Origin of the sequence: Dinoroseobacter sp. S76, from assembly GCF_049801095.1 — a bacterium.
Taxonomy (GTDB): Bacteria; Pseudomonadota; Alphaproteobacteria; order Rhodobacterales; family Rhodobacteraceae; genus Dinoroseobacter.
Genome location: NZ_JBNAGH010000008.1, coordinates 1 through 109,740, shown reverse-complemented (window position 1 = coordinate 109,740; position 109,740 = coordinate 1). Strand labels below are relative to the sequence as shown.

General features: G+C 65.9%; 109 protein-coding genes and 1 pseudogene (1 of these 110 only partly in view). 55 read left to right on the top strand and 55 right to left on the bottom strand.

The features are described 5' to 3' along the window. The 8 genes from mutL to ACP153_RS18775 form a co-directional block, all read right to left on the bottom strand. Positions 1–1,017: the 5' portion of a DNA mismatch repair endonuclease MutL gene (gene mutL, locus ACP153_RS18810; protein WP_424972557.1), read on the bottom strand. Its footprint begins 888 nt before the window's first position; only the first 1,017 of its 1,905 coding nucleotides appear in the window; it begins with the start codon at positions 1,015–1,017; its stop codon lies off the left edge, out of view. A gap of 39 nt (positions 1,018–1,056) precedes the next feature. After that, positions 1,057–2,370 carry a M16 family metallopeptidase gene (locus ACP153_RS18805; protein ID WP_424972556.1) on the bottom strand — a complete coding sequence of 438 codons (1,314 nt, stop codon included), beginning with the start codon at positions 2,368–2,370 and terminating at the stop codon, positions 1,057–1,059. Beyond that, positions 2,367–3,728: a M16 family metallopeptidase gene (locus ACP153_RS18800; protein WP_424972555.1), complete on the bottom strand. Its 1,362-nt coding sequence runs from the start codon at positions 3,726–3,728 to the stop codon at positions 2,367–2,369. The genes ACP153_RS18805 and ACP153_RS18800 overlap by 4 nt, the downstream gene beginning before the upstream one ends. Positions 3,729–3,839: 111 nt before the next feature. After that, the gene (locus tag ACP153_RS18795; RefSeq protein ID WP_424972554.1) at positions 3,840–4,385 is read right to left on the bottom strand and encodes a DUF3035 domain-containing protein; all 546 of its coding nucleotides are present in this window, start codon (positions 4,383–4,385) and stop codon (positions 3,840–3,842) included. A 54-nt stretch (positions 4,386–4,439) separates the two neighbouring features. Further along, a complete protein-coding gene (gene lspA / locus ACP153_RS18790) occupies positions 4,440–4,916 on the bottom strand; it encodes a signal peptidase II (RefSeq protein ID WP_424972553.1) in 477 nt (158 codons plus the stop codon). A gap of 6 nt (positions 4,917–4,922) precedes the next feature. After that, complete coding sequence (gene purH, locus ACP153_RS18785) at positions 4,923–6,512, bottom strand: bifunctional phosphoribosylaminoimidazolecarboxamide formyltransferase/IMP cyclohydrolase (RefSeq protein WP_424972552.1); 1,590 nt, start codon at positions 6,510–6,512, stop codon at positions 4,923–4,925. A gap of 259 nt (positions 6,513–6,771) precedes the next feature. Beyond that, a complete protein-coding gene (locus ACP153_RS18780; RefSeq protein ID WP_424972551.1) occupies positions 6,772–8,526 on the bottom strand; it encodes a heparinase II/III family protein in 1,755 nt (584 codons plus the stop codon). A gap of 69 nt (positions 8,527–8,595) precedes the next feature. Continuing rightward, the gene (locus ACP153_RS18775) at positions 8,596–9,900 is read right to left on the bottom strand and encodes an RsmB/NOP family class I SAM-dependent RNA methyltransferase (protein ID WP_424972550.1); all 1,305 of its coding nucleotides are present in this window, start codon (positions 9,898–9,900) and stop codon (positions 8,596–8,598) included. Positions 9,901–9,991: 91 nt separating this feature from the next. Between ACP153_RS18775 and ACP153_RS18770 the strand changes: the two genes are divergently transcribed. Next, a complete protein-coding gene (locus ACP153_RS18770; protein WP_424972549.1) occupies positions 9,992–10,231 on the top strand; it encodes a DUF1674 domain-containing protein in 240 nt (79 codons plus the stop codon). A 14-nt stretch (positions 10,232–10,245) separates the two neighbouring features. On the opposite strand, the gene ACP153_RS18765 is transcribed toward ACP153_RS18770, so the two are convergent. From ACP153_RS18765 to ACP153_RS18755, 3 genes are all read right to left on the bottom strand, one after another. Beyond that, on the bottom strand, positions 10,246–10,644 hold the full coding sequence (locus ACP153_RS18765) for a dihydrodipicolinate reductase (RefSeq protein WP_424972548.1): 399 nt from the start codon (positions 10,642–10,644) through the stop codon (positions 10,246–10,248). A 91-nt stretch (positions 10,645–10,735) separates the two neighbouring features. Then, entirely contained in the window at positions 10,736–13,987 is a 3,252-nt protein-coding gene (locus ACP153_RS18760) for an efflux RND transporter permease subunit (protein ID WP_424972547.1), read from the bottom strand. A gap of 6 nt (positions 13,988–13,993) precedes the next feature. Continuing rightward, positions 13,994–15,196 (bottom strand): efflux RND transporter periplasmic adaptor subunit, encoded by a 1,203-nt coding sequence (locus ACP153_RS18755; protein WP_424972546.1) that lies wholly within the window; start codon positions 15,194–15,196, stop codon positions 13,994–13,996. A gap of 213 nt (positions 15,197–15,409) precedes the next feature. Between ACP153_RS18755 and ACP153_RS18750 the strand changes: the two genes are divergently transcribed. Then, positions 15,410–16,054 (top strand): TetR/AcrR family transcriptional regulator, encoded by a 645-nt coding sequence (locus ACP153_RS18750; protein WP_424972545.1) that lies wholly within the window; start codon positions 15,410–15,412, stop codon positions 16,052–16,054. 13 nt (positions 16,055–16,067) lie between these two features. On the opposite strand, the gene dapB is transcribed toward ACP153_RS18750, so the two are convergent. Continuing rightward, positions 16,068–16,877: a 4-hydroxy-tetrahydrodipicolinate reductase gene (gene dapB / locus ACP153_RS18745; RefSeq protein WP_424972544.1), complete on the bottom strand. Its 810-nt coding sequence runs from the start codon at positions 16,875–16,877 to the stop codon at positions 16,068–16,070. A gap of 117 nt (positions 16,878–16,994) precedes the next feature. Here dapB and rbfA point away from each other — a divergent pair, with 117 nt between their 5' ends. The 6 genes from rbfA (at position 16,995) to ACP153_RS18715 (ending at position 23,386) form a co-directional block, all read left to right on the top strand. Then, positions 16,995–17,414 carry a 30S ribosome-binding factor RbfA gene (gene rbfA, locus ACP153_RS18740; RefSeq protein WP_424972543.1) on the top strand — a complete coding sequence of 140 codons (420 nt, stop codon included), beginning with the start codon at positions 16,995–16,997 and terminating at the stop codon, positions 17,412–17,414. A 2-nt stretch (positions 17,415–17,416) separates the two neighbouring features. Continuing rightward, the gene (gene truB, locus ACP153_RS18735) at positions 17,417–18,331 is read left to right on the top strand and encodes a tRNA pseudouridine(55) synthase TruB (protein WP_424972542.1); all 915 of its coding nucleotides are present in this window, start codon (positions 17,417–17,419) and stop codon (positions 18,329–18,331) included. Continuing rightward, positions 18,331–18,609, top strand: a complete 279-nt coding sequence (locus ACP153_RS18730) for a DUF1294 domain-containing protein (RefSeq protein WP_424972541.1) — start codon at positions 18,331–18,333, stop codon at positions 18,607–18,609. The genes truB and ACP153_RS18730 overlap by 1 nt, the downstream gene beginning before the upstream one ends. A gap of 128 nt (positions 18,610–18,737) precedes the next feature. Continuing rightward, positions 18,738–20,168 carry a tannase/feruloyl esterase family alpha/beta hydrolase gene (locus tag ACP153_RS18725; RefSeq protein ID WP_424972540.1) on the top strand — a complete coding sequence of 477 codons (1,431 nt, stop codon included), beginning with the start codon at positions 18,738–18,740 and terminating at the stop codon, positions 20,166–20,168. Positions 20,169–20,363: 195 nt separating this feature from the next. After that, positions 20,364–22,256, top strand: coding sequence for a PhoX family protein (locus ACP153_RS18720; protein WP_424972539.1), 1,893 nt, complete (start codon positions 20,364–20,366; stop codon positions 22,254–22,256). 107 nt (positions 22,257–22,363) lie between these two features. After that, positions 22,364–23,386 carry a glycosyltransferase family 2 protein gene (locus tag ACP153_RS18715; RefSeq protein ID WP_424972538.1) on the top strand — a complete coding sequence of 341 codons (1,023 nt, stop codon included), beginning with the start codon at positions 22,364–22,366 and terminating at the stop codon, positions 23,384–23,386. Between the two features lie 329 nt (positions 23,387–23,715). Here ACP153_RS18715 and ACP153_RS18710 read toward each other — a convergent pair whose 3' ends face one another. Together ACP153_RS18710 and ACP153_RS18705 are read right to left on the bottom strand one after the other, a co-directional pair. After that, positions 23,716–24,963 (bottom strand): glycerate kinase type-2 family protein, encoded by a 1,248-nt coding sequence (locus tag ACP153_RS18710; RefSeq protein WP_424972537.1) that lies wholly within the window; start codon positions 24,961–24,963, stop codon positions 23,716–23,718. Further along, positions 24,960–25,844 (bottom strand): NAD(P)-dependent oxidoreductase, encoded by an 885-nt coding sequence (locus tag ACP153_RS18705; RefSeq protein WP_424972536.1) that lies wholly within the window; start codon positions 25,842–25,844, stop codon positions 24,960–24,962. The genes ACP153_RS18710 and ACP153_RS18705 overlap by 4 nt, the downstream gene beginning before the upstream one ends. A gap of 122 nt (positions 25,845–25,966) precedes the next feature. On the opposite strand from ACP153_RS18705, the gene ACP153_RS18700 reads away from it, so the two are divergent. Next, entirely contained in the window at positions 25,967–26,755 is a 789-nt protein-coding gene (locus ACP153_RS18700; protein ID WP_424972535.1) for a FadR/GntR family transcriptional regulator, read from the top strand. Here ACP153_RS18700 and denD read toward each other — a convergent pair. The 6 genes from denD to ACP153_RS18670 form a co-directional block, all read right to left on the bottom strand. After that, a complete protein-coding gene (denD, locus tag ACP153_RS18695; protein WP_424972534.1) occupies positions 26,752–27,705 on the bottom strand; it encodes a D-erythronate dehydrogenase in 954 nt (317 codons plus the stop codon). The genes ACP153_RS18700 and denD overlap by 4 nt on opposite strands. A gap of 28 nt (positions 27,706–27,733) precedes the next feature. Then, complete coding sequence (locus ACP153_RS18690; protein ID WP_424968173.1) at positions 27,734–28,387, bottom strand: peroxiredoxin; 654 nt, start codon at positions 28,385–28,387, stop codon at positions 27,734–27,736. A 291-nt stretch (positions 28,388–28,678) separates the two neighbouring features. Next, complete coding sequence (locus ACP153_RS18685) at positions 28,679–29,635, bottom strand: L-malyl-CoA/beta-methylmalyl-CoA lyase (RefSeq protein WP_424972533.1); 957 nt, start codon at positions 29,633–29,635, stop codon at positions 28,679–28,681. Between the two features lie 138 nt (positions 29,636–29,773). Then, entirely contained in the window at positions 29,774–30,520 is a 747-nt protein-coding gene (locus tag ACP153_RS18680; RefSeq protein ID WP_424972532.1) for a lysophospholipid acyltransferase family protein, read from the bottom strand. Next, positions 30,520–31,416: a cell division protein FtsX gene (locus ACP153_RS18675; protein WP_424972531.1), complete on the bottom strand. Its 897-nt coding sequence runs from the start codon at positions 31,414–31,416 to the stop codon at positions 30,520–30,522. The genes ACP153_RS18680 and ACP153_RS18675 overlap by 1 nt, the downstream gene beginning before the upstream one ends. Continuing rightward, complete coding sequence (locus tag ACP153_RS18670; RefSeq protein WP_424972530.1) at positions 31,413–32,084, bottom strand: cell division ATP-binding protein FtsE; 672 nt, start codon at positions 32,082–32,084, stop codon at positions 31,413–31,415. Before ACP153_RS18670 ends, ACP153_RS18675 begins: the two co-directional genes overlap by 4 nt. Positions 32,085–32,086: 2 nt before the next feature. Between ACP153_RS18670 and ACP153_RS18665 the strand changes: the two are divergent. Together ACP153_RS18665 and ACP153_RS18660 are read left to right on the top strand one after the other, a co-directional pair. Further along, a pseudogene (locus tag ACP153_RS18665) lies at positions 32,087–32,344 on the top strand (zinc-ribbon domain-containing protein); the annotation flags it as partial. Between the two features lie 84 nt (positions 32,345–32,428). After that, entirely contained in the window at positions 32,429–33,106 is a 678-nt protein-coding gene (locus ACP153_RS18660) for a hypothetical protein (RefSeq protein ID WP_424972589.1), read from the top strand. 167 nt (positions 33,107–33,273) lie between these two features. Here the strand turns inward: ACP153_RS18660 and ACP153_RS18655 are convergent, their stop codons facing one another. The 6 genes from ACP153_RS18655 to argH form a co-directional block, all read right to left on the bottom strand. Next, positions 33,274–35,955 (bottom strand): DUF4175 domain-containing protein, encoded by a 2,682-nt coding sequence (locus ACP153_RS18655; RefSeq protein WP_424972529.1) that lies wholly within the window; start codon positions 35,953–35,955, stop codon positions 33,274–33,276. A 3-nt stretch (positions 35,956–35,958) separates the two neighbouring features. Next, entirely contained in the window at positions 35,959–37,254 is a 1,296-nt protein-coding gene (gene lysA / locus ACP153_RS18650; RefSeq protein ID WP_424972528.1) for a diaminopimelate decarboxylase, read from the bottom strand. 82 nt (positions 37,255–37,336) lie between these two features. Further along, on the bottom strand, positions 37,337–37,660 hold the full coding sequence (locus ACP153_RS18645) for a DUF2834 domain-containing protein (RefSeq protein ID WP_424972527.1): 324 nt from the start codon (positions 37,658–37,660) through the stop codon (positions 37,337–37,339). Next, positions 37,660–37,809 carry an argininosuccinate lyase gene (locus ACP153_RS18640; RefSeq protein WP_424972526.1) on the bottom strand — a complete coding sequence of 50 codons (150 nt, stop codon included), beginning with the start codon at positions 37,807–37,809 and terminating at the stop codon, positions 37,660–37,662. Before ACP153_RS18640 ends, ACP153_RS18645 begins: the two co-directional genes overlap by 1 nt. After that, entirely contained in the window at positions 37,806–37,976 is a 171-nt protein-coding gene (locus ACP153_RS18635) for a hypothetical protein (protein ID WP_424972525.1), read from the bottom strand. The genes ACP153_RS18640 and ACP153_RS18635 overlap by 4 nt, the downstream gene beginning before the upstream one ends. Next, positions 37,973–39,364 carry an argininosuccinate lyase gene (argH, locus tag ACP153_RS18630; protein ID WP_424972524.1) on the bottom strand — a complete coding sequence of 464 codons (1,392 nt, stop codon included), beginning with the start codon at positions 39,362–39,364 and terminating at the stop codon, positions 37,973–37,975. The genes ACP153_RS18635 and argH overlap by 4 nt, the downstream gene beginning before the upstream one ends. Before the next feature lie 35 nt (positions 39,365–39,399). Between argH and ACP153_RS18625 the strand changes: the two genes are divergently transcribed. Then, positions 39,400–39,969 carry a TlpA family protein disulfide reductase gene (locus tag ACP153_RS18625; protein ID WP_424972523.1) on the top strand — a complete coding sequence of 190 codons (570 nt, stop codon included), beginning with the start codon at positions 39,400–39,402 and terminating at the stop codon, positions 39,967–39,969. Here the strand turns inward: ACP153_RS18625 and ACP153_RS18620 are convergent. Next, on the bottom strand, positions 39,966–40,550 hold the full coding sequence (locus ACP153_RS18620) for a DNA-3-methyladenine glycosylase I (RefSeq protein ID WP_424972522.1): 585 nt from the start codon (positions 40,548–40,550) through the stop codon (positions 39,966–39,968). The genes ACP153_RS18625 and ACP153_RS18620 overlap by 4 nt on opposite strands. A gap of 110 nt (positions 40,551–40,660) precedes the next feature. On the opposite strand from ACP153_RS18620, the gene ACP153_RS18615 reads away from it, so the two are divergent. The 3 genes from ACP153_RS18615 to phbB all read left to right on the top strand — a co-directional run bounded on the left by ACP153_RS18615 (position 40,661) and on the right by phbB (position 43,853). After that, positions 40,661–41,494: an EAL domain-containing protein gene (locus ACP153_RS18615; protein WP_424972521.1), complete on the top strand. Its 834-nt coding sequence runs from the start codon at positions 40,661–40,663 to the stop codon at positions 41,492–41,494. Positions 41,495–41,846: 352 nt separating this feature from the next. Beyond that, a complete protein-coding gene (locus ACP153_RS18610; protein ID WP_424972520.1) occupies positions 41,847–43,022 on the top strand; it encodes an acetyl-CoA C-acetyltransferase in 1,176 nt (391 codons plus the stop codon). Positions 43,023–43,130: 108 nt separating this feature from the next. Continuing rightward, positions 43,131–43,853 (top strand): acetoacetyl-CoA reductase, encoded by a 723-nt coding sequence (phbB, locus tag ACP153_RS18605; protein ID WP_424972519.1) that lies wholly within the window; start codon positions 43,131–43,133, stop codon positions 43,851–43,853. A gap of 80 nt (positions 43,854–43,933) precedes the next feature. On the opposite strand, the gene ACP153_RS18600 is transcribed toward phbB, so the two are convergent. After that, a complete protein-coding gene (locus ACP153_RS18600) occupies positions 43,934–44,077 on the bottom strand; it encodes a hypothetical protein (protein WP_424972518.1) in 144 nt (47 codons plus the stop codon). 108 nt (positions 44,078–44,185) lie between these two features. Here ACP153_RS18600 and ACP153_RS18595 point away from each other — a divergent pair, with 108 nt between their 5' ends. Further along, the gene (locus ACP153_RS18595) at positions 44,186–45,133 is read left to right on the top strand and encodes a transcriptional regulator GcvA (RefSeq protein WP_424972517.1); all 948 of its coding nucleotides are present in this window, start codon (positions 44,186–44,188) and stop codon (positions 45,131–45,133) included. A gap of 58 nt (positions 45,134–45,191) precedes the next feature. Here ACP153_RS18595 and ACP153_RS18590 read toward each other — a convergent pair whose 3' ends face one another. From ACP153_RS18590 to ACP153_RS18580, 3 genes are all read right to left on the bottom strand, one after another. Next, the gene (locus ACP153_RS18590; RefSeq protein WP_424972516.1) at positions 45,192–45,359 is read right to left on the bottom strand and encodes a YdcH family protein; all 168 of its coding nucleotides are present in this window, start codon (positions 45,357–45,359) and stop codon (positions 45,192–45,194) included. A 94-nt stretch (positions 45,360–45,453) separates the two neighbouring features. Then, on the bottom strand, positions 45,454–46,227 hold the full coding sequence (locus tag ACP153_RS18585; protein WP_424972515.1) for a tRNA1(Val) (adenine(37)-N6)-methyltransferase: 774 nt from the start codon (positions 46,225–46,227) through the stop codon (positions 45,454–45,456). Next, positions 46,224–46,451 (bottom strand): DUF2007 domain-containing protein, encoded by a 228-nt coding sequence (locus ACP153_RS18580; protein WP_424968194.1) that lies wholly within the window; start codon positions 46,449–46,451, stop codon positions 46,224–46,226. The genes ACP153_RS18585 and ACP153_RS18580 overlap by 4 nt, the downstream gene beginning before the upstream one ends. Before the next feature lie 55 nt (positions 46,452–46,506). Between ACP153_RS18580 and ACP153_RS18575 the strand changes: the two genes are divergently transcribed. After that, a complete protein-coding gene (locus ACP153_RS18575) occupies positions 46,507–47,511 on the top strand; it encodes a polyprenyl synthetase family protein (RefSeq protein ID WP_424972514.1) in 1,005 nt (334 codons plus the stop codon). A gap of 4 nt (positions 47,512–47,515) precedes the next feature. Here the strand turns inward: ACP153_RS18575 and ACP153_RS18570 are convergent, their stop codons facing one another. From ACP153_RS18570 to ACP153_RS18560, 3 genes are all read right to left on the bottom strand, one after another. Continuing rightward, entirely contained in the window at positions 47,516–48,364 is an 849-nt protein-coding gene (locus tag ACP153_RS18570; RefSeq protein ID WP_424972513.1) for a 4-(cytidine 5'-diphospho)-2-C-methyl-D-erythritol kinase, read from the bottom strand. Beyond that, positions 48,348–50,036, bottom strand: a complete 1,689-nt coding sequence (locus tag ACP153_RS18565; RefSeq protein WP_424972512.1) for a tetratricopeptide repeat protein — start codon at positions 50,034–50,036, stop codon at positions 48,348–48,350. Before ACP153_RS18565 ends, ACP153_RS18570 begins: the two co-directional genes overlap by 17 nt. A 155-nt stretch (positions 50,037–50,191) precedes the next feature. Then, the gene (locus ACP153_RS18560) at positions 50,192–51,841 is read right to left on the bottom strand and encodes an electron transfer flavoprotein-ubiquinone oxidoreductase (RefSeq protein ID WP_424972511.1); all 1,650 of its coding nucleotides are present in this window, start codon (positions 51,839–51,841) and stop codon (positions 50,192–50,194) included. Between the two features lie 214 nt (positions 51,842–52,055). Between ACP153_RS18560 and greA the strand changes: the two genes are divergently transcribed. The 6 genes from greA (at position 52,056) to ACP153_RS18530 (ending at position 59,840) form a co-directional block, all read left to right on the top strand. Next, a complete protein-coding gene (gene greA / locus ACP153_RS18555; protein WP_424972510.1) occupies positions 52,056–52,526 on the top strand; it encodes a transcription elongation factor GreA in 471 nt (156 codons plus the stop codon). A 23-nt stretch (positions 52,527–52,549) separates the two neighbouring features. Further along, positions 52,550–53,605, top strand: coding sequence for a hypothetical protein (locus tag ACP153_RS18550; RefSeq protein WP_424972509.1), 1,056 nt, complete (start codon positions 52,550–52,552; stop codon positions 53,603–53,605). Between the two features lie 226 nt (positions 53,606–53,831). Then, positions 53,832–54,551 carry an AzlC family ABC transporter permease gene (locus ACP153_RS18545; protein ID WP_424972508.1) on the top strand — a complete coding sequence of 240 codons (720 nt, stop codon included), beginning with the start codon at positions 53,832–53,834 and terminating at the stop codon, positions 54,549–54,551. Beyond that, a complete protein-coding gene (locus tag ACP153_RS18540) occupies positions 54,548–54,880 on the top strand; it encodes an AzlD domain-containing protein (protein ID WP_424972507.1) in 333 nt (110 codons plus the stop codon). Before ACP153_RS18545 ends, ACP153_RS18540 begins: the two co-directional genes overlap by 4 nt. A 93-nt stretch (positions 54,881–54,973) precedes the next feature. Continuing rightward, positions 54,974–56,434, top strand: a complete 1,461-nt coding sequence (locus tag ACP153_RS18535; protein ID WP_424972506.1) for an efflux RND transporter periplasmic adaptor subunit — start codon at positions 54,974–54,976, stop codon at positions 56,432–56,434. Position 56,435: 1 nt separating this feature from the next. Further along, entirely contained in the window at positions 56,436–59,840 is a 3,405-nt protein-coding gene (locus ACP153_RS18530) for an efflux RND transporter permease subunit (RefSeq protein ID WP_424972505.1), read from the top strand. A gap of 35 nt (positions 59,841–59,875) precedes the next feature. Here the strand turns inward: ACP153_RS18530 and ACP153_RS18525 are convergent, their stop codons facing one another. Further along, complete coding sequence (locus tag ACP153_RS18525) at positions 59,876–60,700, bottom strand: protein-disulfide reductase DsbD domain-containing protein (protein WP_424972504.1); 825 nt, start codon at positions 60,698–60,700, stop codon at positions 59,876–59,878. 133 nt (positions 60,701–60,833) lie between these two features. Here ACP153_RS18525 and ACP153_RS18520 point away from each other — a divergent pair, with 133 nt between their 5' ends. Continuing rightward, complete coding sequence (locus tag ACP153_RS18520; protein ID WP_424972503.1) at positions 60,834–61,412, top strand: YqgE/AlgH family protein; 579 nt, start codon at positions 60,834–60,836, stop codon at positions 61,410–61,412. A 10-nt stretch (positions 61,413–61,422) separates the two neighbouring features. On the opposite strand, the gene ACP153_RS18515 is transcribed toward ACP153_RS18520, so the two are convergent. Then, positions 61,423–61,941: a GNAT family N-acetyltransferase gene (locus ACP153_RS18515; protein WP_424972502.1), complete on the bottom strand. Its 519-nt coding sequence runs from the start codon at positions 61,939–61,941 to the stop codon at positions 61,423–61,425. 75 nt (positions 61,942–62,016) lie between these two features. Next, complete coding sequence (locus tag ACP153_RS18510) at positions 62,017–62,973, bottom strand: L-threonylcarbamoyladenylate synthase (RefSeq protein WP_424972501.1); 957 nt, start codon at positions 62,971–62,973, stop codon at positions 62,017–62,019. Positions 62,974–63,119: 146 nt separating this feature from the next. On the opposite strand from ACP153_RS18510, the gene ACP153_RS18505 reads away from it, so the two are divergent. The 4 genes from ACP153_RS18505 to ACP153_RS18490 are packed head-to-tail and all read left to right on the top strand — an operon-like array spanning position 63,120 to position 66,763. Then, entirely contained in the window at positions 63,120–64,835 is a 1,716-nt protein-coding gene (locus ACP153_RS18505) for an acyl-CoA dehydrogenase (RefSeq protein ID WP_424972500.1), read from the top strand. Between the two features lie 34 nt (positions 64,836–64,869). After that, on the top strand, positions 64,870–65,955 hold the full coding sequence (locus ACP153_RS18500; RefSeq protein ID WP_424972499.1) for an MBL fold metallo-hydrolase: 1,086 nt from the start codon (positions 64,870–64,872) through the stop codon (positions 65,953–65,955). Positions 65,956–66,011: 56 nt separating this feature from the next. Further along, the gene (locus tag ACP153_RS18495; RefSeq protein WP_424972498.1) at positions 66,012–66,149 is read left to right on the top strand and encodes an aa3-type cytochrome c oxidase subunit IV; all 138 of its coding nucleotides are present in this window, start codon (positions 66,012–66,014) and stop codon (positions 66,147–66,149) included. Between the two features lie 17 nt (positions 66,150–66,166). Beyond that, positions 66,167–66,763: a hypothetical protein gene (locus ACP153_RS18490; protein WP_424972497.1), complete on the top strand. Its 597-nt coding sequence runs from the start codon at positions 66,167–66,169 to the stop codon at positions 66,761–66,763. Positions 66,764–67,134: 371 nt separating this feature from the next. Here the strand turns inward: ACP153_RS18490 and moaB are convergent, their stop codons facing one another. Further along, positions 67,135–67,677: a molybdenum cofactor biosynthesis protein B gene (moaB, locus tag ACP153_RS18485; protein ID WP_424972496.1), complete on the bottom strand. Its 543-nt coding sequence runs from the start codon at positions 67,675–67,677 to the stop codon at positions 67,135–67,137. Next, positions 67,674–68,474 carry a uracil-DNA glycosylase gene (locus ACP153_RS18480; RefSeq protein WP_424972495.1) on the bottom strand — a complete coding sequence of 267 codons (801 nt, stop codon included), beginning with the start codon at positions 68,472–68,474 and terminating at the stop codon, positions 67,674–67,676. Before ACP153_RS18480 ends, moaB begins: the two co-directional genes overlap by 4 nt. Positions 68,475–68,590: 116 nt before the next feature. Here ACP153_RS18480 and ACP153_RS18475 point away from each other — a divergent pair, with 116 nt between their 5' ends. From ACP153_RS18475 to ACP153_RS18445, 7 genes are read left to right on the top strand one after another with little or no spacing between them, the layout of a single operon-like run. Further along, positions 68,591–69,541 carry an aspartate carbamoyltransferase catalytic subunit gene (locus tag ACP153_RS18475; protein WP_424972494.1) on the top strand — a complete coding sequence of 317 codons (951 nt, stop codon included), beginning with the start codon at positions 68,591–68,593 and terminating at the stop codon, positions 69,539–69,541. Next, complete coding sequence (locus ACP153_RS18470; protein WP_424972493.1) at positions 69,538–69,966, top strand: hypothetical protein; 429 nt, start codon at positions 69,538–69,540, stop codon at positions 69,964–69,966. Before ACP153_RS18475 ends, ACP153_RS18470 begins: the two co-directional genes overlap by 4 nt. After that, positions 69,963–70,535: a hypothetical protein gene (locus tag ACP153_RS18465; protein WP_424972492.1), complete on the top strand. Its 573-nt coding sequence runs from the start codon at positions 69,963–69,965 to the stop codon at positions 70,533–70,535. The genes ACP153_RS18470 and ACP153_RS18465 overlap by 4 nt, the downstream gene beginning before the upstream one ends. Beyond that, a complete protein-coding gene (pyrC, locus tag ACP153_RS18460; protein ID WP_424972491.1) occupies positions 70,535–71,830 on the top strand; it encodes a dihydroorotase in 1,296 nt (431 codons plus the stop codon). The genes ACP153_RS18465 and pyrC overlap by 1 nt, the downstream gene beginning before the upstream one ends. After that, positions 71,830–72,444, top strand: coding sequence for a glycerol-3-phosphate 1-O-acyltransferase PlsY (gene plsY, locus ACP153_RS18455; RefSeq protein WP_424972490.1), 615 nt, complete (start codon positions 71,830–71,832; stop codon positions 72,442–72,444). The genes pyrC and plsY overlap by 1 nt, the downstream gene beginning before the upstream one ends. A 2-nt stretch (positions 72,445–72,446) precedes the next feature. Further along, positions 72,447–72,947: a DUF805 domain-containing protein gene (locus tag ACP153_RS18450; RefSeq protein WP_424972489.1), complete on the top strand. Its 501-nt coding sequence runs from the start codon at positions 72,447–72,449 to the stop codon at positions 72,945–72,947. A gap of 58 nt (positions 72,948–73,005) precedes the next feature. Then, positions 73,006–73,287: a DUF805 domain-containing protein gene (locus ACP153_RS18445; RefSeq protein WP_424972488.1), complete on the top strand. Its 282-nt coding sequence runs from the start codon at positions 73,006–73,008 to the stop codon at positions 73,285–73,287. Between the two features lie 50 nt (positions 73,288–73,337). On the opposite strand, the gene ACP153_RS18440 is transcribed toward ACP153_RS18445, so the two are convergent. The 4 genes from ACP153_RS18440 to ACP153_RS18425 form a co-directional block, all read right to left on the bottom strand. Next, the gene (locus ACP153_RS18440; protein ID WP_424972487.1) at positions 73,338–74,708 is read right to left on the bottom strand and encodes a glutamate--cysteine ligase; all 1,371 of its coding nucleotides are present in this window, start codon (positions 74,706–74,708) and stop codon (positions 73,338–73,340) included. 44 nt (positions 74,709–74,752) lie between these two features. Next, positions 74,753–75,286 carry a hypothetical protein gene (locus tag ACP153_RS18435; RefSeq protein ID WP_424972486.1) on the bottom strand — a complete coding sequence of 178 codons (534 nt, stop codon included), beginning with the start codon at positions 75,284–75,286 and terminating at the stop codon, positions 74,753–74,755. Positions 75,287–75,358: 72 nt separating this feature from the next. After that, positions 75,359–75,985 carry a VPLPA-CTERM sorting domain-containing protein gene (locus ACP153_RS18430; RefSeq protein WP_424972485.1) on the bottom strand — a complete coding sequence of 209 codons (627 nt, stop codon included), beginning with the start codon at positions 75,983–75,985 and terminating at the stop codon, positions 75,359–75,361. 113 nt (positions 75,986–76,098) lie between these two features. Then, complete coding sequence (locus ACP153_RS18425) at positions 76,099–76,857, bottom strand: 16S rRNA (uracil(1498)-N(3))-methyltransferase (protein ID WP_424972484.1); 759 nt, start codon at positions 76,855–76,857, stop codon at positions 76,099–76,101. A gap of 27 nt (positions 76,858–76,884) precedes the next feature. On the opposite strand from ACP153_RS18425, the gene ubiA reads away from it, so the two are divergent. The 3 genes from ubiA to ACP153_RS18410 all read left to right on the top strand — a co-directional run bounded on the left by ubiA (position 76,885) and on the right by ACP153_RS18410 (position 80,085). Then, positions 76,885–77,853, top strand: a complete 969-nt coding sequence (ubiA, locus tag ACP153_RS18420; RefSeq protein ID WP_424972483.1) for a 4-hydroxybenzoate octaprenyltransferase — start codon at positions 76,885–76,887, stop codon at positions 77,851–77,853. A gap of 61 nt (positions 77,854–77,914) precedes the next feature. Next, complete coding sequence (locus tag ACP153_RS18415) at positions 77,915–79,774, top strand: OmpA family protein (RefSeq protein WP_424972482.1); 1,860 nt, start codon at positions 77,915–77,917, stop codon at positions 79,772–79,774. After that, on the top strand, positions 79,771–80,085 hold the full coding sequence (locus ACP153_RS18410) for a hypothetical protein (protein ID WP_424972481.1): 315 nt from the start codon (positions 79,771–79,773) through the stop codon (positions 80,083–80,085). The genes ACP153_RS18415 and ACP153_RS18410 overlap by 4 nt, the downstream gene beginning before the upstream one ends. A gap of 10 nt (positions 80,086–80,095) precedes the next feature. Here the strand turns inward: ACP153_RS18410 and ACP153_RS18405 are convergent, their stop codons facing one another. The 4 genes from ACP153_RS18405 to ACP153_RS18390 form a co-directional block, all read right to left on the bottom strand. Next, positions 80,096–80,539, bottom strand: coding sequence for a molybdenum cofactor biosynthesis protein MoaE (locus ACP153_RS18405; RefSeq protein WP_424972480.1), 444 nt, complete (start codon positions 80,537–80,539; stop codon positions 80,096–80,098). Positions 80,540–80,542: 3 nt separating this feature from the next. Beyond that, entirely contained in the window at positions 80,543–80,794 is a 252-nt protein-coding gene (gene moaD / locus ACP153_RS18400; RefSeq protein ID WP_424972479.1) for a molybdopterin converting factor subunit 1, read from the bottom strand. Further along, positions 80,791–81,456: a CDP-diacylglycerol--glycerol-3-phosphate 3-phosphatidyltransferase gene (gene pgsA / locus ACP153_RS18395; RefSeq protein ID WP_424972478.1), complete on the bottom strand. Its 666-nt coding sequence runs from the start codon at positions 81,454–81,456 to the stop codon at positions 80,791–80,793. Before pgsA ends, moaD begins: the two co-directional genes overlap by 4 nt. Before the next feature lie 508 nt (positions 81,457–81,964). Then, positions 81,965–82,624, bottom strand: coding sequence for an RluA family pseudouridine synthase (locus ACP153_RS18390; protein ID WP_424972586.1), 660 nt, complete (start codon positions 82,622–82,624; stop codon positions 81,965–81,967). 118 nt (positions 82,625–82,742) lie between these two features. On the opposite strand from ACP153_RS18390, the gene ACP153_RS18385 reads away from it, so the two are divergent. The 5 genes from ACP153_RS18385 (at position 82,743) to ACP153_RS18365 (ending at position 86,843) form a co-directional block, all read left to right on the top strand. After that, positions 82,743–83,360, top strand: a complete 618-nt coding sequence (locus ACP153_RS18385; protein ID WP_424972477.1) for a LysE family translocator — start codon at positions 82,743–82,745, stop codon at positions 83,358–83,360. 75 nt (positions 83,361–83,435) lie between these two features. Beyond that, positions 83,436–84,203, top strand: coding sequence for a DsbA family protein (locus ACP153_RS18380; RefSeq protein ID WP_424972476.1), 768 nt, complete (start codon positions 83,436–83,438; stop codon positions 84,201–84,203). Between the two features lie 54 nt (positions 84,204–84,257). Next, positions 84,258–85,145, top strand: coding sequence for a helix-turn-helix domain-containing protein (locus tag ACP153_RS18375; RefSeq protein ID WP_424972475.1), 888 nt, complete (start codon positions 84,258–84,260; stop codon positions 85,143–85,145). Positions 85,146–85,279: 134 nt separating this feature from the next. Next, entirely contained in the window at positions 85,280–86,233 is a 954-nt protein-coding gene (locus tag ACP153_RS18370; RefSeq protein WP_424972474.1) for an alpha/beta hydrolase, read from the top strand. A 46-nt stretch (positions 86,234–86,279) separates the two neighbouring features. Next, the gene (locus ACP153_RS18365; protein WP_424972473.1) at positions 86,280–86,843 is read left to right on the top strand and encodes a nuclear transport factor 2 family protein; all 564 of its coding nucleotides are present in this window, start codon (positions 86,280–86,282) and stop codon (positions 86,841–86,843) included. 55 nt (positions 86,844–86,898) lie between these two features. Here ACP153_RS18365 and ACP153_RS18360 read toward each other — a convergent pair whose 3' ends face one another. After that, the gene (locus ACP153_RS18360; protein WP_424972472.1) at positions 86,899–88,851 is read right to left on the bottom strand and encodes a multiheme c-type cytochrome; all 1,953 of its coding nucleotides are present in this window, start codon (positions 88,849–88,851) and stop codon (positions 86,899–86,901) included. A 14-nt stretch (positions 88,852–88,865) separates the two neighbouring features. Next, entirely contained in the window at positions 88,866–89,537 is a 672-nt protein-coding gene (locus tag ACP153_RS18355) for a Crp/Fnr family transcriptional regulator (protein ID WP_424972471.1), read from the bottom strand. Between the two features lie 320 nt (positions 89,538–89,857). Here ACP153_RS18355 and ACP153_RS18350 point away from each other — a divergent pair, with 320 nt between their 5' ends. From ACP153_RS18350 to ACP153_RS18315, 8 genes are all read left to right on the top strand, one after another. Continuing rightward, the gene (locus tag ACP153_RS18350) at positions 89,858–91,459 is read left to right on the top strand and encodes an arylsulfatase (RefSeq protein ID WP_424972470.1); all 1,602 of its coding nucleotides are present in this window, start codon (positions 89,858–89,860) and stop codon (positions 91,457–91,459) included. 80 nt (positions 91,460–91,539) lie between these two features. Further along, the gene (locus ACP153_RS18345) at positions 91,540–92,496 is read left to right on the top strand and encodes an HAD family hydrolase (protein WP_424972469.1); all 957 of its coding nucleotides are present in this window, start codon (positions 91,540–91,542) and stop codon (positions 92,494–92,496) included. An 84-nt stretch (positions 92,497–92,580) separates the two neighbouring features. Next, the gene (locus ACP153_RS18340; RefSeq protein WP_424972585.1) at positions 92,581–93,564 is read left to right on the top strand and encodes an AAA family ATPase; all 984 of its coding nucleotides are present in this window, start codon (positions 92,581–92,583) and stop codon (positions 93,562–93,564) included. Between the two features lie 8 nt (positions 93,565–93,572). After that, positions 93,573–94,505, top strand: a complete 933-nt coding sequence (locus ACP153_RS18335) for a DUF58 domain-containing protein (protein ID WP_424972468.1) — start codon at positions 93,573–93,575, stop codon at positions 94,503–94,505. Further along, complete coding sequence (locus ACP153_RS18330; RefSeq protein WP_424972467.1) at positions 94,502–94,987, top strand: DUF4381 domain-containing protein; 486 nt, start codon at positions 94,502–94,504, stop codon at positions 94,985–94,987. Before ACP153_RS18335 ends, ACP153_RS18330 begins: the two co-directional genes overlap by 4 nt. Beyond that, positions 94,984–95,970, top strand: a complete 987-nt coding sequence (locus tag ACP153_RS18325; RefSeq protein ID WP_424972466.1) for a VWA domain-containing protein — start codon at positions 94,984–94,986, stop codon at positions 95,968–95,970. The genes ACP153_RS18330 and ACP153_RS18325 overlap by 4 nt, the downstream gene beginning before the upstream one ends. After that, a complete protein-coding gene (locus ACP153_RS18320) occupies positions 95,967–97,487 on the top strand; it encodes a VWA domain-containing protein (protein ID WP_424972465.1) in 1,521 nt (506 codons plus the stop codon). The genes ACP153_RS18325 and ACP153_RS18320 overlap by 4 nt, the downstream gene beginning before the upstream one ends. Continuing rightward, a complete protein-coding gene (locus ACP153_RS18315) occupies positions 97,484–98,731 on the top strand; it encodes a BatD family protein (protein WP_424972464.1) in 1,248 nt (415 codons plus the stop codon). Before ACP153_RS18320 ends, ACP153_RS18315 begins: the two co-directional genes overlap by 4 nt. Before the next feature lie 7 nt (positions 98,732–98,738). Here the strand turns inward: ACP153_RS18315 and ACP153_RS18310 are convergent, their stop codons facing one another. The 5 genes from ACP153_RS18310 to ACP153_RS18290 all read right to left on the bottom strand — a co-directional run bounded on the left by ACP153_RS18310 (position 98,739) and on the right by ACP153_RS18290 (position 103,767). Next, positions 98,739–99,500 (bottom strand): citryl-CoA lyase, encoded by a 762-nt coding sequence (locus ACP153_RS18310; RefSeq protein ID WP_424972463.1) that lies wholly within the window; start codon positions 99,498–99,500, stop codon positions 98,739–98,741. Then, a complete protein-coding gene (locus tag ACP153_RS18305; protein ID WP_424972462.1) occupies positions 99,497–100,699 on the bottom strand; it encodes a CaiB/BaiF CoA transferase family protein in 1,203 nt (400 codons plus the stop codon). Before ACP153_RS18305 ends, ACP153_RS18310 begins: the two co-directional genes overlap by 4 nt. Beyond that, on the bottom strand, positions 100,689–102,212 hold the full coding sequence (locus ACP153_RS18300) for a tripartite tricarboxylate transporter permease (protein WP_424972461.1): 1,524 nt from the start codon (positions 102,210–102,212) through the stop codon (positions 100,689–100,691). Before ACP153_RS18300 ends, ACP153_RS18305 begins: the two co-directional genes overlap by 11 nt. Before the next feature lie 3 nt (positions 102,213–102,215). Beyond that, on the bottom strand, positions 102,216–102,704 hold the full coding sequence (locus ACP153_RS18295) for a tripartite tricarboxylate transporter TctB family protein (protein ID WP_424972460.1): 489 nt from the start codon (positions 102,702–102,704) through the stop codon (positions 102,216–102,218). A gap of 82 nt (positions 102,705–102,786) precedes the next feature. Beyond that, positions 102,787–103,767, bottom strand: a complete 981-nt coding sequence (locus tag ACP153_RS18290) for a tripartite tricarboxylate transporter substrate binding protein (protein WP_424972459.1) — start codon at positions 103,765–103,767, stop codon at positions 102,787–102,789. A 106-nt stretch (positions 103,768–103,873) separates the two neighbouring features. Here ACP153_RS18290 and ACP153_RS18285 point away from each other — a divergent pair, with 106 nt between their 5' ends. Genes ACP153_RS18285 through ACP153_RS18275 form a run of 3 tightly spaced genes read left to right on the top strand, consistent with a single transcriptional unit; the run spans position 103,874 to position 106,886 of the window. Continuing rightward, the gene (locus tag ACP153_RS18285; RefSeq protein ID WP_424972458.1) at positions 103,874–104,539 is read left to right on the top strand and encodes a response regulator transcription factor; all 666 of its coding nucleotides are present in this window, start codon (positions 103,874–103,876) and stop codon (positions 104,537–104,539) included. Further along, positions 104,536–105,921 carry a sensor histidine kinase gene (locus ACP153_RS18280; protein WP_424972457.1) on the top strand — a complete coding sequence of 462 codons (1,386 nt, stop codon included), beginning with the start codon at positions 104,536–104,538 and terminating at the stop codon, positions 105,919–105,921. Before ACP153_RS18285 ends, ACP153_RS18280 begins: the two co-directional genes overlap by 4 nt. After that, positions 105,885–106,886: an ABC transporter substrate-binding protein gene (locus ACP153_RS18275; RefSeq protein WP_424972456.1), complete on the top strand. Its 1,002-nt coding sequence runs from the start codon at positions 105,885–105,887 to the stop codon at positions 106,884–106,886. The genes ACP153_RS18280 and ACP153_RS18275 overlap by 37 nt, the downstream gene beginning before the upstream one ends. Before the next feature lie 60 nt (positions 106,887–106,946). Here ACP153_RS18275 and adh read toward each other — a convergent pair whose 3' ends face one another. Then, entirely contained in the window at positions 106,947–108,467 is a 1,521-nt protein-coding gene (adh, locus tag ACP153_RS18270; RefSeq protein ID WP_424972455.1) for an aldehyde dehydrogenase, read from the bottom strand. Between the two features lie 790 nt (positions 108,468–109,257). On the opposite strand from adh, the gene ACP153_RS18265 reads away from it, so the two are divergent. Continuing rightward, on the top strand, positions 109,258–109,725 hold the full coding sequence (locus tag ACP153_RS18265; RefSeq protein WP_424970027.1) for a hypothetical protein: 468 nt from the start codon (positions 109,258–109,260) through the stop codon (positions 109,723–109,725). Positions 109,726–109,740: the final 15 nt, after the last annotated feature.

The window sequence follows — 109,740 nt, the reverse complement described above, 5'->3', positions numbered from 1 at the left end:
CGGCTCGCGGAACCGCACTTCGGACTTGGCCGGGTGGACATTCACATCGACCCGCTCGGGCGGGCATTCGAGAAACAACACCGCCGCCGGATGCCGGTCACGGCTCAGGAAATCCGCATAGGCCCCGCGCAGGGCCCCCACGAGCAACTTGTCCCGCACCGGGCGGCCATTGACGAAAAGGTACTGCGCCACCGCCGCGCCCCGGGAATAGGTCGGCAGGGCGGCGTAGCCCGTCAGGCCCAGCCCCTCACGCTCCCCCTCGATCTTGAGCGCGTTTTGCGCGAATTCGGACCCGAGGATCCGCGCGAGCCGTCGGTGGAGCGCGTCGAAGAGGTCTCCGGTTTCCGGCTCGACCCGAAAGGTCACGCGGCCATCCCCGCCCCCGGTCACATCGCGCAAAGTGAAACCAACACCGGGTTCGGCCATAGCCAGACGACGAACCACATCGCCAATCGCCTGCACCTCCGCCCGGTCGGAGCGCAAAAACTTGAGCCGCGCGGGGGTCGCGGAAAAGAGCCCGCGCAGGGTCACTGTCGTGCCTCGGCTCAGGGCGGCGGGGCGCGGGGTGCCCATCTTGCCGCAATCCACGGTGATCTCGGCAGCCTCGTCCGCCCCCGCCGCGCGGGAGCAGATGGTCAGCCGCCCGACCGCACCGAGCGAGGGCAGCGCTTCGCCGCGAAACCCGAAGGATTGGATGTTCAGAAGGTCAGTGCCATCGATCTTGGAGGTCGCATGGCGCGACAGCGCGAGGGGCAAATCCTCCGCCGGGATCCCGATGCCGTCATCGACCACCCGCAGCAGGGTCTTGCCGCCATCCGCATAGGCGATTTCGATCCGTTTGGCATCGGCATCAAGCGCGTTCTCAACCAGCTCCTTGATCGCGGAGGCCGGGCGTTCCACCACTTCGCCCGCGGCGATCCGGTTGATCGCCGTCTCGTCGAGCTGCCGGATCACGGGGCGCTTTGGCGCCGCTAGATCCGGTGCTTCAGGCAGGATGTTGGGGGTACTAACGGCCATGCCACCGTATCTAGCATGGCCGCTGCGAGTCGCCTAGGGCTAGTTGGAGGCCTCGAGCCCCTCGGGCATCCCCACCACGACAAAGCGCAGATCTTCGGGCCGCATGAGCCGGGCGGCCACGCGCTGGATCTCCTCCAGGGTCACGGCGCGCACCTTGTCATTGCGGGTCGGGATGTAGTCGATGCCCAGATCATCCTGCTGCATGCCCACAAGGATGCTCGCGATCCGGCCATTCCCGTCAAAGCGCAGCGGATAGGCCCCGGTCAGATAGACCTTGGCCTGTTCCAGCTCTTCGGCGCTCACCCCGTTCTCGGCGATATCGGCCCATTGGCCGCGGATCACCTCGATCGCCTCGGCAATCCGTGTGTTGTCCGAGCTGAACTGGCCGATATAGAGCGCCGCGTCGTCGAGCGCGAGCAGGTAGGAGCCGATACCGTAGGTCAGGCCGCGCTCGACCCGGACCTCCTGCATCAGGCGCGAGCTGAAGCCACCGCCCCCGACGATCTGGTTGAGGATGAAGGCCGGGAAGAAATCCGGGTCATCGCGCTCAAGCCCCACATGGCCGAACCGCGCCACCGATTGCGGCGAGGCGAAGGGCACCACGGTGATCCCGCCACTCAGGGCGACCTCGGTCTCGCCCGGCAGCGGCGCACCGGTTTCCGGCAGTCCGCCCAGCAACGCATCGAGGAGCAGCCCGAGCTCTTCGGCGGTCACATCCCCCGACGCCCCGACAAAGATCCGGTCGCGGGCGAGGATGCCCTGATGCGCGGCGACGATATCGTCCCGGGTCAGGGCCGCGACACTGTCGGCACTGCCTTCGCGCGCGGTGCCATAGGGGTGATCCGGGAAGGCCAGCGCATCAAAGCGCTCGCCGACAATGGTCTCCGGGTCCTTCGCGTCCGAGGCGATGATCGACAGGATCTGCGCCCGCACCCGCTCAATCGCGTTCTCGTCAAAGCGGGGCTCCTGGATGGCGAGCCGCAAATGCTCCAGCGCCTCATCCCGGTTCTCGGTCAGGAAGCGCGCCGAGATCGACAGGCTGTCATCAGTGATGTCGAAGTCAAAGCTCGCCGCCAGGGCCTCGGACCGCGCGGCATAGGCGCGGGCATCATAGTCACCGGCGCCTTCCTCAAGCAGGCCGGACATGAAATGCGCCGCCCCACGCTTGTCCGAAGGGTCGACCACAGCGCCGCCCTTGAAGCGGATCTCGAGCGCAGTGAAGGGGATCGAGTGATCCTCCACCAGCCAGGCTTTGATCCCGCCCGGCGAAGTCACTTCCTGAATGTCGACGATGGCCCAGGCCGGAGCGGCCCAGAGGATCAGCGCGGCGAAGCCGCCAAAAAACCGGCTCATTGCATCAGCTCCTCTTGCCCTTCGCGCATCAGCCAGCCCGTGACCGCCTTGCGCTTGTCAAACACCATCTCACCCGCGGCCTTGATGTCCTCAGCCGTGACCGCCTCGAGGATGTCGGGCCAGGCCTGCACATCGGCGACCGTCAGGCCAGAGGTCAGCGCCGTGCCATAGGTCCGCGCGCGGCTGCCCACATTGTCCCGGCCATAGATCTCGGAGGCGCGGATCTGCATCTTGATCCGGTCGAGCGCCTCGGCATCGATCTCGGTCGCCATGAACTCCGCCACGGCGGCATCCAGTTCGGCCTCCGCCTCGGCCAGAGACACGCCCTCGGCGGGCACGGTGATCAGCCCGAAGGTCGTCGCGTCCAATGAGACCCCGGAATAGAAGGCCGAGGTATAGACCGCACGCTGGGTCTCGAACTCGAGCTTTTCGCCGAGGAACGAGGTCGCGCTCGACCCGCCCAAGAGCTCGGCCAGAAGGGTCAGAGCCGCGGCGGTTTCCTGATCGCCCGCATTCCGCTCGGGCGCGAGATAGGTGCGGATCACATAAGGCTGCGCGACGCGCTCATCCGCGAAGGCAATCCGGCGTTCCGCCAGTTGCGGCGGCTCGGAGGGGCGCAGGCGCTCCGGCAGGTCCGGATTGGCCGGGATGGGGCCGAAATGGGTCTCGGCAAGGGCCAAGACCTCCTCCGGTTCCACATCCCCTGCGACGATCAGGATCGCGTTGTTGGGCGCATAGAAGGTCTCGTAGAAGTCGAGCGTATCCTGCTTGGTCAGCTGCTCCATCTCGTGCCGCCAGCCGATGATTGGCACGGCATAGGGATGGTTCATGTATTGCGCGGCGCGGCGTTGCTCGCCAAAGAGGCTCCCGGCCGAGCTGTCCACACGCTGGCTGCGTTCTTCGAGGATCACGCCCAGTTCAGGGGCCACAACCTCCTCGGTCAGCACCAAATCGACCATCCGGTCCGCTTCCATCTTCAGCATCAAATCCAGCCGGTCCGCAGCAACGCGCTGGAAATACCCGGTATAATCCCAGGAGGTGAAGGCATTGTCGGTCCCGCCATTGGCCTGCACCGTGGCCGAGAACTCGCCCGGGGCCAGCTCATCGGTGCCCTTGAACAGCAGATGCTCCAGGTAATGGGCGATGCCGGATTTGCCCGGCGGCTCATCGGCGGCTCCGGTGCGGTACCAGACCATGTTCGTGATCGCTGCGGCGCGGTGGTCTTCGATGACCACGATCTCTAGCCCGTTTTCGAGCGTATAGGTCGTGACATCCTCAGAGGCAGCCAACGGGCTTGCGGCCAGTGCGGCCAATGCGAGCCCACGCAGGGGTACCCCCATCCGTTTCCATCGCGTCATGCGCGTCTCCATCTATTCGATCCAGGCGGCGTGTCCCAAAGGTACGGCGTCGCGCGCCATCTTCAAGATGTGCTGTCGGGGACGTGAGATCGCAGAGCGGGCGCCAAGGCCCTATTGCGCGCGGTTCGGATCCGGCGGGGCCGAGACGTTACGGACACCGGCGGCACGCAGGCGCAGAAGCTCGGCCTCCTGATCGAGGGAGAGGTCCTCATAGGCGTCAAAATAGGTGTTCACGTTGAACCACTGCTCCAGCAAGCGCCCGTTATTGGCTTGCCGGAACGCCAGATCCTCGGCGGCGAGGGTGTCGCGGATGCCTGCCGTCCGGCCATAGCGGGTGGAATAGCCCACAAGCCCCGCATCACTGCTGGGGATCTGTCCGGTCGGGGTCAGGCGCTCGGGTCGTCCGCCCAGCGCCACGATGGCGTCCGCCTGGGGCGTGGCATCGGTCCGATTGGTCCCGCCCGGTGTCGGCGTCGGCAGGGACGCCAGGTCCTCGGGGATGACCAATGGCTTGGCCGGCAGGATCGCGAACTCATCCGGGCCCGTCGTCGTCGAGCGGACATTCATCAGGATCGGTTCTTCGTCATTGATGCCACAGGCGCTGAGCGCCGCAGCGGCCAGCATCCCCAGTCCAAGCTTTGTCCAAGCGCGGTGCATCATCGTCTCCCTACCCGGTCGCGTCCCGAGGCATAGCCCATCACGCCGCCCGGGTCACGAGGGGTTTTTCTCGGACTTGCCCGCAAAGATCACAAGCCCGAGCGCACCCGCGAAAATCGTCACATCCGCGAGGTTAAACGTAAAAGGATTGCGGATGCCGCAGCAGCTCATGTTCAGGAAATCCGCCACCGCGCCATAGATCACCCGGTCGATGACATTCGCGATGGCGCCCCCCACAAGCAGGCCCGCGCTGATCTCAGCGGCGCGCCCGCCGCCCTCGCGCCGGACCCAGATCACCACGGCCACGCAGATCCCCAAAGCCAGCGCGATCAAGACCCAGCGCATCAGGTCGCTATCGGATCCAAAGAGGCCGAAATTCACCCCCTGATTCCAGCCCATCCGAAAGTTCAGGATCGGCGGCAGCACGTCGATCGCTCTGATTTCCTTGAGGTTCATCCAATGCACGACGATCAGCTTGCTGAGCTGATCGAGGGCACAGGCCGCAACCGCAGAGAGGATCAGAGCGCGCATCGAGGCTCAGTGCCGGAAGTGTCGCATGCCGGTGAAGACCATGGCGAGCCCGGCCTCATCGGCGGCCTTGATCACCTCGTCATCCCGCATGGAACCGCCGGGCTGGATCACCGCCGTCGCGCCCGCCTCTGCCGCCGTCAGCAGACCATCGGGGAAGGGAAAGAACGCGTCGGAGGCCACGACCGAGCCCTGGATGAGCGGTGTCTCGAGCCCCAGCACCTCGGCCATGTCGGCGGATTTGCGCGCAGCGATCCGCGCGCTGTCCACGCGGCTCATCTGGCCCGCGCCCACACCGACCGTCGCGCCGTCCTTGACGTAGACAATGGCGTTCGACTTCACGTGTTTCGCGACCTTCCAGGCAAAGAGTAGGTCGGCGATCTCCGCATCGCTCGGCGCGCGCTTGGTCACGACCTTCAGGTCATCCCAACCGATATTGCCATTGTCCTTGTCCTGCACCAGATAGCCGCCAGAGACCTGCCGCACGGTGAGCATGGCCGCTTTCGGATCCGGCAACGCTTCGGTGGTCAGCAGGCGCAGGTTCTTCTTCTTGGCAAAGACCGCACGGGCCGCATCATCGGCCCCGGGCGCGATCACCACCTCGGTGAAAATCCCCGAGATCGCCTCGGCCGTGGGACCATCCAGCGGCTGGTTGAGGGCGATGATCCCGCCAAAGGCCGAGGTCTGGTCGCAGTTGAACGCCGCCGTATAGGCCTCTGCCAGGGTCGCGCCCCGGGCCACACCGCAGGGATTGGCATGCTTGATGATCGCGCAGGCCGGGCCGTCTGCGGGCGCGAATTCGGCCACCAGCTCAAACGCAGCGTCAGTGTCATTGATGTTATTGTAGCTCAGCTCTTTGCCCTGATGCTGCACCGCCGTGGCCACGCCCGGGCGATCCGAGCCATCCACATAGAAGGCCGCGGCCTGATGCGGGTTCTCACCATAGCGCAGGGTCTGGGCCAGCGTGCCTGCCACCGCGCGACGGCGCGGCGCGACCTGCGCCAGCGCATCGGTCATCCAGCCGGAGACCGCCGCGTCATAGGCCGCCGTGCGGGCATAGGCATTCAGCGCCAGCGCCTGCCGGAACGGGTAATCCGTGGCCCCGTCATGGGCGTCGAGCTCGGCCAAAAGGCCGTCATAATCCTCCACATCGGTGATCACGCTGACAAAGCCATGGTTCTTGGCAGCAGCGCGGATCATGGCCGGTCCACCGATATCGATGTTCTCGATGCAAGTGGCGTAATCCGCTCCGGCCGCCACGGTCTGCTCGAACGGATAGAGGTTCACGACCAGCAGATCGATCGCGCCAATCCCGTGGCGCTCCATGGCCGACACATGGGCCGCGTTATCCCGCAGCGCGAGCAGCCCGCCATGAACCATCGGGTGCAGGGTCTTGACCCGGCCATCCATCATCTCCGGAAAGCCCGTGACATCGGACACATCGACCACTTCGAGCCCCGCATCCCGCAGCGCCTTCGCCGTCCCCCCGGTCGAGAGCAGCTCAACCCCCCGCGCCGCGAGCGCCTGCCCCAGCGGCACAAGCCCCGTCTTGTCGGAAACAGAAAGCAGCGCACGGCGCAACGGCACGAGGTCGGTCATGGTCGGTCCTTTGGAAAGTCTTGGCAGCGTTTGCGCGCCCTATACAGGGTGGATCGGCGATTGACCACTCCACGCGCCGGGATCGGAACCGCAACGCTGTCGCATGTCACTTCTAGCCATTTTCGCCGCGCGCGCCAAGAAGGCAGGCACCCAGCGCATGCCCCCGGGCGCCCGCGCGGATGGCGCCGCAGGCGCCGATCCGCCAAGCAAATGGAATGCGCCGCAGGCGCGCAATTGGATCACCAACCGTGGGCCCGGCTCAGGTCGCCCGCGTGAGGGACCAGCCGATCTCTACCGCGTAGTCCTGCACATGCCCCGCGAGCACGATCTGCCGCGTCGCCCGCGGCTTCAGCCGGTCCCGCTCCAGCACCACGCTGGGCGCCAGCCGCAGCTCCGCACCGCGCGCGCGAAAGATCCAGACCTCGCCCTCCCCGGCCACGAGCGAGACCGCCGTGCCGCCCATATCGATCTCCGCCTCCACATCCGGGGCCAGATGAAACCGCAGGGAATAGGGTAGGCCCGTCCCCCGTGTCCCCGCCGCCGCACGATCGCAGCGCAGATGCGCCCCCTCGGACAGGGCCGCAAGCGTATCGGTTCCCGAAAGCACACGCCCTGCCCCGTCGAGCTCCATCTGCCGGGCATGGGTCAGCCCGTGGCTCGCATCATACCCGTCATGGGTCATCAGCCGCCCGGACATGCCCAGCGGCCCGTCGTAGATCTCGACCGTGACCCGGGTCGGCACCTGGGCCAGGGCCTCGATCTCGCCGGGTTTGCGCGCCCTTGTGATCAAACGCGAAGACGAAAGGCCATCGAGCTCCAGCGTGGAATGGGACGCCGTGGCCCGCGCCGCCCGGCGCCATTCCGGGCCAAACCCAGTCGCCGGACCACAGCTGACAATCAATGGATGGACCCCTGACGTCATCTCGAAGGCCAGGGTCGAAGCATGGGCCGAGAGCGCGGCGGCCCCCCGCGGCGGCGTGGCCGCGTCAATCAGGACCGTGGTCCCGCCCGCAGCCAGCCGTGCAAAGCCCATGACGGACGGCGCCTCGGACAAGCCCGCCACCCCGGTCCGCGCCAATGCGCCCTTCAGATGCCCCGGCGCGCCGCGTCCGCCCCCATGGCCGCGCAAGAGCGTTCCATCCCGATGGCGCAACGCGCGCAGGCTTGGCGCCATGCGCGTGATCGCCTTGGCCTGTTCGAGACTGGGGGGCAGGCCCCGCGCCTCCACCGCCTCCGCGACCCAGGTCAGAAGCGAGAGCACATCGAGCATATCCTCCGGGTTCCGCGAGGCCAGCGCGCCCTGGGCGTCGATCTCCCGGCGGCAGGCCTGATCCAGCGCCTTGGAGGCCGCCGCGACCTTGTCCTCGAACCCGCTCAGGCTCAGCCCCGCATACATCATCCCACAGAGCGCCTCGAACCGGGGCCGCCCGGAGGCCGCCGTCCGCCAGCGCCGACTGAGAAACACGGTCTGATGGCTGAGCGACCGGAAATAGCGGGGTGCGAGCGCCGAGCCGTCCGCTCCCAAGAGCAGCACCGTATGACTGATCCAGCGCATGATCCGCCGCGCGGTCAGGTCCGGGGTCCAGCCTGGCCCGCGCCCCCGGCCATAGCGGGTGATCCAGTCCGACAGCCAGCGCTGCGCCAGCTCCCGCGCGGGCTTGGTCCCCAGCGCGGCCAGATCATCAAGCCATTTGAAATCGTGGAGCATCATCGCATCCAGGCCGGGCGCATCCGCCGCCACATCCCAGAGGGAGAGGCCCGGGGCCGCGATGATCTCCCCGTTGATCAAATGGTTCCCGGCCAGCAATTGGCGCCCTCGGGCCGGATCGCCAAAGCTTGTGGGTTCCGGATGAGACACGAAAGCCGTCGATCCCGGCCCCAGCCCGGCCAGAAGCGCATGCATCCGATCCGCCGCGCGGTAGCCCGCCGACCGGGAACCGGTCGACCGTGAGAGGTCCTGCTTGAGACTGCCCGCCATGGCCGTGTCAGGGTCTTTCCGATGAAGTGCCTGCACGGGGTGAGCGCCCGCGCGTTGGTCAAATCCTAAGCCCTGCCCAACGGCCTGTCATGGCGATATCGGTGCTCAGACAGGTTTCCCCAAAGCTGCGATAAAAAAGCCATCCAACCCGCCGCGCTCGGGCCAGAAATCCGGGCGCAGACGGAGGGCCCCGGCCTCGGTGAGCCACGCGGTCTCGATGCCCGGCAGATCCGCGAGGTTCTGCTGTGTCAGCCCGGGATGCCGCGAAAAGGCGGTGGCAATCTGATCCTCCCCTTCGGCGGGCAGGAGCGAACAGGTCGCAAAAACCAACCGCCCACCGGGCCGCAGCATGGCCAGCGCGCGATCCAAGAGCGCCGATTGCAACTCGGTCACATCACTCAGATCCGACAGATCCCGCAGATAGGGCAAATCCGGATGGCGCCGGATCGTGCCCGTGGCCGAACAGGGCGCGTCGAGCAGTACGGCATCAAAGGGTGTCTCGGGCGCGTACGCTCGCGCATCCGCCACGACGACCTCCGCCGAAAGCCCGGTCCGCTCCAGGTTCTCCCGGAGCCGCGCCATGCGCCCCTCGGAGATGTCGAGCGCTGTGACTTCCGCCCCGGAGGCCGCCAGTTGCAGGGTCTTGCCCCCGGGCGCGGCACAGAGGTCGAGCACCCGCTCCCCCGGCTTGGGCGCCAGCGCGCGCGCGGCCAGAGCGGCGGCGGCGTCCTGCACCCACCACGCGCCCTCGGCAAAGCCCGGCAGCGTGCTGATCTTGCCCGGCTCCCGCAGGCGCAAGGATCCCGTGGGCAGGATCTCGGCCCCGAGGGTCGCGGCCCAGTCCTCGGCCCGGGTCAGGTCGCGCAGACTGAGATCCGTGGGAGGCACCTGAGCCTGCGCGGCCTCCATGGCGCGCACGGTCTTGTTGCCCCAGACCGCGGCCAGCCCCTTGCGGAACGGTTTCGGTAGGCTGGGGGGAGGGGCGGCTTCCCACGCCTCCGGGCCGCGCTCGGCCACGCGACGCAGGACGGCGTTGACGAGCCCCGGTGCCTTGCTGCGCGGATCGGCGGCGCGGGCCAGATCCACAGCCGCGCTCACCACCCCATGGGGCGCCTCGCCCAGCGCGCAGATCTCATAGGTCCCGAGCCGCAGGATGTTGTGGATCTCGGGATAGGGCGGCAGGCGCAGAAACGGGCCGAGCATCTGATCGCAGGTCCGCAGATGGCGCAGGGTCTCGGTCGCCAGTCGCTGCGCCCGGGCGCGATCCCCGCCCCCGAGTGCCGCCAACGGCCCCTTGCTCCGGGCGATCTGATCGGCCAGCGAGATCTGATCGATCAGAACCCCGTTGATCAGCGCCAAAGCCGCGGCGCGGGCCGGGCTCTCGCCGGTCTGTGCAGCGCTGCCTGCCACCCTGCGTCTCCTTGTTGCATCCCGCTTGTCGCGGCCAGCTTGGGCCGTATATCACCAGCATCACCGTGACAAGCCGCGCAGGAGGGAAGCCATGAGTGACGAGACCCCGACCCCGGACCCCGTTGAGCCCACCGCCCCAGCGCTCAGCGCTGAAGAAGCCGCGCGCCGTGCGGCGCTACCCGAGACCGCGCGCCGTGCGCTGGAAGAGGCCGATCTGCGCAAGGCCAAAGAGGCCGCCGCAAAGATGCCCGTGGAGCTTGGTGGTCGCGAAGGGCCCGAGCCCGTGCGCTATGGCGATTGGGAGAAAAAGGGCATCGCGATTGATTTCTGATCCGCGCCCGCAGCTTAGCGCTTCAGACGGAAATCAGCTCGGTCGCCCTGCCCCTGATCGGAGATGAAGCGCAGCTCATCCCCCTTGACCGCCACAAGCTGGCAATTGGCCGGGATCGTGTTGTCGCCATAGGTCATCTCGCGGCAGAAAAAGCCATTCTCCCAGCTCCAGGCCCCGGTGACCGGCTTGCGCAGGGCCGTCCCCGCGATCCCCCCCTGGGGCGAGACTTGCAGCTTGATCGCATTGCGCAGATAAAAGGGCCGCAGGATCGAGAGTTCCGTGCCGTCGACCAGCGCCACGAAGTCGGACTTGCTTTGCACGCGTTGGAATTGCTCCTGCGCGGTGGCAGCAGAAGTGGCGAGCAGCCCCGCGATAAGCGTGGCGGCGGTGGCGAAGGATGCAGAAATCCCCATGGTCAGTCTCCAGTCACGAAATCGAGATAATCGGATTACGCAAAGCTGAGCCTGTTGGATGAGTTTTCACATAACGCGTCTGTGATCGGCACTATTCCGCCGCACGCAAAGGGTGGGGCGCTGGTGCAAGCTGCGGCACGGGATCCGCTGCGTCGGCGGCGGGCAAATCGGGCCGCTTGCGCCCGCCCGTGATCAAGGATGCAAGCGCGGAGAGCCCCTCGAACGCCCGCGCCTGCGCCATGAAGACCGCCGGCACCGCGAGGATGATGATCGCAGTCCCGAAGAGCACGCCATAGCCAATGGACACCGCCAGCGGGATCAGGAATTGCGCCTGTAGCGAGGTCTCCATGATCAGCGGATAGACCCCGAGGAAGGTCGTGAGCGAGGTCAGCAGGATCGGGCGGAACCGATCCTTGGTGCCTTCGATCACCGCCTCGCGGGTCTCATACCCCTTGGCCAGATACTCGTTATAGAGGTCGATCATCACGAGGCTGTTGTTGATCACCACCCCCGCCAACCCGATGATCCCGAAGATCGACAGGATGGTCAGGGGGATGCCCATGATCAGATGCCCGGTCACGGCGCCGATCAGGCCCAGCGGGATCGCCACCATCACCACGAGCGGCTGCACATAGGAGCGGAAGACCAGCGCAAGCAGCGCGAAGATCACGAAGAGTGCCACGCCCAGCGCTTGCCCCAGAGCCGCGCCTGCATCGCCCTGGGTCCGCTGCTCCCCCCCGAACTCGACGATCAGGCCCTCGTGTTTTTCCGTGAGTGGCGGGATCAGATCGGCCGAGATTATGGCATTCGCTTCGCTGGAGGTCACGATGGCGGCATCCACATCCGCCGTGACCGTGGTGATGGTGCGCCCGTTGCGGCGCAGGATCTCGGTCGGGGCGAGCCCCTCGGTGATCTCGGCCACATCCCCTAGGGCGATCAAATCGCCCTCCTGAGTGCGGATCTTGAAATCCAGCAGGTCGGCAACGCTGTCCCGCTCGGCGGCGGGCAAGCGCACGAAGACCCGCACGTCATCGCGTCCACGCTGAACCCGGGTGGCCTCGATCCCGAAGAACCCGTTGCGCATCTGGCTTGCGAGATCTGACAGGGTCACTCCATAGATCCGCGCATCCTCGCGCAGGGCGAGCTTGTATTCGAGCCTCCCTGCCGACAGATCATCGCGGATCGAGAAGACGCCGGGCAGGCCCCGCAACCCCTCGCGCAGCTCAGCCACGACCGGAGCCACATCCTGCCCATCGGGCAAGGACAGCTCTACCGCGATGGCATCGCCCGCATCGATCAGCGCCGAGGAAACGTCGAGCACCTTGACCCCGGCGATATCGCCGATCTCCGCGCGCCAGGCGGTCTCGAAATCCTTGGTGGGCCAGTCGCGCAGCTCGGGATCGGTCACACGCACCACCACATTGGCCAGCGTCGCGCCCGCCGTGGCACTGCCACCTTCGGGGCCGCCCGCGGCGGCGGCCTGCCCGATCACCACGGCGATGTTTTCGACCACACGGGCCTCCTCCGCAGGGAGCTCCGCCGCGACGCGGTCGCCCGCGCGCAAGGCGGCCAGGCGAATCTGCTCGGCCACGGTTTCGGTCCGCGCAAAGGTCGTGCCATCCACCATCTCGATATTGGCGGTGACGAATTTACCGTCGATGGAGGGGAAGAAGTTGAACTTCACATAACCATGGGCCAGGAGCCCCACGGTCAGGATCATCAGCCCGATCACCCCGCCAATCGGCACCATCCAGCGCCGCGTGGCAAAGCGCAGGGCAGCATCGAGGGGCCGCGCGATGAACCATTGCAGCACCCGATCCACCACCCCGCGCACCGCATTCAGCAGCCGCAATACGATGTTCGGGCGATAGCTTTCGGAGACATCCAACCGGCTGAGGTTGCGCGGCAGGATGAAAAGCGCCTGGAGGAGCGACAGCAAGAGCACGATGATCACCACCGCCGGGATATCGCCGAGAAACTTGCCGAGCGTGCCGGGCAGCTGAAAGAGCGGCGTGAAGGCCACCACCGTGGTGAGCGCCGAGAAGACCACCGGGATCGCCACGCGCTGGGTGCCTTTGACGGCGGCCTCCATCGGGGTCATTCCGCCCTCGCCGTTCTTGTAGATGTTCTCGCCAATGACGATGGCGTTATCGACCACGATCCCGATGGCGAGGATGAAGCCGAACAGCGAGATCATGTTGATCGACATGCCGATCGTGCCCAACACCGCAAAGCTTGCGGCAAAGGCCACCGCGATCCCCGCTGCCGCCCAGAAGGCCAGCCGGAAGTCCAGAAAGAGCGACAGGCACAGCACCACCAGCGCGAGCCCGAGGATCGCGTTCTTGACCAGCAGGTCGACCCGGCTTTGCAGCTCATCGGCATCGTTCTGCCACAGGGTCACATCGATCCCCTCCGGCAAGGAGGCCCGGAAGCTGTCCTCCAGATGGCTGCGCACCTCGGCGACGATATCCAGAAGCTGCTCATCGCCCACGCGGAAGACATTCACCGTGGCCGACGGGTTGCCGCCGAACCGGGCGGAGATATCGCTATCCTCGAACCCGTCGATCACCGTCGCGATGTCGCGCAGGAACACCTTCGCCCCCGCATCGTTGGTCAGCACGACGATGTTCTCGAAATCCGCTCGCGTGTAGTTCCGCCCAAGCGTGCGCAGGGGGATGGTCAGGGTCGCCGTCTCGATCTCGCCCCCCGGCAGCTCCAGCGAGTTCGCGGCCACGATCTGGCTGACCTGCGCGAGGCTCAGCCCATAGGCGTTGAGCGTGTCGCGATCCACTTCGATGGAGATCTCGTAGTCCCGCAGGTTCGCCGTCTCGACGAAGGAGACAGAGGGCAAAAGCGTCAGCTCGGTCTTCAGCCGCTCGGCCAGCTCCTTGAGCACCTGCTCCGGCGCGGGGCCATGGATCGCGATCTCGAGCGCGCGACTGCGGTTGGAGCGTTGGGTGACCGTCGGCTCTTCGGCGTCCTCGGGGAAGGTGGTGATCCGGTCGACCTCGGTCTTCACCTCGTCGAGCTTCTCGGCGACGTCCTCGCCCAGCTTCAGGGCGACCGCGACCTGACCGGATCCCTCCCGCGCGGTGGCCGTGACCTCGTCCACCCCGTCAATCCCGCTGATCTGATCCTCGATGGGGCGAATGATGCTCTGTTCGATCTCACCGGGCGAGGCCCCGGGATAGACCACGCGGATATCCACGACCTCGAGGGTGAAGTCCGGAAAAGTCTTTTGCGGAATGGTCAGCACGCTCAGCAGCCCGACGATCAGCACCAAAACCATGGTGAGATTGGCCGCGACCGGGTGCTCGGTCATCCATTTGATCCCTGCGTTCATGATGGCTTACTCCAACAGGGCGGCGGTGCGCTGGGTGGGATCGGCGCGACGCAGGGGCATCCCGGCGACCACCGTGTCGAGCGGGCTGGTGATGAGCTCTGCCCCGGCAGGCAGCGCGGCGAGGCGCACATAGCTGTCCTCCCCATCCACATGGATCAACTCGGCCGGGACCACGCGCAGGGCAGCGTCCACATAAAGCCAGAGCGCCCCGTCCCGAAACGCGGTCGAAGGGATGGCATAGGCCCCCGCGATCTCGGCGCCGCTGATCGTGACATTGGCAAAAGCATTGATCAGGGCGGGCGGCGCGCCGGAGGGCAAGTCGCCACGCCCCTCCCCGGTCGCGCCCAGCGCTTCACGCAGTTGCACCGTTACGTTGAGCGAGCGGGTCTGCGTATCGAGCGCAGTCTCGACCCGGGTCACCTCCCCGCGCCAGAGATAGGTTTGCCCGGCAAAGCGCGCTGCGACCTCCGCCGGGACCCGTGCGCCCGCGAACAGCCCCGGGATCAGGGCCGCATCGGCCTGGCGCAGCGGCACCGTCACCTCAAGCGCGTCATCAGTGTAGATCACCGCGATCTCCTGCCCCGGGCTCACCACTGCGCCGATTTCCGCGGTCTTGCGCAGAACCCGCCCGGCGAAGGGCGCGGTGATCCGGGCATTGTCGAGGGTGACATCCGCCGTCTCCCGCGCGGCGCGCAGGCTGTCGAGGCTCGCCGTCAACTCCTGCCGCTGGCTGGTGAGCTGATCCAGCGCCTCTTGGGCGATGACGCCGCGCTCTCGCAAGGTCTCACCCCGCTCCAGCTGCGTAATCACGAGATCCAGCCGAGCCTGGGTCGAGGCGATGTTCGCATCGGTCTGATCCAGCGCCGCCGCCGCCGCGCGATCATCCAGCCGCACCAGCACATCGCCCGCCGCAAAGCCCCCGCGCGCATCGATGGCCGGGTTCAGATCGGTGATCCGCCCCTGGATCTGCGCCGACAGCGCCACTTGCCGAAACGGTGTGATGAACCCCTCGCCGCGCACGGGCAGCGCCGCCTCATAGGCGACCAGCGGCTGCGTCGCCACAAGCGCCACCGGGCGTTCTACCGGCTGCGCCTCCACGATATCGCGGGTCTCGCCCAGATATTGAAAGCCCAGATAGCCCCCGGCGACCAGCGCGACCGAGACCACCAGCCAGAAGGCATCGCGAAGCAGTGAGAACAGGCGGGGCATGGTGCGGACTCCGGTGTGATGGCGCGTCTCGGCAGATATTGACTTATGGGTCATTAAATCAAGAATGGAAATGACCGGGAAGTCATTTTTTTGTGCGGAGCTGCTCAAAGCCTGTGGAAATGCCTTCAAACCCCGAGCGCTCCGGCGTAAAATAGTGGCACGCGCCCGGATTGCCGCGAAAAGAGGCAGCGCGCGTCAGGAGAGCCCGACCCCGTGACCCAGCCCCCACCCCGAGACAAGGCCCAAGGCCAGCCGCCGCGCCGCAAGCGCCGGAAGGAGGCCCGCCCGACGGAAATCGTCGAAGCGGCTTTCGCGGTCTTCTGCGAACACGGCTATGGCAAGGCGCGGGTGGATGACGTGGCCCGGCAGGCCGGGATCGCCAAGGGCACGGTCTATCTCTACTACCCGAACAAACAGGCGCTGTTTCAGGCCGTGGTCGAGGCCAAGGTCACGGCCGCGATCTCGAAGGCGGCGATCATGGCAGATGGGTTCGAAGGGAGCTCAGCCGAGCTCCTTCGCCGGATGGTGCGGAATGCCTATGACAATCTGGTGCTGACCGATGCCAAGCTGCTGATGCGGATCATCATTGGCGAGGGGCATCTCTTTCCCGAGATCCAGGCGCTTTACTATGAGGTCGGGATCAAGCCGGGGATGGACATGCTCGACAAGGTGGTCGAGCGCGGCGTGGCCAGAGGCGAATTCCGGGATGGCCCGGCGCGGGAGTTTCCGCGCCTGATCATGGCCCCGGGGATCATGGCCGCGATCTGGCAAATGACCTTCGCGCGCAATGAGCCAATCGACATGGACCGCTATTTCGAAAGCCATCTGGATCTGGTGCTGAACGGGCTGAGGGCCTGAGGCCGCGCGAGGGTCAGAGCCCCAGCACATCCATCATGTCATAGGATCCGGGCCCTTTATCCTGCCCCCAAAGTGCAGCCTTGAGCGCGCCGCGGGCAAAGACCGAACGGTCCGAGGCCACATGGCGCAGGGTGATCCGCTCGCCCTCGGCGGCAAAGAGCACGTCATGCTCGCCGACGATGTCGCCGCCCCGAATGGCGGTGAAGCCGATATCGCCGCGCTTGCGCGCGCCGGTGATCCCGTCGCGGCCCCGGTCCGAGACCTCCTCCAGCGCGACGCCGCGCCCGGCGGCGGCGGCTTCGCCCAGCATCAGGGCCGTGCCCGAAGGCGCGTCCACCTTGTGCCGGTGATGCGCCTCGATCACCTCGATGTCGTAATCCGCATCCAGCGCCTTGGCGACCTTCTCGGTCAGTTTCACCAGAAGGTTCACTCCGAGGCTCATATTCCCGGCCCGCACAATCACCGCGTGGCGTGCAGCCGCCTCCAGCTGGGCAAGATCCTCCGCCGCGAAGCCCGTGGTGCCAATCACATGGACGGCCCGGGCCTGGGCCGTCAGCTCCGCATGGGCGACCGTGGCAGCTGGCGAGGTGAAATCGATCACCGCTTGGGCCGTGGCAAAGGCCTCCAGCGGGTCATCGGTCACGCTCACGCCGATCTCGGCCCCGCCCATGGCCGTGCCGATATCCGTCCCGATCCAGTCATGGCCGGGCCGCTCGGTCACGCCGACAAGCCGCGCCTTGTCCGAAGCCTGCACCGTCTCGATCAGCATCCGGCCCATCCGGCCCGAGCCCCCTGTCACCACGATCCCCGGCACATCGGTCATGTCTTGCCCTTTCCTAGCACTCCGCCCCTCCTAGCGCGGCAGGCCCGCGCGTGCAAACGCGTGTGTTGCAAGGGGCGCGCGGGGCGGGTACACGGGCGGCTCGAAAGGATTCCCACCATGGCACGTTCGCGATTTGATACCGGCTCCGGCCCGTCCCAGCGCCAGTTGCGCGTGGGCGAATTGATCCGGCGCACCCTCTCTTCGGTTCTGGCTCAGGGCGATATTCACGACCCGGACCTGAACCGCATGTCGATCACCGTGGGCGAGGTGCGCACCTCCCCGGACCTCAAGGTGGCCACGGCCTATGTCCTGCCCCTTGGCGGGCATGGCGCGGAGGAGGCGCTGGCCTCCCTGCGGCGCAACCGGCACGAGCTGCGCCGGGCGGTGAGCAAGGAGCTGACGCTCAAATTCTCGCCCGAGCTGCGGTTCCAGATCGACCAGACCTTCGACCGGATGGATGAGACGCGGCGCCTGCTCAATCAGGACCATGTGCGGCAGGATCTCGACAAATCCGCGGATGACGACGACGAGGCCTGAGCATGGGACGGCGGAAGAAGGGGCGCGCGGTCTCCGGCTGGCTGGTGATCGACAAGCCAGCGGGGATGAGCTCGAACGCGGTGGTCAACAAGGTCCGCTGGGCCTTTGACGCGCAAAAGGCGGGACATGCGGGCACGCTCGACCCGGAGGCAACGGGCGTGCTGGCCATTGCCCTTGGCGAGGCGACGAAAACCGTGCCCTTCGTGACAGATGCGCTGAAGGCCTATGCGTTCACCGTGCGGCTCGGGCAGGCCACGAATACCGATGATCAGGAGGGCGAGGTCATCGCCACGAGCGATGCGCGCCCCTCCGATGACGAGATCCGTGCAGCCCTGCCCGGTTTCGAGGGCGACATCCTGCAGGTGCCGCCGCAGTTTTCCGCCGTGAAGATCGATGGCGAGCGCGCCTATGCAAGGGCCCGCGCAGGCGAGGAGATGGAGATCGCCGCCCGTCCTCTCTATGTGGACAGCCTGACCTTTCTCGACCGGCCCGATCCGGACCATGTCACGCTGGAGCTGGTCTGCGGCAAGGGCGGCTATGTGCGCTCCATCGCCAGGGATCTCGGAGCGGCGCTTGGCTGCCACGGACATGTGCGCGAGCTGCGCCGGATCTGGTCCGGCCCCTTCGAGGTCGAGGATGCCACCCCCCTCGACGCGATCGAGGCGCAGGCCAAGGACCCCGCGCTCGACGCCCATCTCATGCCGCTGGAAACCGGGCTCGCGGATCTGCCCGAACTGCCCTGCACGCCCGAGGGCGCGACGCGCATGCGCAATGGCAATCCGGGCATGGTCCGCGCGGCCGAAGCCGAATATGGTGACACGGCCTGGGCCTCCTATCAGGGGCAGGCCGTGGCCGTGGGCACCTACCGCGCCGGAGAATTGCACCCCTCCCGCGTGTTTCTGCATGGAGAGGCGTAATGGAGAGCATCCTTCCCGACATCCCCGTCTGGCTCGCGGTCGCCCTGTTGAATGTCGGCGCCTTCTTCGCCTTCTGGATCGACAAGCGGCAGGCCGAGCAGGAGGGCAACCGGATCGCTGAACGGCGCTTGCTGCTCTTGGCGGCGATCGGCGGCAGTCTCGGCGCCAAGATCGCCCAGATCACCCTGCGCCATAAAACCCGGAAACAGCCCTTTGGCCATATCCTGAACGGCATCCTGATTGTGCATCTGGTGCTGCTGCTTCTGGTGCTCCGCTGAGACGTCAGAATTTTCTGACAGATTGGGCAATTCGCCCTTTCACAGCCCCGTGACATTCGCAAGACTAGGGTAAGACGGCCCGTCAGAGGCCGCGCCCAATCCAACACGAATGCAAACGGGAGGTGCTCATGCGAGCCGCCATTATCCTATCCACCGCCCTTCTCGGGGCCAGTTCCGGCTTGGCCATGGCCAGCGACGGCGACAGCTGTGCCGCGCTGCGCGACACAGTGTTCTCGGGGGGCTATGTGACCTCCGCCCGGGTCATGCCCGCGGGCGAGACCACGCCGGAGTATTGCGAGGTCCGGGCCACCGCCCTGCCCGCGATCTCGATCGAAGTGCGGCTGCCCCTCGAAGGCTGGAACGGTAAGTATTATCAGGCGGGCTGCGGCGGATTCTGCGGGATCCTCGGCCGGGCCGATGCGGGGTCGGGCTGGATCAACGCCATGCGCCCCGGGCTGGAGCGCGGCTACGCCACCGCGACCTCCGATAGCGGGCACCATGCGCTCTCGGTCGTGGATGCGGGATGGGCCGACAACAACCCCCATGCGGAGCGGGACTGGGGCTATCGCTCGATCTCGGAGACGCACCGGGTCGCGCAGATCATGCTCGATGCCTTCTATGGCAGCGGCTCCGAGGAAGAGATCTTTCAGGGCTGCTCTACTGGCGGACGCATGGCCCATATGGCCGCCCAGCGCTTCCCGGAGATGTTTGACGGCATCATCTCTGGCGCGCCGGCGATGAACTACACGGATCTCGTGCTGACCAAGATGGCCTATCTGATGCAGGCCAACACGGATGCGGCGGGCAACCAGATCCTCAAGCCCGGCAAGGAGGCGCTGATCGGCGATGCGGTTATGGCCCAATGCGATGCGGTGGATGGGAGCGAAGACGGAGTGATCGCGGATCCGCGTGCCTGTTCCGTGGATCTGAGCGCCTTGCAATGCAGCGGCGAGGATGATGGCACTTGCCTGACTACCCCAGAACTCGACGTATTGGCCGCCTGGCGTCAGGGCCCGGTGAACGCCGCCGGGGAGCAGCTCTATCCCGGCGGGATCCCCGAGGGCTCCGAGCCGTTCTGGTGGCTCTGGCTGACCGGCAATGGCACGGGCGGCGGCAAACTCGTGAACGCCTTCACCACGAATTTCGGCTCTTATATGGCCTTCGATCAGGATCCCGGCCATGGCTGGAGCCCGGCCCAGTTCGACATCGAGGTGGATCCGGGCCGCATGACCCGCTCCGCCGGGTTCTACAATGCGGACAGCCCGGACCTGACCGCCTTCCGCGAGGCCGGGGGCAGGATGATCGTTTGGCATGGCTGGGCGGACGCCATCGTGACGCCCTACAAGACCGTGGACTGGTATGAGAAGGCAGCCGCCGCCGCGGGGGGCGAGGACGTGCTGAAAGAGAACGTCGCGCTCTTCATGGTTCCGGGTCTGGACCATTGCGGAATCCTGCCGGGCCCGGGCGGGATCACTCAGGCAGCACTCGACCCGATGACGCCGTTGGAGGCCTGGCTCGAAGAGGGCACAGTGCCCACCAGCATCCGGGTTGCGGAGTGACCCAAACCCGTTGGTGACGCTCAGGGAAAGGCGGTCTTCGGACCGCCTTTTCAAGGGGCCGTGAGGCCCCATTAAGAAATTTTAACAATTAGACTAATTTTCGCGGTACTGTCGCCAGACTGTCATAAAGCCCCAATAGGGCTGCAGGGCGCACGGCTGCCTCGTGCGCAAATCATAATTCATCGGAGAGGTATTATGAAAGACATCGACACAACCGATCTGTCTTGGGATGAGTGGGACGAACTCAAGGATCCCCGTTCTGAGGAGAACGATTTCGACGCCGTCGTCGAGCGGGCCCTGTCCCGGCGCGGCTTTCTCGGCGGGCTTCTGGTCATGGGCTCTGGCGCAGCTGCCATGGGCACGGGCCTGCTGAACACCACCGCAGCGCAGGCGATGACGCCGAAGTCCCGCTTTGCCTTCACGCCGATCCCGATCCAGACCGATTTCACCGTGCATGTGCCCGAGGGCTACACTTGGGATGTGCTGGTCAAATGGGGTGATCCGCTGTTCTCGGGCGTGGCCGAGTTTGACCACGCGGCCGGGGGGCTCGATGCCGAGAACACCGCCAAGGCCTTTGGCGAGAACACCGACGGGATGGAGCTCTTCCTGATCGGCGACAAGCAGGTGCTCGTGGTCAACCACGAATACGCCAATACCAAGACCAACCTGCACAACCATGTGGATGGCAAGGCTGGCTCTGCTGAGGACGTGCTGAAGCTGCAGAACCTGCAGGCGATCGCGGTGATGGAAGTGGCCGAAGACGAAAACGGCTGGTCCGTCGTGGTGGACAGCCCGTTCAACCGCCGCCTGACCCATAACTCGCCGATGCAGATCTCCGGTCCAGCGGCCGGGTCCGACCTGCTCAAGACCGCCGCTGATCCGACCGGCACCCAGTCGCTCGGTACGTTCAACAATTGTGGCTCCGGCCGCACGCCCTGGGGCACGTATCTGACCTGCGAAGAAAACTTCAACGGCTATTTCGGCTCCACCGATCCGGAGTTCGAGCGTCCTGCGGATTTCGTGCGCTATGGCGTGAACCTCGAAGGTCGCTATGGCTATGAGAAGTTCGATGAGCGCTTCGACATCTCGAAGAACCCGAACGAGCCCCACCGCGCGGGCTGGATCGTCGAGATCGACCCCTCGGATGCGTCCTCCACCCCGGTGAAGCGCACCGCTCTGGGCCGGTTCAAGCATGAGAACGCCGCTTCCGTCGTGGCCCCCGATGGCCGTGTGGTCGTCTATATGGGCGATGATGAGCGTGGGGAGTTCATGTACAAGTATGTCTCCAACGGCGTCTATGTGCCCGGCGGCGACACTTCGACCCTGCTGGATGACGGTCAGCTCTATGTGGCCAAGTTCAGCGATGACGGCACCGGGATGTGGGTCGCCCTGACGCCTGAGGCCACCGGCATGTCCGCCGAGGAAATCCTCGTCTACAGCCGGATGGCAGGCTCCGCCGTGGGCGCGACCACCATGGACCGTCCCGAGTGGATTGCCGTGAACCCGGTTGCGGTCGAAGGCTATTGTTGCCTGACCAACAACCGCAATCGCGGCGTGAAGCCCAATGCCGGTGGTGACGACACGTCGGTGAACGGCCCCAACCCGCGCGAGAAGAACAACTACGGTCAAATCGTGCGCTGGTATCCGGAGGCCGATGATCACACCTCCGATGCCTTCACCTGGGATCTCTATGTGATGGCCGGCAACCCGACCGTGCATGGCGATGACGCCTATGGCGGTTCGGCAAACGTGAATGAGGGCAACCTCTTCAACTCGCCGGACGGCATGCAGTTCGACAGCGCGGGCCTGGTCTGGATCCAGACCGATGGCAACGACAAGAACGAGGGCGACTTCGCGGGCATGGGCAACAACCAGATGCTCGTGGGCGATCCGGTCACCGGCCAGATCGAGCGCTTCCTCACCGGTCCGAAAGGCTCGGAAGTCACCGGCCTGACCTGGTCGGCGGACCGCCGCACCATGTTCGTTGGCATCCAGCACCCGGGCGGGTTCTTCCCGGGCAAGGAAGGCGACCTGCCGCGTTCGGCCATCGTGGCCGTGAAGCGGGAAGATGGCGGTCTGGTGGGCTGACCCCACCGCTTACGTCGCGAGTTCGGCGCGTCGGGCAACCGACGCGCCTTTTTGCTGTTCGGGCGGCCCCTCTTTGCAGCGCCGATCAAACCCACTACACCCGCTCCATGATCGCCGAGACCGCTCCCGCCCAACCTATTCCCCCTGCGCAACGTGCAACGACGCCTTTGGTCGTCGCCATTGGCGCCTGCACGCGGCAGCGTCCGAAGATGCTGGAGCGTTTGCTGGCCTCTTTCGAACAGCTGGAGATCCCGGACGGGGTCACGCCCGTCTTCGTGATCGTCGAGAATGACACCGAAGCCACCAGCCACATGGTGATCGATCAGTTTCGCGATCGCCTGCCCGGGGTCGTGCATTTCGCGCTCGAAACGGTGCCCGGCATTCCCATGGCACGCAATCGCGGTCTGGACGAAGCGGCTTCTCTGAACGCGGATGCCATGCTCTATGTGGATGACGACGAGACAGTCGATCCACAATGGCTGACGGCTTTGGTCACCGCTTGGCGGACAAGCTCGGCAGAGCTGATCGGCGGCCCCGTGCGCCTGACCCCGCCTGAAGAGGATCTGACAGGGCCCCAAAACACGGTCTATCAGGGCATGGTGAAGCGCTTCGCTGGCAAGGAAAACCGCGCCGCCGAGAAAGCCGCCGCGGGTCAGGCAGAGCGTGTTACGGTTGTCACCAATAACTGGCTTTGCGACATGCGACTCTATCATGTACTCGGTTTGCGTTTTGACGAAGCTCTGCAATTCACCGGCGGTTCGGACACGCGGTTCTTCCGGGCCGCTCGCGAAGCAAGTGTAGAGATCGGCTGGGCCCCAGACGCAATCGTCTATGAGACCGTCCCGCCCGCGCGCCTCACCCTGCCCTATCAGTTCTCGCGCGGGCGCGATCAATCGGCGACCTCCTTCGGACAGAAAATGGCCGAAGGAAAATGGGGCGACGCGGTGATCAGCATCCTGATCTTCGTCCCGCTCAAGGCGCTGGCATTGGTGCTGATTGTGCTCTCCCTGCCTGTCACGCGCAGTCAGGGTCTCGTGGCACTCTTCCGACAGTCGGGTTGGATCGTGGGCCGGCTGTCACGGCTCTTCGGACGGCAATCCGGGCTCTACAAGAAGATCACCGGAAGCTGAGCGCGGCGCAGGGACAACCGTTGCGACGGGCTCGACCGCGGCTTGCAGAGCGGCCCGTAGACGCGGATGCAAGCCGCTGCCGTGGGGCGCGGCAATCTCGTCGACAGCGAGCAGATCGGTCAGAAGGTTTGGGGATTGGGGCGGTGCGAGAAACGCAGCCTCGGTGAACTTGTACGACATGTGGCCCTCACGCGATGTGGCCTCCCGCCGCCAGCATAGGACGAAAGTCGTAGACCCAAAGCCATCCGGTCCACAATGCGCGCGGGACCAGGCCCGTCTGACCAGATCCCGCGCAGGGTACCGTGGCGCAGCCCAAATTCCGGGCAGGGTCAGCCCGGAATATAGATCGCTCGGAAGTCGTTCACATTGGTATGGGTCGGCCCGGAGACGACCAGTCCGCCCGCCTTCTCAAAGAAATTATAGGCGTCATGCCCCTCGAGATAGGGGCGTGCCTCCCCCTTATGCGCCGCCACGCGCGGGACCCAGATGACCCCGGCATTGTCCTCGGAGCCATCAATGCCATCCGTATCGCAGGACAACGCGGACACCCCTTCGGGCGCGTGCAGGCCGAAGCTCAGCAGGCATTCGGAGTTCCGCCCGCCTTTGCCATAGCTGCCGCGCACGGTCACCGTGGTTTCTCCGCCCGACAGGATCACCGCCGGGCCCTTGATCGGGTTGCCATGGGTCACTGCGGCCCGCGCAACACCGGCCAGAACGATGCCCAGCTCGGCCGCCTCGCCCTCCAGCGCATCGCCGAGGATCAGCGGGGCCACGCCCTCGGCCCGTGCCACATCCGCTGCCGCATCCAGCGCCATTTGCGGCGTGGCGATCATATGGCACTCAGCTGCGGCAAAGGCCGGATGGGCCGGGTCGGGTGTCTCAGCGGCAGGGGTCTGCAAATAGGCGGCGACCGCATCCGACAGCGCCAGGTGATAGCGCGCCGCGATCTCCCGCGCCTCGGTGGCGGTGGTCGGATCGGGCACCGTGGGCCCCGAGGCGATGATCGCCGGATCATCCCCGGGTACGTCCGAAATCGTCAGCGTCACGCAGCGCGCCGGCCAGGCCGCCACGGTCAGGCGCCCGCCCTTGATCCGGCTGAGATGCTTGCGCAGGCAGTTCATCTCGTCGATCGCCGCCCCGCAGGACAGGAGCGCCTTGTTCACCGCCTGCTTGTCTTCCAGCGTGAGGCCCTCGCCCGGCGCGGCCAGCAGGGCCGAACCACCGCCCGAGATCAGGCAAAGCGCCAGATCGCCCTCACCCAGCCCCGAGACCAGCTCGAGGATTCGCGCCGCTGCGGCCTCACCCGAGGCGTCGGGCACGGGATGCCGCGCCTCGACAATCTCGATCCCGTCCGTGGGCAACGCCGCACCATAAGGCGCGATCACGATGCCTTCGCAGGGCCCCCAGGCTGCCTCGACCGCCTGCGCCATCTTGGCCGAGGCCTTCCCGGCTCCGACCACAACCACACGGCCTGCGGGCTTCTCCGGCAGGAATTTCGGCACAGCGATCGCCGGGTCGGCCGCAGCAACCGCAGCCCGGAACAGACTGTTGAGAAAGGCTTCGGCGTTGAGGGTCATATCTCTTGTCCATCCATCTTGCGGAAGCGCTGGATCAGGCTCGACGTGTCCCAACGCCCGCCACCCAGCTGCTGCACCTCGGCATAGAACTGATCGACAAGCGCCGCCACGGGGAGCGAGACGCCCATCGCCTTGGCCTGATCGAGGGCAATGCCCAGATCCTTGCGCATCCAGTCCACGGCAAAGCCATGGTCAAACTCGTTGTCGATCATCGTCTCGTGGCGGTTGGCAAGCTGCCAGGACCCGCCCGCGCCTTGGCTGACAAGCTGTGCGACCTTCTTGGCATCGAGCCCGGCCTTCATGGCAAAGAACATCCCCTCGGAGACCGCCTGCACCAGCCCGGCAATGCAGAGCTGGTTGACCATCTTCACAAGCTGGCCCGCACCCGCTTCGCCAAAGAGATCCGTCGCCTTGGCGTAGCTGTCCATCACGGGCTTGGCGCGGGCATAGTCGTCCTCTGACCCGCCGCACATGATGGCGAGCTGGCCGTTTTCGGCCCCGGCCTGCCCGCCGGAGACCGGACCGTCCACAAACCCCACCCCCTTCTCGGCTGCTGCTGCCGCAATCTCTCGTGCGACTTCCGCCGACGCGGTGGTGTGATCCACCAGGATCGCGCCAGAGCCGAGGGCCGCCAGCGCACCGTCTTCGCCGAACACCACGGAGCGCAGATCGTCGTCATTGCCCACGCAAGTCATCACGAAATCGCAGCCCACGGCCGCGTCCCGCGGGGTCAGACCATGGCTGCCACCATGCTCGGCGACCCAGGCCTCGGCCTTGGCGGTGGTCCGGTTATAGACCACAACCTCATGGCCCGCCGCCTTGAGATGCCCCGCCATCGGGTAGCCCATCACCCCCAGCCCGAGAAACGCCACTTTCGCCATCTTCTTCTCCCTTGAGTTCCGGCCACCCGCCGGTATTGTCAGACAATCTCTAGCCAACCCGAGCGCCGGGGGCCAGAGCCGAGTGTCTGGTCATCGACCGAAAATTTAGCCCGAGGCTGCCCATGTTCGAGCCCATCGCACAGACCCCCCGCTACCGCCTCGTGGCCCAGGCCATCGCCGAGAAGATCCGTCAGGGCGCGTTTCCCGCGGGGGAGAAACTGCCCCCGGACCGGGTGCTGGTGGACGAGCTGGGCGTCAGTCGTGCGACCCTGCGCGAGGCGCTGATCGCTTTGGAAGTAAAGGGCTATATCGAGACGCGGTTCGGCTCGGGCGCCTTTGTGCTGGGCCATCCGGAGGCAGATGACAGCGTCGCGGTGGAGCCCGATGTGGCCACCGCTGCACTGGTCCCGGTGGTGCCCGTGACCGGTCCCTTCGAGGCGCTGGAGGCTCGCCGCCTGATCGAGGGCGAGCTGGCCGCGCTCGCCGCGCAGTCGATCACGCCAAGCGCGCTCGACACGCTCTGGGGCTGTTTGCAGGCGCTGGAAGCCTCTGAGCCAGACTGGGACCCGGAAGCCGATTCTCGATTCCACGAGGTGATTGCGGAGGCAGCGGGCAACGCGGTGCTCGGCCAGCTCGCGGCGCAATTCTGGGCGGATCAGGAGGCCAATCCGCTCTGGGCCGCGATCCAGACCGCCGTCGAGGACAGCAACCGGCGCCCGCAATTGGTGGCCGAGCATGAGGCGATCATCGAAGCCTTGACTGAGGGCGATGCGGATGCCGCGCGGGCGGCTATGCAGGCCCATCTCGACAGTTTTGCGCGCACGCTGCTGGCCCAGTGGGATGCACCCGATAGCAACAGTGCAGAGGCCGCGCCCCATGCGCGCCTGCGCGCCTCCCTGCGATCGAGCTAGGGGGCTGCTGCGAACTCCGCCTGATACTCGCGCAGGATCGACGCGAAGCCCCCATTGACCGGAAATCCGAGCGCCTCAGCCGTGTCGGTGACAAAAGCCTCGGGCCAGCTTTGCACGATCCGGGCGATGGCCGGATCCGGGTCGTGGGTCACAAGCGCCCGTGCGTCGGCACCCGCCTCCGCCTCCAGCGTCGCCAGCATCTCGCCGACGCTCACGCAGATCCCGCGCAGGTTCAGCACCGGGTGGGGTGCGATATGCTCCCAGGGCAACGCGGCGGCATGGGCCAGCCCGGCAACTGTGATGTCCGGTGAGGCGATCCAGACCTTGGTGTCATCGGGCACCGGGCAATTCGCGGTCTGGCCCACCAGAGGCTCCCGCAGGATGCCGGACAAGAACCCGGAGGCCGCCGCATTCGGCAGCCCGGGCCGGATCGAGACCGTCGGCAGACGCAGGGATGTGCCGCGCAGAAAGCCCTTGCGGCTGTAGTCCGCCAGTAAAAGTTCGGTCATCGCCTTTTGCGTGCCATAACTAGAGGCCGGACGCAGGCCGAAGTCTTCGGGCACCACATCCGGGAAGGGCGGACCATAGACCGCAAGCGACGAGGCGAAAATCACCCGGGGCTGGGTGCCCGACGCCCGCAGCGCCTCAAACAGCGCGCGCGAGGCGTCGAGATTGACCGCATAGCCCGTGTCGAACTCCGCCTCCGCCTGCCCGGAAACCACGGCAGCCAGATGAAAGACGAGATCGGGCTTCAGCGCAGCCAGCTCCTCGGCGGTTCCGGGCGCGCCCAGATCCGCCGCGTGGGAGGTGCAGGTCACGCTCGTCACGGGATCCGGCGCGACCCGGTCCACGAGCGTCAGCTCCGTGGCGCCGGGCACCGCGCCCGCTGCGATCTGCTTGCTCAGTTTCGCGCCGAGCATGCCCGCCGCGCCGATGATCATGACCCGCATGAGACGTCCCTCCCCTGACGCCCCCCGATCAGCCGGGGAGCTGTGTCTTGCGCAGGTAGGGCAGAACCGCCTCGAAGTCGCCAAATTTCGCTTTGGCATCCTCATTGCTGACGGTGGGCGGGATGATCACGTCCTGCCCGGTGACCCAGTTGGCCGGGGTGGCGACCCCGTGGCCCATGGAGGTCTGCAGCGCGTCCAGCGCCCGGACGATCTCGCCGAAATTCCGGCCCACGGTCATCGGGTAGGTCATGGAGAGCTTGAGCTGCTTGTCCGGCCCGATGATGAAGACCGAGCGCACGGTGGCGCTGTCGGCCGGGGTGCGGCCATCGGGCAAGTACGCCTCGGCGGGCAGCATGTCGAAGGCCTTGGAGACCTCGAGCCCGGTATCCGCGATGATCGGGAAGGTCACGGTCGCGCCGCCCACCTGTTCGATATCGCCGATCCATTTCTTGTGGTCATCCACGCCATCCACGGAGACGCCGATCACCTTGGTGCCGCGTTTCTCCCATTCTTCTGCAAGCTGGGCAACGGCGCCGAACTCGGTGGTGCAGACCGGGGTGAAGTCCTTGGGGTGGCTGAACAGGATCGCCCAGCTGTCGCCGATCCAGTCGTGGAAGGTGATCTCCCCGATATTGGTCTGGGCGGTGAAGTTCGGGACAGTGTCGTTGATGCGCAAACCCATATCGCAGGCTCCTTTGGCAGCAGGTATCGGGCCAGAGAGTATGCAGAGCGCGACCAGGATGGTAGGGGCTGCCACGCTTTTTTGAGACGCCGGAGGTGGCGGGGCCTCTTGATAGGGCTGGATCAGGAGATCAGATCGGTGGCGCCGCCCCTGACAGGGCGGCGCGGACGCGCTCCGCTCGATGGGCAGAGACAGCTTTTGGACCGACAAGTCAGCGGGGCTGAGCCGTGCGGCGTAAGGACTACCGCCTCCGCGGCGCGGGCCTGCGGGTGCTTTAGCACCCGCCCCGTCTCAGCCTGCGATCAGCTCGGATTGAGCGACGATGACCTCAGCCTGTTTAATGGATGCGATATCCACCAGACGGCCCTTATAGACCGTGGCGCCCTCGCCATTGGCCTTGGCCTGCTCCATGGCGGCGAGGATCTCGCGCGCCTCGGCGACAGCTTCCTCGGACGGGGTGAAGACCTCATTGGCAATCGCCACCTGCTTGGGATGGATCGCCCATTTGCCGACCATGCCCAGCGTCGCGGAGCGGCGCGCCTGAGCACGGAAGCCCTCATCATCAGAGAAATCCCCAAACGGCCCGTCCACGGGCAGCACCCCATGGGTCCGGCAGGCGGCCACGATGGCGGCTTGCGCCCAGTGCCACGGATCCGACCAGTATTTCGCACCGTCACGGTACATGTAGTAGTTTTCCTGCGTCCCGCCGATGCCCGTCGTCTGCATCCCCATGGAGGCCGCGAAATCCGCCGCCCCGAGGCTCATGGCCTGCAGACGCGGCGAGGACGCTGCAATGGCCTCCACATGGGCGATGCCCGCCGCACTTTCGATGATCACCTCGAAGCTGACCGGCTTGGTGCGGCCCTTGGCGGCCTCGATGGCCGTGACCAGCGCGTCCACCGCATAGATATCCTCGGCACAGCCCACTTTCGGGATCATGATCTGGTCGATCCGGTCCCCGGCCTCTTCGAGCAGTTCCACCACATCGCGGTACCAGAAAGGCGTGTCGAGGCTGTTGATCCGGACGCTCAGATACTTGGAGTTCCAGTCGATATCATTGATCGCCTCGATGATGTTCTTGCGCGCCTGCGGCTTGTCATCGGGGGCCACGGAGTCCTCAAGATCGAGATTGATCACATCCGCCGCACTCGCCGCCATCTTCTCGAAAATCGCCGGGCGCGAGCCTGGGCCGAACAATTGGCAACGGTTGGGACGGGCCGGAGCCTGCGGCTGGAGGCGGAAGGACATGGAGGCGCTCCTCTGAACTTATATTACGTATTGCGTTGCCGGCGGGATAGATTATTGCGCGCCACCTCGCAAGCGAATTATGCGCGCGCAGCAATGCAGGCGCGGCGGAGGGCGGCTTTGCCCCGTTTCAGAAGGGGATCAGGCCGGGTTTGACGCCGCCCGGGCCGCAGCAGCATCAAAGCCCGCCTCCAGCATCAAGCGGTCCGAGGCAGATTCGATCCGGGTCTCGATCTCGGCCATGAAGGACTCAAGCTCCAGTTCGGCACCGAGCGGCTCCAGGAACTCGACCACCGCGAGCCCGGGCTTGCGCAGCACCGCCGAGCGCGGCCAGAACACGCCCACATTGGTGGCCGCAGGCACACAGGACTGGCTGAGTGCCGTATAGAGCGCGCCAACCCCCACTTTGTAAGGCCTATCCGCATCCACCGCGACGCGCGTGCCCTGGGGGTAGATCACCAGCTGCCCCTTGGGCGCCTCGGGATCGGTCACCCCCGCCACCATGTCCTGCACCGCGCGGCCCCGCTTGCCCCGGTCCACGAAGACACAGCCGATGCGATGCGCGTACCAACCGAGGATCGGCGCGTGGCGCAGCTCCTTCTTGGCGATGAATCGCGGCGCGTCGATCACGCTGCAGATCATGATGATGTCGAAAAAGCTCTGATGCTTGGAGGCGATGATCACCTCACCCGTAGGCACTTCGCCCCGGATCTCGGATTTCAGCCCGATCATCCAGGAGGCGGACCAGCGCACATAGCGGCAATAGGTGCGGATCCCGGCCCGGGCCGCCTGCCAGCGGAACAGGGCTTGCGGCGTGTACCACAGGGCCAGCACGACCATGGCGAGATACATCTGGAAGTTGAAAATGAGAGACCGGAGATATTGCATCAAGCCAACTTTCTGAGCATGCGCAGCGCGGCAACGCGCGTCGCGATATAGGCAAGCAGGGCGGCGAAAACGGGCACGAGCGCGGGCAGAGCCCAGCTTGCGCCGGAAAAGCCGAGCCCGGAGAGGAGCGTCGTCTCCGCCGCGCCGCGCGGAAGCAGCAACAGGGCCAGCACGGCCAGCGCCGTGCCCCCCAGCGCACCGAGCACAGCCCGCAAGGTGAAGCGCCGGGTGAAGGCCCGCGCGATATAGATGTCCTGCGCGCCCACCAGCCGCAGCACGGTGATCACCTGCCCATTGGCCGCAAGCGCCGCATGGGCGGCGAGCGTGATCATCGCGGACATGGCAACCCCGATCAGCAGGGTTGAGATGACCGCCAGCCCGCGCAACCGATCCGCGCCCTCAATCAACGGGCGGCGCCAGCGGGAATGATCGTCGAGCACGGCGCCCGGCGCCTCGCCCGTCAGGCGCAGGCGCAGGTTCACCGGGTCATAACCATCGGCGGTCTCCACCAGCTCGATCAGACGTGGCAGGGGCAGGCTGTCCAGCGGCAGGTCGGGTCCGAACCAAGGTGCGAGCAGGCCTTGCTGCTCCTCCCGGGTCAGGGCGCGGGCCGAGGCGACCCCGGGTGTCGTGGCCAGCACCTCAAGCACAGCGCGGGTCTGCGCCTCCACTTGCCCTGCGGGGGCGGAGATCCGAACGGTGGCCGTGCGGGACAGCGCCTCGGACCAGCGATCTGCGAGCCCTCCGGCGGCAACGGACAGGGCCAGCGCAAAGACCGCGAGAAAGGCCATGGCCCCGGCCGTCAGCACCGTCAAATGCGCCGTGAACCCAGTGGGTGGGACCACGTCATTGGCCGAGAGTGAGATCTCGGTGGCGGAAGCGGTTGGACTGGTCACAGATCGCTCCCCGCCTGTTGCAGGCGTCCGCCAGCGAGACGGAGGACCCGGGTCGTGGTCATGGATTTCGCCTGCCGGATCAGGGCCAGATCATGGGTGGCCAGCAGGATCGCCTTGCCCATCCGATTGAGCTCGACCAACAGGGTGAGCAGGCGCTGGGACATCTCCCAGTCGATATTGCCCGTGGGCTCATCGGCGAGGATCACATCCGGATCCATCATCACCGCGCGGGCAAGCGCTGCGCGCTGCCGCTCCCCCCCCGAGAGTTCCGGAGGTTTCGCCCCAGCCCGCTCCGACAAGCCCACCCAGCTCAGAAGCTCCGCCAGATCGGTCTCCGACACGGCGCGGCCCGCCACCGAAAGCGGCAGGGCGATGTTTTCGGCCACGCTCAGATGATCGAGGAACCGGCAATCCTGATGCACAACGCCGATGCGCTGTCGGGTCTTTGCGATCTCGTCCCGGCTGAGCCCTGCGCCCGAGGCCCCAAAAAGCGACACCGCCCCCTCATCGGGCGCCAGATCGAGATAGCAGAGCTTGATCAGCGTGGTCTTTCCCGCCCCTGAGGGCCCGGTCAGAAAATAGAACTCCCCAGGCTGGACATGGAGCTGTGCTGCGCTGAACAGAAGACGGTCTCCATAGCGGAAGGCCACATTGTCCAAATCGATCATGAATGGGGCCCCTCTGCTTCTGCCCTCCTGTAGCGCATGTCTCTTGGCAGTTGCAATTGCCCGCCTTGGCCGCGATCATGGGCCTTGCACCCGGGGCGGATCGACGTCCGCGGGGCCGGCACCCGATAAGAAAACTGGGCAGATCCAAAAACGGTGGACCGAGCATGCGACTGACCTGTCCGAATTGTCAGGCACAGTATGAGGTTGATGACGCAGCCATTCCTGCGCGAGGGCGCGATGTGCAGTGCTCAAGCTGTGGCCATAGCTGGTTTCAGAAAGGCGCCGCGACGCCCGACCCGGTGACAGAGCCCGCGCCGGCTGCGGAGCCGCCGCGCCCGCCTCGCATGCAGGACGCGCTGCCGCCCAAATCGGACCCGGATGCGGAGGACGGCGCCTTTCCGCCCATCCCAGCGCAGGTCACGCCCAAGCGTGAGCTGGATCCAGCCATCGCGGACATTCTGCGGGCCGAAGCCGAGCGGGAGGCGCGCCAGCGCCGCAAGGAAGCCGCAGCGCTGGTGGAAACCCAGCCTGAATTTGCGCTGAACGATCCCGGTGGACCTGCGACGCAGTCCGGCTTTGACGGGTTCGATTTCGGTCCGCCCAGCGCGGCGGATGGCGGGACGGCGAAATCCGACAGCACGACGGAAGCCCCCGCCGAGCCGCGGCGGACACAGGTCGCGCGCAAGGATCTGCTGCCGGATATCGAGGATATCAATTCAAGCCTGCGCGCCGGGCCGCTGGACAGTGCCGATCCGACACAGATGATGACCCCGGAGCAGGCGCAGGCCCATCGCAGCCACGGGCGGGGCTTTCGCCTGGGCTTCTCGGTCGTGCTGATCTGTGCAACGGCGGCTTTGCTGGTCTATGCCTATGCGCCGGCGCTCGCCCAGCGGTTCCCGCAATTTGAGGCCGAGCTCACCCAGTATGTGGGGGCGATGAATGGTCTGCGCGAGACGGTGAATGGCTGGGTGACCGAGGCGGTGACGCGGGCCACCGCGCTGATCACGGACCTCACCTCCTGATCCCACGCGCTCTGCGGTGCGGGTCCGCGCGGTCCTGATAGGGGCCGCGCCATGTTGGCCGGTTTCAGACCCAGTGTCTGTCAGATCCAGAAGGCTTCCTCCGGAGGGCGCAGGCCCCGCTTCGGCTACGGGGCGCGGTCCCTATCAGGACCACGCGGACCCGCATATCAGAACCGGTCGAGCAGGCGTTTGAGGTAGTCGAGCTCCACATCGGGGCGCTCCTGCTCGCCGGAGCGGCGGCGGATCTCATCCAGCAGCTCTTGCGCGCGGCGATACCGGTCCTCGCCCTGCAGCAGGTTCTCATCGGTCCCGAGGCGGCCCTGATTGCCATTGTCGCGCCCGAGCGGGTCGCGCTGCTGGTTCGGGGACTGGTTGTTGGCCTGCCCCTGCTGGCCGCCGGGCTGTTGCTGCTGCTGTTGCTGGGCCATCTGCTCGCCGAGGTTTTCCATCCCCTCACGGATCGCATCCATGGCATCGGACTGGTTGTCCAGCGCCTCGGCCAGATCGCCGTCCTCAAGCGCATTGGCCGCGTCATCCATGCTGCGTCCGGCGCGGTCCAGCGCGTCCCGGGCGGCATCGCCAAGCTCGGTCCCCGCTCCGGGCAGGTTCTGGGCCTGCTGATCGAGGATATCGCCCAGCTGGTCCTGACGCCGCGCCAGCGTATCCGCATCGGGCATGCCCTGGCCGTTCTGGGCCTGGCCCTGACCGGGCTGCTGGCCGCCGGGTTGGGTCTGACCCTGGCCCTGACCTTGCTGGCCCTGACCGAATTGCTGACCCTGCTGGCCTTGTTGGCCCTGCCCCGGCTGCTGACCGGGTTGCTGACCTTGCTGTTGGCCCTGCTGCTGACCTTGTTGCTGGCCCTGCTGTTGCCCCTGTTGCTGACCTTGCTGGTTCTGCAGATCGCGGAAGGCCTCATCAGCCAGATCCTGCTGCTGGCGCAGGGTCTCCTGCAGACCTTCCATGGCCTGCTCGCCAGGGCTCTGCTGGCCCTGCTGCCCCTCGGCCATCTGCATGTTCTGCATCATCTGCATCATTTGATCGAGCAGCGCCTGAGCCTCATCCATGCGGCCCTGCTCCATCAACTCCTGCAACTGGTCGAGCATGTCCTGCAGCTGATCGCCCGTGATCTCCTGCATCTCGCCCTGGTTCTCGGCCTGCTGCTGTTGCTGGCCGTTCTGCTGGTCGCGCTGAAATTGCTCGGCCATCTCCTGCATCATCTGCTGCATGGCATCGCGCAGCTCCTGCATGAGCTCGGCAATCTCCTCATCCGTGGCGCCATCGCGCATGGCCTCGGAGAGACGCTCCTGCGCCCGGCGGAGCCGTTCGGCGGCATTGGCCAAATCGCCCTCCTCGAACTGCAGCGCGGCATTCCAGAGGGCTTCGGCCACCTCCTCCTGCAGGGTCGGAGTGATCTCGGTCTCGATCCCGACGATGAGTTGCGACAGGGCCGTGCGCAGCATGAGATAGGCCGTATCGTTGTTGATGAACCCCTCGGGCCGATGGCTGACCGCGCGGAGGAGTTGGCTCACCCGCACCGCGTTTTCGCGCGTCCACAGCAGATCGCGACGCTGTTCGATGATCGCCTGCGCCATGGGGTCGAAGAAGCGACGCCCGGGCAGGACCAGCTCAAAAGGTTCGGCCACACCCTCCTGACCGAGGTCATCCTCGGCAGTGAAGGTCAGGGTGACGGGCAGGTTGGCCCAAGGGTGCTCCGAGAAATTGTCGATCAGCACTTCCGAGAACTCGGCCCGATCGCCGGAGATCGACATGGGGATATCCACGATGATCGTCTCGCGCGGCTCGGGATCCGCGGTCAGGCCATAGCGCCGGTCCACCGCGCCCAGATCGAGCGCGATCTGCGCCGAACCGCCCACCACCGCGTAGTCGTCGCGGGCCGTGAAGGGCAGCTCCATCTCGCCCATGACCGAACGGGTCACCGGGCCATCCACGGCAATCACGGGCGGCGCGTCGGCCAGCACGGTGAAGTCCCAGCTGCGCCCGGTCTCGCCTTCGATGGCCAGCGTGCCGTCGCGGGCGACGATCACCTCCTGCGCGATATCGCCCGAGGGCTCTGCCGGAGCCTCCGAGACGGTTTCCCGCACGGTCAACTCCCCATCCAGCGCATAGAGCCGCAGGGTGATGCGGCTGCCTTCTGGCACAGTGAGAGCGGGGTCTTCGAGATCGTTCAGATAGAGGCTCGGCTTGCCCGTATAGGCGGGCGGCTCGATCCAGCCTTCCCAGGCCGGGCCCGTGGCCAGGGCCTGACCGCCGGTAGCCGCGCCTTCAAGCTCGCGCACCTGCCCGAGCCCCCCGAAAAGCAGCGCCACCGCGAGGGCCGTGGCCCCCACATAGCGCAGCGCATAAGGGTCACGGTCTGCGAGGCGCAGGTCAGGCAGGACCGCCTTGGCCCCCTTGGCCTTCTCGGCGATGCGTCGCAAATGGGCGTTCCAGACCGCGCGGGAGCCCGCGTCCGAGGCGCCAATCGCCTGCAGGTCGCGCAGGGTCTCAATGGGCCGCCCGGGCACGGTCCGGTCGAGCCGCGCCTCGGCATCCTCGCGGCTCGGCAGACGGAACTGCCGGATCCCCAGCCAGGCGGTCGCCCCTGCCCCCAGCACCAGAAGCACGGTCGCAATCCAGATCACCTCCAGCGGCAGGGTCAGCCTTGCGCCAAAGATCATCACCACAAGGCTCAGCGCCAGCACACACCAGAGCGGCCAGAAGGCCCGGACAAACCGCTCGGCGGTCATGCCGATCTGGGTCAGTCGCCGGGGCCAGACGAGCTGGCGCAGGGCGGCGTCCTTGTCTTGGGTAAAGTCCTCGTCAGGTCGCGGGCTGCGCGTGTCTGGCATCGGTCATTCCTGGTGGGCCGGGACGGGAGTATCCTCGAGCCATTCGGGAATGGTATCGCGATTTATGATTTCGTCAAAGCTGGGGCGCGGACGAATGACGGCGAATTGATCCCCATGGACCAGAACTTCGGGGATCAGGGGCCGTGTATTGTACTCCGACGCCATGACCGCGCCGTAAGCGCCCGCCGAGCGGAAGGCCACCAGATCGCCCTCGGCCAGCGGCGGCATCTCGCGCCCCTTGGCGAAGGTATCGCCGCTCTCGCAGACGGGGCCGACAATATCATAGGGCGTCGGGACGACACCGGGCGCAGGTTCGCGCACCGGGACGATGTCGTGATGCGCGCCATACATGGAGGGGCGGATCAGGTCATTCATCGCCCCGTCGAGGATCAGAAACTCCCGGTCCTCGCCCCGCTTGATATAGATCGCGCGCGAGACCATCAGCCCCGCATTGCCGGAGATCAGGCGGCCCGGCTCAATCTCCACCTCGCAGCCCAGATCGCCCACAGTCCTTTGGATCAAGGCGCCATAGTCTGTCGGAAGGGGCGGTGCCTCGTTGGAGCGGGTATAGGGAATGCCCAGACCGCCACCGAGATCCAGCCGCCGGATGTCATGGCCATCTTCGCGCAGGGTCCGGGTCAGCTCCGCCACCTTGAGATAGGCCGCCTCGAAGGGCGCCAGTTCCGTCAGCTGGCTGCCGATATGCACATCAATGCCCACCACATCGATCCCCGGCAGTGCCGCCGCCTCGGCATAGATCTCGCGGGCGCGCGAGATCGGGACACCGAACTTGTTCTCCGCCTTGCCCGTCGCGATCTTCTCATGGGTCTTGGCATCCACATCCGGGTTCACCCGCAAGGTGATCGGCGCTTTCACGCCGAGGCTCACCGCGACCTCGCTCAGGGCGCGCATCTCGGGCTCGGATTCCACGTTGAACTGACGGATCCCACCGATCAGTGCGTCGCGCATCTCCTCCCGGGTTTTGCCCACGCCGGAGAACACGATCCGCTCGCCCGGCACGCCCGCCGCCTTGGCGCGCGCATATTCCCCGCCCGAGACCACATCCATTCCCGCGCCGAGCCCCGCCAGCACCTTGAGGATCGCCTGGTTCGAGTTCGACTTCATGGCAAAGCAGACCAGATGCGGACCCCAGTCCAGCGCTTCGTCAAAGAGACGGAAATGCCGGGTCAGGGTCGCCGTGGAGTAGACGTAGAAGGGCGTGCCCACCGCATCGGCAATCGCCGTCACGGGGACGTCTTCGGCGTAAAGCTGGCCGTCACGATAGAGAAAGTGATCCATGGGGCGATTCCTCGGGGGCGTTGCGCTGCGCGGGCGGGCATAACAGACCGGCCCGGAAATGCAATTTCAGCGGTCTGGGGGATCAGCGCGCGCGGATCGGCCCGCCGCGCAGGAAGAGATAGAGCGGCAACCCGCAGGACACCCCGATGCAGAAGGTCGCCGGCACCGCCAGCAGGGCGATCCAGTTCTTGCGCATCACCGTCTCGGAGATCACGAAGACCGTCAGGGCAATCGCGGCAATCGTCAGATCCCAGGTCAGGCCCGTGGTGGAGTTGTTGACATACCACGCATCGATCAGCCCCGAGAGCCCCGTGCCTGTCTCCTGCATATAGGTGACGAAGTAATACATCGGATGGATCGCGCCCCAGATGGCCAGCGCGAGATAGAGCCAACGCAGAAGCGACATCAGAACCGCGCCTTCACACCTGCCGAGGCTGTGCCCGAGATCGTGACCCCAGGCTCCGGACGATCATCGGCAGGGGGCGGTGTCGGCGCACCATCAACCCCGCAGGCGGTCAGCAGGCCGAGCGCGGCGAGGATCCAGAGCGCTCTCATAGCCCGACCCCGACGCGGGCCCGCCCGAGGCTGACCCCGACCGAGGGCGAGACGCGCACGCCATCCGATCCGATGCTCACCCCGGCTCCGACCCGCGGATCCGACACGTTGCACCCTGCCAGAACGAGGCAGAGCGCCCCAATGCCAAGCGTTTTGCGCAGGCTCATCCCAAACTCTCCTTCCAGCGCGCGATCTGCGCGCGGACCTGAACGGGCGCCGTGCCGCCATAGCTGGTGCGGCTGGCCACCGAATTATGCACGCCGAGCACGTCGAACACGGCCTCGGTGATCCCGCCATGGACCGATTGCATATCCGCGAGGCTCAGATCCGGCAGATCGCAGCCCTGCGCCTCGGCCATGGCGACCAGCGTGCCTGTCACATGATGTGCATCGCGGAAGGGCAAGTTCAACTCCCGCACCAGCCAATCGGCAAGATCCGTCGCCGTGGAAAAGCCGCTCGCCGCCGCCGCCTCGAGGCTGTCGCGGTTCGCGGTCATGTCGCCGACCATCCCGGTCATGGCCGCCAGCGCCAGCATCAGCGTATCGGCTGCATCAAAGACCTGCTCCTTGTCTTCCTGCATGTCCTTGGAATAGGCGAGCGGCAGACCCTTCATCACCGTCAGCAGAGCGACATTCGCCCCGACGATCCGACCGATCTTGGCCCGGATCAGCTCGGCGGCATCCGGGTTCTTCTTCTGCGGCATGATCGAGGACCCGGTGGAGAACCGGTCCGACAGCGCCACGAAGCGGAACTGGGCCGAGGACCAGATCACCAGCTCTTCGGCCATCCGGCTGAGATGCATGGCGCAGATGCTCGCCGTGCTCAGAAACTCCAGCGCGAAATCCCGGTCCGACACCGCATCGAGCGAGTTGGCCGCCGGACGGTCAAAGCCCAGCGCAGAGGCCGTCGCCTCCCGGTCGATCGGAAAGGAGGTCCCGGCGAGCGCCGCTGCGCCGAGCGGGCATTCGTTCATCCGCGCCCGTGCATCGCGCACCCGGCTCAGATCCCGAGCAAACATCTCCACATAGGCCATCATGTGATGGCCCCAGGTCACCGGCTGCGCGGTCTGCAGATGGGTGAAGCCCGGCATCACCCAGTCGGCCCCGGCCTCCGCTTGTGCCAGCAGCGCGCGGATCAGCGCTTCGAGCCCCTGCTCGGCTGCGTCGAACTGGTCCCGCACCCAGAGCTTGAAGTCCGTTGCCACCTGATCGTTCCGCGACCGCCCCGTATGGAGCCGCCCCGCCGGCTCGCCGATGATCTCCTTCAGGCGCGCCTCCACATTCATGTGGATGTCCTCCAGCGCGGCGGAGAAGGCGAACTTCCCTGTTTCGATCTCTGACAAGACCGTGAGGAGGCCTTCCCGGATCGTCTCCGCATCCTTACTGCTGAGGATGCCTTGCTGCGCGAGCATGGCCGCATGGGCGCGGGAGCCGTCGATATCCTGCTGCGCCAGCCGCTGATCGAAGGAGATCGAGGCATTGATCGCCTCCATGATCGCATCCGGTCCCGCGGCGAAGCGGCCACCCCACATGGCGTTGGATTTGGTGTCGGACATGGCTCGGCCCCGTGAAGCAAAGAGAAGGAAGACATATGCGCTGGATCGCGTTCGCCGTCCTATATCTGGGCGCCGCCCTTGGTGCAAATGCGGACACGCCCCGCGACATTGCGGCCCTGGAGGCGCTGCGCGAAGGCGAGATGATGAAGCTGCGCTTTCACGAGACCCCGCAGCCGGGCTCGGACCTGCCCTTCGTGCTGGATGACGAGAGCCAGTCGAGCCTTGCGGCCTATGAGGGCAAGATCGTCGTTCTGAACTTCTGGGCCACCTGGTGCGGCCCCTGCAAGAAAGAGATGCCCGGGCTGGACCGCCTGAACACCTCCATGGGGGGTGAGGATTTCGCCGTCGTGACCCTGGCCACGGGCCGCAACTCGGTGACCGGCATCAAGCGGTTCTTCGGCGAGGCGGAGGTTACCACCCTGCCCGAGTATCGCGACATCAAGCAGGGAATCGCTGATGCGATGTCCGTGCCCGGCCTGCCCACCACCGTGGTTCTGGACCGCGACGGGACAGAGATCGCCCGGCTCGTGGGGGCCGCCGAATGGGACACCCCTTCGGCCAAGGCTATTCTGACCCGGTTGATCGACGAAGAGCCCGGCAGCTAGCGCGCAGGCCCCCCGAGGGCCGCGCAACGGGTATGCCAGGGGCAGGAAACGAGGTGGTCATTCACCATGCCCACCGCCTGCATGAAGGCATAGACGATGGTCGGCCCGCAGAACTTGAAGCCCCGCGCCTTGAGATCCTTGGACAGCGCCTTGGAGATATCGGTCGAGCCGGGCACCTCGGAGAGGCTGGTCCATTGGTTCTGGATCGGGACACCGTCAACGAAGCCCCAGATATAGGCCGAAAACCCCTGTGTTTCCTCGATCTCCAGATAGGCACGGGCATTCCCGATGGTCGCTTCGATCTTGCCGCGATGGCGCACGATCCCGGGATCCTGGAGCAGACGCGCGACCTCCGCCTCGCCCCATGAGGCGATGGTGGCGGGCTCGAACCCGGCAAAAGCGCTGCGAAACCCCTCGCGCTTGCGCAGGATGGTGATCCAGCTCAGCCCGGCCTGAAACGCCTCGAGGGTGAGTTTCTCGAACAGGGCGCGCGGATCCCGCTCGGGCACGCCCCATTCCGTGTCGTGATAGGCCACATAGAGCGGGTCGTCGCCACACCAGTCGCATCGGGTTTCGGTCATCGGGGCCTCCAATTGCGGCATTTGAGTCCAATTTAGAACAAAGCAGGAAGATTCATGACGAATTAAGGGTTCTCGCGCAATGGTGGCGTCGTAACGAATGGAGCTGTCCCATGCCGCCGAAACGCCCTGCCAAGTCCGCTGGCCCGAACCAGAAGAACCCGCTGTCCGAGGCTGTCGCCCAGCGCGACAAGTCCACGCTCGCTCTCGTGAAGCAGGCCGTGGCCCATAAGAACGCGCTTCTGGCGTTTCAGCCGGTGATGCAGGCGGGCAACCAGAAGAAGGTCGCTTATCAGGAGGGGCTGATCCGGATCCATGACGATTCCGGGCGTCTTATCCCGGCGCGCGATTTCATCACCGTGGTGGAAGAGCAGGAATTGGGCCGCCAGATCGATTGCCTTGCACTGGAACGCGGGCTGGAAGCCTTGCGCCAGGTGCCGACCCTGCGGCTGGGGATCAACATGTCCGCCCGGTCGATTGGCTATCCGGAATGGAACGAGGTGCTGGAGCGGGGGCTGGCGGCGGACCCCACGGCGGCGGAGCGGCTCATTCTTGAGATTACCGAGCAGTCGGCCATGGCCATCCCCGAGATCGTCACGAAGTTCATGCGGGACCTTCAGCGCAAGGGCATCACCTTCGCCCTCGATGATTTCGGGGCGGGCCATACTTCCTTCGCCTATCTACGGGACTTCTTCTTCGACATTCTCAAGATTGATGGGAAGTTTATCCGCAATATCTCCAGCAATGTGGACAATCAGGTGCTGACCCAGGCACTGATCTCGGTCGCGGCCCATTTCGACATGTTCACCGTGGCGGAATCAGTCGAGACGGCTACGGATGCGGCCTTCCTGACGGCGGCCGGGATCGACTGCATGCAGGGATATCACTTCGCAGCGCCCAGCACGAAGCCCGCATGGCTCGACGACGCGGCCCTTTTACGCGCCTGAATCAGGCGTGAACCGGCGCGCTTTTGCGCGCAACGGGCAAGACCAACACACCTCTAACGGGAAAAAGCCGCCTCTCGCAGGGCGGCTTTGCGCTGAACGCATGCGTGGTAAATTTTTTTTACCGTGAATTTGCGGGCACGTCGAAATCCGTAACGCGCTGAAATGGTTAACACATTGCGATAAGCGCGCGGCCAAGCGCTTGGATTTCCGGCCTATTCGACCATGGGAGTGAGACACGATGTCAGGTGCCCCGTTCGATTTTCCTCCAATAGACGAAAGAGGACATTTCGTCATGCACCGCAAGCAGCCTGCCGAATTCGGGCGCCCGGAAGACCTTAGAGGGAGACCTTAGATGACCAACGTCGTAATCGCATCCGCCGCACGAACTGCCGTGGGCAGCTTCGGCGGCTCGTTCGCCAACACCCCCGCCCATGACCTCGGCGCAGCCATGCTGCAAGAGCTGGTCGCGCGGGCCGGCATCGAAAAATCCGACGTCTCCGAGACCATCCTCGGTCAGGTCCTGACCGGCGGCCAGGGTCAGAACCCGGCGCGCCAGGCCCATGTGAACGCCGGGCTGCCCATCGAAAGCGCCGCCTGGGGCATCAACCAGGTCTGTGGCTCCGGCCTCCGCGCCGTGGCGCTTGGCGCGCAGCACATCCAGCTGGGCGACGCCTCCGTCGTCTGCGCCGGTGGTCAGGAAAACATGACGCTCAGCCCCCATGTGGCCAACCTGCGCGCCGGTCAGAAAATGGGCGACATGAAGTTCATCGACTCCATGATCCGCGACGGTCTCTGGGATGCGTTCAACGGCTACCATATGGGTCAGACCGCCGAGAACGTGGCCGAGCAGTGGCAGATCAGCCGCGACATGCAGGATGAGTTCGCCGTCGGCAGCCAGAACAAGGCCGAAGCCGCTCAGAAGGCTGGCAAGTTCGATGACGAGGTCTTCGCCTACACGATCAAGACCCGCAAAGGCGACATCGTCGTGGACAAGGACGAGTACATCCGCCACGGCGCGACCATGGAAGCCATGCAGAAACTGCGCCCCGCTTTCACCAAGGACGGCTCGGTCACCGCGGCCAACGCCTCTGGCCTGAATGACGGCGCCGCGGGCGTGTTGCTGATGTCCGCCGATGAGGCAGAGAAGCGCGGCATCGAGCCGATGGCCCGCATCGCCTCCTACGCCACCGCCGGTCTCGACCCGTCGATCATGGGCGTGGGCCCGATCTATGCCTCCCGCAAGGCGCTCGACAAAGCCGGCTGGAAGGTCGACGACCTCGACCTCGTGGAAGCCAACGAAGCCTTCGCCGCACAGGCCTGTGCCGTGAACAAGGACATGGGCTGGGATCCGGCCATCGTGAACGTCAATGGCGGCGCGATCGCCATCGGTCACCCGATCGGCGCTTCCGGCGCACGGGTCCTGAACACCCTGCTCTTCGAAATGAAGCGCCGCGACGCCAAGAAAGGCCTCGCAACCCTCTGCATCGGTGGCGGCATGGGCGTGGCCCTCTGCGTTGAGCGCCCCTGATCCGATCCCGGGCGGCCCCGCAGCGGGCCGTCCACCCTATTCCACCGGGATCACCTGAGACGCACCCGTCCCGGTCGGACAAAAAACCTACCTCGAGGAGGATATCTAATGGGACGTGTTGCACTAGTTACCGGCGGTTCGCGCGGCATCGGCGAAGCCATTTCCAAGAAACTGCAGGCGGACGGGTTCACCGTTGCGGCCACCTATGCGGGCAATGACGAGAAGGCCGCGGCCTTCACCGAAGCCACCGGCATCAAGACCTACAAGTGGAACGTCGCCGACTACGAGTCGAGCAAGGCGGGCATCGCCCAGGTCGAAGCCGACCTCGGCCCGATCGAAGTGGTTGTCGCCAATGCGGGCATCACCCGCGACGCGCCCTTCCACAAGATGACGCCCGAGCAGTGGGACGAGGTGATCGGCACCAACCTCACCGGCGTGTTCAACACCGTTCATCCGGTCTGGCCCGGCATGCGCGAGCGCAAGTTCGGCCGCGTCATCGTGATCTCGTCGGTCAACGGTCAGAAAGGCCAGTTCGCCCAGGTGAACTATGCCGCGACCAAAGCGGGCGACCTCGGCATCATCAAGTCCCTAGCTCAGGAAGGCGCGCGCGCCGGCATCACCGCCAACGCTGTCTGCCCGGGCTACATCGCAACCGAAATGGTCATGGCGATCCCGGAAAAAGTCCGCGATTCCATCGTAGCCGGCATCCCGGTGGGCCGCCTCGGCGAGCCCGAGGAAATCGCACGCTGCGTGGCCTTCCTGGCCTCCGACGATGCGGGCTTCATCTCCGGCTCCACGATCTCGGCCAACGGCGCACAGTTCTTCAGCTGATCGCCGCGACAGCGCGAGCCAAAAAAAGGGGGCGGTCCCACGCGGGGTCGCCCCTTTTGCATTGATCGAGGATCGCCGGTTCAGGCGGTTTTGGCCTGCGCGCCGGTTTCACGGGTCTGAACGTGGAACGCCCAGGCGAGGAACTGGGCAAAGGCCGCGGCGCGTTCGGTGCGCCCGCGTGCGATGGCATCTTGGGTGGTCAGGGTTGCAGTGGCCTGCGTCATGATCATGCTCCTTGATCTGAATTTCTGAACTATCCCCTATATGATGCCGCTAACAAAAAGCTACAAACGAGACTTTTCCCGCGTTCAGTTAAGGTATACTTATCTGATATGTCTGATCGCCTCCCACCCTTGACCGCCCTGCGCGCCTTTGATGCCGCCGCCCGCCATATGAGCTTTGCCAAGGCGGCTGCGGAACTGAATGTGACCCCCGCTGCCCTGAGTTTTCAGATCAAGGGGCTGGAAGAGTATCTCGGCGCCCCGCTTTTTCGGCGCCTGAACCGGGCGGTGGAACTCACGGAGGCCGGGCATGCCCTGGCCCCCGGCGCGGCTGAGGGCTTCGATGCCCTGCGCCGGGCCTGGCTCGCCACGCGGCGCGTGCTGGACACCCGGACTCTAACGGTCACAGCGGGCCCGGCTTTTACCGCCAAATGGCTCGCGCCGCGGCTCTTTGACTTCGCCCAGAGCCATCCGGATGTGGAGTTGCGGTTCTCGGCGACCTTGCGGCTGATGGATTTTGACCGGGACGATGTGGATGTGGCCATCCGCTTTGGCATGGGCGGGGATGATCGCGACCTCTACAGCCGCGTGTTGGTGCGGGAATGGCTGACCCCCATGGTGGCCCCGCGGCTCGCAAACGAGCTGAAGACGCCCGAGGACCTGCTCAAGCTGCACCTCCTGGAAGATGGCAATCTCGACTTCGTGGACCCGCCCTGCAACTGGACGACTTGGTTCACCGCCATGGGGGTGAAGAATCCACCGGTGGTGAAGCCCCAGTTCAGCCAAGCCGACCACGCGATCGACGCGGCAGAAACCGGCGGGGGCGTTGTGCTGGGTCGCGCGTCTCTGACAGCCAAGGCCCTGCAAGAGGGGCGCCTCGTGATCCCCTTCCCCACGGCCATCACGACCGAGGCCCATTACCGCGTGCTCTGCACCCAAGAGGCGTCAGAGAAGCCGCAGGTGAAGGCGTTTCTGTCCTGGCTGTTTGAGCATGTGGGGGAGATTACGGCCCTCGATCAGGGGATGACATTCATCGACTCGGCGGATGTCAAAATCTGAGGGGGCGTCCGGGCTGCGGCTCGGTCAGGAGCACCGAACCGCAGGAGTTTGCGCGCTGTCAGCTGTCCTGCAGGCGCTCGATCTGCTCTTTCAAATGCAGCTTTTGTTTCTTCAGGGATGCAATCGTCAAACTGTCCGTTCCCGCACTTCGTTGCGCGTCATCCACACGTGCAGAAAGGATTTGGTGTTTACGGCGGAGTTCCTCGATATGCGAACTCACGGTCATGGGCGACCTCCTTGTAAATGTGGACAGTGAGGAAAGTGCAGCACAGAACCCGAGTCTTGTCACGAAAAACAACCGAGCGTTTTGGTCGAACTCTTTAACGATCCGCGTCCAGAAACCGCAGTTTTGCGCCGTTTCGCAGGATCTCCTGCGCGGAATTCGAGGCGTCATCCCCGTCCCGCAGGTGCGTTTCGCCCTCATGAAGCACCAAAGGCGCGCAGAGAACAAACGGAGCGCGCCCGTCCTTGAAGCCCTGTAAAACAAACCGCTTGGCCGGACGGCCCGCGCGCGCAACCAGAGGTTGTAGCCGGAGCGATCCGAGATGGGTTGGAACCGCTGCCATGAGCTCGGGCAAGCGGTCCGTGCGCGCGATCACGGTAACCGACCCCTTGGGCTTGGTGCGACGTACTGCCACACCCAGCCAGTCCCGCAAATCGCCCCGATCCCGCAGGGCAAGGTCCCGCCCCGGGTCGCTGGCCGCCGTTCCGGCCCCTTGCGCGAAATAGGGCGGGTTCAGCATGACATGATCGAAACTCTGCTGTCGCAGTGACGTTGGCAGCGCCATCAGGTCCGCCTGCCACACGGTCAGGGGCAAGTCATTGGCGGCTGCATTCTGCTCCGCCAGCGCTGCATACTCCGGTTGCACCTCGACCCCGTCACAGACAGCCCCGGTGCGCAGGCTCAAACAAAGCGCCGCGGTCCCCACGCCGCATCCGAGGTCGAGACAGCGCTCCCCCGCCTTGGCGGGCACGCTTGCCGCCAGCAGCACCGGATCGGTTCCCGCACGGTAGCCCCGCTTGGGCTGGGCAAGGCGCAAACGCCCGCCGAGAAACCCGTCCAGGCTGGTCTCCGGGGCCGTCTCCCCGCTCACGCCGGGCGGTCTTCGGTCACCGGGATATCATTGTCGGTCATCACCGCTCGGGCCCGGAACATGTCCCGCTGATGCACCATGAGGCGCCGCGGCAAAACGCCAATGGATCCTTCGAGAACGCTCATGTGGACGTCCATCTGGAAGCAGTCTATACCCTCGCCTTGGAGCAGGGCAGACGCGTAGGCAATGATGGTCGGATCGTTGGTGCGCAGCAGCTCTCTCATGACGTTGAGATAAGACCAGTAGGGTTCGGTTGTCGAGCCGCATGACGGAGCCGTGATGAGCTTGGATACCGCAGCAGCCACCAAACCCCATGAACGTCTCGCCGCCTATCTCGCCGAAGATATGGAGGCCGTGAATGCCCTGATCCGGGAGCGGATGGCCTCGGAACATGCGCCGCGCATTCCGGAAGTGACCGCTCATCTGGTCGAGGCGGGTGGCAAGCGCTTGCGCCCGATGCTGACCCTCGCGACCGCGCGGCTCTGCGGCTATGAGGGGCCCTATCACGTGCATCTCGCCTCGACGGTGGAGTTCATCCATACGGCGACGCTCCTCCATGACGATGTGGTGGATGAGAGCAACCAGCGGCGCGGGCGGCCCACGGCGAACCTGCTTTGGGACAACAAGTCGAGCGTACTCGTGGGCGACTACCTGTTTGCCCGTTCGTTTCAATTGATGGTCGAGACCGGCAGCCTGCGGGTGCTCGACATTCTTGCCAACGCGGCGGCGACCATCGCTGAGGGCGAGGTGTTGCAGCTCTCGGCGGCGCAGGATCTGGCCACGGATGAAGAGATCTACCTCAAGGTCGTGCGTGGCAAGACCGCGGCGCTCTTTTCGGCGGCGACCGAGGTGGGCGGCGTGATCGCAGGCGCGGATGAGGAACAGATCCGCGCGCTCTTTACCTATGGTGACGCGCTGGGGATTGCGTTCCAAATCGTGGATGACCTGCTGGATTATGGCGGGGATGCCGCGCAGACCGGCAAGAATGTGGGCGATGATTTCCGCGAGCGGAAGCTGACCCTGCCGGTGATCAAGGCCGTGGCGCAGGCGGACCAGACCGAGCGCGCCTTCTGGCAGCGGGTCATCGAGAAGGGCGATCAGCGGGAGGGCGACCTGGAGCACGCGCTCAGCCTGCTGGACAAGCATGGCGCCATGGAAGCCACCCGCGCCGATGCGCTGGCCTATGCGGCCCAGGCGAAGGAGGCTTTGGACGCGGTCCAGCCCCATCCCCTGACGGATATGCTGCGGGATCTGGCGGATTACGTGGTGGCGCGCCTGACCTGAGCGCCTAGCGCAGGGTCGTGGCCTGCACCCACCAATCGGGATGATCTGCCGCGATCGTGGCGGCGGCGGCTGACGCCCCCGCCGCGGACCCGAACAGCCCGAAACAGGTCGCCCCGGATCCGGACATCCGCGCGAGTGCGCAGCCCTCTGCCGCGGCGAGCCGCGCCAGCACGTCGGTGATCACCGGGGCGAGGGTCTGCGCCGGGGCCTCCAGATCATTGCGCTGCGTTGCGAGCCAGTCGGCAAAGGCAATGGGATCGGACATACTGGGCAGCGCATCTGGCATCGGCGCGTTGTCCTTCTTGGCCAGAGCCTTGAAGACAGCGGGTGTCGGGACATCCACGCCCGGATTGACGAGCACTGCGGGCAGCGCGGGCAGACCCGGCAAGTCTGCGAGCACCTCCCCGATCCCGGACATCCGCGTGGCACGCCCGCGCAGGCAGACCGGGACATCCGCGCCCAGCGCCGCGCCATCATCGGGGAGGTCTCCGCCTATCGCCTCGGCATAGAGCCGCAGGGCTGTTGCGGCATCCGAGGACCCTCCGCCGATCCCCGCAGCCGCTGGCAGGTGCTTCTCGAGATGGGCGGCCCCTTGCGCGGCCCCCAGATGGGCGGCGGCCTTCAGGATCAGGTTGCTCGCATCGGTCGGAACCCCCGCCGCGCGCGGCCCCGAGACGGTCAGGCCCAGCACCCCCTCGGGATCGAGCCAGAGCCTGTCCCCGCAATCGGCAAAGACCACGAGACTGTCGAGCAGGTGGTAGCCATCCGCCCGCTGCCCGGTGACATGCAGGGTCAGGTTGACCTTGGCCGGTGCGAAGCCTTCGAGCCGCGCGCCGTCAGTCCTTGGCGACATGGGTGGGTTCGGCCCCTTCCTCGATCAGGACCGCGTCGAGCCCGACCTCCAGCTTGCGGCGGATGCGCTCGGCCTCATCCTCTTCCGGCTCGAAGGAGAGCGCGCGCTTCCATTGGAACTCGGCTTCGCGCTTGCGCCCGACCGCATAATACACATCGCCCAGATGGTCATTGATGATCGGGTCCAGCGGCTCGAGCGCCACGGCCCGCTCCATGTAAGGCACCGCCTCATCGAAATCGCCCATACGGTAGAGCACCCATCCCAGGCTGTCGGTGATGTAGCCATTATCGGGCCGCGCGGCGACCGCTTGCTCGATCATGTCGAGGGCTTCATCCATGTTCCGGCCCAGCTCCACAAAAGAATAACCGAGATAATTCAGCACCATGGGCTGGCCCGGGTTGAGCTCCAGCGCGAGGCGCAGATCCGCCTCCGCCGCATCCCATTCGCCGATCCGCTCATTGGCGATGCCGCGCGCGTAATAGAGGACCCAGTCCTGTTCACCCTGCGCCTCGGAGATTTCAATGGCCGTGTCATAGGCCGCCGCGGCATCGGTGAAATTCTCCATCCGGCGATGGGCATCGGCCAGCGCGGAATGCACGCGTGCGACATTGCCATGGGTCTCGACCAGCTGGGTCAGCACCTCGATGGCCGCATCAGGCTTCTCGGCCTGGCGCAGAACATTGGCGCGTCCGATCTCGGCGGTCAGAAATGCAGGGCTGTTGCGCGGGACCTGATCATAGGCCTTGTTGGCCAGATCATACTGCTCAAGGTTTTCCAGCAGGCTCGCGGTCAGCAAAGTCGCATCGATATGATCCGGCGCGAGGATCTGCGCGACCCGCGCATAGAGCAGGGTGAAACTGTCGGAGGCCTGTCCATTCAGGGCGACAGCGACGGTAAAGAACGCCTCCGCGTAGCCCGCTTGCGGCGTGGGCACCACGTCGAAGGCAAGTGTCCCGGCCTCGAGCTGGTCCAGCAGGGCGGCACCCCGGGGGGCGTCCCGCCCGATCCGCGCCTCGATCAGGCTGCGCGCCTCCTCAGCCCGGCCCAGCTGCGCGAGCACCTGGGCCTGAGCGATGATCGCACGCCCCGAGAGCGAGGCCGCGATAGAGCCATCCTCGGTCAACATCGCCAGCGCGCCTTCGAAATCCCCGACCTGCGCCAGCGCCATGCCCTTGTGATAGATGCCAAAGGCCCGGGTCCGCGGATCCGCAATCATCTCGTCAAAGGTGGCAAAGGCCTCATCCGCCTGCCCCGCAGAGAGCGCGCGCCAGCCCGCGACGAGCTTGTCGCCCACGGGGCCGACCCCGGGCACCTCGGCTTCCGGATCACCGTCAGGGCCCAGAATATCTGCCGCCAGCACGAGCCCTGCGATCTGGTTCGTGGGGAAGTCCTTGGCCAGCTTCAGAGCGATGGGATACGCGCTTTTCTGGTCACCCAATGCGAGAAAGGCGATGGCCGCGCTTTCCATCAGCGCCGGGTTCGACCGATCGCGCATCAGGGCCCGGGCGAAATAGCGGGCCGCCTCGGCGTAGTTGCTGTTCAGGCTCGCGGTCCGACCGGCGAGATAGGCGCCGGAAACACCGTTTGGCGCAGCGGCCACAGGGGCGGTCATCGGCGCTATAAGCACAAGGGCAAGCGCCACGCTGGCGCGAAGGGCGGCCTGTCTGATCATCTCAAAAAACCTCTCAACTGGGGGGTGTCCGCTGGAGTATGGGGTACCGTAGCGAGGCCGTTGCGAAGTCGCAATGCATAGGCACCCCGCGCCGGATCGGGCACGGGGTGCTTCACGCAAAGTTCAGAGAGACAGGCGCCGGAGCGCCGGACTGCTTACATATTGGGATAGTTCGGACCGTCACCGCCCTGGGGTGTGGTCCAGACAATGTTCTGGGCCGGATCCTTGATATCGCAGGTTTTGCAGTGGACGCAGTTCTGGAAGTTGATGACAAAGCGCGTGGGCTTGTCCTCTTCCTTGACGAACTCATAGACCCCCGCCGGGCAGTAGCGCGCCGAGGGGCCCGCATAATCCGGCAGGTTCTGCGCCACCGGAACGCCCGCATCGCGCAGGGTCAGGTGCGCGGGCTGGGATTCCTCGTGATTGGTGAAGGAGTACGCCACGTTGGTCAGCCGGTCGAAGCTGAGCGTGCCATCGGGCTTGGGATAATCGATCGGCTCGAACTTGGCTGCTTTGCCCGTGGCCTCGGCATCGGTCTTGCCGTGCTTGACCGTCCCGAAGAGCGAGAAGCCCCACGTGTTGGTCCACATGTCCAGCCCGCCCATGGTGAGCGAGGCCATGAGCCCGTATTTCGACCAGAGCGGTTTGACGTTGCGCACCTTCTTGAGGTCCTTGCCCACAGGGCCGTCTCGCAGCTCCGCCTCGTAGCCTTCCAGCGTGTCGCCGGAGCGACCCGCCGTGATCGCCTCATAGGCGGCTTCGGCTGCGGCCTTGCCCGAGAGCATGGCGTTATGGTTCCCCTTGATCCGCGGCACATTCACCAACCCGACCGAGCAACCCAGCAGCGCGCCGCCCGGGAAGACGGATTTCGGCATGGACTGATAGCCGCCCTCGGAGATCGCCCGCGCGCCATAGGCCACGCGCTTGCCGCCCTTCAGCAGCTCCGCGACCATCGGGTGATGCTTGAAGCGCTGGAACTCCATATAGGGGAAGAGATAGGGGTTCTCGTAGTTCAGATGCACCACGAAACCCACATAGACCTGATTGTTATCAAGGTGATAGATGAAGGATCCGCCGCCCGCATTCTTGCCCAGCGGCCAGCCCATCGTGTGTGTGACCGAGCCTTCGCGGTGCTTGGCGGGATCAATCTCCCAGATCTCCTTCATGCCGAGGCCGTATTTCTGCGGCTCCCGCCCCATGGAGAGGTCGAACTTCTCGATCACCTGCTTGCTGAGCGAGCCGCGCACACCCTCGCCGAGCATCACGTACTTGCCGTGGAGCTCCATGCCCGGCTCATAGCCGTCGCCCGGGGTGCCATCGGGGTTCTTGCCGAACTCGCCCGCGACCACGCCCTTCACTTCGCCCTTCTCGCCATAGATCAGCTCGGAGCAGGCCATGCCCGGGAAGATTTCGACACCCATCTCCTCGGCCTGCTCAGCCATCCAGCGGCAGACATTGCCCATGGAGACGATATAGTTCCCGTGGTTGTTCATCAGCGGCGGCATGGGCGCGTTGGGGATCCGGATCTGGCCCGCCTCGCCCAGCATGTAGAACTTGTCCTCGCGCACGGGCACATTGATCGGCGCGCCCTTCTCTTTCCAATCGGGGATCAGCGCGTCGAGACCCACCGGATCGAGCACGGCACCCGACAGGATATGTGCGCCCACTTCGGAGCCCTTTTCCAGCACGACCACATCGAGATCCGCGTTGAGCTGCTTCAGCCGGATCGCTGCCGACAGGCCCGCAGGACCCGCCCCAACAATCACAACATCATATTCCATGGCTTCGCGCTGCACTTCGGTCATTGGCTCTCACACTGGCTGGCCATCGGCGAATCCCGAGGCGTTGAAATAATGTTGCGGGACGGGATAGCCGTCCCTTCGGAAAGGGTCAATTGTGACGCCACATCGCAACGATGTTGGACGCAACGTTTCGCGCGCGAAAGCGGTCTTGCACCATTGCCGGGCTTGATTATGGTTCAATCTTCACGTTGCGACTCGCTCTTCTCAGGAAAGACCCATGGATAAAATCCCCATGACCCGCCGGGGTCATACGGCTTTGGATGCCGAGCTCAAGCAGCTCAAAACCATCGAGCGTCCCGCTGTGATCCGCGCGATTGCCGAAGCGCGGGAGCATGGCGATCTGTCGGAAAATGCCGAGTATCACGCGGCGCGCGAGAAACAGAGTTTCATCGAGGGCCGGGTGAAGGAGCTCGAGGCGCTGTTGTCGCTGGCGCAGGTGTTCGATCCCGCGACGCTGTCGGGGCCGATCAAGTTCGGCGCGACCGTGACCATCGTCGATGAGGATACGGACGAGGAGAAGACCTATCAGATCGTCGGCGAGGCCGAGGCGGATATCGAGAAGGGTCTCTTGAACCTGAAATCCCCGATCGCCCGCGCGCTGATCGGCAAGGAAGAGGGTGACAGCGTCGAGGTTCGCACCCCCGGCGGCGTCCGCTCCTACGAGATCCTCGAGATCGCGTATAAGTAAGGCAACCCAGCACGGAGCCTGACATGGCGCAGCAGAGTACCGGCCCCGCGCGATCCGCCGGTGTCCGGACGTCTTCCGGCCCGCCGAACGTGCCCAAACCGGCGATCACGGCGATCGAGGTGATCGCGCTGGCGCTCAGCCTCGTCTGGCTGGCGGCAATCCTTCTGCTGTTCTTCGGCCTCGATCTCGGGGCCAGCATCGCAGCGACCGGGGCGGGTGGGCTCGGGGTCGTGATGATCCTGCTGGCGGTGTTTCTGCCCATCGCCCTGATCTGGGTCGCGGCCTCCGTGGCGCGCACGGCGCGGATCATGCGCGAAGAGGCCGAGCGCCTGCAGGAGGCGCTCACAGCCATGCGCGAGACCGCCCTGCGCCAATCGGTAAGCGGGGGCAGCGTGCCCCCAACCGTGGCGCGCAAGATTGACGAGATCGCCGAGACCACGCGACACACGGACAGCACGCTCGTGACCTTTGCCAGCGCCCGCGCCGGTGCGGCGGCAACCCCGCCCTCCGAGGTGAAGGCAGCTTTGGCCGATCCCGTGGCCCCGCGCACCCGCCCCGACCCGCAGCCCTCGCTCGGGCTGGACGCGCCGCCCGAGGATCTGCGGGAACCGATCTCGGTGTCGGAGTTTATCCGCGCTGCGAATTTCCCCGAAACCGCCGAGGACAAGGAAGGGTTTCGCGCCCTGCGCCGGGCTTTGGAAGATCGCAACGCGGGCAAGCTGATCCGCTCGGCCCAGGATGTGCTGACCCTGCTGTCCGAGGACGGGATCTACATGGATGACCTGATGCCGGATCGTGCTAAGCCCGAAGCCTGGCGTCGGTTCGCGGATGGGGAGCGCGGGCGCTCCGTGGCGGCTCTGGGCGGGATCCGGGATCGGTCCTGCCTTGCCCTGAGCTCGGCCCGCATGAAATCCGACCCGATCTTTCGCGATACGGTCCATCACTTCCTGCGCCATTTCGATCGAACCTTCTCGGCCTTCGCCGCCCATGCCACGGATGAAGAGATCATCAAGCTCGCCGATACCCGCTCGGCCCGGGCCTTCATGTTGCTGGGGCGCGTGACGAAGACCTTCGAATAGGTTTGCATGGCCCCGACCGAGGCGGTCGGGGCGGACGCGCGCCGTTCCTGAGCCAGCGCCCGCTTCTCCGGAAGGACCAAACGCGCGACCCTGACCGGTCTCGCGCGTCTGCGGGTCCTGAAAAGGACCCGCCTCCGACCAGGGACACGCCCCCTGATCACACCTTGTTACCTGCGATTGCGCCTGCCTCCGGCTTGATCTAGCCAACGGGCAAAGGATCTTCCCGATGCACTCAGCCAGACCTGATCGCCCCTATCTCGACGGCCTCCGCGGCGGCCTGCCCTTCCTGTTGGTCGTGGTGCCCTTCGGCATGCTCTTTGGTGTGGTCGGCACCGAGGCTGGACTGAACATCGTCGAGATCATGGGCTTTTCCATGCTCGTCATCGCGGGGGCAGCCCAGTTCACGGCGATCCAGCTGATGACCGAGAACGCCCCGGTGTTGGTCATCCTCGCCTCTTCGCTGGCGGTGAACCTGCGGATGGCGATGTATTCGGCCTCCATCGCGCCCTATCTCGGCCCCCTGCCCCTGTGGCAGCGCGCGCTCTCCGCCTATTTCCTCGTGGACCAGACCTACGCGGTCTCCATCGCGCGGTTTCAGGCCCGGCCCGAGATGAGCCTCGGCGCGCGGCTGGCCTTTCATCTGGGCGCCGCGACGCCGATCTGCCTCTGCTGGTATCCGGCAACCTATTTCGGCGCCGTGGCGGGCACGCGGATCCCGCCGGACTATGCGCTGGATTTCGCGCTGCCGATCACCTTTCTGGCCCTGATCGCACCAGCCCTGACCAGTCTCGCCCATGTGGCCGCGGCCCTGACGGCGACGGTGCTCTCGCTGCTCTTTGTGGGCATGCCCTTCAGCCTCGGCATCATCGCGGCGGCCATTTGCGCCCTTCTGGTGGGCGCGCGGGTTGAGCTGTGGCAGACGCGCCGCCGCGAGGCCAAGCCATGACCGAAATGTCGAGCCTGACCCTCTGGGGGTTGATCGTGGCGCTGGGGATCGGCACCTTCCTGATCCGCTATTCGTTCATCGGTCTGCTCGGCGGGCGGGAACTGCCGGAATGGGTGCTGCGCCACTTGCGCTATACCTCCGTGGCGGTCTTCCCCGCCCTGATCGCGCCCCTTGTGCTCTGGCCCGCTGCCACGGGCGGGGAGCCGGATCCGGCCCGCCTGTCGGCGGCGGCGGTGACCCTCGTGGCCGGCATTTTGACCAAGAACGTGGTCCTGTCGGTCTTTATGGGCGGGGCTGCGCTCTATGGGGTGATCGCCCTCCTCGGCTAACGGTTTCGAGATTGTTGCTTTTTTCTGCGACGGAACCGCTTATCTCATACGTATAGAATAGCAGGACCGCCCAAAGCCCGGAGATCCTTAGCCATGCGCTTCCTGACCCGCAGCCTTGTCGGGCTCGTGCTCCTCTCACTCACGGTGGGGCTTCTGGGCTTGGGCGGTCTGATCCTGTCCGACGCCATCACTGCCCGAAACGCCGATGACGGGCCCTCGCGCCCGGCGCGCGAGCGGGTCTATGCAGCGAGTGTCGCAAGCCTCACCCCGGAGACGATCACCCCGACCCTGTCGGTCTATGGCGAGATCCGCAGCCGCCGAACGCTGGAGGTCCGCGCCCCGAGCGCGGGCACGGTACTGGCCCTGCACCCCGCCTTTGAAGAGGGAGGGCGCGTGGCGGCGGGCGATGTCCTGATCCAGATCGATCCGGCAGATGCGGAAACCGCACTACAAAAGGTCCGCACGGATCTGGACGAGGCGCGCGCCGATCTGCGCGATGCAATCCGGACGCTGGAACTGGCCGTGGATGATGTCTCTGCCGCCCGGGCGCAGCTTGACCTGCGCCGTCAGGCACTGGAGCGGCAGCGCAACCTGCAGGACCGGGGCGTGGGCACCGAAGCCGCCGTCGAGGTGGCCGAACTGGCAGAGGCCGCCGCGGTGCAGGCCCTCTTGTCACGGCGACAGGCGCTGGCGGCCTCCGAGGCGCGGATCGATCTGGCCGAGACCCGGGTGGACCGGCGCGAGATCGAAGTGGCCGAGGCGGCGCGCGATCTTGAGGATACCACCCTCACCGCCAGTTTCGATGGCACGCTCACGGCCACAACCGCCGTGATCGGCGGGCTGGTAACCGCGAACGAGCAGATCGCCCAACTGGTGGACCCGACCGCGCTCGAGGTCGCGTTCCGCACCTCCGCCGCGCAGTATTTGCGCCTGCTGGGGCCCGATGGGCGGCTGCGCCAGACCGATGTGGCGGTGACGCTGGACGTGCTGGGCGAGGCGATCACGGCGCAAGGCCGCTTGACCCGGGCCGGAGCTCTGGTGGGCGAAGGACAGACCGGGCGGCTCCTCTTCGCGCAGCTTGCGGAGGCACCGGCCTTTCGTCCCGGCGATTTCGTGACCGTTACCGCCCCTGAGCCTGAGCTTTCGGGCGTAGTGCTGCTGCCCTCCAGCGCGGTCTCGCCCGAGGGCGCTGTACTGCTCTTGGGAGAAGAGGACCGGTTGGAGGCCGGACGGATCGAAATCGTGCGCCGTCAGGGCGATGACCTGATCATCCGGGCGGGCGGTCACGCCGGGCGCGAGGTGGTCACCGATCGCAGCCCGGTCCTGGGCGCTGGCATCAAGATCCGCCCCGTGCGCACCGAGGCCGACCTCACCACAGCCGCCGCCCCGGAAATGCTCGAACTCGATGAAGACCGCCGGGCGCGCCTGATCGCCTTTGTCGAGGGCAATTCCCGTATGCCCGCCGCGGCCAAGGCCCGGGTGCTCGGTCAACTCACGCAGGAGCAGGTCCCGGCAGCGGTGGTCGCGCGGATCGAAAGCCGGATGGGAGGCTGATATGGGCGCGATTGGCGGCCTTCTGTCCTATTTCACGCGGCATCGCACGGCGGCAAACCTGCTTCTGGTGATGCTGCTTGCGGTCGGGCTCTTCGTGGTGCCCAAGATGCGCACCCAGTTCTTTCCCGATGTGGTGGTCGATGATGTGACGGTCACCGTAGCCTGGGATGGCGCCGGGGCCGAGGATGTGGACCGCGCGATCATCGCGCTGATCGAGCCGGTGCTGCAAGCGGTCGAGGGGGTCACCGAAAGCTCCAGCACAGCGCGCGAAGGCCGCGCCACCATGAGTGTCGAGTTCGAGCCCGGCTGGGATATGAGCCGGGCGACCGATGATGTCCGCGTGGCCGTGGACAGTGTCACGGACCTGCCCGACGACGCCGAGGATCCCACGATCCGACGCAGCAACTGGCGCGACCGGATCACCGACGTGGTGGTCCATGGCCCAGTGGGTGTGGACCAGCTCGCCCGGTTCTCGGACGAGTTTGTCGCCCGCCTGTTTGAGGCCGGGGTGACGCGAACCACGATCCGCGGGATTGCCGCGCCCGAGACACTGGTGGAGGTCTCGACCCTTGATTTGATCCGCTATGACCTCACGCTCAGCGAGATCGCCGATGCCATTGGTGGGGCGGCGGATAGCGCGCCCTCGGGCGATGTGGCGGGCGGGTCGGCCCGAGTGCGGACCGGGACCGAAACCCGCAGCGCAGATCAGATCGCCGCCCTCGCCCTGCGCACCAATGAGGATGGCAGCCTGCTGACCATCGGGGATGTGGCGACGATCTTTGTCGGCGGCGTCGACCGGGAGCGGGCCTATTTCGTGGGCGAGAACCCCGCGATCTCGATCCGGGTGGACCGCAGCAACCGGGGCGATGCCATCGCGATCCAGGCCCAGGTGGCCGAAGTGGCGGAGGCCTTTGAAGGGGATCTGCCCGAGGGCGTGCAGATCGAGCTGATCCGTACCCGGGCCGAGGCGATCTCGAGCCGCCTGAACATCCTTCTGGATAACGGGCTCGTGGGGCTCGGACTGGTCATCGCCCTACTCTTTTTGTTCCTGAATGCGCGCACCGCCTTCTGGGTGGCCGCCGGGATCCCCGTGGCCATGTTGGCGGCGGTGTCGCTGATGTATCTTGGCGGGCTGACCCTGAACATGGTCTCGCTTTTTGCGCTGATCATCACCCTTGGGATCGTGGTGGATGATGCCATCGTCGTGGGCGAGCATGCGGATTACCGCGCCCGCCAACTGGGCGAGGACGCGCCCACCGCGGCTGAGAACGCGGCCATCCGCATGGCACCGCCGGTCTTTTCGGCCACGGTCACCACCGTGATCGCGTTTTTCGGGCTGACGGCCATCGACGGACGCTTTGGCGATCTGATCGTCGCGATCCCGTTCACGGTCATCGCCGTGCTGATCGCCAGCCTCGTGGAATGCTTCCTGATCCTGCCCAACCACATGGCCCATGCGCTGGCGCACTCCGCCAAGGAGCATTGGTATGACTGGCCGTCGCGGCAGGTGAACCGAGGCCTCGACTGGGTCAAGCGGGTGCTGTTCCGGCGCCTGATCGCCTGGGTGATCCTCGCGCGCTACCCGGTCTTTGCCGGGGCGATCGTCCTGCTACTGTCGCAAGCCGCGCTTTTCGTTCGGGGCGATGTGACCTGGCGCTTCTTCAACGCGCCCGAGCGCGGCTCGATCACCGGCAATTTCGCCATGCTGCCCGGGGCCACGCGCGAAGACACCTTCGAAGTGATGCGCATGATCCAGACCGCCACGGAGGAGCTTGGCGCGCGCTACGAGACGGAGTACGGCGTGAACCCTCTGGCCTTCGTGCTGGCGGAGGTGGGTGGCACCACCGGGCGCGGGCTTGCCGGGGCCGACACGAAGGACACTGACCAATTGGGCTCGATCGCCATTGATCTGATCGATGCGGATCTGCGGCCCTATTCCTCCTTCGCCTTCCTCGCCGAGCTGCAAGACGCCGTTCCGCGCCACCCCAAGCTTGAGACCCTGAGCTTCCGAGGCTGGCGCTCCGGTCCCGGTGGCGATGCCCTTTCGGTGGAGTTCTACGGGGCCGATACCCAGACCCTGAAGGACGCCGCCGAAGCCCTGAAGACCGCCATGGCGATCTATCCGGAAGTGTCGGCCCTGGAGGACAGCCTCTCCTATGACAAGGAGGAGCTGGTTCTGGAGCTGACGCCCATCGGCAGCCAGCTCGGCTTTGATATCGAGGCGCTGGGGCGCGAGTTGCGCAACCGTCTCAACGGGATCGAGGCTGCGACCTACCCGTCGGGGACCCGTACAGCCGAGATCCGGGTGGAGCTGCCCGCGCGGGAGCTGGGGTCGGACTTCCTCGACCGGATGCAGCTGCGCACGCCGAGCGGGGCCTATGTCCCCCTCGCCGATATCGTCTCTGTGCGCAGTCAGGACGGGTTCTCGCGGATCCAGCGCGAGAACGGCCTGCGCGTGGTGACGGTCTCGGGCGATATCTCGGGTGACAATGCCATGCGGGCCGTCGAGATCAACGAGGCCCTCACCGAGGAGCACTTGCCCCGGATCCAGGAGGTTTACGGCGTCAACTACGTGCAATCGGGCCTTGCGGAGCAGGAGCGCGACTTCCTGACGGACGCGACACTCGGCTTTCTGCTCTGCCTGATCGGGATCTATCTCTGCCTTGCCTGGATTTTCTCGAGCTGGACCCGCCCGGCTGTGGTGATGATGGTGATCCCCTTCGGCTTTATCGGCGCGATCTGGGGGCACTACATCTGGGATGTGCCGCTGTCGATGTTCTCTGTCGTGGGCCTGATCGGCATGGCCGGGATCATCATCAATGACAGTATCGTGCTGGTCACGACCATCGATGAATATGGCAAGGAACGTGGGCTTGTGCCCGCGATCATCGACGGGGCCGTGGACCGGCTGCGCCCGGTGCTGCTGACGACGCTGACCACGGTGCTGGGCCTCACGCCACTGCTCTATGAAGGCTCACAGCAGGCGCAGTTCCTCAAACCGACGGTGATCACGCTGGTCTATGGCCTCGGCTTCGGGATGGTGCTGGTGCTCGTTCTGGTGCCTGCGGTGATGGCAATGCAGCAGGATATCGGACGTCAGATCACCGCGCTGCGGCGCGCCGTGCTCGCGCCGCGCCGGACGGGCAGCGCCGGGCGTGCCACCCTTGTGGCGGCGCTGCTGGGCGCGGTCTGGCTGGCGGCCACCTTCGGGGTGAGCTTCGTGACCGGCGCCCTGCCACCGGCGCTTGCCGGGCTGGCCCCGGCGGGTCTGTCGGGCCCCATGGCGACCTTCCTCGTGTTCCTCGCCGGGATTGCGGTGATCGCGCTGATCAGTTGGGTGATCGGCGCCCTCGCGCACGGCCTGCGCCGCGCGCGGGTAGCGAACCCACCGCCCGGGGCGTCCTGATCACGAGAGAGCGGAAGTCGCGATTGCGCGCCTTGTCAGGAGCGGCAGCCTTGCACGTCATAGGCCGCGTCTTTCGAGATCAGCGTGAGACGCAGATCATCACGGGCGATCTGGATCGGACCATCATGGCCCGAGACGATCTCGGCCTCGGCGGTCACCCGCCCCGCCGCGCGCGTGGTCGTCGCATGCGAGACCCAGAGCATCGGGTCCGACAGTTCGAGCACCGCAACCTCACCGGTTTCTTCCGGTGCGGCCACGCTGGCGCGGACCCGCAGCCCGTTCTCCGTCGGCTCAAAGGCACAGGTCATCTGGACGTCCAGAGGCTCGGGTTGCGCCGCGAGGGCGGTTGCGATCAAGGCGCTACTCTGGCCCGGGGCGGTCAGCTCCGCCTGCAGTTGGACCTCTGCGGGCATGCAAATCTCTTCGCAGACCCCGATAAAGAGCGAGCCGTTCAGGACAATCGGCGCCGCCGCCTCTTCGGCGGAGAGGCGCAGGGGAAAGACAACCTCGGTCTTGTAGCCCACGGAGCGCAGACCATCCTCGTCAAACACTGTCGGGCGGGGCATATGCGGCGCGAAACTGGCGAGGTTGTCGGAGCCCGCCAGATCGAAATGCGGGGGGATCCCGCCATCACCCGGCGTGCGCCAATAGGTTTTCCACCCGGGCGCAAGCCGGATCCGGATCCCGGCATAGTGGGTTCCATCCGCTTCGCGCCACCCCGGCAGCACGTCGACCTGCACCACATCCGGATTGCCGAAGCCTTGCGCCGCAGCTGACCCGGCAAGGGTCACCGGCAGGAGGCTGGATGCCGCGAGGGCGCAGACCCCGAGCATGGGGCGAAGAGAGAGAGCATGTGTCATGATGGGCGATCCTAGCCATGGCGACGCCGAACGGAAATCACGTTTCGGAGATACTCCGTGAGACCTCTGCGCACAGCCTGCGTGAGACAAAGCGCCTATTGTAACGGGCTGAGAGGCCCCCCATTTTCGGCCCATGGACGAGCGGAACACCACAGACAGCCTGAGCGGAAAGCTCCTCATCGCGATGCCCGGAATGGGGGATCCGCGGTTTGAGCATAGTGTCGTCTTCATTTGCGCCCATTCGGATGATGGGGCGATGGGGTTGATCGTGAACAAGCCCACCCCGGAACTGAAATTCTCGGATCTTCTGGCGCAGTTGAAAATCGCGCCCCCGCCCGCCGAGGCGCCTGCGGTTGCGGTACATTATGGCGGGCCGGTGGAAGGGGGACGCGGCTTCGTGCTCCATTCCGCAGACTATTCCGGGAACGAGTCCACCCTGCAGGTGGATGACGCCTTCGGCATGACCGCCACGCTCGATGTGCTGGAGGATCTGTCCCGGGGCGATGGGCCGATCCGCTGTTTCCTGGCTTTGGGCTATGCGGGTTGGGGTCCGGGACAGCTCGAGGATGAGCTGCAGCGCAATGGTTGGCTGACCTGTGATGCGGCACCGGAGATCGTGTTTTCGCCAGATCCGGACCGGAAATGGCACATGGCGCTCGCAAGCCTCGGGATTGATCCCCTGATGCTCTCGGCGACCGGGGGGCGGGCCTGAGACCCGGCGATCAAGGGCCCCAATAGACCGGGTTGCGCCAGACCTCCGGGACGTCGAGCGGACCGGGTTTCAACCCTTCACGATCGCTGAGCCGGAGGGATTGCCAGGCGGGCGCCCAGTCTGCAGGCAGCGGATACGGGGCGGTGACCCTGTCGGACTGCGCAAAGCCGAACCGCCCGTAATAGTCGGGATCGCCAAGGACAAGCACCTCGGCCACGCCCTCGGCATCGAGCCGAGCGTGCCCGGCCGCGACGAGCGCGGAGCCGATCCCTTGCCCGTGGCGCTCCGGCGTCGCCAGCAGCGGGCCGAGCAGGGCGCCGCGGCGTCCATCGCCCTGAGGTGCGCAGCGGGTGAAGACCACGTGGCCGAGCATCTCGCCCTCCTCGACCGCTGCGAGGGACAGGATCTCGTCCCCTGCTCGATCCAGAAGCTCTGCGGCCAGTGCCGTCAGATCCTCCTCGGGAAAGGCCTTGAGATAGAGCGCGAGGAGCGCCGCCCGATCCTGTGATGTTGTCTCTCGGAATTCCATACCGCCGCCTCGCCAACTTGCCCCTGCGCCCGCAATCGAGCACGGGGCGCGTGAGGGGTCAATCTCCGGCGCGGATCAATCGCGGGGAGCTGCGGCCCGACGCAGCCGGTCATTGATCGCGCGCCCGAGCCCGATCTCAGGGACCGGGGCCACAGCGATCCCGCGGCCCTCGGCCAGGGCATCCACGGCGCGCAGGGCGTGAAAGAGCGCCGCCGCGGCCTCCCCCAGGTCCCCGGTTTCGGAGAGGGACAGGAGCGCGCCGGCACATTCCGGCCCGAAACCCAGCCAGATCTCCTCCGCTCCGGGTTCGGTCACGTTCAAGCGCACGGCAGCCTCGGGCGCGTAGTGCGAGGCCAACTGCCCCGGCGCCGTGGGCTGCGCCCCGGCGGGCCCACCCTCGGGCACGGGTTGGCCGAGCGCGGCCTCCAAAGCCTCTAGCGTCACACCGCCCGGGCGCAGCAGCCGTGGTGCATCTCCGATCAGCGATACGATCGTAGACTCGACGCCAACCGGGCAGGCACCGCCATCCAGAACTGCTTCGATCCGACCATCGAGCCCCTGCAGCACGTGATCCGCCCGGGTCGGGCTGACCTGCCCCGAGGGGTTTGCCGAGGGGGCCGCCACCGGACCGCCAAACGCCTCCAGCAAGGCACGCGCCACGGGATGGGCGGGCACACGGATGGCCACGGTATCGAGCCCTGCCGTGACCAGCGGTGATATCCCCGCCCCCGCCCGCAAGGGCAGCACGAGGGTCAGGGCCCCGGGCCAGAAGGCCCCGGCGAGACGCTCGGCCAATGGGGTCACTTCGGCCACCTGCCCCGCAGCCTCCAGATCCGGGAGATGCACGATCAGCGGGTTGAAGCTCGGACGGCCCTTGGCGGCATAGATCCCGGCCACCGCAGCCTCCTGGCGCGCATCGGCGCCGAGCCCGTAGACCGTCTCGGTCGGGAAGGCCACGCGCCCGCCATCGCGCAGGATCTCTGCCGCGGTGGCAAGCCCCGCATCGCTGGGATCAAGACGTCTGGTCTGCACCGCGCGGCCCCTTTCGTGACGCTGCGTTTCATTTGAGGGGCCTGCGCCCGCTGCCTAAGGTCCCTCTCAGCGATCAGCCCATAAACCGACACCGCGCGCCTGCCAAGACCAGCGCGCCTGCGACCGGTCGGCACAAAGGAGGCTCCATGCCCTATACTGCCCCCCTCCGCGACTTCCGCTTCCTGCTAGAGCATGTGGTGGGCTTCCCGGCCGTGCAGGCGACCGCGCGCTTTGCCGAAACGACCCCAGACCTGACCGAGGCGATCCTGAGCGAGGCGGGGAAGCTTTGCGAGACCGAGATTGCGCCCCTGCAGCGGGTGGGCGATCTGCATCCCGCACGGCTCGAGAACGGGGTGGTAAGGACCTCGCCGGGCTATGCAGAGGGCTATGGCGCGATTGCCGAAGGTGGCTGGGTGGGCATGTCCGCCGATCCCGCATTTGGCGGGATGGGCCTGCCCATGGCGCTGACCACCTGCATGAACGAAATGCTGTCGAGCGCGTGCCTGTCCCTGCAGCTTGCCCCGCTGATGACCCAGGGCCAGATCGAGGCGCTGGAGGCCCACGCCTCGGAGGAGATCAAGGCGCTCTACCTGCCCAAGCTCGTTTCAGGCGAATGGTCCGGCACCATGAACCTGACCGAGCCCCAGGCCGGATCGGATGTGGGCGCGCTCAGCACCAAGGCGGTGCCCAATGGCGACGGCACCTACGCGATCACCGGGCAGAAGATCTATATCAGCTGGGGCGACAACGACTTCACCGAGAATGTCTGTCACCTCGTGCTTGCGCGCCTGCCCGATGGCGGCCCGGGGACAAAGGGGATCAGCCTCTTTCTGGTGCCCAAACGCCTGCCCGATGCAGAGGGGGCGGCGGGCATGGCCAACAGCCTCAAGGTCGTCAGCCTCGAGCATAAGATGGGCCTCCATGGCAGCCCCACGGCGGTGATGCAGTATGACGGCGCGACCGGCTGGCTCGTGGGGCCGGAGCATGGTGGGATGCGCGCCATGTTCACCATGATGAACAATGCAAGGCTCGGTGTCGGGGTGCAGGGGATTGGCGTGGCCGAAGCCGCCTATCAACACGCCCTGCACTACGCCCAGGAGCGCAAGCAGGGCCGCACCCCGATCGAGGATGAAGCGACTATCCTCGCCCATGCGGATGTGCGCCGGATGCTGCTGACCATGCGGGCCGAGACATTTGCCGCCCGCGCCATCGCACTCTCAACCGCGGTGGCCACGGATATGAGCGATGCCACGGGCAGTGGCCAATGGGCCGCGCGGGCGGCGCTCCTGACCCCGATTTGCAAGGCCTATGGGACTGAGACCGGGATCCGCGTCTCGGATCTGGGCCTGCAGGTCCATGGCGGCATGGGCGTGATCGAGGAGACCGGGGCCGCGCAATTCCTGCGCGATGTGCGGGTGACGGCGATCTATGAGGGCACGAACGGCATTCAGGCGATGGATCTGGTGGGCCGCAAGCTGAGCGATGGCGGCGAGGCCATGGCCCGGCTTCTGGACGAGATCGAGACGCTGGCCGAGACCGCCCGCGCGAGCCTGCCCGATCTGGCCGAGCCTGTCTGGCAGGCCTGCGAGACCCTGCGCGAGACGACCGAAGCGCTGGTGGCCGAGACGCGGCTGAATGCGCGCTTTGCGGGGGCGAGCCCCTTCCTTGCGGCCACTGCCCGGGTTCTGGGCGGCCATGCCCATCTCGCGGCGGCCCTGGCCGAGGGCGGGTCGGGCCCGCGCTCGGATCTGGCGCGGTTCTTTGTCCTGCGGCTTTTGCCAGAACATGCGGCCCTTGCCCGTCAGGCCCTTGCGGGGGATAAGGACCTCTACGCGTTGAGCGCCGAGGATCTCGTTGCCTGATGCGGCTGCATGACCGAGCCACGCGAAGAAGCCGATGAACAAACCTCTGGGCCCCCTGCGGACACCGTTTGACACCCCGCCCGCGCCGGGCACCGCTATTGATGTGGCGCCGGGCGTGCTCTGGCTCCGGCTGCCTTTGCCCATGGTGCTCGACCATGTGAATGTCTTCGCGCTGGATGATGGCGATGGCTGGACCATCGTGGATACCGGGGTGTTCAGCCGCCGCTCCCGCGCGCTGTGGGAAGAAATCATGGCCGGGCCGCTTGCGGGCAAGCCGGTGCGCCGGGTGATCGTCACCCATCACCATCCCGACCATATGGGCTGCGCCGGCTGGTTCCAGAGCGCCCATGGCGCGGAGCTGCTGACCACGCGCACCGCCTGGCTCATGGCGCGGATGCTGACCCTGGATGAGCAGGCCCTGCCCACGCCGGAGACGCTGGAATTCTGGAAGCGCGCCGGGATGGACCCCGAAATCCTCGCCCAGCGCGCCGCCGAGCGCCCGTTCAACTTTGCCGATATCGTCGCCCCCATGCCCCTGGGCTATACCCGCCTGCAGAAGGGCGACCGGATCCACGCGGGCGGGCGCGACTGGATCGTCCATATCGGCCATGGCCACGCGCCCGAACATGCCACCCTCTGGAGCACCGATGGCGCGCTGGTCCTCGGTGGCGACCAGCTCCTTTCGACGATCTCGCCCAATATCGGGGTCTACGCGACCGAGCCCGAGGCCGACCCCCTGAGCGGTTGGCTCGAAAGCTGTACGCGGCTGCAGGCCTATGCGACCGAAGAACAGCTCGTTCTGCCCGGCCACAAGCTGCCCTTCACCGGGCTGCCCATGCGGTTGCGGCAGCTGATCGAGAACCACCACAACGCCCTGCCCCGGCTTCTGACCTTTCTGGCCGAGACACCCCGGACGGCCCCCGAATGCTTTCCGCTGCTCTTCAAACGGACGATCACAGGCGACACATACGGGCTCGCGCTGGTCGAGGCGATCGCCCATCTCAACCACTTGCGGGCCACGGGGCAGGCGGATTTCACCCTGCGCGCGGATGGGGTCCGGCTGTGGCACGCTGTCGCGACAGAGGCCCTAGCCCCCTCTGCGCCCGCGCAGGCCACGTGACACCAGCCTCCGGATCGGCTAGGCGGGTCGGGACAAACGCGAACGGGAGACACATCATGGCCGAAGAGCACAAGCACGGCACCATGGACACGACCGAGCAGGAAAAGACCTTCAATGGCTTCATCGCCATTACGAAATGGTCGACGATCATCATCATCGCCCTGCTGATCTTCATCTATATGGTCAACGGCTAAGCCGGGATCGCCCAGCCATGCGCCTGACTTCATGGCTCTTGCTGGGTGCGACCCTCGGTCTGACGGCCTGTGGCGGCGCGTCCGAATGGGCCACTGACGCCGAGGTGAGCCAGTTCCGCTATGCGGATGGCGGCACCACCTCGGTCACACTCTATACGGTGATCCGCATTCGCTCCGGCGAGGGCGGGCACACGGCGCTCCTCATCGATGGGAGCGAGCGGGTCATCTGGGATCCAGCGGGAACCTGGTGGTATCCGCAATCCCCCGAGCGCAATGACCTGCATTACGGGATCACCCCCTGGCTCGAAAATCATTACATCGACTACCATGCCCGCGAAGACTGGAGCGTGGTGGAGCAGCGTATTGAGGTCGACGCCGCCACCGCCGATGCGATGATCGCGGCCTTTGCTGCCAATGGCGCCGTGGGCAAGGCCAATTGCGCCCGAGTGACCTCCTCCATCCTGCGCGAGTTTCCAGGCTTTGAAAGCCTGAGCACCACATGGTGGCCAGTCACCATCATGGAAGAGTTTGCCACCCTGCCCGGTGTCGAGACCAAGACCTATTACGATGATGACGACGCCGATCGCACGAACCCGCTGCGCGTGGTGCAATAAGCCTCTCAGATCCTGACCTTGCGAGGAGAGTGGCCCGATAGCGAGCCCCCGGCTTCGCCGTCTCCCAATGCGGAACGGTGGGACGGATGCCGCTAGGCGCAATCCCGTGCCTGACGCGAGATCGCGCACCGCTCTGCGCCGGGCGAATGTGACGGGGGCACCAAACAGATGATCTTGACCGCCGACCAGCGGCTATGGCTGACCGATCCGCTCAGTGGGTGGCTGATCAGCCCGACGGATGACCGAAAGCTATTGACCGTCGCGCAACGGCCCGACGGGCACCCAGTCGCGATGGATGCGCAGAGTCACCCGGTCCACGGACGATCTGAGGTAGCGCGATCCTTCCTAAGGCCTGAGCGGCCCCTCAGCCCTCACTTGCGGCGCAGGTGTTCGTCCAGCCGGGGTAGGATTTCCACGAAGTTGCAGGGGCGGTGGCGGTAGTCGAACTGCCATTGCAGGATCTCGTCCCAGGCGTCCTTGCAGGCCCCGGTGCTGCCCGGCAGCGCAAAGAGATAGGTGCCATTGGCCACGCCCCCGCAGGCCCGCGATTGCACGGCGGAGGTGCCGATCTTCTGCATGGAGACGATGGTGAAGACCGTGCCAAAGGCCTCGATCTCCTTCTCATAGACGTCGCGATGGGCCTCCACCGTCACATCCCGGCCGGTGAGCCCGGTGCCGCCGGTGCTGAGCACCACGTCAATCTCCGGATCCGCGCACCAGGCGCGGAGCTGGGCCGCGATCTCAGCCCGCTCGTCGCGCAGGATGGTACGAGCAGCGAGCACATGCCCCGCCCCTTCGATCCGGTCCACAAGGGTCTGGCCCGAGCGATCCTCCGCGAGGGACCGCGTGTCCGAGACCGCGAGCACCGCGATCTTCATGGGCATGAAGGGTTTGCTCTCGTCGATACGGCTCATGACAGACCTCGGAGTTTGGCTTGCAGGCTGAGCAGATCCGCCCAGGTGGCGCGTTTCTGGGCCGGTTGGCGCAGCAGGAAGGCCGGGTGGAACATGGGCAGGACCGGGCGGTCCATGGCCTCGGTCCACTGGCCGCGCAGACGGGTAATGCCCTTGCGGCCCAGCGCGGCCTGGCAGGAGATATTGCCCATCAGCACAAGGATATCCGGATCGACCAGCGCCACATGGCGCTGCACGAAGGGCATCATCATCGCGATCTCATCCGGGCGCGGGTCGCGGTTCTGAGGCGGACGCCAGGGCAGGACATTGGTGATATAGAGCCCCTTGGCCGGGTCCGGATCCGTGCGGGAGAGGCCGATGGCGTTGAACATCCGGTCGAGAAGCTGCCCCGCGCGCCCGACAAAGGGGCGGCCTTCGCGGTCCTCATCCCGGCCCGGGGCCTCGCCGAGGATCATCACCCGCGCCCCGGGTTGGCCATCGGCAAAGACAAGGTTCCGCGCCCCCTTGCGCAACTCGCAATGGGGATAGGCGGCCAGGGCCTCCCGGAGCGCGGTCAGAGTCTCTGACCGCGCGGACGCGACCCGCGCATCCGACAGCGCCTGCTGCACCGGATCGCTGACCGGGGGCGGGTCCGCGGCGTCTGGCGTGCCAGACGCCGCCGCCGGCGCCTGCTTCGGGGCGCTTGCCGGGATCGCCGTGCGGTCCACGGGCACATCTCCAATGGCCTCGGTCGCCCCAAGCTCCACCTGCCATTCCAGCGCCGCGCGCAGGGCGTGATAATCCAGCTCCTGATCCATGGCGCGACCCTACCCAGCGCGACGCGGCGCCGCAATCGGATGTGTAGACCGCCCCCCTCCCCTTGCCCGCCCGACCTGCCTGCGCCTATAAGCGGGCAACTCACTCCGAGGCTCCCATGACCTTTCGCGCGCGCCACCTTCTGGGCATCGAAACCCTCGCCCCGGACGAGATTGTCACCCTGCTCGATCTGGCCGACCGCTATGCGGATCTGAACCGCCGCAGGGACAAGCACGCGGACGCCCTGCGCGGCCTCACCCAGATCAACATGTTCTTCGAGAACTCCACCCGCACCCAGGCCAGCTTCGAGATCGCGGGCAAGCGTCTCGGCGCGGATGTGATGAATATGGAGGTGCGCGCCTCCTCGATCAAAAAGGGCGAGACCCTGATCGACACGGCCATGACCCTGAACGCCATGCACCCGGACCTGCTGGTGGTGCGCCACCCCCATTCCGGGGCGGTGAACCTCTTGGCGGAGAAGGTGAACTGCGCTGTGCTGAATGCTGGCGACGGACGGCATGAGCACCCGACCCAGGCCCTGCTCGATGCGCTGACAATCCGGCGCGCGAAGGGCAAGCTGCACCGGCTCAACATCGCGATCTGCGGGGATATCGCCCATTCCCGCGTGGCGCGCTCGAACATCCTGCTCCTCGGCAAGATGGAGAACCGGATCCGTCTTGTGGGTCCGCGCACCCTGATGCCTTCGGAGGTCGCTGCCCTCGGCGTTGAGGTCTATGAGGACATGGAGGCCGGGCTCGACGGGGTCGATGTGGTGATGATGCTGCGCCTCCAGCGCGAGCGCATGGATGGCGGGTTCATCCCCTCCGAGCGGGAATACTATCACCGCTACGGGCTCGACGCCGAAAAGCTGGCCTATGCCAAGCCCGACGCCATCGTCATGCACCCGGGCCCGATGAATCGCGGGGTCGAGATCGACGGCACGCTGGCCGATGACATCAACCGCTCGGTGATCCAGGAGCAGGTGGAGATGGGCGTCGCCGTGCGTATGGCCGCCATGGACCTGCTGGCGCGGAACCTCCACGCCCCACCCGCCGGGGTGATGGTATGACCACCATTCGTCCGGACCGGATGGCCTATCTGCGCGCCTATGCGACCATGGCCGCGATCGCCATGGCCATCGGGATGGGCGTGCTCTGGGCCATGGGGAACCCATATCCCTGGACCGGCGCGGTCGGGGGGCTGGCCGCGATTGCCCTGCGCGGCTGGTATCTGAGCTCGGAGGAGCTGGCCATCACCTGGGAGCTTGGGCCTGAGCGCCTCGAAGGCCCCGGCTGGCGCAAGATGGCCCTGCGCGACATCACCCTCGTCCGCCGCCTCGGCAGCTCCGTGCAGGTCATCACCGCCCAGGGCGACAAGCACCTGATCAAATACCTCGCCGATGCCGAGACCGTGAAAGCCGACATCGAACAGGTCGCAGGCGCTGCCCGGGCACGGCCCACCCCCGCAGAACCCGGCGATGAGGCTCCCCAATGATCGAGGTTCCGGCCAATGAGACCGGGATGGTGCGGATCTTTGCGGTCAACGGCGCCAGCACGGGCAGCGGCACCGCCCAGAGCTTTCTGAGCCGTCTGGAGCAGAGCCCGGAGCAGATCGCGACCGAGGCTGCGCGGCTGCAGACCATGCTCGGCATCGACGAGATTGACCCGACCTATACAGAGACGATCACCGTCTCGGATGTGCGTGATCTGGGCCTGACCCAGTATCTTGCCACGGCCATGGACATTCCCCATGACACGCTCAGCGCGGATCGCGCCCGGCTCGACGCGCTGGAGGGCGAGGTGCTGATCGTGCTGTCGCGCGCCCTTGGTTTTGGGGCCCAGAGCCTGCGGCCCGGGCCGGATCTGACCTTTATCGGGGCCTACAAGATGGCCGAGGCGCCGCTGAGCGGCGCGATGCCCGCGCGCTCCGCCAACCCGATGCCCGCACCTGCCAGTGCGCCCCCAACCGCCGCCCCGAAAGGCGCCGGAAAGCTGCCGCTTGTGCTGCTGGGACTTTTGCTGGCGGCGGGGCTTGTCCTGCTTTTGGCCCGAGGGGGAGCGTGATGTCCCAGCGCCCGACCGCCCTGATCAACGCCCGCGTGATCGATCCTGCCGCCGACGACCTGAGCAAAGGCGGGGTCCTGATCGAGAACGGCGCGATTGCCCGGATCCTGTCCCCCGCAGATGCCCTGCCCGCAGAAGCCGAGATCGTGGATTGCGCGGGCAAATGCCTCGCGCCCGGGATCGTGGATATCGGGGTCAAGGTGGGGGAGCCGGGCGAGCGCCACAAGGAAAGCTTTAAAACCGCCGGGCGCGCCGCAGCCGCCGGGGGCGTGACCACCATGGTCACCCGGGCCGACACTTCGCCCACCATCGACAGCCCCGAAACGCTCGAATTCGCCGCCCGTCGCGCCGCCCAGATGAGCCCGGTGCGCCTCGCCCCCATGGCCGCGCTCACCAAGGGCCGGGCCGGGCGCGAGATGGTCGAGATCGGATTTTTGCGCGATGCGGGCGCGGTGGCGTTTTCCGACGGCGACCATGTGGTCGAAAACCCCAAGGTCTTTTCCCGCTGCCTGAGCTATGCGGCGAGCCTCGGCGCGCTCGTCATGGCCCATCCGCAGGATCCGGGGCTCAGCGCCGGAGCGGCCGTGACCTCGGGCAAGTTCGCAACCTTGCGGGGCTTGCCTGCGGTCTCCCCCATGGCCGAACGCATGGGGCTGGAGCGTGATCTCGCCCTCGTGGAGATGACCGGCGCGCGCTACCATGCGGACCAGATCAGCACGGCGCGGGCGTTGCCCGCGCTGACCCGCGCCAAGGAGATCGGGCTCGATGTGACCGCCGGTGTCTCGATCCATCACCTGACCCTGAACGAGTTCGACGTGGGCGACTACCGGACCTTCTTCAAGGTCAAGCCGCCCTTGCGCAGCGAAGACGACCGCCTCGCCATGGTCGATGCTGTGGCGACGGGGGTGATCGACGTGATCTGCTCCATGCACACGCCGCAGGATGAAGAGAGCAAGCGCCTGCCGTTCGAGGAGGCCGCCTCCGGCGCGGTCGGGCTCGAGACGCTGCTGCCCGCGGCGCTGCGGCTCGTTCATTCCGGCCATCTCAGCCTGCCCGTGCTGTGGCGCGCGCTGAGCCTGAACCCCGCCGACCGCCTCGGCCTGCCCCAGGGGCGGCTGGAGATCGGCGCGCCGGCGGATCTGGTGGTGTTTGATCCGGATGCGCCCTTCGTGCTCGACCGCACCAAGCTGCAATCGAAATCCAAGAACACCCCCTTTGACGGCGCGCGGATGCAGGGCCGGGTCCTGCGCTGCTTTGTCGGCGGCACCCAGATCTACGCGCGGGAGGGGCTCTGATGCCCGAGATCACCACCGCGCCGGGCCTGCTCGCCCTCGTGGCGCTGGCCGCCTATCTGCTGGGCGCGGTGCCGTTCGGGATGGTCATCGCCAAACTGATGGGCCTTGGCAATCTGCGCGAGATCGGCTCGGGCAATATCGGTGCGACCAATGTGCTGCGCACGGGCAGCAAACCGGCAGCAGCGGCGACGCTGATCCTCGATGCGGGCAAGGGGGCCGTGGCGGTCCTGATCGCCCGGGCGGCCTTTGGCGAGGATGCCGCACAACTCGCCGGGGCGGCGGCGTTTTTCGGCCATTGCTTTCCCGTCTACCTGAAATTCAAGGGCGGCAAGGGGGTCGCGACCTTCCTCGGCACGCTCCTCGCGCTGGCCTGGCCCCTGGGCGTGGCCGCCTGCGTGATCTGGCTGCTCTGCGCCGCGGCCTTCCGGTTTTCGTCCCTCTCGGCGCTGATCGCGGCGCTGATGACCCCGGTCTTCGCCTGGGGCTTTGGCCGCCCGGACGCGGTCGCGTTCTGTACATTCCTCGGCGTTTTGATCTGGATCCGCCATAGAGAGAACATAATTCGCCTGCTTTCTGGCTCTGAACCGAAGATCGGAGCCAAAAAGAAAGGGTAGAGATGGGGTTTCTGCGCGCCGTCCTTTCCGCCTATGTCAACATCCTGAATTTCGGCGGTCGGGCGAGCCGGGCGCAGTACTGGTATTTCCACCTTTTCCTGTTTCTCGTCGGCGTCGGGCTTGTCTTGGCTGGCGTGGTTCTGATGACGCCCGAGACGCTGCTCGCGCTCGAAGCCAAGCTCCGCGATCCGGCCTATGCCTTGGCCAGTTTCTTTCTGTTCTCGCTCCCGTCCTTGAGCCTGCTTGTGCGGCGACTACATGACATCGACCGATCCGGCTTCTGGTGTCTGATCGCCTTTGTGCCGCTTGTCGGGGCGCTGGTGTTGTTTGTCTTCAGCCTGCTGCCCGGCACGGAGGGGCCGAACCGGTTTGGTGCCTCCTCCGGCCCGCGCCGCAGAGCGAAACCCCCGAAGCCGAGCCAGCGTGGGCCGAGCACCGAAGAAGACCGCAAGGCCGAGGTCCACGCGCTCTATCTCGCGCGGGTCAAGCAAGCGCCCTCCTGACATGACGTCGGACCCGCGCCGCCCTGCCCCGCATCCCGAGCAGGGAAGTGTCCCCTTCATGGTGTTTGTGGACCCTGTAAAGACCGGTCTGCAGCGTTTCGCGGACTTCTCGGGCCGGGCCAGCCGGCGAGAGTTCTGTGGGTTTTTCCTGTTTTACTTCCTGGGCACACAGGGTTTTGCAAAACTAGAAGCGCTCAACAGCGGTATCATCGCTCTGACAGCACTGTTTGCTCTGATCTTCCTGCTGCCGATGCTGGCCGTTCTGGTGCGGCGGCTTCACGACACGGACCGCTCCGGGTACTGGGCATTCCTCTTGTTGGTGCCGGTCGCGGGGCCGTAGGTCATTTTTGTCATGACCGCGCAGCCCGGCACCCAGGCTCCGGCCCGCGATCAGTAGCTATAGGCGCCGTAGATCTTTGACAGATCGCCGTCCCAGGCCCCGTGGTACTCGGCCAGAAGGTCATCGGCGGGCACGCGGCCTGTCTCTAGGCTGTCTTTCAGCGCGTTGAGGAAATGGGTCTCGTCCGGGATCATGCCCCCGGCTCCGGGCTTGGCGCGCGCGGCGAGCCCGGCCTCGGAAATTGCCACCACCTCGCGGGCCAGATCGTGCATCTTGATGCCCCCGACCTCCGCCTGCAGCCCGTCCACGGAGGCTGCCACGCGCAGCGCATCCCGGGTCTCCGCATCCCAGTCCTTCACCAGATCCCAAGCCGCATCGAGCGCGCTTTGGTCATAGGTCAGCCCGACCCAGAAGGCCGGCAACGCGCAGAGCCTGCGCCACGGGCCGCCATCGGCCCCGCGCATTTCGATGAACTTCTTGATCCGCGCTTCGGGGAAAATCGTCGTCAGATGGTCTGCCCAGTCGCTGAGCGTCGGGATTTCCCCAGGCAGCGCAGGGAGCTTGCCCTCGAGGAAATCGCGGAAGGACTGGCCCAGCGCGTCGATATAGACCCCGTCGCGATAGACGAAATACATGGGCACATCGAGCGCATACTCGACCCAGGCCTCGAACCCGAACCCCTCGTCAAAGACGAAGGGCAGCATGCCCGTGCGATCCGCATCGAGATCCCGCCAGACCCGGCTGCGCCAGCTCTTGTGGCCATTGGGCTTGCCATCAAGGAAGGGGGAATTCGCAAAGAGCGCGGTCGCCACCGGCTGCAGCGCCAGCGCTACGCGCAGCTTCTGGACCATGTCCGCCTCAGACGAGAAGTCGAGATTCACCTGCACTGTACAGGTCCGGTACATCATGGTTTTGCCCATGGTGCCGACCCGGTCCATGTAGTCGGTCATGAGCTTGTAGCGGCCCTTGGGCATCACCGGCATCTGCTCGTGCGACCAAATCGGCGCAGCCCCGAGCCCGATGAACCCGACGCCGATTTCCTCGGCGACGGATTGCACCTCGCGCAAATGGACATTCACCTCGTCGCAAGTCTCGTGGATCGAGACGAGCGGCGCGCCGCTGAGCTCCAGCTGCCCACCGGGCTCGAGGCTGACATTGGCGCCGTCCTTTTCCAGCCCGATGATCTTGCCGCCCTCAAGCACCGGGGCCCAGCCGAAGCGGTCCCGCAGACCTTCGAGCATGGCGCGGATCGACCGCGCGCCGTCATAGGGCAGCGGGTTGAGCGTGTCCTTGCAATAGCCGAACTTCTCGTGCTCGGTGCCGATCCGCCAGTCTTCCTTGGGTTTGCAGCCTGCGTTCAGGTACTCGGCCAGTTGCGCGCGGTTCTCGATCGGACCGCCGCCGGATTGGGGGATGGACATGGGGGCTCCTCTCCGAGGCCGTTTCTTAACACCGGGGTGTCCCGTCAGGATCCAGAAGTCAAGCGCAGGCCTTTGGGATCCATTGTGCGCTGCCACACAATCACCGAGCCATCCCCGGCTGCCTCCAGCGCTGCGAGAAGACCAGGCATGTGCAGCCCGGGCAGGGCCGCGAAGGCGTCAAAGAGCTTTGCCTCGCCAGCCGCCCCATGGGGAATGGCCAGCGCATTGCCGTCTTCGGTCTGCAAGAGCCAGACCCGCCGCGCCCCCTGGCGGCGCAGGCGCAGCACGGAAAGCGTGTCGAGATCGACAGATCCGCCCGCAATCGGACCCATATAGGTGATCTCGCGCTCATCAACCGTCACGACACCGGGTGCGGCATCCTCGGCCGCGAACCGTTTGCGCCGGGCCGCCACAAAGCCGAGCCCGCCCCCGGCCAGGGCGACCACGAGGCCCACCCCCTTGACCACCGGTCCGGGCTGCTGGGTCATCCAGAGCCCGAGCAGCAGCACAGCGATACAGATCAGCACCTCGCGCCAGTCGCGCATCTTGGTGGCTATCTCGGGTCGGATAAAGGGCATGGGCGCACCTGAACAGAGAAACGCAGGCGTTTTACGGCCTGCGCTCGGTCTGTTCAAATCAACAAGACGGGTCTAGCTCCGTCGTTTGGCGCGCCGCATGGCCCCGAGCCCCGCAACACCGCTCAAAAGCAGGAGCGCGCTGGCCGGAAGCGGGACCGGCGAGACATTGGCATCAAAGGTCACTTCGGACAGGAACACCCAACCGCCCGTGCGGGTGATATCCACCACCAGCGTGTCCGTCATTTGCCCGGTCAGGTCATAGGTAAAGGCGAAAGGCGCACTGCCCGGCTGGAAAGGTACGGCTTCGCTGTCCCCGTTGATGGCAACCGCTCCCGGCTGGTCCACCCCACCTTGGTTCGAGTGGTCGAAATAGAAGGTGGCCGAGTTGAAATCATAGACCTGGTCGAAGACGAAAGCGATGCGCGGGTTCTCGCCCGCCCAGCCCACATAGGGGGTTGAGCTGGTCTGACCATTGGAGTTCCAGTTCGATCCCGCGATCACACCATCGGTCAGGTCGCCGGTTCCTCCGCTCAGGTTCCGCCCGGAAACCGTGCCGTTATAGGTATCATCGAAATAGGTAAAACTCCCGGTCTCACCGTTGAGCATGTCATAGCTGACGGGGGAAACAGGCGCGGCTTGGGCGACACTCGCGGACAGCGCGAGGGCTCCGATCGTCGCAAAAACGTTGAAATGGGGCATATGGGGTCCTCCCTGGGCACTGGTAATGGTCAAATTTTAGGCAAGTTGTAAAAACCGGTCAAGCTTCGCGCCAAAAGAACTGAGAGGTTGGTTTACGAAGGGGAAGGCTGCGCTCAGCGCCAATCGCCAAGGCGCTGCTGCCAGAGAGCCAGCGCCGCGACCGCTGCCGTATCCGCCCGTAGGATCCTCGGGCCGAGCTGCACCGTTTCGGCCTGGGGCATGGCGCGCAGGCGCGCGCGCTCGGCGTCGGAGAACCCGCCTTCGGGACCGATCAGGATCGCCCAGGGGGCCCCCGCGGCGCCCTCGCTGCACGAGGGCGCGGACACGCCCGGACCGGCCTGTTGCGCGTCATCGGAGGCCAGCGCCTCGTCGCAGAACATCAACCGGCGGTCTGCCGGCCAGTCCCGCAAGAGCGCATCGAGCGAGGTCAGATCGGCGACCGGCGGCACAAAAGTCCCGCCGCATTGCTCAGCCGCTTCGACCGCATGGGCCTGCAACCGGTCACGACGGATGCGCTCGGCATTGGTGAAAGCCGTTTGCACGGGCTGGATCCGCGCAGCCCCCATCTCGGTCGCCTTCTCGACGATGAAATCCGTGCGCGCCTTCTTGATTGGCGCGAAACAGAGCCAGAGATCCGGCGGATCCCGTTGCGGCGCCGTCTGGGCCTGCACGGCCAGCACGCCTCCACGTTTGCCCGCCTCGACCACCTCGGCCGCCCAGGCGCCATCGCGCCCGTTGAAGAGGGTCACAACCTCCCCCAATTTCCGCCGCATGACGCCAAACAGGTAATGGGCCTGATCCCGCGACAAACCAAGCGTTTGCCCCTCCCCCAACGGGTGCTCTACATAGAGCCTGATCTTTCCGGCCGACATGACCGCAACATATGAGGGGCTGATCCGATGAGCAACGACGCGCAGACCGAAGGCACGGGCATCGTTGCGGATGCCCCCCCCGATAACTGGGTCGACCGCTATGCGCCCGAGGCCACGCGCCCCTATCTGCGCCTGAGCCGGGCGGACCGGCCCATCGGGACATGGCTTCTGCTGCTGCCCTGCTGGTGGGCGGCGCTCTTGGGGGCGTCGGCGGGGGAGGGGTTCGACCTCGGTACCGCGTGGATCCTGATGGGCTGCGCGATTGGAGCCTTCCTGATGCGCGGGGCGGGCTGCACCTGGAATGACATCACCGACCGGGACTATGACGCGCAGGTCGCGCGCACCCGGTCCCGGCCGATCCCCTCGGGGCAGGTCACCGTGCGCGGCGCGCTGGTCTGGATGGTGATCCAGTCGCTCCTGGCCTTCGGGATCCTGCTGACCTTCAACCTGCCCGCGATCTTGCTGGGGATCGGGTCCCTCGCGCTGGTCTGCATCTATCCTTTTGCCAAGCGCTTCACCTGGTGGCCGCAGGTCTTCCTCGGCCTGGCCTTCAACTGGGGTGCGCTGCTGGCCTGGACGGCGGAGACGGGCACGGTCTTTGATGCGCCAAGCGTGCTGCTCTATGTGGCGGGGATCGCCTGGACCCTGTTCTACGACACGATCTATGCCCATCAGGACACCGAGGATGACGCGCTGATCGGGGTGAAATCCACCGCGCGGCTCTTCGGGGCGCAATCCCGGCGCTGGCTGGGCGGGTTCCTGATCGCGGCCACGGTGCTCGCAGGCGGCGCGGTGATCACCGCCCTGGCCCCGCTGGGCGCGCCGCTGGCGCTCGCGCTCGGGCTGGGCGGTGTCTGGGCTTTTGGCTGGCACATGCTCTGGCAGCTCCGCCAGCTCGACACCGAGGATCCGGGCACCTGCCTGCGCCTCTTTCGTTCGAACCGCGACACGGGGCTCATTCTCGCGCTGTTTCTCGCCGTGACGCTGCTGGTCTGATTGCACCCGCGCGCCACTGGCGGTAGGACCGGGGGACCGTTTTACAACCGTCCTGGTGCCCATGACCAAGCGCAGAGTTCTGCCCGCCCTCGCCCTGATCAGTGCCGCCGTGGCCAGCGGGTTCGCCGCGCGGGCGATCGTGCTCGAGGTCGAGGCCCGCACCCTGGCCGGGGTGGAAACCGCCCTCGCCACAGCGGAGGCGGAGTTTGCCCAGGCCCGGATCGACGGGCTGCGCGTGACCGTGCTGGGCACCGCGCCCGACGAGGCGGCGCGCTTTGCAGCCCTGTCCGCCGTGGGCAATGTGGTGGCCCCGAACCTGATCATCGACGGCATGGACGTGGCCGAGGCGACCGAGATCGCGCCGCCGCGCTTCTCGCTGGAGCTGCTCCGCAACTCCGATGGCCTGTCGATCATCGGGCTGGTCCCCGCAGCCATGGGCACGGATCTGCTGGCGGACGGGACGCGCGATCTGGGCCCGGTCACCAACATGGTGGAAACGGCGGATTTCCCGGTGCCGACGCGCTGGCTCGGCGCGGTGGATTTCGCGCTGGAGACCGCGCGCAGCCTGCCCCGCGCCAAGATCAGCGTGACCGCCGAGGCGGTGCATGTGAGCGCCCTGGTGGACAGCCAGGAGGCCAAGGAGGCGCTGGAGACCCGGCTGACGCGATTGGCCCCGGCTGGCCTGATCGTAACCTTGGAGATTTCGGCCCCGCGCCCGGCGATTACCCCTTTCCTGCTGCGGTTCACCAAGACCGAAGACAGCACCGGGTTCGACGCCTGCGCCGCCGACACCGAGGCCGCGCGGGATCGGATCCTAGAGGCGGCGCGCGCGGCGGGCGCACCGGCGGACACGACCTGCCGGCTAGGCCTTGGCGCACCCTCCCCCAGTTGGGCGGCGGCGGCCAGTCGCAGCATCGCGGCCATCGGCGAGCTGGGCGGCGGCACCGTCACGCTCTCGGATGCGGATGTCACGCTTGTCGGGGCGGTGGGCACGAACCGCGCCCTCTTTGACCGCGTCACGTCCGAGCTTGGCGCGGATCTGCCGGCGGTCTTCTCGCTCAGCAGCGCGCTGGCCCAGCCCGAAGCCCCGCGCCCCGGCATTTTTGAGACCGAACGCTTGCGCTTTACCGGCACGCTCAGCCCCGAGGGGCTGGTGCAGTTGCGCGGCCATGTGACCGACGAGACCCGCAAGGAGGTCACCGCGGCCTTGGCCGAAGCGCTCTTTGGCGCGGACAATGTCTATAGCGCCACCGCCATCGCGCCGGAGGTGCCCGAGGGCTGGTCGATCCGCGTGCTGGCCGCGGTCGAGGCGCTCAGTCATCTGCACAATGGCTCGGTCACGGTCTCGCCGGATTTCGTGCGACTGGCCGGACGCACGGGGGATGAAAGCCTGCCCGCCGAGGTCGCGCAGCTTCTGTCCCAGCGGATCCCGGAGGAGGCCGATCTGCGTCTCGACGTGCGCTATGACCCGATCCTCGATCCGGCCACGGCCCTGCCCACTGAAGAGGAGTGCTTTGCCCGCATTGATGCGATTCAGGCCGAGGGCAAGATCACCTTCGATCCAGGCTCATCGCAGATCGCAGCGGAGGCGCGGGGCATCATCGACCGGATCGCCGAGGTGCTGGCCGATTGCGCCCATGTGCAGTTTGAGATCGCCGGGCACACGGACAATCAGGGCCGCGAGAGCATGAACCTCAATCTCAGCCAGGCCCGGGCCGATGCGGTGCTGGCCGCGCTGGCGGAACGGCGGCTTCTGACGGGCAACCTCGTGGCCATCGGCTATGGCGAAGCGGCCCCGATTGCGGATAACTCTACGGCAGCGGGACGCGAGGCGAACCGGCGGATCAGCTTCACGCCGCCAACCCCGCCCGTGCGCACGCCCGGAGAGACAGACGAGCCAAGCGAAGGACCCGCAGAATGAACCAGACAGAATTCATCGTCGCCACGGCGGTCATCCTGTTCGTGGTCTTCCTCTTGGGCTGGTTCACCCATTGGGCCATTGCGCGCCTGTCGCGGGTGACCAAGGCGGAGCTTGGGGAGCTGGAAAGCATGGCCCAGGCGCTCCATGAGGCCGAAGAAGCCCGGGATGATGCCCTGGATCATCTGGCCCAGCGGGAGCGCGAGTTGACCAATGCCATGACCCAGACCGAAGCGGAGCTGGCCGCCGCCATGGACGGGTTGCGCGAAGCCCGCGCCGAGGCGCAGGACCTGCGCAGTCGGCTCGAACGCTAGAGCGGGGCACCTACCAGCGGGTCAGCGCGGCCTCGTCTTCCTCGGTCGCTGCGACCCATTCCGCACCGCTGCCCGTGATTTCCTTCTTCCAGAAGGGAGCCCGGGATTTCAGGTAATCCATCAGGAATTCGGCCGCCGCAAAGGCATCGACTCGGTGCGGGGCTGCCGTGGCCACCATCATGATCCGGTCCCCCGGCCCCATGCGGCCATAACGGTGGATGACCAGCGCATCGCCCAAGGACCAGCGGGTCATCGCTTCGTCCACGATCTTGGCAATCGCGCGCTCGGTCATGCCCGGGTAATGCTCGATCTCCATCACGTCGAGATCGCCTTGGGCCAGGTCGCGCACAACCCCAGTGAAGCTGACGATTGCGCCCATATCCGTCCGCCCCATGGCGAAGGAGTCGAGCTCTGCCCCCGGCGCGAAGGGCGCCTCCTGCACGCGCACGGTCAAGGCTCAGCCGCCCGTCATCGGCGGAAAGAACGCCACTTCGCGCGCGTCAGACAGATCCGCATCGAACTCGGTCAGGTCCTGATCCACGGCCACGCGAATGGCCGAGAGGTCCGAGAAAGCCAACTCATAGCGCTCTTCCCGGGCGCGCAACTCGGCGACCAGGTCGGCCACGGTCTTGGCGTCGGTCTCGATCCGCTCCTGCGACAGGCCGATCCGCTCACGCAGCCAGGCGAAGTAGAGAACGTCAAGTTTCATGGCTTCTCCGACAAAAAGGGCAGGGATTTCAGGAAGTAGTCCGCGCCGGTCACCAGGGTCAGGACGGCCGCCACCCACAGGAGCGCCATCCCGAGAAACGCCGCCGGCACCCCGATCACCGCCGAAAGCCAGACCGTGTTCCAATCCTGCGGACCACTGTCGAGCGCGGCCTGATAGGCCTCGCGGGTCAGACTGCCAAAGGCCGAAAGATGCATGTATTCCAAGGCGATCGCCCCGATCAGCACCGCGATGGAGACCATCTGGGCGGTGGTCTTCCACTTGGCGAGCTTCGTCACCGCGAGCTTACTCGCATCCGCGCCCAGAAACTCTCGCAGGCCCGAGACGAACACCTCGCGGAAGAGGATCACCGCCGCCGGGATCATCACCAGCGGGTCCAGCGCGCTCAGCGCCATGACCACGGCCAGCGCAGTGATCACCATGGCCTTATCAGCAATCGGGTCGAGCATCGCCCCAAAGCGCGAGGTCTGCCCCCAGGCACGCGCGATCCAGCCATCGAGAAAATCGGTCAGGGACGCGCCGATGAACAAGGCCAGCGCCACCCAATCGGCAAGCGGGCGCGGCAGCAGAGCAAACACGACAGCCACAGCGGGTGCCGCAAGCAACCGCGCGATGGTCATCATATTCGGAATAGTCCAGCGCATGACGCACCTTGTAGCCGCTGCAACAGGGCGCGGAAAGGGGAACCTCCGGGAAACAGAGCTACAGGCGGTCGCAGACCTGTATGCGCAGTGCGCGGACAGAAAAACGGCCCCGCGGATCGCAGGGCGCAAGGTTCGGTTCCGGATCGTGGGAGCGGTGCACAGACCGCGTCAGACGGGATGTGGTCGAAGAAATTGCTGCGACACGCGACTAAAACAGTAGGCTCGTACCATCCCCCTACGCCCCACGCGCCGCAGCGTTTCTCACTTCAATACTTCCCCCCAGGGCCCAATGATTGCCTTGGTGAAAAAACGGTAACATGGCTCCGGAGAATCGCAAAAAGCGACTGCGGTTTCTGCGGGTGCACACAACCCCCGGATGTAGCAAAACAAGATGTTGTGCCCGCAGGACACCCAGCCACTAGTCGATCTAGGCCTTTTGTCTCGAATCAGCGACGAATCGCTGATGACCTAGCGGCAAGGTGAGCGGTTTCAAGCCACACTGTTCGCCTCAGAACGGCACGGGCGCGCGGAAGGTCATGCCCACGCCGCCCTCCGGATGGCGCAGACGCAGGGATTCCGAGTGCAGCATCAGACGCGGAAAGGCGCGTGCGGGACCCGTGGCGTAGAACGGATCGCCGAGGATCGGATGACCCAGAGACTGCATATGCACGCGCAACTGATGCGAACGCCCGGTCTTGGGGCTCAGCCGCACCCGGCTCTCGCCGTCGCCGACACGCAGGACCCGCCAATCGGTCACGGCGGGCTTGCCGGTCTCGTGATCGACTTTCTGCAAGGGGCGGTTCGGCCAATCCACGATCAGGGGCAGATCCACGGTGCCGGTCTTCTCGGTCATCGCACCCCAGACCCGCGCCACATAGCTCTTGCGCATCTGCCGTTTCTCGAATTGCAGGCCCAGATGCCGTTGGGCATGGGGCGTCAGCGCGAACACCATCAGCCCCGAGGTATCCCGGTCCAGCCGATGCACCAGCAGCGCATCGGGAAAGGCCGCCTGCACCCGGCTCAGCAGGCAATCGGCAAGCTCGGGCCCGCGCCCGGGCACCGACAAGAGCCCGGAGGGCTTGTCCACCAGCAGAAGATGCGCGTCCTCATGGATGAGGCGCAGGGGCTCTTGCGGCGGCGCGTAGGTATCAGGCGGCAGGGGCGGCATGCCAGCGTCATAAGAGAGCCGCGCGCCGGGCGACAGCGGTTTTTGCAGATCAGCCCCGCGCATCCCCTTGGCCTCTGCAAGAGGTGCCCCTAGGGTGCGCGCACTTCCCGGAGGCCCCATGAGTTTCGAAGCCTGGACCGTCTTCGCCCTGTTCTGGGCGCTGTTCGTGACGACACCCGGTCCGAATGCGGTGAACTGCATCGCCAACGGGATCGACCATGGGCTGCCCAAGGCGCTCTGGGGTGTGGTGGGGATCCTCACACAGGCGAGCTTGTTCCTCGCGCTCTCGGCGCTGGGGGTCACGGCCCTGATCACGGCGGCGCCGGATGTCTTTGCCTGGGTCAAGCTGGGCGGGGCGGCAGTGCTGGTCGGGCTCGGGATCCGGGCCTGGCTGACGGCGACCCAGCCCGTGCGCCCGGCCACGGGGGGCCGGTCGATCTATCTCCGGGCGCTGGCCATCGCCACGTTCAACGCCAAAAGCCTTGCGGGTTATCTCGCTGCCTTCTCGCAATTCGTGCAGCCGGATGTGCCGATCCTGTCGCAGATGTCCGTCATTGTGCCCACGGCGCTGACGCTCACGGCGCTCTCCTATTGCGGCTACACCGCACTCGGGGTCGGGCTGGGCAAGCTGGCCCTGGGCGCGATCCTGAATGTCTGGGTCCGCCGAGCGCTGGCGCTCTGTTTTATCGCCTATGGCATCGCCCTCGGCCTCTCGCCCACAACCGTCGCGGGCTGAACCCGATCACGAAGCTTTGGCTTGACGTTAACCTGCGTCGGGGCACCCTGCGGGCAACCGGGCCGAGGAGCAGCCATGACCACAAGACGACAATTCATCGGCGGGGCCGTGGTGCTGGTGGGCGGCTACTCGGCGCTGCGCTATGGCGGGCCAGCCCTGCGCGACCTGCTGACGGGATTGCCGGAGGCCGAAGCGCTCGCGACCCCTGAAGGGTTCCGCGCCTTGCCCTTGGGCAGCCTGAGCCAAGGCCTCGACCCGCTGGTGGGGCTGGAGCCCGCGCAGGTCCATGAGATCGCGCCGGACCAGCTGACCGGGCGTCTCTGCGACGCGCTCTTCGGGATGGACCGGGTGCCCGAGGGCGTGGTGCCGATCGCGTCGTTCAGTGACTATGCCTGCCCGTTCTGCCGGGTGCTGACCCCGCGCCTCCATGAGCTGGAGGCGACATCCGCGGGGGCCATCCGCGTGAAATGGCACGAGTTGCCGATCCTGGGTCCAGCCTCCGCCGATGGGGCACGCGCGGCCCTCGCCGCCGCCCAACAGGGCCGCTATGCGGCGGCCCATGGCAGATTGATCCGCGCGGCCTTCCAACCGACCGAGGCCTATCTGCGGGTGCTGTCCGACGATCTGGGTCTGGATGCGGAGCAGTTGCTCGCGGATATGGACAGCCCGGCGATCCGCAACGCACTGACCGACAGTCGCGCCCTCGCGCAGCTTTTCGGGATGGTCGGGACCCCGGCCCTCTTGGTGGGGCGGACACTGGTGCAAGGCGAGATCAGTGCCCGCAACCTCAACCGCCTGATCGAGATCGAACGGGCGGCGGGCCCACCTCCGGGCTGCGCCTGACCCCTGGGAGCCGCGCCGCCCCGCCCTAGATCGCGCTGGGAAAGGAGCCCGGAGATGCCGCGCCGCTATGCCGAGATCTATCCCTCGCTGCCACTGCTGAACAGCGACGCCTCCGAGCATGTCTCGGCGGCGGCTCTGATGTCCCTGCGCTACTTTCAGGCCGCGCCCGACACCATGCCCGAGGATGTCTTTGCCGAGCACCATGTCCTCTTGAACCTCCAGCCTGAACCGCACCGGGTGCAGAACCGGCGCGATGGGGAGTTGCACGATTTCATCTTCCGCAAGGACGATATCGTCGTGACCCCAGCGGGCATGCGCTCGGGCTGGCGCTGGTTTGCGACCTCGGATGTCATCGTGGTGACGCTCGATCCCGAGCGGGTCGCCCAATTCGCCCAGCGCGAGATGGGGCTCTTGCTGGACCCGCAGCAGTTCCGCGATTTGCCCCTTTTCACGGACCCGGACCTCTGCACCGCCGGGGTGATGCTGCGCGATGCGCTGGAGACGGGGGATGTCACCTCCGGCGTGATGTTCGAAGCCATGAGCCGGGTCTTCCTCGTCAAGCTCCTGCAGCGCTATGGGCAGGAGCGGCCCGAACCCGTGAGCCGCAGCACGGGCTTCACCGCCGCCCATTACCGCCGGGTCCTGACCTATATCCGTGCGCGGCTCGACCAGACCATCAGCGTCGAGGCGCTGGCCGCCGAGGCCGGGATGAGCCCGTCGCATTTCAGCCGCCTCTTCAAGGAGACGCTGGGCAGCACCCCCATGCAATACGTCATGGCTTACCGGATCGAGCAGGCCATGGAGATGATGGGCGACCCGGCCCTCTCGCTGGGCGAGATTGCCCTGGCTTGCGGCTTTGCGGATCAGGCGCATTTCTCGCGCAGTTTCAAGCAGGTCACCGGCGAGACACCGCGCCGCTTCCGCCTGACCCTGGCGGTCTGAGGCCGGGCAGGCCTCGGCTGATGCAAAAAAGCAGGATTGTTCAAAAACGTCGGAGGGCTCTCCAAGAAGCGTGCCGCGTGAAGGCGTAGATCTTTCTCCATCGGGCGCATCGCCCAGACAGAGGAGAAAGACAAATGACCAAGCTGACTGCCACCACCGCCGCTGCCCTGATGGCCTCCACCGCCGCTTTCGCGCAAGTTGAAACCCGCAGCGTGACCTTCGAAAATGAGGGCACGACCCTCTCGGGCACGCTCTATCTGCCCGAAGGTCACGGCGGTGACGCCCTTCCGACCGTAATCGTCACGGGGGCTTGGACCAGCGTCGAAGAGCAGATGCCCCGCGTCTATGCCGAGGAAATGGTCGCCCGGGGCTTTGCGGCCTTCACCTTCGATTTCCGGGGCTGGGGCAAGTCCGGGGACCTGCCGAACGGGCAGCGCTTCATCGAGGATCCGGCGGCCAAAACCTCTGACATTCGCGCGGCGATCGATGTCGTCGCAGGTCTGCCCGAGGTGGACGCCACCCGGATCAACGGGCTCGGGATCTGCGCTTCGGCGGGCTACATGATCGACGCGGCGGCCGGAAATGACCGGGTCCAGCGGATTGGCCTCGTCGCCCCCTGGCTGCAGGATGCCGAACTGGTCGAGGCCGTCTATGGCGGGGCCGAGGGGGTCGCGGGCCTGATCGAGATGGGCCGGGCTGCCGCAGCCGCCGGGGGCGAGATCATCCCCGCCGCAGGTCCCGAGGGGGCCGAAGGCGTGCTCATGCCCATTGGCGGCTATTACTACGAGCCCGAGCGCGGCGCGATCCCGGCCTATGACAACCGCTGGAACAACGCGAGCTGGGAGGGCTGGCTGACCTATCACCCGGTCGAAAACGCCGAGCGCCTGACCCAGCCGTTGGCGGTGGTGCATTCCGAGGCCGCCGCGATCCCGCAAGGCGTGCGCCGCTTCCTCGAAGGCGTGGCGGGTCCCTCCACGCTGCAGATGCTCGAAGAGGTCACGCAGTTTGACTTCTATGACAACCCCGAGGATGTGCAGCGCGCCGCCGACACCATGGCCGCCCATTTCGCAGCCTCCAACGACAGCTGACCAGACCGGGGGCGCTGCCCCCGCCCACCCCATGAGGAGAGAGAACATGACCCGTTTTGCCACGTCCACCGCCCTTCTGCTCGCCCTGTCGCCTCTGGCGGCCCAGGCCGAGACCGGGACCGAGACCGAGACGCCCCAAGCCCTCGCGCAGCTTCTGGATCAGGCGGAGATCATCCGCATCACCAATGCCATCGACATCGCCGTCGATCGCAAGGACTGGAACCTCGCGCGCAGCTATTTCGCCGAGACGATCCATGTGGATTTCACCAGCCTGATCGGCGGCGAACCCGCGACGATCCCCGCCGATGCGCTGATCGCGGGTTGGGCCGGCAACCTGACCGCCGAGAAGGAGAGCTTTCATCTGCGAGGCAACCATCAGGTCAGTTTCGCCGATGCGGACACGGCAAGTGTCTATAGCCACGGCTACGCCTGGAACCGGATGGAGCGTGGGCTGGCGCCCGAAAATGGCGGCGAGGCGCTGTGGGAGGTCTGGGGCAGCTACACCCACGCGTTGCAGCGCGGCGATACCGGCTGGGAAGTGACCGGGATGAGCTTTACCGCCACCGCTGAACGGGGCAGCAGCTTTGTGCGGAACACACCGGGCAACTGAGCCTTGCCGATCCCCGGCGCGTGCTGTGCGCGTCGGGGCACGGGGTCGGGCGGGGCTATTCGCCCAGCTCGCCCCGCAAGACCTTGAGCGGCACGCTGTCGGGATTGGCGGCAATCGCCTCCTCCGCCGCAGCGCGCGCCGCCGCCCCATTGCCCAGCGCCGCATGGATCCGCACGATCATGGTCCAGCCCTGTTCCAGCTGCGGATCCATGGTCACGGCCTCGGTAAAAGCGCTCAACGCGGCCTGCATGTTGCGCGAGGTCAGGCCGATCCCGGCCAGCACGATCTGCGTCTCCGGGTAATCCGCCCGGGCAAAAAGCGACCGCTGCCAGTCGGTCATGGCCAGCCCCAGATCCGCGTTGATCCGGTTCGGCAGACGGGCAAGGTTCATGTTCAGGAACTCCCGCGCCGCGGCCATGCGCACGCTGCGGATCGGGTCCGCGAGCAAGGGCGCGAGACGCGGCGCACGTTCGGTGTTGGGCGCGGCGCGCTGCACCGGGATCGCCGCCGCCCGCACCAGCGGGTCGGGATCCGACAGAAGCGGCACCATGCGCGTCGCGAGATCCGGGGTCGCGATCGGATGCAGAAGCTCCAGCGCCGTGGCGCGCACGATCCCCGGAAGCTCCAGATACTCGGTCAGGGCGACGATGTTCTCCGCCGTGCTCTGGGGCGCGATGCGGGCCCGGGCGAAGACATCGGCGAAATGCGGTCCCCGGTGGCGGCTCTCGGGGAAGCGCGCCTCGAGCTCGGCGGCCATCTCCTCGGCGCTGCGATCCACGTGGCAGTCATTGCAGGCATTGGGCGCCCCGGTCCGCACGGTCAGATCCGGGCGCGGCACGCGGAAGGAGTGATCCCGCCGCCCGTCGATCCCCATATAGTCGCGCTCGATCATATGGCAGCTTTTGCACTGCGCGCCGTCGCTGCCCAACGTGTGGAAATGATGGGACGGATCGTCATACTCGGCCAACGGCAGGCTCGGAAACTCCGGGTTCCCCGCAGGCGAGTGACACTGGGTACAGACCGTGTTCGTGTCCGAGATGACCTGCGCCGTATGCGGGTTGTGGCAATCGGTGCAGGCCACGCCCTTGGCATACATCTTCGATTGCAGGAAGGAGCCATAGACATAGACCTCGTCGAGGATCTGCCCGTCCGGATGATAGGTCCCGTCCCGCAGCAGGGTCAGCCGGTAGGCGTCGTGATAGGCCGTGCCCGGCAGCGGATTGCCCGCCTCGAAGGGCTCGCGCCGGGAGTGGCAGCTGGCACATTGCTGGATCTCGGCCTCCGCACTGGCGGTGAAATCCATGGTCAGGCCGGTCTCGCCCACCGACGCCCAGAGGCCTGGATCATAGCTGCCCCCGGGCAGGGCCCAGGCGCGATGTGCCTCCCCCGGACCGTGGCAAGCCTCGCAACCCACACCAATCTCCGCCTGGGTGCTGGCATAGCTGCGGCGGCGCGGGTCATAGCCCTTTTCATAGCCTGTGGCATGACACTCGGCGCAGCGGGCGGCCCAGTTCTTGTAGGGTCCGGTCCAATGCAGCCCGTCCGAAGAGGGCAGGTCCTGATCCGGATAGAGGTGATACCACCGGGCCGCTTCCACATCCCAGACCACGTCGAAGGACTGGATTCTGCCGGGCTCGGTTTCAATCAGATATTGTTGGAGCGGCGCGATGCCCGCCACGGAATGCACCGGATACTTGGTGAGCGCCCCATCCGGACCATCGGAGGTGATGTAATAGCGCCCGGCTTCGGTGGTGAAGCGGGTGCGCACGCCTTTGTGCAGGAACTCCGCATTGTCGAAATCCCCCAGCACATGCTGCGCATCGGGCGGGGTCCAGGCGAGATCATGGTGGGAGCCTTCCCAGGCCACGGCTTCTGCCTCATGGCAATCACTGCAGGCCGCGCTGCCAATGTAGTCGGGGATTTGTGCCTCCTGCGCCGCGGCAGGTAGCGCCACGCAAAGCAGCGCGCAAAGCACCGCAAGGGTCCCGAACACTCCGGATCGTGGCATGGGGAAGGCTCCGCTCATTCCGCTGCGTGACGCGCCAGCGCGGCGGCATCCTGCACCCGAATGCGGCCATAGCCAATCTCGATCAGGCCCAGACCGGCAAGTCGTTTCACCAACCGCTGCACCGTCGGCAGAGACAGGGCGGTCATGGTCGCGAGCCGGTCTTGCGGCGTCTCGAGCCAGTCGCCCGGCGTCACTTGCACGGAATCCACATAGAGCAGAAAGGCCGCAATCCGTTTTTCGGAGTTCGGGATCGAGAGGTTCGCCAGGATGTTGAGCTGCAGCTCCATATTCACATGGCTGAGCGCATAGAACTCCCTCAGCATCACCGGATCATCGCGCACGAGAGCAACCAGCTTGGGCTGCGGGATGAAGTAGATCTCGACCTCGGTGACGGCGATCACGGTCACCAGACGGCGCTGCTTGGAGAAAAGTGCCAGATCCCCGATCCAGAAGCCGGGCGTGGCCTGATAGATCGTATGCTCGCTGCCGATCGTGTTGGGGATGGCCACGGTGACATTGCCCTGGGCGAGCCCGTAGAGCCCTTCGGATGTGTCGCCAAACCGGTACACAGTCTCGCCCGAGGCGAAGCTGCGCAGGCGCCCGCCCTCAAGAATGCGGTCCTGCATCTCGGGTGTGCGTCCGGACAACCAGCCATGGCGGCGCAAGAGGTCAATTCCCAGTGTCATGACATGCCCTATACGACAAAAAACCCGGCAAAACCTGTCAAATGATAGAAAGGCCGTCCAGCACCGGATGCATAGAGTCAGGAGAAGCGCAGTACGGAGCCCCCGGTCCAACATGCCACTCAACCCGCGGCGCATGCTCACTATTCTCTCTCATTTTCAGAGGGGTAGGACCCTTGCGCGCATGCGACCTCCGGCGGATCGGAGGCGCCGCATTTGCGCCTCGGAGGGTCGAAATCCTTGACCGGATCTCGTGCCTATGGCCCGATACGGGCCCCACTCACGCTCAAAACACATGTGAATTACAAAAGGAGAGGTAAACCATGACACGGAACAGGACCCGGAAGGAGCTGACCCTCGGGGTGGCCCTTTTGGCGCTGACAGCGGGGATCGCCAGCGCGCAGGAGGCCGACAAACCGAACATCCTCGTGATCTGGGGGGACGATGTTGGGCAGTCCAACATCTCGGCCTACACGATGGGCCTGATGGGCTACCAGACGCCGAATATCGACCGGATCGCCGATGAGGGCATGATCTTCACCGACTATTACGGCGAGCAATCCTGCACCGCGGGCCGGTCCTCCTTCATCATGGGGCAATCGGTGTTCCGCACGGGTCTGTCCAAGGTGGGTCTGCCTGGCGCCGAGGAAGGCATGAAGATCGAGGATCCGACCATTGCCGGCCTCCTGAAGGCCCAAGGCTATGCCACGGGTCAGTTCGGCAAGAACCACCTGGGCGACCGGGACGAGATGCTGCCGACCAATCACGGCTTCGACGAGTTTCTGGGCAATCTCTATCACCTGAACGCCGAGGAAGAGCCCGAGAACGCGGACTATCCTGGCGACATGATCATGCCCGACGGCCGGACCTTCCGCGAAACCTTTGGTCCGCGCGGGGTGATCAAGTCCTCAGCAGATGGCACGATCGAGGATACCGGCCCGCTCACCAAAAAGCGCATGGAAACCATCGATGATGAGACCGTGGCCGCCGCGCTCGACTTCATTGACCGCAAGGAAGCCGAGGGCACGCCCTGGTTCCTGTGGTGGTCCGGCACGCGGATGCACTTCCGCACCCATGTGAGCGATGAGCGCCAGCAAATGGCGAATGAAACCATCGGCAAGACCGTGGACGAGTACACTGCGGGCATGATCGAGCATGACATGCATATCGGCATGTTCCTCGACAAGCTCGAAGAGCTGGGCATCGAAGACAACACCTTTGTTTTCTATTCGACCGATAACGGCCCGCACATGAACACCTGGCCCGATGCGGCCATGACCCCGTTCTGGGGTGAGAAGAACACCCAGTGGGAAGGCGGCTGGCGCGTGCCGGCCATGGTCCGCTGGCCGGGCAATGTTGAACCGGGTTCGATCAGCAACGAGATCGTCCACCACATGGACTGGTTGCCGACCTTCCTCGCAATGGCCGGAAACGACACCGTCAAGGAAGACCTGCTCGACGGGATCACCGTGGCCGAAGTCGGTGGCGGACGCGACTACCGCGTGCATCTGGATGGCTACAACATTCTGCCGATGCTGACCGGTGAGACTGACAAGAGCCCGCGCAACGAGATCTTCTACTTCACCGATGACGGCGATCTTGCGGCCCTGCGCTATGGCGATTGGAAGATCACCTTCCTGGAGCAGGAAGTCTGGGGCACGCTGCGGGCCTGGGCCGAGCCGCTGACAGAGCTGCGCGTGCCGCTGATCACCAACCTGCGCCGCGATCCCTATGAGCGGGCCTACCGCACGTCAAACACCTACTACGACTGGTTGATTGACCGCGTTTACCTGCTGGTGCCTGCGCAGGCCTATGTGGGTCAGTTCCTGTCGACCTTTGCGGAATACCCGCCTCGCCAGAAAGCGGCGTCCTTCAGCCTCGAGAAGGTGATGGAGAAACTAACCGACCCTGGCGGCGCACAATAAACGCAACCTAGAGCTTGGGCCGCTCCACAGGCATGCGGGGCGGTCCCTCTTTCTGATCCGCTTTGCACAGGACCGTTCGCATGTTTTTTCGCACTGCCCTTGTGGGCTGCCTTCTCTGGGCCGGATCGGCCATGGCCGATCCGCTGCCCTCCTGGAACGACACCGAGACCAAGAGCGCCATCATGGCCTTCGTCGAGAGCGTCACCGACCCCGCCTCGCCCGATTACGTCACCCCGGCAGACCGGATCGCGACCTTTGACAATGACGGCAATCTCTGGGCGGAGCAGCCGGTCTATTTCCAGCTGATCTACGCGCTGGAACGGGTAAGGGAGCGCGCCGAGGCCGACCCATCGATCCTGAGCACGGATGCTCTCAAGGCCGCCGCCGAAGGCGATGTCGAAGCGCTGGCCGCCGGAGGGATCGAAGGGCTCCTCGAAGTGCTCGCCATCAGCCATTCCGGGATCTCCGTCGAGGACTTCCAGGCCGATGTCCTGAGCTGGTTCGACACGGCCCGCCATCCGAGCACAGGCATGCGCTACGACGCGATGATCTATCAGCCCATGCTGGAACTGCTCAGCTATCTGCGCGACGAGGGGTTCCAGACCTGGATCGTCTCTGGCGGTGGCGTGCATTTCGTCCGCGCCTTCGCCGAGGAGGTTTACGGCATCCCGCCCCAGCAGGTCGTCGGCTCAGCCGGCCCCACGGAGTATGTGGATGGCAAGGTCATGAAACTGCCCGGCATCGATTTCGTCGATGACAAGGAAGGCAAGCCTTTGGGCATCGACAACCGGATCGGCAAGCGCCCGATCTTTGCTTCCGGCAATTCCGACGGTGATTTCGCCATGCTCGAATATGTCACCAGCGGCGAAGGCCCCCGCTTTGGTCTGCTGCTGCACCATACGGATGCCGAGCGCGAGTTCGCCTATGACCGGGAGGGGCATGTGGGCGTGCTGAACCGCGGTCTCGATGAAGGGCCCGGTCGCGGTTGGGTGATCATCGACATGGCCGAAGACTGGAACCGGGTCTTCCCGAACTGACCCGGCGGGGGCGGCGCGCCCCGCCGCCCTGATCTTTGCCCTGACCACCCCTCTGCGCCGAGACGAGACGAGCGAGACATGACCATGACCCCCCGCGACCATATCGACAGCCTCCGGACCGCCATGGGCCGCGCCATTATCGGACAGCTCACCGTGATCGACCGGCTGGTGATCGGGCTTCTGGCCAATGGCAACCTGCTGATCGAGGGGCTTCCCGGGCTGGCCAAGACCCGCGCGGTCAAGGCCATGGCCAAGAATATCGAGGCTGAGTTCGGGCGGATCCAGTTCACCCCGGACCTGCTGCCCTCGGATGTGACGGGCACCGAAGTCTATCACCAGACAGGGGACGGCTCGGAGTTTCGGTTCGAGCCCGGGCCGATCTTTGCCAATATCGTGCTCGCCGACGAGATCAACCGCGCGCCCGCCAAGGTGCAGGCCGCCCTGCTCGAAGCGATGGAAGAACGCCAGGTCACCGTCGCGGGCACCACCCACAAGATGCCACCACTCTTTATCGTCATGGCCACCCAGAACCCGGTGGAGCAGGAGGGCACTTACCCCCTGCCCGAGGCGCAGATGGACCGCTTCCTGATGCATGTGCAGGTCGGCTACCCGACGGTGGAGGAAGAAGCGCAGGTCATCGCCCTTGTCCGCGCCGAGGACAGCGCAAAGGACACCGGCCCCAAGGACAAGGCCACGCCCCCCCCGCGGATCCCGCAGGAGGTGATCTTTGCCGCCCGCGCCGAGATCGCCGAGATCCATGTCTCGGACCCCATGAGCCGCTACATGGCCGATCTGGTCTATGGCACCCGCACGCCCGGCGCGCTCGACCCGGATCTCGCACGCTGGATCGAGATCGGCGCGAGCCCGCGCGCCTCGCTGGGTCTCGATAAATGCGGTCGAACCCATGCCTGGCTGCAGGGGCGGGATTTCGTCGACCCCACGGATATCCGCGCCATCGCCCATGATGTGCTGCGCCATCGGGTCACGCTCAGCTATGAGGCGCAGGGCGAGGGCGTGACCGCCGATCAGGTGGTCGACCGGCTGCTCGACCTTGTGGCGCTGCCCTAGGTCTGCCCATGCCCGCCTCCGCCGATCCGCGCATTTCCGTCGATCTCGGCCATCTGCAACGGCTGCAAGGCCCGTCGCGGCGGCTCAGCTTTCTGCCGCGCCAGCCGGTGCGCTCGATCCTGAACGGGCGACATGCCTCCAAGCTGAAGGGGCGCGGGCTGAATTTCGAGGAGCTGCGTCACTACACCCAGGGCGATGATATCCGCACCATCGACTGGAAGGTCACGGCCCGCACGCGCAGTCCGTATATCCGGGTCTATACCGAGGAGCGGGACCGCGCTGCGATGCTGCTGGTGGATCAGCGGATGTCGATGTTCTTTGGCAGTGTGCACAACATGAAGTCAGTCACGGCGGCCGAGGCGGCGGCCATCGCCGCGCACCGGATCCGCGCCCAGGGGGACCGGGTGGGCGGGATCGTCTTCACCGATGACGCGCTGGTGGAGCATCGCCCCAAGGCCAGCCCCCGCGCCCTGCACCGGTTTCTGGGCTCGGTCGCAGCGGCCAATGGCGCGCTGAACGCGGCCCGCCAACCGGAGAGCCGGATGGCTCTGACCCAACCGCTGGCCGCGACGGCGCAGATCGTGCGCTCCGGCGGGCTCGTCATGGTCTTCAGCGATTTCGACGCCTGGGATGCCCAGACCGAACAGATCCTGTCCCGGATCGCCCGGCGCAATGACGTGATCCTGGTGAGTGTGCGCGATCCGGTGCTCGAAGAGCTGCCCGCAGACGCACGGCTGGTGGTCTCCGATGGCGCGCTTCAGGCCCAGATTGGCGGGTCGGGCGAGGCTCGTGCCGCCTTGCGCGCCTTTGCCGAGGCGCGGCTGGCAGCGATGACCGGGTTCTGCGACCGCTACGGCATCCCGATCCTGCCGCTCAGCACCGCCGAAGAAACCCTGCCGCAACTGCTGCGCCTCATGGGCGCGCGGGAGATGCGGACATGAGCGACATCCCAACAGCCGAAGAACTGGCCGGGCTCAGCCTGCCGGAGCTGTTCGATCAGCTGACTCCGATTGCGCCGCCGCCGGAAATCTCGATGCTACCACAAACCCCGGCCTGGGCGGCGCTCGCGCTGCTCCTGCTCGGGGTCTTGGGCTTTGCCTTCTGGACCGCGCGCAAACGCCATGCGGCCAATGCCTATCGCCGGGCCGGACTCGCGGCCTTGGCCGAGGCGGGCAAGGACCCGGCCGCCATCGCCACCGTGCTGCGCCGCACAGCGCTCGCCGCCTATCCACGCGCGGAGGTGGCCGGGCTCGACGGGGCTGAGTGGCTGGCCTTTCTCGACCGCACCGCCCCCAGCGTCGGGTTCTCCGAGGCTCCCAGTGCCCGCATGCTCCTGACCGGGCCCTATGCCCGCCAGCCCCTGCCCCCCGCGCCGGAGCTGGCCCGCCTCGCGAAACACTGGATCGAGAGCCACCGGGTATGAGCATCGCTTTCGCCTCCCTCTGGGTTCTGGCCCTCCTGCCCCTGCCCGCTCTGGTCTGGTGGCTGGTCCCGCCCCATGCGGAACGGACCGCCGCCCTGCGCATCCCGTTCTTCCGGCAAGTGACCGAGGCCAGTGGCGCGCGAACCGCGGCAGGGGCGCAGGTGCTCACCCGCTCCAGCCTGCAGATGATCGCCGCCGTGCTCTGCTGGGTGTTGCTGATCATCGGGCTGGCGCGTCCGGAACGGCTGGGCGAGCCGATCACCATCACCAATGCCGCGCGCGATCTGGTCTTGGCGGTCGATATCTCCGGCTCCATGGATGACAAGGATATGGAGGCCGCCGATGGCACGCGGGTGCAGCGGCTGCAGGCGGTCAAGGATGTGGTGCGCGATTTCGTGGCCGAGCGGGAGGGCGACCGGATCGCCCTTATCGTCTTCGGGGCGAGCGCTTATGTGCAGGTGCCCTTCACCGAGGATCTCGACAGTGTCGTCGAACTTCTGGAGCAGACCCAGACCGGCATGGCCGGGCCGAACACGGCCATTGGGGATGCGATCGGCCTTGCGATCCGCGCCTTTGAGGACAGCGAGATCGAAGAGCGGCTGCTGATCCTGCTCAGTGACGGGGCCGACACGGCCAGCGCCATGAGCCCGATCAACGCCGCCGAGATCGCTGCCGATGCACAGATCACGATCTATACGATCGGGGTCGGCAATCCCGACGGCTCGGGCGAGGAACGGCTTGATCCCGCCACGCTGGAGGACATCGCCCGTCGTGGAGGTGGCGCGTTTTATTATGCCTCGGACGTGGCCGGGCTGGCCGAGATCTATGCCGAGATCGACGCACAGAACCCGCGCGTGACCGACAGCGCGACCTATCAACCGCGCGAGCCGGTCAGCCATATCCCGTTCGCCCTCGCGCTCCTGATCGGTACGCTCAGCACCGCCTATCTGCATCTCGCGCGCGGACAGAGGCAGCGGTCATGAGCGGGCTTGAGGCGTTTCATCTGCTGCGGCCCTGGGCGCTGCTGGTCCTGCCTTTGCTGGCGCTGCTCTGGTGGGCGATCCGCCCCAAACGGCACGCGGAGGAGACGCCCCTCGCAGGTCTTGCGCCCCATCTGGCGGAGGCCCTGACCCTCGGCGGGGCGGATCGACGGCGGCTCTATCCCATCGACGGGGTGGTGGCGGTCCTTGCTCTGCTGACCCTGGCCGTCGCGGGCCCGAGTTGGACCCGCCTGCCCGACCCGTTTCAGGCGGAGACTGCGCCGCTGGTCGTCGCCCTCAAGGTCACGCCCTCCATGAGCGAGGCGGATATCGCGCCGTCGCGGCTTGAGCGCGCGACCTTCAAGATCCGCGATCTGGTGGCGCGCCGCGCGGGAGCCGAAACCGCCCTGATCGCCTATGCGGGGACCGCCCACCGGGTTGTGCCGCTGACCACGGATCCCGGTATTCTCAGCAGCTTTCTCGACGGGCTCAGCCCCAAGATCATGCCCGTGGACGGCGACGCACCCGGCGCGGCGCTGGCCCGCGCCCAAGCCGAGATGGACCGGGCAGAGAGCCCCGGCGCGATCCTGATGATCCTCGACGACCTGCCGCCCGATGCGGTGGCGCAGATCAACGCGGCGCAGCACGGGCCCCTGGTCCTCTATGTGGCTGCACCGCCGGAGGTCGCGCTGCCGCAGCTCGATGGGATCGCCAATGCGCAACTGGTCCGCATGACCCCGGGCGAGGCCGATCTCGACCAGATCGAGCGGCATCTGACCTCGGCCTATCGGGCAGCCCTTGTCGCCGACGACACCCAGGTCTGGGAGGATCGCGGATGGTGGCTCGCCTGGCCCGCAGCGCTCTTGCTGCTGGTCTGGTTCCGGCGCGGCTGGACCATGCCCTGGGCGGCCCTTGCGGCGCTGGCGCTCAGCCTGCAGCTCGCGCCTTCGCAGGCCCGGGCCGAGGGGGTGGCTGATTTGTTCTGGACCCCAGACCAGCAGGGGCAGCGCGCCTATGCCGAGGCGGATTTCGCCCGAGCAGCGGACCTCTTTGAGGATTCGATGTGGCGGGCGCTCTCGCTGTTTCGCGCGGGACAATACGAGGCCGCTGCCGAGGCCTATGCCGCACTGGACGGGGCCGAGGCGGCCTTTGGCGAGGGGATGGCACGGCTGCGCAACCGGCAATACCGCCCCGGGATGCGCGCCTTTGCGCGCGCGTTAGAACTGCGCCCGGACTATCCCGACGCCGCGCGAAACCTCGCCGTCGCACAGGCCATCGTGGCCTTTGTCGAACGCACGCAAGCCCAGTCCGACACGGGCGAGGAACGCGGGATCGGCGCCGACGAGGTCGTGATGGACAATGAAAGCGGGTTGGGCGAGCAGACCGAGATCATGCCCACGGAGGACGGTCTCGGGCTGGAAAGCGCCGAGCAGTGGATGCGCTCGGTCGACACGAATGTGGGGGATTTCCTCGCCACGCGCTTCAAGCTTGAAGCCGCCGCCGGGGAGGGCGTGGAATGAGCAAAGTGTTGCGCGCTATGGCGGTTCTTCTTTGGTGTTTCAGCGCCGCGCAGGCCGAGGAGCCAGTGGTCGAACTGACCCTGGCCGAGGACAGCGTCGCCGTCGGTCAGCCCGTAGTCCTGCGTCTGACCGTTCTGGTGCCGAGCTTCATGCCGAGCCCGCCCAACCTGCCGAGTTTCGAGACGCCGAACCTGATGGTGCGGCTGAACGGGCGCGCCACGAGCCCCACCAGCAAGCCGGTGAATGGCGAAACCTGGTCGGGTGTGACCCGGAGCTATACGCTCTATCCCATGGTGGCCGGGACATTCGAAATCCCGGCGCAGGAGGTTTCCGTGACCTATCGAGGAGAAGGGACCGAAGACCTCACCTCCGTCGTCACGACCGAGCCCTTCACCCTGACCGGGCTTGTGCCCGAGGGTGCCGAAAGGCTTGACCCGCTGCTGGTGGCGACGGGATTGACTGCAACGCAGGAGATCACCTTGCCCGAGGGCAAGATCGCGATGGGCGACGCGGTCCAGCGCAACCTGACGGTGACGATCAAGGGCGCGCCGCCGCTCTTCGTGCCGCCGCTTCTGGGACTTTCGGAGGAGAGCGCTCTGCGGGCCTACCCAAAGGAACCGGTTCTGACCGAGAGCGTCGATCGCGGGGTCGTTTCCGGCACGCGGCAGGAGGCGGCCAGCTATGTCGCCATCGCGGAGGGGCCAGCGGAGCTGCCGGAGATCACGCTGGAGTGGTTCAACATCACCTCCGGGCAGGTCGAGACCATCGTGCTGGAGGGGGCGCAGTTCGAGGTGGCGCCCGGCCCTGCGGCGCCAGTTTCCTGGGACCGCGGATTGATCCTGCGCGCTTTGGCGTCTCTGGTGGCGCTTGTTGCCCTGGGATTTGCCCTATGTCGCTATGGTTATCCGCGGTGGCAACACTGGTGGGAGGCGCGGAAGGCGGCCAAGGCGCGCGCCGCGCCGCAGATGTTTCGACAGATCGAGGCAGCCGCTGCTGCGCAGGATCTGTCGCTCCTCCTGAGGCGGATCGCGGCCTTCGAGACAGCCCATGGGACCCTGCCGCCGTCGCTGGAGTTCGATGCAGCGTTGAGCCGCGTGACGGCGGTCGCCTATGGCGACACGCCCGTGCCCCCGGCGGAGACCGCCGCCCGTTGGGCCGCGCTGACCAAAGCACTTACAGCGCGAAAGCCCGGGCAAAACTCGGTCGCGCGGGAGGCGGTTCTCCCCGCGCTCAACCCGCTCTGACCCGGGATCAGTCGCCCGTATAGGTCCAGCGATACTTGGGCGGGGTCGGACCTTTGTTGCGGCCGCCCTGCTCCATCTGTTCCCAGGAATGGGCGAGGAGGCCCACGGAGCGCGATAGACAGAAGAGGCCCCTTGCGAGGGGCGGCGCAAACCCGAGCTCGGCATAAATCACTGCCGTGGCCCCATCGATATTCATCGGGATCGGACGGCTCTTGCGCGTGGCAAGCTCGGCCTCGACCGCCTCACCCAGTGCGAGGAAGCGCCCCGCGCAGGCCCCCGCCGCAACCGCCTCGCGGACCAGCGCCATCAGGCGCGGTGCGCGCGGGTCGACCGGGGTGTGAAAACGGTGGCCATAGCCCGGGATGATCTTGCCGCGCTCGGCAATCCACGCGTCGAGAGCGGGCCCAAGCGGAGCATCCGCCAGCGCGTGGAACATCTCGACCGCCTGCTCGCCCGCGCCGCCATGGACATCGCCCAGCATGTTGACCCCGGTCGCCATGGCATTGTTCAGCGGCAACCCGCAGGTCACCGCCATGCGCGCCGCCGCGATTGACGGCGCTTGCGGCCCATGATCCACGGCCGAGACCAAAGCCGCCTCGAAAAGCCGGGCCTGGGCAGGCTCCGGGCGATCACCTCGCACCATCAACCAGATCATCTCGGCAAAGGAGGTGGTCCCGATCAATTCCTGGATCGGGTGGCCGCGCAGATGGATGCGCCCGGGCTCCATATCGATGATGGCGGTGGACCACCAATCAGCGACATCGCTCATAGCACGCCCTCCTCTCTCAGCGCGGAAATCTCGGCGTTACTCAGCCCCAGATCCTGCAAGACCCGCTCCGTATCTGCGCCAAGCGCCGGAGGCGGCGCGGCGGGCTGCGGGCGGGCACCATCCACCCGGACAGGCGAGGTCGGCAGGGCGATCTCTTCGCCCGCGACCTCAACCTTTCCAATCAAGCCCCGGTCGCGCAGCTGAGGATCCTCGAGCGCGTCGGCCACGCCGAGCACGGGGCCCGTGGGCACACCCTTTTCATTGAGTGCCGCGACCCAATGGGCGGCGGGCCTTGTTGTCAGCACGGCTTCGAGTGCCGCCCGCAGATCCTCGCGATTGGCCTTCCGGTCCTCGCGGGTGCGGTAGGCCGGATCCTCGATCAGGCCCGGCAGGCTCAGCAGATGGGCAAGGCTCTCCCACTGGGTGTCGCGATTGGCCGCGATGTTGATCGGGTTGTCCGCAGTGGCGAAAGTACCGGAGGGGGCCGAGGTCGTGTTCTCATTGCCATGGGGCGCGGGCGGCACGCCTCCGATCAGGTGGTTCGAGACCACCCAGCCCATGCTGGAGACCAACGCCTCGGTCATGGAGATATCGAGAAACGCCCCCCGAGGTCGGGCATTCAGCGCTGCCGCCACGGCAAAGGCCGCTGTCATGCCGCCGCAGGTATCGGCCACCGGATAGCCCACGCGATAGGGTGCTGTCTCGGGTGCACCGGTAATGGACATCGCTCCGGACACGCCTTGGACGATCTGATCATAGGCCGGGTCATCCTTGCGCGGCCCGTCCTGCCCGAAGCCCGAGATCGCGCAATAGATCAGCCGCGGGTTCGCCTCGCGCAGCACCTCATAGCCGAGCCCCAGACGCTCCATCACCCCGGGTCGGAAATTCTCAACCAGCACATCCGCCGTCGCCACGAGACGCTTGAGCAGCGCCTTGCCGGCCGGGGCCTTGAGATCGAGCGTCATGGAGAATTTGCCCGCATTCTGGGCCAGGAAACTGATCCCCATATTCGCGGCGTTCCGGGCGGGATCCGCGCCCAGTTGGCGGGCGAGATCACCGCTGCCGGGGCGTTCGACCTTGATGACCTCGGCCCCCATCAGTGCCAGTTGATAGCAGCAATAGGGGCCGGCCAGAACATTGGTCAGATCAAGCACCCGCACCCCGGACAGGGGCGCGGGGGCCTGGGTCTCAGTCGCCATCGGCGACGCCTTCGGCCCGAGCCCGGGCGCGGCGCGCACGGTAGCTCGGCAGAATGATCAGGAGCCCCGCGATCGCCAGCAGGCCGAGGGTCATCGGACGCTCCCAGATGAAGCCGATCCCGTCATAGAGCTGCATCGCGCGGGAGAAGTTATCCTCCAGCATGCCGCCCAGGATGAACCCGATCAGCAGCGGTGCCAGCGGGTAATCCGCAAAGCGCAGGATCGTGGCGCAGATCCCGAAGCCCACCAGCAACAAGAGCTCGGTCGCATTGTTCTGGCCGATATAGGCCCCCATCAGGGTGAAGAACAAAATGAACGGGATCAAGTAGTTGCGCGGCACCGACAGGATCTTGGCGATGTAGGGGATCAGCGGCAGGTTCAGCACCAGCAGGATCAGGTTGCCGATGAACATCGACATGATCACCGCCCAGAAGATCTCGGGCGCATCGATCATCAGGCGCGGCCCCGGCGAGACGTTCAGGGCAATCAGCGCCCCGAGCAGGATCGCCGTCGTCCCCGAGCCAGGGATGCCCAGCGTCAGAAGCGGCACAAAGGACCCGGTGCAGGCCGCGTTATTCGCGGTCTCCGGTGCGGCGAGGCCCTTGATCGAGCCCTTGCCGAACTCCTCCTGCTCCTTCTTCGGAGCGATGTTGCGTTCCACCGCGTAGCCGAGGAAGGAGGCGATGGTCGCGCCCGCACCGGGCAAGACGCCGATGAAGAAGCCCTGCACCGATTGCCGTCCGACCACGGGGGCCATGGACTTGGCTTCGGCTTTGGTGATGCGCAGATCCTTGATCTCGCCGCTGTCATCGCCGCTGCCCTGGACCGAGCGGACCGGGTTCATCACGAGGAACAAAGCCTCCGGCAGGGCGAACATCGCCATGGCCAGCGTGATAAAGCCAAAGCCCGATTGCAGGTCCATCAACCCCATGGTGAAGCGCGGCAGGTTGAACAGAGCGCCCTCGCCCACGGTGGCCATGATCAGACCGAGGATGGTCATCATCAGCGCCTTGGCCACTTGGCCCGTGCCCGCAAAGGCCGCGATGGCCGAGAGGCCCACCACCATCAGCGCGAAATACTCCGCCGAGTGGAAGAGAAGGGCGACCGAAGACAGCGCGGGTGCAAAGACCATGAGCAGGATCGCCCCGATGGTCCCGCCGGAAAAGGAGGCGATGGCCGCGATGGTCAGCGCCTTGCCGGCCTTGCCCTGTTTGGCCATGGGATAGCCGTCGAAACTGGTGGCGACGGTGCCCGCAACGCCCGGCGCGTTGAGCAGAATCGACGAGGTCGAGCCGCCGAAGATCGCGCCGTAATACACACCCGCCAGCAGGATCAGGGCTGCCGAGGGGTCGCCTAGCGAAATTGCCACGGGGATCATGATCGCGATGATCGACATCGGCCCGAGGCCCGGCAGCATCCCGATGAACGTCCCGATCAGGCAGCCCCCGATCACCATCAGCAGGTTTTGAATGGAAAAGGCCGTTTGCAGGCCGATGAGCAGTCCTTCAAGCATCTCTTACGCCCCCAGAAACATGGGCAGCGGGCGCAGGAAAATGCCAAGCACCTCCTGCACCAGATACCAGACAAAGCCCGCGGCGACCGCCGAGACGCCGATCATCACCGGCCAGTTCCGCTCGCCGAGGATGACCGAGCCGAGGATCAGGAAGCCGCTGGTCGAGAGCAGGAAACCCGCCGGGCGCAGGAGCAGCGCATAGGCCACCATGAGGCCCAGAAGCGCGGCGGCCTGCCCGATCTTGTAATCGCCCAGACGGCGGTAATCGATATCGCCCTCCTTGGGCGGCTTCTGCGGACCTTCGAGCCCCAGCAGGATCACCAGTGACGCAGCCGCGCCGAGCACGGCCAGCACCTTGGGGAAAGTGGACGGCCAGATCGGATTGCGCCGCATGAACGGGGCAAGACTGTCATCCATCGTGAAATAAGCCGTATAGCCGTAGACCAGGCAAATACCCAGCAAAACAAGCGCGATCCAACGGTCGAGCGCCATGTCCATCCCTCCCAGAATTTTCGAAAAAATGCGGGTGGGCGCGTTGTTCTCCGCGCCGCACCCTTGAAGCCAAAGCTTCAGATCAGAGGAAGCCGAGCTTCTTCATCAGATCACCGATCTGCGTTTCCTGGGTCTCCAGGAATTTCAGGAACTCGTCGCCGCTGTTGTGGATGTTAACCCAGCCGTTGCGGGCGCGAACGGTTTCCCACTCTTCGGTGTCGTACATCTTTTCGATGGCCGCCTGATAGGCCGAGACCTGATCCGCCGGCATACCCGGTGCACCGAAGAAGCCACGCCAGTTGACGAAGGTGGTGTCGATGCCCTGCTCCATCATGGTCATGGCGTCGGGGGCTGCGCCCACGCGCTCATCGGAGGTCACACCGATGATCTTCACTTCGCCTGCATCGGCCAGATCGACCGCTTCGGAGAAGCCGGTGGAAAGCGCCGCGATCTCGCCCGAGAGCAGCGCCGCCATGGCCTTGCCGCCCGCATCATAGGGGATGTACTTCACGCCCAGCGGATCCTTGCCCGCCGCTTCCATCACCATGGCCGCCACGAGGTGGTCCATGCCGCCCGGCACCGAGCCGCCACCAATCGCGGTGGAGTTCGGGTCCGCGTCATAGGCTGCCAGCAGGTCTGCCATGGAGTTGATCGGGCTGTCCTTGCCGACCACGATGGCCGCATAATCGCCGATGGTCCCGGCCACGAGGGTCAGGTCGCGGAAGTTATGCGGGAACACACCGGTGAGCGAGCGGATCACGATCGGCGTGGAGTTCACCATCAGCGTGCCGTAGTTGCTCTCGGCGTTTTCGATCAGGTAGCCGATGGCCTTGCCGCCGCCACCACCGGACATGTTCTCGTAGGAAGCCGAGCCCACGAGCCCGGAATTGGTGAGCGCCTCACCGGTGCCGCGCGCGGTGCCGTCCCAGCCACCACCGGCGCCGCCGGGGATGAGGAAATGCACGCTGTCGAGCATCTGGTGGCCACCGGCCTGGGCGCCACCGGCCAGCGCGAGCGAAGCCGCGGCTGCCATGAGCGCGCGACGAGTCATTGCGAATGTCATGTCAAGGTCCTCCCGTTTGACAAAGGCGGTCGTTGCCGCCCATGAAAGATACGTCGCACCGAAAGCTGACATAAACCTGACACCGCCCACGGGAATTTTTCCGCCCATGCGATTTCTTTTGATCGAGGATCACGCGCCGCTGGCCCGGGCCGTCATCGACCGGCTGAGCCTCGATGGCCATGTGGTCGATCATGCCGATAGCATGGCCGAGGCCTGGGACTTCATCGCGACCACAACTTACGATCTGTTTTTGCTGGATATTATGCTGCCGGACGGAGATGGTCGGACCTTTCTGAGCCGCTGCCGTCGCGAGGCGCAGGAGACGCCGGTCATCGTCCTGACGGCGCGGTCCGAGGTGTCGGATCGGGTCAGCGTGCTCGATCTCGGAGCCGATGATTACATGGTCAAACCCATCGATTTTGCCGAGCTGGAGGCCCGTTGCCGGGCCGTGATGCGACGCAAAAGCGGGGCTGCGGGCAATCAGATCGCCTTGGCGGAGCTGACGTTTGACGCGCTTGCAGGCACGCTCGAGACCCCGGATCGCGTGGTCCAGTTGCGCACGCGGGAGCTGCGGCTGTTTGAAACCTTCGCCAATGCGCCGGGTCAGATCTTCTCGAAATCGGCGCTGGTGGACCGGCTCTTTTCCTTTGATGAAGAGGTCACCGAGAACGCGATCGAGGTCTATGTGGGGCGTTTGCGCCGTCATCTGGCCGAGACCGGTGTGCGGATCACCACCGTGCGCGGGTCGGGCTATAAACTGGACGTGCCATGATCCCCGGGCTCGCGCCGACCACGTCGATCCGGCGACGTCTCCTGACCTTTCTGCTGGCGGGCGCGGCGGCGACGGCGATCATCCTCTATTTCGTGGTGCAATCCGTGGCGGCCCAGCTCGCTCAGGAAAGCCAGGACAACATCCTGACCGCCTCAGCGGTGTCCATCGTCGACAATGCCCGCGTCCGCGATGGCGAAATCATGATCGATATCCCCTATTTCGCCTTCTCCATGCTGGGCAGCGCCGCGGATGAGCGGGTGTTCTACGCGATCTGGCTCGGGGACGAATTCCTGTCGGGTTATGAGAGCCTGCCGCGCCCGGAGGGCGGCCCTGCGGAGCCTGCCAGTTTCGACACCCTCCCCTTTCTCGGAGAGGATGTGCGGATCGCAACCGTGGCCCGGCCGATCTCGCTCTTTGAGGGGTCCTCGCTGTTGCAGGTCTCCATCGCGCAGACGCGGCAGGGCCAGCGCGCGGTGCTGACCCGGGTTTCGCAGCTCTCCATGGGGATCGGGGCGGGGTTCTTTGCGCTCACGGCCTTGCTCGCGATCGTCGTAGCCAGCACCACGATCCGCCCGGTCAACCGGCTGACGACCAGCTTGTCGCGCCGGGGGCCATCGGACCTGCGGGAGGTGACCACCGCCGTGCCGCGCGAGATGGCACCGCTGGTCACCACGCTCAACAGCTTCATGACCCGGCTGAAAACCTCGCTCGCCCGGTCGGAGGATTTCATCGTCGAGGCGGCGCACCGGGTGCGCACCCCTCTGGCCATCGTGCGCACGCAAGCCGAGATCCTCTATCGCCGGGCCGAAACCCCGGAAGCGCGTCAGACCCTGAAAGAGATGATGCGCGCGGTGGACGAAACCTCCCGCACGGCGGGGCAGCTTCTGGACCATGCGACGGTAAGCTTCCGCTCTGACAGTCTGGAGAGCGATGTGATCTCGCTCCAGACCCTCGCGCGGGAGGCCGCAGCCCGCGCCCGCCCGATCACGGAGCTCAAGGATATCGAGATCGCCGTGGAGGGTGCCGCCGACCCGAGCCTGCGCGGCGATCTCATCCTGATGCAGAGCGCGGTGGCCAACATCCTCGACAATGCGATCAAATACACGCCCGCCGAGGGGCAGATCACCCTGAGCGTGGATCGCGATGCCGAACGGGCCCGGTTGCGGGTGATCGATACCGGGCCCGGCTTTCCCGAGGCAGATCCCGCATCCCTGACCGGACGCTTTGTGCGCGGCAGCAATGCGGCCCAGATTATCGGCTCCGGTCTCGGCCTGACCATCGCGGACGAGGTCGCCCGGGTCCATGGCGGCCAGCTCATTCTTGCCAATTCAGCCGGAGGCGGCGCATGCGTCACACTCTCCTTTCCCTTGTCGGCCTCCTGATCGCGGCGCCGCTGGCGGCGTTCGAGATCGAGGATCAGGCGCGTTTCGGCCCGGACGACGCCGCGACCACGCTGGAGATCATCTCGACCGCGGATATCGCGTTTTTCGCACCAATGATCCGGTCCTATCTGGAGGGCGCGCCGGACACGGCGGTCGCCTATACGGTGGCAAGCTCGGCGGAGCTCGACCGCGCCCTGCGCACCGATGGGACACGTTTTGACATCGCAATCTCCAGCGCGATGGATCTGCAGACCAAGCTGGCCAATGACGGGCTGGCCCAGCCCCACAATTCCGACGCGACCGACGCCTTGCCGGGCTGGGCGACGTGGAACGACCGGCTCTTTGCCTTCAGCCAGGAACCGGCGGCGATCGTCGTCTCCAAATCCGCCTTTGCCGATCTGCCCCTGCCCCGCAGCCGTCAGCAACTGATCACGACCCTGCGCGAGAACCCGGCGCGGTTCGAAGGTCGGATCGGGACGTATGATGTGCGACAGTCGGGGCTCGGGTATCTCTTTGCCACGCAGGATGCCCGCACCTCCGAGACCTATTGGCGCCTGACCGAGGTGATGGGGGCGCTGGATGTGGCGCTCTATTGTTGCTCGTCGGACATGATCGACGCCGTGGTCGGCGGAGAGCTGGCCATCGCCTATAACGTGCTGGCGAGCTACGCTCTGGGCCGGGTGGACCGGGATGCCTACACGATCATCCTGCCTTCGGATTTCACGACACTCATGCTGCGCTCGGTGCTGATCCCGGCCAGCGCGGCGGAACCCGAAACCGCCGGGCAGTTCGTGGATCACCTGCTGAGCGAGACCTTTGACGGAACCGCCCTGCCCCCCATCGCGCCCCCGAATGATGACAGCGCCGTGCGACGGATCGAGCTTGGTCCCGCGCTGCTGGTCTATCTCGACCGATTCAAGCGGCGCGGTTTCCTGTCGGAATGGGAAAGCGCGATCCTGCAGTAGCGCACAAAAAAAACGCGGCCCCCGAAAGGGCCGCTTTCAAAGATCGAACAGGGTCCGGGCCTAGAAGAAGCCCAGCTTGTTCGGGTTGTAGCTGACCAGCATGTTCTTGGTCTGCTGGTAGTGGTCGAGCATCATCTTGTGGTTCTCACGCCCGATGCCGGACTGCTTGTAGCCACCAAAGGCCGCGTGGGCCGGATAGGCGTGGTAGTTGTTCACCCAGACGCGACCGGCTTCGATCGCGCGGCCAAACCGGTAGCAGGTGTTCTGATCGCGCGACCACACGCCCGCGCCGAGGCCGTACATGGTGTCATTGGCGATCTCGAGCGCCTCTTCCTCGGTCTTGAAGGTCGTCACGGACACGACCGGGCCAAAGATCTCTTCCTGGAAGACGCGCATCTTGTTGTGGCCCTTCAGGATGGTCGGCTCGATATAGAAGCCGTCCTGCAGATCCTCGGAGACATCAGCGACCTTGCCCCCGGTCAGCACCTCGGCCCCCTCTTCGACGCCAATCTGGAAGTAGGAGAGGATCTTCTCTTTCTGCTCCATGGAGGCTTGCGCGCCGACCATGGTTTCCATCTTGCGCGGATCGCCCTGCACGATGGCCTTCACGCGGGCGATGGCCCGGGCGATGAACTCTTCATAGATGTCTTCGTGGATGAGCGCGCGGCTCGGGCAGGTGCAGACCTCACCCTGGTTGAACGCGAAGAGCACGAAGCCTTCGACGGCCTTGTCGAGGAACGCGTCATCCTCGGCCATGACATCCTTGAAGAAGATGTTCGGGGACTTGCCGCCCAACTCCAGCGTGACCGGGATCAGGTTGACCGTGGCGGCCTCCATGATCTTGCGGCCCGTGGCAGTGGAGCCGGTGAAGGCGATCTTGGCGATCCGGTCGGACGTCGCGAGCGCTGCCCCCACTTCTCCGCCATAGCCGTTGACGATGTTGAGCACGCCATCGGGCAGCAGGTCGGCGATCAGTTCAACCATGACCATGATGGCCGCAGGCGTCTGTTCCGCGGGCTTCATCACGATGCAGTTGCCAGCCGCGATGGCCGGCGCCAGTTTCCACGCCGCCATCAGGATCGAGAAGTTCCAGGGGATGATCTGCCCAACCACGCCGAGCGGCTCATGGAAGTGGTACGCGACCGTGTCATTGTCGATCTCGGACATGGAGCCTTCCTGCCCGCGCAACACGCCGGCGAAGTAGCGGAAATGGTCCACCGCGAGCGGGATGTCCGCCAGCGTCGTTTCGCGGATCGGTTTGCCGTTGTCCCAGGTTTCGGCCTTGGCGATGATGTCGAGGTTCTGCTCGATCCGGTCTGCGATCTTCAGCACGATATTGGCGCGCTCGGTGACCGAGGTCTTGCCCCAGGCATCCTTGGCCGCATGGGCCGCATCGAGCGCCATCTCCACATCCGCTGCGGAGGAACGTGCGATCTGTCCGACCACTTCGCCGGTGATCGGCGTCACATTGTCGAAGTAGCGGCCTTCGACCGGGGCCACGAACTTGCCGCCGATGAAGTTGTCGTAGCGGTCCTTGAACGGGGAGACGAGGGTCTCGTCCAGTTGGGTCATCTCATTCATGTCGTGGTCCTCCTAGGGTGGTGCGTTTGGGGTGGCCCCCATGTGATGCGCAAAGCCTAGGTCAAGGGATCACGCACCCGGCTTGGTCCCTTAGTCGTGGTTTTGCGGACCTGTCTCAGGAGCGAGACAGGTCGAGAGAGGATTTTGGGGGTTTGACCGCAAAGGACGCTTGTCTCGGGTCTGAATGCGAAGCGTCGCAGGGTGGATCTGGACAAGTCGCGACTCAAGAGCGGGGCGTTTCGGCCGCTGATCGGGGTTGATGCAGGAGTTTGGCCCCCAGGAGGTGCGTTTGGTCCAGAAATTCGCTGACTTGAGAGCCTTCATCCGGCCAATTTGCCGATTTTCGGCTTCGCAAGGCTGGTCGAGTCGCTTTTTTGGTGCGGTAAGGGGACTTTGCTCGCGCTTTTTCGGCGCTTCTGCGGTCAGATTTCCGCTCTCCAACCCCTCCCCTCAGATTTCTTTCGATTTTTTTCTGTCACATTGGCTGTGACTTTTACCCCCCTCAGCCCCCTCTGTTGGAAACATCACCGGGCTGTGAGGGGGTGTGTCCGGGTAAGTCTCTGAAACCACGCAGCTTTCCGGAAACCCTCGAACACCCCGCGCAGAAGGCCTGATCGCGGGAGCGTGATGTGCGTCAGCGCGCAACAACCTCTCGCATCATCGCCATTTCATTCCGAGCCCCCCCGACCCAAATCCATCTCATCGGCAGCGACACACACCGCCGACACACACAACACCGCGGCTCGCAACGCACAAACAGGCCGCGCAACACACTGAAAGGACTACTGAAATGAAACTCGCTCTGACCTCCGCCCTCGTGATCGCCCTGACCGCTCCGGCCTTCGCATCCTCCCAGCTCGAGCGTCAGCTCGGCGTCGAGCCCGGCGTCTACAGCTTCTCCGAACTGGCCGCCATCAAGGGCAGCTACGACACCGATAACGGCTACAACATCGCCCCCCGCGGCGACGTGGTCTCGACCCAGTCGGTCGGCATCTCCCCGGCCCATGCACAGCTGGCCGCGACCCTGGGCGTGGACGCGAATGACTACAGCTTCGCCGAGCTGGCCAACATCAAGGGCAGCTTCGACACGGACAACGGCTACAACATCACCGAGCGCGGTGGCGTCGTCTCGACCCAGTCCGTGGGCGTCTCCGGCGCAGCCGCACAGCTGGCCGCAAGCCTGGGCCTCGACGCGACCGAGTACAGCTTCGCCGAGCTGGCCGCGATCAAAGGCGCCAAGGGTTCTCCTAACGAGTAATCCTTAACATCCCCC

What these genes read in the sequence shown, in the direction of transcription:
- ACP153_RS18620 (WP_424972522.1), bottom strand. Translation starts at nt 40,550, where the DNA reads ATGACCGAAACCCGATGCGACTGGTGTGGCGACGACCCGCTCTATGTG.
- ACP153_RS18770 (WP_424972549.1), top strand. Translation starts at nt 9,992, where the DNA reads ATGAGTGACGAGACCCCGACCCCGGACCCCGTTGAGCCCACCGCCCCA.
- ACP153_RS18295 (WP_424972460.1), bottom strand. Translation starts at nt 102,704, where the DNA reads ATGGCGCTCGACCGTTGGATCGCGCTTGTTTTGCTGGGTATTTGCCTG.
- ACP153_RS18350 (WP_424972470.1), top strand. Translation starts at nt 89,858, where the DNA reads ATGACACGGAACAGGACCCGGAAGGAGCTGACCCTCGGGGTGGCCCTT.
- plsY (WP_424972490.1), top strand. Translation starts at nt 71,830, where the DNA reads ATGCCCGAGATCACCACCGCGCCGGGCCTGCTCGCCCTCGTGGCGCTG.
- ACP153_RS18440 (WP_424972487.1), bottom strand. Translation starts at nt 74,708, where the DNA reads ATGTCCATCCCCCAATCCGGCGGCGGTCCGATCGAGAACCGCGCGCAA.
- ACP153_RS18410 (WP_424972481.1), top strand. Translation starts at nt 79,771, where the DNA reads ATGAACCAGACAGAATTCATCGTCGCCACGGCGGTCATCCTGTTCGTG.
- ACP153_RS18535 (WP_424972506.1), top strand. Translation starts at nt 54,974, where the DNA reads ATGCGCTTCCTGACCCGCAGCCTTGTCGGGCTCGTGCTCCTCTCACTC.
- ACP153_RS18445 (WP_424972488.1), top strand. Translation starts at nt 73,006, where the DNA reads ATGGTGTTTGTGGACCCTGTAAAGACCGGTCTGCAGCGTTTCGCGGAC.
- truB (WP_424972542.1), top strand. Translation starts at nt 17,417, where the DNA reads ATGGGACGGCGGAAGAAGGGGCGCGCGGTCTCCGGCTGGCTGGTGATC.
- ACP153_RS18490 (WP_424972497.1), top strand. Translation starts at nt 66,167, where the DNA reads ATGCGCCTGACTTCATGGCTCTTGCTGGGTGCGACCCTCGGTCTGACG.
- ACP153_RS18345 (WP_424972469.1), top strand. Translation starts at nt 91,540, where the DNA reads ATGTTTTTTCGCACTGCCCTTGTGGGCTGCCTTCTCTGGGCCGGATCG.
- ACP153_RS18670 (WP_424972530.1), bottom strand. Translation starts at nt 32,084, where the DNA reads ATGATCGATTTGGACAATGTGGCCTTCCGCTATGGAGACCGTCTTCTG.
- ACP153_RS18450 (WP_424972489.1), top strand. Translation starts at nt 72,447, where the DNA reads ATGGGGTTTCTGCGCGCCGTCCTTTCCGCCTATGTCAACATCCTGAAT.
- ACP153_RS18530 (WP_424972505.1), top strand. Translation starts at nt 56,436, where the DNA reads ATGGGCGCGATTGGCGGCCTTCTGTCCTATTTCACGCGGCATCGCACG.
- ACP153_RS18470 (WP_424972493.1), top strand. Translation starts at nt 69,538, where the DNA reads ATGACCACCATTCGTCCGGACCGGATGGCCTATCTGCGCGCCTATGCG.
- ACP153_RS18690 (WP_424968173.1), bottom strand. Translation starts at nt 28,387, where the DNA reads ATGGGTTTGCGCATCAACGACACTGTCCCGAACTTCACCGCCCAGACC.
- ACP153_RS18310 (WP_424972463.1), bottom strand. Translation starts at nt 99,500, where the DNA reads ATGAGCGATGTCGCTGATTGGTGGTCCACCGCCATCATCGATATGGAG.
- ACP153_RS18795 (WP_424972554.1), bottom strand. Translation starts at nt 4,385, where the DNA reads ATGCACCGCGCTTGGACAAAGCTTGGACTGGGGATGCTGGCCGCTGCG.
- ACP153_RS18660 (WP_424972589.1), top strand. Translation starts at nt 32,429, where the DNA reads ATGCAGGACGCGCTGCCGCCCAAATCGGACCCGGATGCGGAGGACGGC.
- ACP153_RS18340 (WP_424972585.1), top strand. Translation starts at nt 92,581, where the DNA reads ATGACCCCCCGCGACCATATCGACAGCCTCCGGACCGCCATGGGCCGC.
- phbB (WP_424972519.1), top strand. Translation starts at nt 43,131, where the DNA reads ATGGGACGTGTTGCACTAGTTACCGGCGGTTCGCGCGGCATCGGCGAA.
- moaD (WP_424972479.1), bottom strand. Translation starts at nt 80,794, where the DNA reads ATGAAACTTGACGTTCTCTACTTCGCCTGGCTGCGTGAGCGGATCGGC.
- ACP153_RS18500 (WP_424972499.1), top strand. Translation starts at nt 64,870, where the DNA reads ATGAACAAACCTCTGGGCCCCCTGCGGACACCGTTTGACACCCCGCCC.
- ACP153_RS18800 (WP_424972555.1), bottom strand. Translation starts at nt 3,728, where the DNA reads ATGACGCGATGGAAACGGATGGGGGTACCCCTGCGTGGGCTCGCATTG.
- ACP153_RS18645 (WP_424972527.1), bottom strand. Translation starts at nt 37,660, where the DNA reads ATGTCGCTTCTGCGTTGGCTCTATCTCGCGCTGGCCATCTGGGGCGCG.
- ACP153_RS18720 (WP_424972539.1), top strand. Translation starts at nt 20,364, where the DNA reads ATGAAAGACATCGACACAACCGATCTGTCTTGGGATGAGTGGGACGAA.
- ACP153_RS18565 (WP_424972512.1), bottom strand. Translation starts at nt 50,036, where the DNA reads ATGATCAGACAGGCCGCCCTTCGCGCCAGCGTGGCGCTTGCCCTTGTG.
- ACP153_RS18325 (WP_424972466.1), top strand. Translation starts at nt 94,984, where the DNA reads ATGAGCATCGCTTTCGCCTCCCTCTGGGTTCTGGCCCTCCTGCCCCTG.
- ACP153_RS18600 (WP_424972518.1), bottom strand. Translation starts at nt 44,077, where the DNA reads ATGACGCAGGCCACTGCAACCCTGACCACCCAAGATGCCATCGCACGC.
- argH (WP_424972524.1), bottom strand. Translation starts at nt 39,364, where the DNA reads ATGTCCGACACCAAATCCAACGCCATGTGGGGTGGCCGCTTCGCCGCG.
- ACP153_RS18480 (WP_424972495.1), bottom strand. Translation starts at nt 68,474, where the DNA reads ATGGATCAGGAGCTGGATTATCACGCCCTGCGCGCGGCGCTGGAATGG.
- ACP153_RS18375 (WP_424972475.1), top strand. Translation starts at nt 84,258, where the DNA reads ATGCCGCGCCGCTATGCCGAGATCTATCCCTCGCTGCCACTGCTGAAC.
- ACP153_RS18760 (WP_424972547.1), bottom strand. Translation starts at nt 13,987, where the DNA reads ATGAACGCAGGGATCAAATGGATGACCGAGCACCCGGTCGCGGCCAAT.
- ACP153_RS18495 (WP_424972498.1), top strand. Translation starts at nt 66,012, where the DNA reads ATGGCCGAAGAGCACAAGCACGGCACCATGGACACGACCGAGCAGGAA.
- ACP153_RS18320 (WP_424972465.1), top strand. Translation starts at nt 95,967, where the DNA reads ATGAGCGGGCTTGAGGCGTTTCATCTGCTGCGGCCCTGGGCGCTGCTG.
- ubiA (WP_424972483.1), top strand. Translation starts at nt 76,885, where the DNA reads ATGAGCAACGACGCGCAGACCGAAGGCACGGGCATCGTTGCGGATGCC.
- ACP153_RS18275 (WP_424972456.1), top strand. Translation starts at nt 105,885, where the DNA reads ATGCGTCACACTCTCCTTTCCCTTGTCGGCCTCCTGATCGCGGCGCCG.
- ACP153_RS18265 (WP_424970027.1), top strand. Translation starts at nt 109,258, where the DNA reads ATGAAACTCGCTCTGACCTCCGCCCTCGTGATCGCCCTGACCGCTCCG.
- ACP153_RS18680 (WP_424972532.1), bottom strand. Translation starts at nt 30,520, where the DNA reads ATGCAATATCTCCGGTCTCTCATTTTCAACTTCCAGATGTATCTCGCC.
- greA (WP_424972510.1), top strand. Translation starts at nt 52,056, where the DNA reads ATGGATAAAATCCCCATGACCCGCCGGGGTCATACGGCTTTGGATGCC.
- rbfA (WP_424972543.1), top strand. Translation starts at nt 16,995, where the DNA reads ATGGCACGTTCGCGATTTGATACCGGCTCCGGCCCGTCCCAGCGCCAG.
- ACP153_RS18685 (WP_424972533.1), bottom strand. Translation starts at nt 29,635, where the DNA reads ATGTCCTTCCGCCTCCAGCCGCAGGCTCCGGCCCGTCCCAACCGTTGC.
- ACP153_RS18435 (WP_424972486.1), bottom strand. Translation starts at nt 75,286, where the DNA reads ATGCCCTTTATCCGACCCGAGATAGCCACCAAGATGCGCGACTGGCGC.
- ACP153_RS18595 (WP_424972517.1), top strand. Translation starts at nt 44,186, where the DNA reads ATGTCTGATCGCCTCCCACCCTTGACCGCCCTGCGCGCCTTTGATGCC.
- ACP153_RS18300 (WP_424972461.1), bottom strand. Translation starts at nt 102,212, where the DNA reads ATGCTTGAAGGACTGCTCATCGGCCTGCAAACGGCCTTTTCCATTCAA.
- ACP153_RS18515 (WP_424972502.1), bottom strand. Translation starts at nt 61,941, where the DNA reads ATGGAATTCCGAGAGACAACATCACAGGATCGGGCGGCGCTCCTCGCG.
- ACP153_RS18590 (WP_424972516.1), bottom strand. Translation starts at nt 45,359, where the DNA reads ATGACCGTGAGTTCGCATATCGAGGAACTCCGCCGTAAACACCAAATC.
- ACP153_RS18280 (WP_424972457.1), top strand. Translation starts at nt 104,536, where the DNA reads ATGATCCCCGGGCTCGCGCCGACCACGTCGATCCGGCGACGTCTCCTG.
- ACP153_RS18465 (WP_424972492.1), top strand. Translation starts at nt 69,963, where the DNA reads ATGATCGAGGTTCCGGCCAATGAGACCGGGATGGTGCGGATCTTTGCG.
- ACP153_RS18285 (WP_424972458.1), top strand. Translation starts at nt 103,874, where the DNA reads ATGCGATTTCTTTTGATCGAGGATCACGCGCCGCTGGCCCGGGCCGTC.
- ACP153_RS18755 (WP_424972546.1), bottom strand. Translation starts at nt 15,196, where the DNA reads ATGCCCCGCCTGTTCTCACTGCTTCGCGATGCCTTCTGGCTGGTGGTC.
- ACP153_RS18710 (WP_424972537.1), bottom strand. Translation starts at nt 24,963, where the DNA reads ATGACCCTCAACGCCGAAGCCTTTCTCAACAGTCTGTTCCGGGCTGCG.
- ACP153_RS18715 (WP_424972538.1), top strand. Translation starts at nt 22,364, where the DNA reads ATGATCGCCGAGACCGCTCCCGCCCAACCTATTCCCCCTGCGCAACGT.
- ACP153_RS18390 (WP_424972586.1), bottom strand. Translation starts at nt 82,624, where the DNA reads ATGCCGCCCCTGCCGCCTGATACCTACGCGCCGCCGCAAGAGCCCCTG.
- ACP153_RS18580 (WP_424968194.1), bottom strand. Translation starts at nt 46,451, where the DNA reads ATGAGAGAGCTGCTGCGCACCAACGATCCGACCATCATTGCCTACGCG.
- ACP153_RS18725 (WP_424972540.1), top strand. Translation starts at nt 18,738, where the DNA reads ATGCGAGCCGCCATTATCCTATCCACCGCCCTTCTCGGGGCCAGTTCC.
- ACP153_RS18540 (WP_424972507.1), top strand. Translation starts at nt 54,548, where the DNA reads ATGACCGAAATGTCGAGCCTGACCCTCTGGGGGTTGATCGTGGCGCTG.
- ACP153_RS18335 (WP_424972468.1), top strand. Translation starts at nt 93,573, where the DNA reads ATGCCCGCCTCCGCCGATCCGCGCATTTCCGTCGATCTCGGCCATCTG.
- ACP153_RS18730 (WP_424972541.1), top strand. Translation starts at nt 18,331, where the DNA reads ATGGAGAGCATCCTTCCCGACATCCCCGTCTGGCTCGCGGTCGCCCTG.
- ACP153_RS18640 (WP_424972526.1), bottom strand. Translation starts at nt 37,809, where the DNA reads ATGAGAGCGCTCTGGATCCTCGCCGCGCTCGGCCTGCTGACCGCCTGC.
- ACP153_RS18430 (WP_424972485.1), bottom strand. Translation starts at nt 75,985, where the DNA reads ATGCCCCATTTCAACGTTTTTGCGACGATCGGAGCCCTCGCGCTGTCC.
- ACP153_RS18700 (WP_424972535.1), top strand. Translation starts at nt 25,967, where the DNA reads ATGTTCGAGCCCATCGCACAGACCCCCCGCTACCGCCTCGTGGCCCAG.
- denD (WP_424972534.1), bottom strand. Translation starts at nt 27,705, where the DNA reads ATGCGGGTCATGATCATCGGCGCGGCGGGCATGCTCGGCGCGAAACTG.
- ACP153_RS18505 (WP_424972500.1), top strand. Translation starts at nt 63,120, where the DNA reads ATGCCCTATACTGCCCCCCTCCGCGACTTCCGCTTCCTGCTAGAGCAT.
- ACP153_RS18385 (WP_424972477.1), top strand. Translation starts at nt 82,743, where the DNA reads ATGAGTTTCGAAGCCTGGACCGTCTTCGCCCTGTTCTGGGCGCTGTTC.
- ACP153_RS18360 (WP_424972472.1), bottom strand. Translation starts at nt 88,851, where the DNA reads ATGCCACGATCCGGAGTGTTCGGGACCCTTGCGGTGCTTTGCGCGCTG.
- moaB (WP_424972496.1), bottom strand. Translation starts at nt 67,677, where the DNA reads ATGAGCCGTATCGACGAGAGCAAACCCTTCATGCCCATGAAGATCGCG.
- ACP153_RS18625 (WP_424972523.1), top strand. Translation starts at nt 39,400, where the DNA reads ATGCGCTGGATCGCGTTCGCCGTCCTATATCTGGGCGCCGCCCTTGGT.
- ACP153_RS18655 (WP_424972529.1), bottom strand. Translation starts at nt 35,955, where the DNA reads ATGCCAGACACGCGCAGCCCGCGACCTGACGAGGACTTTACCCAAGAC.
- lysA (WP_424972528.1), bottom strand. Translation starts at nt 37,254, where the DNA reads ATGGATCACTTTCTCTATCGTGACGGCCAGCTTTACGCCGAAGACGTC.
- ACP153_RS18415 (WP_424972482.1), top strand. Translation starts at nt 77,915, where the DNA reads ATGACCAAGCGCAGAGTTCTGCCCGCCCTCGCCCTGATCAGTGCCGCC.
- ACP153_RS18425 (WP_424972484.1), bottom strand. Translation starts at nt 76,857, where the DNA reads ATGTCGGCCGGAAAGATCAGGCTCTATGTAGAGCACCCGTTGGGGGAG.
- ACP153_RS18380 (WP_424972476.1), top strand. Translation starts at nt 83,436, where the DNA reads ATGACCACAAGACGACAATTCATCGGCGGGGCCGTGGTGCTGGTGGGC.
- ACP153_RS18330 (WP_424972467.1), top strand. Translation starts at nt 94,502, where the DNA reads ATGAGCGACATCCCAACAGCCGAAGAACTGGCCGGGCTCAGCCTGCCG.
- ACP153_RS18805 (WP_424972556.1), bottom strand. Translation starts at nt 2,370, where the DNA reads ATGAGCCGGTTTTTTGGCGGCTTCGCCGCGCTGATCCTCTGGGCCGCT.
- ACP153_RS18635 (WP_424972525.1), bottom strand. Translation starts at nt 37,976, where the DNA reads ATGAGCCTGCGCAAAACGCTTGGCATTGGGGCGCTCTGCCTCGTTCTG.
- dapB (WP_424972544.1), bottom strand. Translation starts at nt 16,877, where the DNA reads ATGACCGATGTGCCGGGGATCGTGGTGACAGGGGGCTCGGGCCGGATG.
- ACP153_RS18370 (WP_424972474.1), top strand. Translation starts at nt 85,280, where the DNA reads ATGACCAAGCTGACTGCCACCACCGCCGCTGCCCTGATGGCCTCCACC.
- pgsA (WP_424972478.1), bottom strand. Translation starts at nt 81,456, where the DNA reads ATGCGCTGGACTATTCCGAATATGATGACCATCGCGCGGTTGCTTGCG.
- ACP153_RS18365 (WP_424972473.1), top strand. Translation starts at nt 86,280, where the DNA reads ATGACCCGTTTTGCCACGTCCACCGCCCTTCTGCTCGCCCTGTCGCCT.
- ACP153_RS18560 (WP_424972511.1), bottom strand. Translation starts at nt 51,841, where the DNA reads ATGACCGAAGTGCAGCGCGAAGCCATGGAATATGATGTTGTGATTGTT.
- ACP153_RS18315 (WP_424972464.1), top strand. Translation starts at nt 97,484, where the DNA reads ATGAGCAAAGTGTTGCGCGCTATGGCGGTTCTTCTTTGGTGTTTCAGC.
- ACP153_RS18570 (WP_424972513.1), bottom strand. Translation starts at nt 48,364, where the DNA reads ATGTCGCCAAGGACTGACGGCGCGCGGCTCGAAGGCTTCGCACCGGCC.
- lspA (WP_424972553.1), bottom strand. Translation starts at nt 4,916, where the DNA reads ATGCGCGCTCTGATCCTCTCTGCGGTTGCGGCCTGTGCCCTCGATCAG.
- ACP153_RS18615 (WP_424972521.1), top strand. Translation starts at nt 40,661, where the DNA reads ATGCCGCCGAAACGCCCTGCCAAGTCCGCTGGCCCGAACCAGAAGAAC.
- adh (WP_424972455.1), bottom strand. Translation starts at nt 108,467, where the DNA reads ATGAATGAGATGACCCAACTGGACGAGACCCTCGTCTCCCCGTTCAAG.
- ACP153_RS18525 (WP_424972504.1), bottom strand. Translation starts at nt 60,700, where the DNA reads ATGACACATGCTCTCTCTCTTCGCCCCATGCTCGGGGTCTGCGCCCTC.
- ACP153_RS18520 (WP_424972503.1), top strand. Translation starts at nt 60,834, where the DNA reads ATGGACGAGCGGAACACCACAGACAGCCTGAGCGGAAAGCTCCTCATC.
- ACP153_RS18475 (WP_424972494.1), top strand. Translation starts at nt 68,591, where the DNA reads ATGACCTTTCGCGCGCGCCACCTTCTGGGCATCGAAACCCTCGCCCCG.
- ACP153_RS18550 (WP_424972509.1), top strand. Translation starts at nt 52,550, where the DNA reads ATGGCGCAGCAGAGTACCGGCCCCGCGCGATCCGCCGGTGTCCGGACG.
- pyrC (WP_424972491.1), top strand. Translation starts at nt 70,535, where the DNA reads ATGTCCCAGCGCCCGACCGCCCTGATCAACGCCCGCGTGATCGATCCT.
- ACP153_RS18705 (WP_424972536.1), bottom strand. Translation starts at nt 25,844, where the DNA reads ATGGCGAAAGTGGCGTTTCTCGGGCTGGGGGTGATGGGCTACCCGATG.
- purH (WP_424972552.1), bottom strand. Translation starts at nt 6,512, where the DNA reads ATGACCGACCTCGTGCCGTTGCGCCGTGCGCTGCTTTCTGTTTCCGAC.
- ACP153_RS18575 (WP_424972514.1), top strand. Translation starts at nt 46,507, where the DNA reads ATGAGCTTGGATACCGCAGCAGCCACCAAACCCCATGAACGTCTCGCC.
- ACP153_RS18765 (WP_424972548.1), bottom strand. Translation starts at nt 10,644, where the DNA reads ATGGGGATTTCTGCATCCTTCGCCACCGCCGCCACGCTTATCGCGGGG.
- ACP153_RS18610 (WP_424972520.1), top strand. Translation starts at nt 41,847, where the DNA reads ATGACCAACGTCGTAATCGCATCCGCCGCACGAACTGCCGTGGGCAGC.
- ACP153_RS18305 (WP_424972462.1), bottom strand. Translation starts at nt 100,699, where the DNA reads ATGGCGACTGAGACCCAGGCCCCCGCGCCCCTGTCCGGGGTGCGGGTG.
- ACP153_RS18290 (WP_424972459.1), bottom strand. Translation starts at nt 103,767, where the DNA reads ATGACATTCGCAATGACTCGTCGCGCGCTCATGGCAGCCGCGGCTTCG.
- ACP153_RS18355 (WP_424972471.1), bottom strand. Translation starts at nt 89,537, where the DNA reads ATGACACTGGGAATTGACCTCTTGCGCCGCCATGGCTGGTTGTCCGGA.
- ACP153_RS18545 (WP_424972508.1), top strand. Translation starts at nt 53,832, where the DNA reads ATGCACTCAGCCAGACCTGATCGCCCCTATCTCGACGGCCTCCGCGGC.